Below are 115343 nucleotides of genomic sequence, written 5' to 3'. Positions count from 1 at the left end.
TGACCGGTGTGGTTCACTGCTGCATGATACGCGGCAAACACCTTGTACGGATCATGGCCACCACGGTTCAAACGCCAGATATCTTCATCCGACAGATGCTCAACCAGCTTCAGGGCTTCCGGGTCACGACCGAAGAAGTTCTCACGGGTCCATGCACCGCCCTTGGCCTTGCAGTTCTGGTAGTCGCCATCCACAGCTTCATCCATGACCTGCTGCATGGAGCCATTCTTGTCGTTGGCAAACAGCGGATCCCAGTGACGGCCCCAGACAACCTTGATGACATTCCAGCCAGCACCACGGAAGACACCTTCCAGTTCCTGAATGATCTTGCCATTACCACGAACCGGGCCATCCAGACGCTGCAGGTTACAGTTAACCACAAACACCAGGTTATCCAGTTTTTCACGGCCGGCCAGAGAGATCGCACCCAGGGATTCCGGCTCATCCATCTCACCGTCACCCAGGAATGCCCAGACCTTACGGTTCTGTTCCGGCATCATGTTGCGGTTGATCAGGTACTTCATGAAGTGTGCCTGGTAGATCGCCTGCAGCGGACCCAGCCCCATGGAAACAGTGGGGAACTGCCAGAATTCAGGCATCAACCAAGGGTGCGGATAAGAAGAGAGACCCTTGCCGCTCACTTCGGAGCGGAAGTTGTCCAGCTGATCTTCAGTCAGGCGGCCTTCCATGAACGCACGGGAGTAGATACCCGGCGCCACGTGACCCTGGTAGTACACCAGATCACCTTCACGGTCATTTTCCGGACCATGGAAGAAATAGTTGTAACCGATGTCGTACAGCGTAGCGCTGGACGCAAAAGAAGAGATGTGACCACCCAGGTCACCGCCGCGCTTGCTGGCGCGCATAACCATTGCCAGTGCATTCCAGCGAACCACGGAACGAATACGACGCTCCATGAACAGGTCGCCGGGCATCCGGGCTTCCTTGGCGGAAGGAATGGTGTTGCGGTAAGGGGTAGTGATCGCGTAGGGAAGCTGGGTTCCCTTGCGGCTGGCGTGCTGGGCCAGACGGGTCAGCAGGAAATGCGCCCGGTCTTCGCCTTCTTTTTCAAGCACGGATTCGAGAGCATCCAGCCACTCCTGGGTCTCCATCGGATCAATATCGCGCTGCATTGCTATGCTCCAAGCCCTGAGGGGAGGCGGAAAAATGCAACGGAATCCATCGCACCCGGCCGCCTGATGTTCAAATTATAGTCTTGAGCCCGCTGACGACACGCTGCAGCATGTCATGACAACTTTTTTAATCCGCAAGTAAAGCCTGCGGATCCAGACTCAAATAATTTTGTAGTTTTACTACATTTTTTGTAGGTTTGACAATCCGAATCGACCCTTTCATGTAGCAAAGCTACATTTGGTTACAGACAAACTCACGATCGAACAGCCAACCAAACAAGCCCTCACACACCAGCGAAAAATCCGATACTATCGTGGCGTCGCCTACCGGTTGGACAGAGGGCTCCATGATCGCCGTCATACCTGAAAAAATCCGACAGTCACTTCAATGCCGTCGGCAGCAGTTTGCAGAGATTGATGCCGACACCCGGCAATTTCTTGAGAATCTGGATCAAATCACCCAGCGTCAGCTGGATACCTGCTGGGGAGGCAGCGATTATGCGGCAGACCTCTGCCTGCGAAAACCAGAATTACTCAAAACGCTGGTTAACAATGGTCAATTGCTGCAAACACTGGCAAAAGCCGCTATTCAACAGTCACTGAACGACAAACTGTCGGCCGCAACATCAGAAGAAGAACTGGCAGCCACGCTCAGGCAATTTCGGCATTACCACCAGCTTCGCATTATCTGGCGCGACCTGAACAGGTTGGCGGATTTATCTGAAACCACAAGTGATCTCTCCAATCTGGCAGATTGCTGTATTGATAGTGCCTGTAACTGGCTCTACAAACGACTGTGCGAATCACTCGGCACCCCTTATGGCGCTTCCACGCCGGAGTCTGATCCGGTTCCCCAGCAGATGGTCATACTCGGCATGGGCAAGCTGGGCGCTGGCGAGCTTAACCTCTCATCGGATATCGACCTGATATTTTGTTATCCGAATAAAGGTGAAACAAAAGGTGCCACCCGCAGCCTGGATAATCAGGAATTCTTTGTTCGGCTGGGTCAAAAGCTCATTACCGCTCTGGATGCCAAAACTGTCGATGGTTTTGCTTTCCGCGTCGATATGCGGCTCCGCCCCTACGGCCAAAGTGGCACACTGGTACTCAGCTTTGCCGCCATGGAACAGTATTATCAGGATCAGGGACGGGACTGGGAACGGTACGCCATGATCAAGGCACGGGTCGTGGCAGGTGACATCCGCCGAGGCGAAGAACTGCTCAAAACCCTCAGACCGTTTGTGTATCGTCGCTATATTGATTTTGGCGCTATCGACGCGCTGCGCGACATGAAGCGACTGATTCACCGTGAAGTCTCGCGCCGTAACATGCAGAACAATATCAAGCTGGGTCCCGGCGGTATCCGGGAAATCGAGTTTATTGTTCAGAGTTTCCAGCTGATTCATGGTGGACGGGAGCGCCGGCTGCAAGAACGTTCACTCCTGAACGTTCTATCTTCGCTGGAAGCCTTAGGGTATCTGCCTCAGGCTGCCAGCCAGGAACTCTCCGAAGCCTACCATTTCCTCAGAAATACCGAGCACGCGCTGCAGGCCGTTGCCGACCGCCAGACGCAGACCCTGCCCGCCACCACGCAGGAGTATGACCGGCTCGCCTGGATCATGGGCTACGATAACCAGCAGGCCTTCCAGCAAGCGCTGGATCATCATCGCGAGCGCGTCACCTACCATTTCGAGCAGGTGATTCGTGATCCGGATGCAAAGCAGTCCTCTCACGAGGAATCCGGCAATGACTGGGAAGTCCTCTGGTCAGCCCGCCGCCGGCCGGAAGAAGAAATCGAATTACTGCAACGCCACGGTTTTACCGATCCGGAAACAGCGCACCGGCGCCTTATGGATCTCCGCGACAGTAAAGTGCTGAAGACCGTTCGACGCCAGAGCGCCGATCGCATCCGCCAGTTTATGCCCGCGCTGCTGCAGACTGTCAGCCATGCTGAAGACCCTGACCAGGCATTGAACCGGGTATTGCCGATTATTGAAGCGGTACTGCGCCGCACCGCCTACCTGGTACTGCTCATTGAAAACCCACACGCACTGGAACACCTGGTCAAGCTCTGTGCCGCCAGCCCCTGGATCAGTGAACAGGTTGCCCGCCACCCGGTCTTGCTGGATGAATTCCTTAATCTTGGCAACCTTTACACGCCCCCGAATCAGGAGGCTCTTCAGGACGAGCTTCGTCAGCAGCTGTCTCATATCCCGGAAGAAGACCTGGAATCCCAAATGGAAGCGCTGCGCTATTTCAAGATGGCCCACGTGCTCCGCCTGGCTGCCGCACAGGTCACCGGCACCATGCCATTAATGAAAGAGAGCGACTACCTGACCTGGATTGCACAAGCCATCTTGAAAGAAGTCCTGGGAATCGCCTGGAACCAGCTGACGGCACGCTACGGCCATCCGATGGAAACACCCGACAAACCCTGCAACCCAGGGTTCATCATTCTGGGTTACGGCAAGTTGGGTGGGATTGAACTGGGCCCCGGCTCTGACCTTGACCTGGTTTTCATCCACAGCGGTGGCGCCAACCTGAGCACTAATGGTGAACGGGAAATCGATAACAACCTGTTCTTCACCCGACTCGGACAACGCATTGTCCACATATTGACCACCGCCACCGCCTCCGGCCAGCTCTACGATGTCGACATGCGACTGCGCCCCTCAGGCAACTCGGGCTTGCTGGTTTCATCACTGCCCGCGTTTGAGAAATACCAGGAAAATGAAGCCTGGACCTGGGAGCATCAGGCCCTGGTCAGAGCCCGGGTCATCGCCGGCTGCCCTGAACTGGCTTCGCGCTTTGAACAGATTCGCGCAACCACACTCGGCACCAGCCGTGACCTGAGCGAATTGCAAAAAGACGTCCTTGATATGCGCAGGAAGATGCGGGACAACCTGGGTACCAAAGAAACAGGAGCAGGCACACGCCCGGATACCTGGAATGAAAACCATCGGTTCCACCTGAAACAGGATGTCGGCGGCATTGTTGATATTGAGTTCATCACCCAATACGCCGTTCTGGCCTGGTCTCACACATGTCCGACCCTGCTGAAGTGGAGTGACAACATCCGCATTCTGGAAGAACTGGAACAGGCTGACCTGCTACCTGCACAGGACTGCCAGCAACTCCGGGATATCTACCAGAGCTATCGAAAAACACTCCATCTGCGCGCGTTGCAAAAGCTGCGCAGCAGTGTGCCTGCGGATCAGTTCCAGAAGGAGCGCGGCGTCGTCATCGCCATCTGGGATCAGTTACTGCTGACAAAAACACTCGCCGACAACACCTCCGGCTAAACGATAAAACCACTGTCGTTCTGCCATGGAATATGATGGAATACGGAAAACCGCAAGGCACCGCCCGGACACGATCCGGGCGGTTTTTGCTGAATAAACTATCATCAGACCTGGCTGCCGAATACGCCCGTCCCTGACCGGGGTGGCACCAGCGGCAACCGCTGCGGTAACAACGAACCCGACCCAAACACAATAAAGAATACTTCGACAGGAGCAGCACTGATGTCTTTTGCCGACCGCGATGGCGTCATCTGGTACGATGGCAAACTAGTTCCCTGGCGCGAAGCCAAAACCCACGTCCTTACCCATACTCTGCACTATGGACTGGGTGTTTTTGAAGGGGTCCGCGCTTATGCCACTGATAAGGGGCCCTGCATTTTCCGATTACAGGAACATACCCGGCGCCTTTTTCGCAGTGCGCATATCCTGAGCATGGAAATCCCGTACAGCTACGAAGAGCTACTGGAAGCACACAAAACCGTTGTTCGTGAGAATGGTCTGGATTCGGCGTATCTGCGCCCTATGTGCTTCTACGGCTCGGAAGGCATGGGACTACGTGCCGACAATCTAAAAACCCATTGTATTGTCGCTGCCTGGGAGTGGCCTTCCTATATGCACCCAGAGGCCAAGGAGAAAGGGATAAAAATTCGTACCTCCTCTTACACCCGGCATCATGTGAATATCGCCATGTGCAAGGCCAAGGCGAACGGCAATTACATCAATTCCATGTTGGCGCTCAAGGAAGCCCTGGACTGTGGCTGTGAAGAAGCCCTACTGCTGGACAACGAAGGTTACGTAGCAGAAGGCAGCGGTGAGAACATCTTCATCGTCAAGGATGATGGCATTCTGTATACCCCGGAGCTGACCTCCTGCCTGGAAGGCATTACCCGTGACACGATCTTCCAGTTTGCGCGGGAACTGGGCCTGGAAGTTCGCGAGAAGCGCATCACCCGGGATGAAGTGTATGTCGCCCAGGAAGCCTTTTTCACCGGTACCGCCGCTGAAGTCCTGCCCATCCGGGAGCATGACGGCAGGATGATTGGCAACGGTACACGGGGTCCGATCACGGAAAAACTGCAAAAAATGTATTTCGATCAGGTCACCGGTCAACGGGAACAAAACCCGGAATGGCTGACGCCCGTTCGTCAGCCGGCCTGAATACCGGGCAATTCCGACTATAAACCCTGAAAAAGTGGCGTATAATTGCGCCACTTTTTTTATCTGCCCGAAATATCGCGGCTGACAAGCAGTCAAGCGATCTCCAATGGCAGGCTAGAGTCGGGGTGCAGACACCTGCCCGATCCTGACGGGCGGTAGCGTACCGGCGATTTGATCGCCTGATGTTCTGCGCTGTGATGACGGAATCACACCCTGGCAAACCGGCAACCGATAATCTGGAAACATAGCGGAGTCCCGTGAAGTACCTGATAGTTGGCCCATCATGGGTAGGCGATATGGTGATGGCACAGACCCTGTTCATCACACTGAAACAGCAATGCCCGTCTGCCGTCATTGATGTCCTGGCACCCGCCTGGAGTCGGCCACTGCTGGCGCGTATGCCGGAAGTTCGTCAGGGACTGGATATGCCGCTGGGGCATGGCGCATTGAACCTGTCAGCCCGGCGTCGCCTTGGTAAACAGCTGGCTGTTGAGGGCTATGACCAGGCCGTCATCCTGCCCAATTCGTTCAAATCCGCGCTGATCCCCTTTTGGGCCCGCATTCCCAAACGTACCGGTTGGCGTGGCGAAATGCGCTATGGCCTGTTGAATGACCTTCGGATTCTCGACAAAAACGCACTCCCCCTGATGATCCAGCGCTTCATCGCACTGGGTTATGCCAAAGGCAGCGTACTGCCGGAACCCTATCCCGCGCCCGCATTGGTTGCTGATAGCGAGAATGCCAGGCAGGCGATGAAGACATTTAATCTGTCCCTTGATCGCCCCGTTCTGGCACTGTGCCCTGGCGCCGAATTTGGCCCAGCCAAGCGCTGGCCGGAGCAGCATTTTGCCGCCATTGCCAGTGAACGACTGGGGCAAGGCTGGCAGGTCTGGCTGTTTGGGTCACAGAAAGACGAGGCCGTTTGCGACAGTATTTGTCAGCTTGTACCGAAAACCTGCCAAAGCAATATCCACAACCTGGCCGGTAAAACCCAGCTGGCGGATGCCATTGACCTGCTATCGCTGAGTGATGAGGTCGTCAGCAATGATTCAGGGCTCATGCATATTGCTGCCGCATTAAACCGGAACCTGGTCGTCGTTTATGGCTCCACGTCCCCCGGGTTTACACCACCACTCAACCCTAATAGCGTGATTGTCCAGTCAACGTTGTCATGCAGTCCCTGCTTTCAGAGGACGTGCCCAAAACAGCACACGGATTGCCTGAGCCAACTGTCACCCGCACAGGTACTTACGGCACTTGAGCAACTGCCCGGCCAAACCACATCGAGGGAGATGACAGCATGAGAGCCCTGGTCATCAAAACTTCCTCAATGGGCGATGTGATTCACACCCTGCCGGCACTGACGGACGCCTCGGAAGCCATTGACGGTATCCGTTTCGATTGGGTGGTAGAAGAAGGTTTTTCCGAGATTCCAGCCTGGCATCCGGCCGTTGACCGCGTCATCCCGGTCGCCATTCGCCGCTGGCGAAAACACCCGCTCAGCACGTGGCGCAATGGCGAATGGCGGAAATTCCGGGAAACCGTCGACCAGACTAACTATGACATCGTAATTGATGCGCAAGGACTGCTGAAAAGTGGCTGGCTAACCCGCTATACACACGGATCGGTGCATGGTCTGGATAAAAACTCGGCACGAGAACCCATGGCCGCGCGCTTTTACGACACGCCCCACGCGGTCGCCAAAAACCAGCATGCGGTTGAGCGGGTCAGGCAATTATTTGCCCAGTCTCTTGGCTATGAGATGCCGGGACACAAAGGGCACTTCCATCTGGATTCTGACTACTTCATTGATATTCAGGGCATTCGTCCCATCCAGCAATATATGGTTTTCCTGCACGGCACCACCTGGGAAACCAAACATTGGCCAGAGACGTACTGGTGCGATCTCGCCCGTCATGTGACCCAAAGCGGTTACGCGGTCTGCCTGCCATGGGGCAATGAAAATGAGCGGCTGCGCGCGGAACGGATTGCAACGGCCGTAGACGGTGTTCGTGTACTGCCACAGCTCAACCTTCGCGATATCGCCAGTGTTATCGCCGGCGCCAGCGCCGTTGTTGCTGTCGATACAGGCCTGGGCCATCTAACGGCGGCACTGGAAGTGCCAGCGGTTTCTCTTTATGGCCCGACCAGCCCAGACCTGGTGGGCGCCTACGGTGAGAACCAGGTACACCTGACACTGGATCAATGCCCTCCCTGTCAGGCTCAAAACGTCGAACCGCCCATATTCGCCCCCATGACGGCCGATATCGTCTGGCAGCAACTCAAACCCATTATCAGAACTCCAGGCAAATCAGCCACTGGCAAACGACTCAAGGGTACAACCCACGAGTCCACAGGAACCCGATGAGACTGGCCTTTATTCTTTACAAATTTTTCCCGTTCGGCGGCCTGCAACGGGATTTCCTCCGTATTGCCCAGACCTGCCAGGCACGGGGACACGACATTGTCGTCTACACCATGCAGTGGGACGGCGATCGTCCGGAAGGTTTTGAGATCCACACCTGGAAACCCCGTACCCTAAGCGCCCATGCCAGGAACGAAAAATTTCATGCGCATGTCTTTGCCAGCCTGAAACAAAAGCCAGCGGATGTCATCATTGGCTTTAACAAGATGCCGGGGCTGGACGTCTATTACGCCGCCGACACCTGTTACGAGGACAAGGCCAGACACCTGCGCAGCCGCTGGTATCGATATGGTCCGCGTTACCGCCACTTCTCATCCTATGAGCGGGCGGTCTTTGATCGAAACAGTCACACAGAATCACTGCTGATTTCAGCCGCACAGAAACCTCTGTTTGAAAAATACTACGGTACAGCACCCGAACGACTGCACCTGTTGCCTCCGGGTATCTCCCGCGATCGTCGTCGTCCTGAAAACGGCCAAGCCATCCGGGCTGAGTTCCGTCAGTCACTCAATATAGACGACGATGAATTATTATTGTTGATGATTGGTTCCGGTTTCAAAACCAAGGGACTGGATCGTGCCCTGCTAGCCATCAAGGCATTACCAGAAACGTTACGGCGTAAAACCCGCCTGTTTGTGATCGGGCAGGACAACCCTCGTCAGTTTCAACTGCAGGCCCACAAACTGGGCATTGCACGACAGATTACGTTTTTTTCCGGGCGTGATGACGTGCCCCGCTTTCTGCTCGGTGCCGACATGCTGATTCATCCGGCCTACAACGAGAATACCGGCACCGTTCTGCTGGAGGCACTGGTCGCCGGTCTGCCAGTATTCTGTACCGAGGTCTGCGGCTACGCCCATTACATCACTGACGCCAAGGCCGGTGAATTGATTAAGTCACCGTTTAATCAGCAGGCTATGAATACGCAATTGATCAAGATGCTGGAATCGACAGAACAGCGTAAAACCTGGCAGGCTAACGCGCTGATGTTTGCAGACACCGCTGATATTTACAGCATGCCGGAACATGCGGCGGATCTGATTGACACAATTGGCATCCGCCTGTCGGGAGCGGCTGCCTGATGCTCTGGTTACGTGATGATTTCAAACAGGCCTGGCAAGGCTGCGATCCGTTCGAGAAAGTGGAAACACTGCAGGGCAATGTCTATCGGCAGCTGGAAGCGCGCAAAACCCTTCAGTTCGAACAGGACGGCAAGAGTTTTTTCGTCAAAATCCATCGGGGGGTTGGCTGGAAAGAAATTCTCGACAACCTGATTCGGTTACGCGCACCAGTACTGGGTGCTGGCAACGAGTGGCGTGCTATCCAGAAACTGGAATCGCTCGGTGTAAACACCATGACGGCCGTTGCTTTTGGCGAAAAGAGCAACAACCCTGCACGTCAAAAGTCGTTTATAGTGACCGAAGACCTGACCAATACCATCAGCCTTGAGGATCTCTGTGCACAATGGTCTGCACACCCACCGTCGTTCCGGCTAAAAAAAGCGTTGATTGAAAAGGTCGCAGATATCAGCTGTCGCCTGCACAGCAACGGCGTCAATCACAGGGATTTTTATATCTGCCATTTTCTCCTTTATATCCCTGATGGTATTGCTGGCATTGATCCTGACAACCTGCACCTTTCCCTGATTGATCTGCACCGCAGCCAGATCCGGGAAAAAACACCGAAGCGCTGGCTGATCAAGGATATCGCCGGACTCTGGTTTTCTGCTTTCGATATTGGCTTGACCCAGCGTGATATTTATCGGTTTATCCGAATCTACACAGGGCTGCCACTACGAGAAGCCTTTACACAATACCAGTGGCTATGGCGCCCCCTGGAGCGCAAGGCCCAAAAGCTGTATCACCGTTATCACCGGAAACTGAATAATGGTGACCGGCTGTGACAGAAACACAAAAACAACGTCGTATGCTAACCACCACTCGCTGGAATATTGAACCGGACTTCCGTGACACCAACATAGCGCAGGCTTTCCGTTCACTGGAAACCGTTTTCGCTATTGAGCCAACAGGCGCACTGGCTGCCGCCGATTCAGAAAGCATGGTGTTTCGCCACGACATCAATGGCACGCCGTTCTACGTCAAACGCTACCACTCAACCAAAGGTCTGCGCAGTTGGCTGGGCTGGAGCCGTATACGCATTGAGTGGAAAAACCTGTTGCTGTTTCGACGCCTCGGCGTACCAGCAGCGCCAGTCGTTGCGTATGGCCAGGAACGCTGCCTCACTAAAACCATCCGGGGTGCGCTGATCACTGTAGGTCTCGAAAATACCCGGGATCTTGCCACCATGGCGCAGGAGAACTCACCACTGCTGCGTGACCGGGCCTGGGTACAAAACGTCAGTCGGCAGGTGGCTGAGGCTGCGCGAAAATTACACGACTATGGTTTTGCTCATAACGATTTCAAATGGCGTAATATCCTCGTTACCCAGGACAGGGCAACACCCCAGATCTATCTGATCGACTGTCCGACCGGGCAGCGCTGGTTTGGCTATTCGCTTCGATACCGGGTACTCAAAGATGTTGCCTGCCTGGACAAAGTGGCAAAGCAGCAGTTAAGCCGCACCCAACGCCTGCGCTTCTTTCTTGATTATCGTGGTCAATCAAAGCTACGTAACAGAGACAAAAAAGATATCCGCAAGATACTGTCGTTTTTCGAGGGACGCGAATGATTGAACGGAAGTCCCTGACAGCGATGCCGCTTCTTACCGGGGATCAACTTGTTCCAATGGAACAGCAACCTGAAACACCCTTCGGCCTGAAAACGGATCACGGAATGGTGGTTTGCCAGGATGTGTTGCGCTTTCTGCCTGGCAAACGACTGGTTGTACGTGCTGAACTGGATGACCAACAGGTTATCGTTAAATGTTTCTATGGCAACAATGCCGATCGTTACTATCAGCGTGAATTAACGGGTATCCAAGGCTTTATTCACGCAGGCATCGATACGCCGGCATTACTTGGCCACAATCGTGAACAGCAGTCACTGCATACCATCGTGACGGAAGACCTTGGCAAGGTTGAGTCACTGGAAAAGGTATGGAAAAAAACGACACTCGACGATAATCAACGCCGATGCTGGCTGCACAAAGCAGCGATACTACTCGCACGGCTACACCATGCCGGTGTCTGCCAGGACGATATTCATCTCGATAACCTGCTGGTCTGCAATGACCGCCTGTACATGATTGATGGTGGTGGTGCGACGGTAAGCACCACGCCACTTTCAGAAAAACAGGCCCGTCACAACCTTGCCCTGTTCATGGCGGTCTTTTTCCCGCGTTACGACCGCTTTGTCGATGATGTGTTATCCGCCTATGCCGCCGAAAACACGGCAGCGATCCACTGGGAAAAAACAGACTTTCTGAAAACCGTGCTGCAACTGCGTAAATGGCGCGAGCGGTTTATCCAGAAATCCCTGCGCAACTGTACTCACTTCAGGGTAGAAAGCAGTCAACGTCATTTTGCAGCTTTCAGTCGCCAATACGACGACGCAGCACTGCAAGCCCTGATTGCTAACCCGGAAGCCTTCATTGCCGACGGAAAGATTCTAAAACTGGGTAGAACCAATACCGTTGCCATCGTCACCCTGGATAACGAACGCAAGGTTCTGATCAAGAAATACCAGAGTACAAAAGGCCTTTTGCACAAGTACTTGCGCACCTTGCGCTCTTCACGAGCACGCAAGGCTTGGCTGAATGGCCACCTGTTACAGTTTCTGGGTATCGACACCCCCACCCCCATGGCCATGCTGGAACACCGGGCGGGACCTGCCATCACCTGCAGCTATATCATCACGGATTTTGTTCCCAGCACCCATGCCATGGCGTATTTCGATCCCTCGCAGGATGCTTTACCGGAATGGCCCCAGGTCTCATCCGACATTGGCGACATTCTGATCACCCTGAAACGCAGCTGCGTCTATCATGGTGACCTGAAAGGCAACAATTTCCTGATCAGAAATAATAAGCCTCTGCTTATAGACCTTGACGCCATGACATCGTATAAATGGCGGTTTTGTTTTCAACGCCTCTTTCGCAAGGATCTGGAGCGGTTCAGCCGTAACTGGAAAGACAATCCACGTGCGGATGCGCTGTTTCGCCCAGTGATTGAAGCATGGGAACAAGCTTCGTAACCGGGTCATGCATCACCTGACCCTGGACGAGCCGTGTTCCCTCTCCTCAGGCCTTCACCGGCAGTGGGCAGGAATATTGACGTACGAATCACACTTCTGTGACACATCGTCGTTTATCCTGACCGCCATTGCCCGACGAGGTCTCAGGCGAGGGTCAATGAAACGAAACATGGACACCGGTCTGGCAACGATCTGCCACCGTACTTTTTAACTCAATATCGTGATTAAAGGATTCAGGAACAGGCTATGGTAATTCTCGGTTTATCCGGTGCAATCAGCCACGATCCATCCGCTGCCGTCTATATCGACGGTAAGCTGGTCGCCGCCGTTGAAGAAGAACGTTTGATCCGGGACAAACACGCCAAAGGCAAGATGCCTCTGGAATCTACCAAGTTCGTTCTGCAACAGGCTGGCCTGAAGCCGGAAGATGTTGATGTCGTGGCTGTACCGCTGGCGCCTATCAGCATTCTTAGCCCTGCCCGCTGGCACTACGCCAAGCGCTACTGGTACGCCCCTGACCGTGCACTGGACGCCATTTTTAACGGCAACCGTCGTTATCGCCGCTATGTCTCCAACATCCGCAAAATGCTGGAGTCCCTCGGGTTTGAGTGGGGCAAGTTTGAATTTGAGCCAGTAGAGCATCACCTGGCCCACGCCTCCAGCTGCTATCACCTGAGCGGCTTCAAAGAAAAAACTGCGATCATGGGCGTGGACGGTAAAGGCGAATATGCCACCACCTTCTTCGGTTATGGTGAGAATGGCGTTATCCACAAGATCAAGGAGTTCTACGACCCAGACTCCCTGGGCGGACTCTATGGGGCAATTACCGAATACCTCGGCTTCGACATGCTTGATGGCGAGTACAAGGTCATGGGTATGGCGCCCTATGGCGACCCAAAGAAATACGACCTTTCTCGTCTGATTGACTTTGATGGCAAGGACTTCCAGGTTAACACCAAGCTGGTCAACGTCGTAGGCATGCGTCGTTACAAGGAAAATGGCAAGGGTTTCTACTTCACGCCTGAACTGATCAAGTGGCTGGGTCCCCGTCGTAAAGGTGATGTCGCAGACGACCCTTACATTCACTACGCCGCTGCCATACAGGCACTGTATGAAACCGTCGTATTGAAACTGATGGACTACTATCTGGGCGATATCATCAAGGAAACCGGCAAGATTGCATTCTCCGGCGGTGGTGCCCTGAACGTTAAACTGAATCAGAAGATTATTGCGCGTCCCGAAGTCAAGGAACTGTTCGTCCAGCCAGCTTCCGGTGATGCGGGTACTGCTATCGGTGCAGCGTCGTTTGCCTCAGTCAAGCGGGGTGTTGAAGTCGAGAAGATGACCCACGTTTATCTGGGCCCTTCCTTCACCAACGAACAGGTCATCGAAGCCTGTGAGGAACACCCGGACAAACCCAAGTTCCGCAAGATTGAGAATGTGCCCCAGAACATTGCCAAGGTACTGGCCGATGGCAACCCGGTGGCCTGGTTCCAGGGTCGTATGGAATTTGGCCCGAGAGCATTGGGTCGCCGCAGTATTATTGGCTGCCCCAGCTACAAAGGGATTGCAGACCGGATCAACGAACAGATCAAGTTCCGTGAGCGCTGGCGTCCCTTCTGCCCCAGTATGCTGGACCGTGTATCCAGGGAAATGTTCAAAGTTGACCATCCAGCGCCGTATATGACGTTCACCTTCGAAGTCAACGAAGAGTGGAAGGAACGTGTACCGGAAGTGGTTCACGAAGACGGCACATCCCGTGGACAGGCCGTCAGCAAGGACACCAACCCGCGTTATTACGAGCTGCTGGAAGAGATGGAAAAGCTGACCGGTAATGGCGTGGTGCTGAATACGTCCTTGAACCGTCGGGGTGAACCCATCGTCTGCACACCGACAGACGCACTGAATATGTTCTTTGGATCAGACCTGCAATACCTGATCATGGAAGATATTCTGGTCGTAAAGGGAGACTTTCCTGAGTTTGCCTAACTCTGCGATTATTGTGCGCGCAACCTGTAACGGGTAGCGCACACAACCTTCCACATAGTCAGAATAAAAATTCTCAAGTATCTGGATATTATGGCATTGTAAAAAAAGCAACCACTCCGCCATACGTATCATTTTATGGAGTAAACGGATACATGATCCAGAAATGCCTGTTCCCCGCCGCTGGTTATGGCACTCGCTTTCTTCCAGCCACTAAATCGATGCCCAAGGAAATGATGCCGGTTGTCAACAAACCGCTGATTGAATATGGCGTTGACGAAGCCATGCAGGCCGGTTTGAACGAGATCTGTATTGTGACGGGTCGTGGAAAACGTGCGTTAGAAGATCACTTCGACATCAATTACGAACTGGAACACCAGATCGCGGGTACGGGTAAAGAAGCGTATCTCAACGGCATTCGTGACATCATGAATGAATGCACCTTTTCGTATACCCGACAGACTGAAATGAAGGGTCTAGGCCATGCTATTTTGACGGGGCGGACACTGGTCGGCGAACAACCTTTTGCCGTCGTGCTGGCAGACGACCTGTGCCTGAATCCGGAGGGGGATGGTGTTCTGGCGCAAATGGTTGCTTTGTATAAGCAGTTTCGCTGTTCCATTGTGGCCGTTGAGGAAGTGCCACAGGATCAGGTTCACAAATACGGTGTGATTGCGGGCGAAATGATCCGTGATGATATCTATCGGGTGAATACCATGGTGGAAAAACCCTCCCCTGACGAAGCGCCCAGCAACCTTGCCATTATTGGCCGCTACATTCTGACGCCGGATATCTTCGATATTCTGGAAGATACCGAACCCGGCAAAAATGGTGAGCTTCAAATCACGGATGCTTTAATGAAACAGGCCCAGAATGGCTGTGTCATGGCTTATCGATTCAAGGGGCAGCGTTTCGATTGCGGCAGCGTGGAAGGATTCATTGAAGCAACAAACTACTGCTATAACACGATCTACGCACAATAGTGCATTTAGCACATCAGGGCTCTCATTCTGTTTAGAGCCCTGACACTCTTTTTCGATATCAACCGCTTTACTTCAGGTATTCTCCCGCACCACCGACATGCTGACGGGCGCCAACAGAGCCTTCCAGAGTCAACACCTCAAATACGTCATCAGTGATCGTCGCTGAGAATTGTTGCAACTCTTCCAGTGTCATCTGGGAGAGATCCTTCCCAGAATTCACTCCATAGGCCACCGCCTTACCCACCACTTCATGGGCATCACGGAATGGCATGCCTTTCTTCACCAGGTAATCCGCCAGATCCGTTGCCGTCGCAAACCCTTTCATGGCCGCAGACCGCATGTTTTCCTTGCGTGAGCGGATGTGGGGCACCATATCAGCAAACGCACGCAGGCTATCCCGTACGGTATCCACCGTATCGAACAGCGGCTCCTTGTCTTCCTGATTATCCTTGTTATATGCCAGCGGCTGGCCTTTCATCAGCGTCAGCAGTGCTATCAGATGGCCATTGACCCGACCGGTCTTGCCCCGCACCAGTTCAGGAACGTCCGGGTTTTTCTTCTGTGGCATGATGGAAGAACCGGTACAGAAGCGATCCGGCAGCTCAACGAAATCAAACTGGGCAGACGTCCACAACACCAGCTCTTCCGACATCCGAGACAGATGAGTCATGATCAGTGCGGCGACACTGCAGAATTCAATGGCAAAGTCCCGATCACTGACCGCATCCAGCGAGTTGGCTGCCGGACGGTCAAATCCCAGTAATTCAGCGGTATAGCCACGATCGATCGGATAGGTGGTACCCGCCAGTGCCGCAGCACCTAATGGGCAGATATTGACCCGCTTGCGGCAATCCTGAAGACGCTCAGCATCACGTAAGAGCATTTCACGCCAAGCCCTTAAATGATGACCAAAGGTGACTGGCTGTGCCGTCTGCAGATGGGTAAAGCCCGGCATAATGGTCTGGCTTTCCTGGCCTGCCAGCACACTTAAGCCCTGTTCGAGACGCGTCAGTTCCTCGGAGATAGTATCTATTTCATCACGGAGCCAGAGCCGGATATCGGTGGCCACCTGATCATTCCGGGAGCGTCCCGTGTGCAGTTTCTTGCCAGCAATGCCAATCTTCTCGGTCAACCGGGCTTCGATATTCATATGAATATCCTCAAGCTCAATGGACCATTCAAACTGTCCCTGCTCAATCTCCTGACGAATGCCCTCAAGACCGGCTATGATGTCCGCCAGCTCCTTGTCAGTCAGCAGGTCACACTTGTTCAGCATTTTCGCATGGGCGATAGAACCCTCGATATCATGCCGATAGAGTCGCTGGTCAAACTGGATTGATGCGGTAAAGCGGGCAACAAAGGCGTCGACCGGTTCACTGAAACGTCCGCCCCATTGCTGATTGGTATTGTTGTTGTCATTCATCACTGCCACTCGTTTGCCGGTTACTGCCAACACAGGGAGAATAGAACACCAGACACGCTGATGCCGGGCATCATTATAACCACTGCCCCGCCGAATAATATAAAAGCCTGCGGGATTGCCCCGATTCAGTGTTGCCGGTGTAAGCAGTGCCCAACAGAACAAACACAATACCGTCTGCCCTGGCAGGCTAAAGGAATCACCACCCTTTATGAAGCACTTGAGGTCAGCATTATCGCACTCCGCAGAGTACCCGGATTTTTTCCTGCCCGATCTCTGCACCCCAAAAGCCGTGCTGCTTCTCGTTCTGGTTGCCGAGCTGTTTGTCCTGGTGCTGGTGCTGGCCATGCCGGAACCGGGGTTTGACTGGAATTACCTGGCCCTGACCTCACTTTTTGTGCAATGGATTGTGCTTGTCTGCGCCGCACTGCTCTGTCGATTGCGCCGGCTGCTGGCACAGTGCTCCATTCCCACTATCACAATTGCCAGTCTGGCGCTTTGTGTGACCGTCACGCTTGTCTTCACCCTGGGGGCTGAATACTTCTTCTACCAGCTAGAAGCCGGACTGGAAGCCGCTGTCATCAATGACTGGCTGTTGTTACGAAATGGCCTTATTGCCGCCATCATCACCGGCATTCTTCTACGCTACTTCTATCTCCAGAAGGAACTCAGCCGTCAGCAGCAGGCAGAGCTTCAGGCACGCATTCAGTCACTGCAATCGCGCATCCATCCCCATTTCCTGTTCAACAGCATGAACAGCATCGCCAGCCTTATCCATATTGATCCTGACAAAGCTGAACAGGTTGTTGAAGACCTGTCAGACCTGTTTCGCGCCAGCCTGGCGGAAACCAGCGTGGAGATTCCGCTGACACAGGAAATCGAACTCTCCCGCCGTTACGTCAATATTGAAAAATACCGCTTTGGTGATCGCCTGACCCTGCAGTGGCATATCGCCGATTTGCCAGAAGATGTGATGATTCCTCAGCTGACACTGCAACCTTTACTGGAAAATGCCATATTTCATGGTATACAACCTGATCCGGCGCCGGGCACGATCACGGTAGAGATTGACTACTGTGATAACACCCTTGCGATTGAGATCAGCAATACCATAGCGCAGGATACCAGTCATGGTGGCGCTAACCCGCATACTGGCAACAGTGTCGCGCTGGATAACATTGCCGCAAGGCTTGAAGCACTGTATGGGGACAAAGCCCGTTTGCGGACAGGCACAGAAACCCGGGGTGACCGGCGCTGGTTCAAGGCGCAGATCACCTATCCATGGTCTGTAAGCCACGACGGCATGTGAATTCACTGATTAGGTACCATGCAAGGTCCAATAAAAACCATGAAAGTACTGATCGTCGATGACGAGCCCCTCGCCAGGGAACGCCTGCGTTATATGCTGGATCGTATCCCGGATGTCATGCCTCTGGCGGAGGAAGCCGCCAATGGCGCAGAAGCCGTCAAGCTGTCTGAGCAACTGGGGCCTGACATCATTCTCATGGATATTCACATGCCCGGCATGACAGGGCTGGAAGCCGCTGCCCATATCAGTCAGCTGGAATGTCCGCCCGCCATCATTTTCTGTACCGCTTATGAGCAACACGCCATTGAGGCCTTTCAGGTTCAGGCCGTTGGCTACCTGTTGAAGCCTGTTAAACAGAGCCGGCTCGAAATGGCGTTACAGCAGGCATCCCGGGTTAACCGATCTCAGCTGAATGCCCTGCAAAAACAGGGAGACGATGAAAACGTACTGCGAACGCATATTTCAGCCCGAACCCACAAAGGGTTGGAGCTGATCCCGGTGGGGGAAATACTCTATTTCCTGGCAGACAACAAATACACCACCGTCTGTCATCAGAGCGGTGAAGTTCTGATTGATGAACCCCTCAAAAGCCTTCAGAAACAGCTGGGCGACCAGTTCGTACGTATCCACAGGAACGCCCTGGTTGCCCGACGGGCGATTGAGAGCCTGACCCGCACCAATGATGGCATCCACGAAATCCGTCTGCGCGGCGTAGACAAACCATTAGTTGTCAGCCGTCGCCACGTAGCCCTGCTGAGAAAACTAATGAAAAACCCCTAAAAGGTTCAGGGAATCACGAAACTGGCATATCATTGCTGCCCGGTAACATCTTGGACAAGGCAGTTTGTCGTGAACAGACTTCGAATAGCGACCCGCAAAAGCGCCCTCGCCCTTTGGCAGGCCCACTATGTCAAGGCACGTCTGGAAGCCCTGCACCCTCATCTGGCCATTGAGCTCGTCACCATGACCAGCAAAGGTGATCGTATCCTTGATGCCCCCCTGGCCAAGATTGGCGGCAAGGGCCTGTTCGTCAAGGAACTGGAAAACGCGCTGCTGGAGGACCGTGCCGATATTGCCGTTCACTCCATGAAAGATGTGCCCATGGCATTCCCTGATGGTCTCGGGCTGGCCGTCATCTGCGAACGTGAAGATCCCCGCGATGCCTTTGTCTCCAACCAGTATCAAAGCATTGACCAGCTACCGAAAGGCGCCATTGTTGGTACATCAAGCCTTCGCCGCCAGTGTCAGTTGCTGGAAAAGCGGCCTGACCTGACCATCCGGTTCCTGCGAGGCAACGTCAATACTCGCCTGAAAAAACTGGATGATGGTGAATACGACGCCATCATCCTGGCTGCAGCGGGTCTTATCCGGCTTGAGATGCAGGACCGTATACAGCAATTCCTGCCCGTTACGTTCAGCCTGCCTGCCGGGGGACAAGGCGCCGTGGGAATTGAATGCCGTACAACCGATGAAGACACCCTGACACTCATCCAATCGCTTCACCATGAGGATACCGCGACCTGTGTACTGGCAGAGCGCGCCATGAACCGTCGACTGGAAGGTGGCTGCCAGGTGCCCATCGCCTGTTATGCTGTGCTGGAAAATGGTCATGTCGCCCTGGAAGGCCTGGTCGGCAAGCCGGATGCCAGTGAAATCCTGAGAACCGCGGTCACCCGCCCCCGGGATGAATGCGAACAGGCAGGTATTGAGGCAGCAGAAGCGCTTCTGGCACAAGGCGCCGGTGAAATTCTCAAGGCGGTCTACCAGGACAATGGCCATTGAAATGACAGAACTGTCGCTTCAGCCCATGCGGGTCCTCGTGACTCGCCCACAACCACAGGCGGATAATCTGGCCAATGCTATCAGGGCGCAAGGCGGCTTCGCACTGGCTCTGCCCCTGCTGGATATACGCCCCCTGCCAGAATCACAACCCCTTAGTGACTGTCTGCAGCAGCTGGATCAGTACCACAAGATCATCACCATCAGTGTTCCCGCCGTGGAATACGGAATGAATATGATTGAAAACTGGTGGCCACAACGTCCTGTTGGTATTGACTGGTACGCCATTGGCGAAGCGACAGCCAACTCGCTGCAACAACATGGCATCACAGCGAACGCCCGGTCAGGCGGCTTTGACAGCGAAGCGCTGTTGAAATTGGCGGATTTCCAGCAAGTCGAAGAACAGCGCATTCTGATCATCAAGGGCAGAAATGGCCGCGATAAACTCCAGACAACGCTGACAGAACGTGGCGCGACAGTGGACACCCTGATTGTCTACGAACGTACCTGCCCCGATTACCCGGCAGGATACCTGCCACAGCAACTGTCAGCCCACCGAATCCATGTTATTGTGGCTACCAGTAGCCAGATCGTGAATAACCTGCAATCACTGCTGAATCATCACCCCGATGCCGATAACCTGAAACAGCTGACACTGATCGTACCGAGTCAACGTGTGGCAGAGGATGCACGCGCCTGTGGTTTCAGCCACATTGCCATCAGTGAAGGCGCCGGTACACCAGCGGTTCTGGATACACTGGCCCGATTGAGTGATACAGTGAGTTGATGCGTTTAATTGCAACCGGACGACGCACGTGAGCGAACAGGAACAGAACAAGACAGGCGAACAGGGGCAAACGTCCCTTCCCGATGCCCATGCCGGGAAAGAAAAACCCAGTAAACCGCGCAGCGGTAACCGGATCAGTAAAGTTGGGGTACTGGGCTGCCTGCTTGGCCTGACCGCGATTGCCAGTGTCGGCGGGCTGGGCTGGAAGGGTTATCAGATCTGGCGACAGCTTCCTACGGAAGCCCAGCTCATGACACAGGTTCATGACGCCCTCGCGCCCTCGCGCGCAACCCATGAAACCATCCTGGTGTTGAAAGCTGAGCTCAACGATACCCGTGAGCAATACAGCCGCCTGGTCAGCCGGATGGACAACCTGAACCGGAAACTGGTCAGACTCCAGGGCAGTGACCGCAGCGACTGGCTGCTGGCGGAAGCCGAGTACCTGCTGCGCCTGGCCAATCAGCGCCTGCTCACCATGCGCGATGTCAAAAGCGCCATGACGCTGCTGTCACAGGCTGATCAGCTGCTGATTACTGTCGATGAATATGGCCTTTTTCCTGTCCGTCAGGCACTGGCTGAGGATATCGCTGCGCTGAAAGCGGTCGAGCGTTTCGACCTTGAAGGCACCTGGCTCAAGATCAATGCCCTGATCGGGCGAATCGGCCAATTACCTCTGCTGCCACCCAATGGTTTCACACCGAATCAACCCGAATCCCCGGCGGAAGAAACCCTTGCCAGCGATGACACCTGGCAACAACACCTGGAAACGACAGCCCTGGAAACCTGGCACGCATTCACCGGGCAGTTCCGCATTCGTACCGATAACCATGAAGCGGTAACCGCATTACTGCCGCCCTCTGAAGAACTGTATCTTCGCCAGAACCTCCGGTTGATGCTGGAACAAGCCCAGCTCGCCTTACTACAGGGACAGGAAAAGCTTTACCAGACCAGCCTGGCGAATGCCCAATCCTGGTTGCAGACCTGGTTCCTGAATACTGGCCCGGAAATCACAGCAGTTCACAGCCAGTTAAGCGCTCTGCAGCAGGTCACAGTCCTTCAGGATTTACCCGATATCAGTCGCTCGGTTGTCGCCCTGAAAGGGTATGTGGATGATCTGGCCGAACAACGCTTGCCTGTTACACCGGCATCTACCAAAAAAACATCGGAAAACAGCAAGCCGGCAACTGCAGACAGCAGTGAGGCCGGCCAATGAAAAAAACTCTCTTTCTGCTGCTTTTGGTTGCTGCCTGTTTCGCGATCGCGCAGATGATGGTGCATGACAGTGGCTATGTCCTGATCGCCTACGACCGGTTCTCCCTGGAAGGCAGTGTCTGGTCATTCTTCATGGCAGCTGTACTGCTGATTGCGGGTTATAAAATCATTACCTGGGGTTTCCGACTTCTGGCTGGCAGTATCAGCCTGGCCTACCCCATGACGCAGAAGAGCAAGCGCCGCCGGGCCCAACGCCAATCCGCCAAAGGGTTGATTCAGTTTGCCAACGGGCACTGGAAAGCCGCACAGAAACTGCTCGCCCATGCCGCCGAGTCTGGCCAGGCGCCGCTGCTGAACTACCTTGCCGCTGCTCGCGCCGCCCATGAAAACGGTGATTACGACGCCTGCTCTGACTACCTGCGCAAGGCCGATGCCTCCGCACCTGGCGCCGATATCGCCATTGGGATCACCCAGGCAGAGCTGCTGCTTGCCCGAGGGCGGTTGGAACAGGCGCTGGCAACCCTGAAACGTCTGCGCAAACGTTCTCCCAAGCACACTTATGTGAACAAACTGCTGAAGCAAGTCTATCTGCGCCTACACGACTGGCAGGCACTGGCGGAATTACTGCCCACCTTGCGTAAACTCAAGGTCATCAGCAGTGAAGAGTTCGATAGCCTTAATCAACAAGCCTACAAAGCACTCTTCGAGCAGGCTTACCAGCAGGGTAAAGGGCAGTCTGATATTGAAGAGCGCATACGCCCCGCTGAGGCCATCTGGCAGAAACTCAGCAAAGCCCAGAAGAAAGAAGACTACCTGTTCTACGATTTTGTCAGCTGCCTCACCCGTCTCGGGGCAGAAAAGCGTGCAGAAGCGGTCATGCGCCGCCACCTGTCTGACCTGTACAGTGAACGGATCATCCGGCTCTACGGACAGATCGAAGGTGAAGACAAGGAGCGCCAATTGCTGGGCGCGGAAAAACTGCTGGATGAACGCCCCAACGATGCCGAACTGTTCCTGACACTGGGACGCCTGTGTATTCACAACAAGCTCTGGGGCAAAGCTCGCGAATATCTGGAAGCCAGCCTCCGGTTACGCAAGCAGGCAGATACCTATAATGAACTCGGCCAGCTGCTGGCACAGCTGGGTGAGCATGAGAAGAGTACGGAGTTTTTCCGGCAAGGCCTGAGTATGACTGTTGCCATGCAGGAGTGAAATGTTACATGAGCCGTTTCTACCTGTTTATTGCTGCATTATCCGGATTACTGGTTGTTGCACTGGGCGCCTTCGGCGCCCATGCACTGGAAGCTAAATTAACAGCTTCCATGCTGGTGACCTGGGGCAAAGCCGTTGATTATCAGATGTTCCACACGCTCGCCCTGGCATTCACCGCGTTATTGGGCATGCACTATCCTGCTGATCGCTGGTTGAAGTTATCTGCCAGATTATTTATGGGCGGCACTATTCTCTTCAGCGGTAGTCTTTATCTTCTGGTACTAACAGGTACCCGCAGCCTGGGAATGATCACACCGTTTGGTGGTGTTGCCTTTATGCTTGGCTGGCTTTCTCTCTCGTTATTTGCGGCAAGAAATTACCAGTTAAAAATATGATTGATTCAAACTATCCTATCTAGCAGCCTTCTTTGCCTCCTGGGCTAACTCCTCTTCACTTGCACTGGCAGGATAAGAGCGCTTCAGTGTGGAAACCGATTCCGCTGGCAAAGCACTTAGCTCTAACCATTCTTGATCAGAAACATTTACAGCCCGTTCATCCAAGAAAAGGAAATGTCGCATTCCCAACAAAAATGCTAACGCACTTTCATCATTCGTATTAGCGACATCGGCAACAGACTTCATTGCTATGTTAGTTGCATGGCCAGCCCCAATAAATTTGGCAAGTCCCTTTAACAGTTTTTGATTATCCTCATCGTAAGCTTCATAGAATGTTTTAACCTGTTCCATTGCCAGAGAATTTTTATCCTTGAGAAAATCTTTCCATCGCATCTTAAAATCATTCATTACTGGACTTAAATCGGTACGAGGCTTCCAGTAAGATTCTACTCCTTCAGCTTTTGCATAATCATCATGCATCTGAATTTTTTGCTTAATAATATCTTTCGCTCTCCCACTTTCAGGAGAAACCCAGTTCTTTTGCGAATTAAAACTCTGGCAGTCAGGGGCATAATCCATACACAACCTGCCAAATTTCTTCACTCTTTTTATGGCAACAACGCTCATGACGGCTGTATCCATAAACTTTAAAAAAGCTGCCATTTTTTGTATTCCACCCAGACCCAGAACGTCATGCATTGCTCCATCTTTAGGATCTTCATATTCAGGAGCATAAGAGGTTTGAATTTCTACATTACATTCTTTTTTTGAATGAGAAATACTCACTCCAAGACCATCACTATTATCAATACCAAACTCAATACCATGGCAACATATAGATGACCATGACACACATTTATCAGATGTAAGCTGTTCAAAAAACGGTTCTTCTTTCGTTTTTCTGAAAACAAAAAACTTATCATCTTCAGATTCATCTTTAATTCTAAATACTGGAACACCAGGATATTCTGCAACAACTTGATTCGCTGCAATGATTTTAGTCGCATAGGCATTTGTTCTAATACATATTACAGGTGTATCAGGGGGTAAGGTTACCGCACGTTCACTTATGTGCCGACCTATAACAATATCGGATATTTTCTCTTGGCAACTCTTTAACAATTTAATGTCGCTATCAGTTAATGCCTCATGATCTACAATCTCATGTAACTTCCTATAAACGTCTTGTATTACCACACTCCTACAATAAGCCTCACCTTCAAAGCGCTCGGCTGACTGTAACGATGTTGATAGCTGATCTTGCCTACTACTAGTTGAAGGCTGATCCTGCAGCATTCGACCACTTGATGACGCTAACGTTTCCATTTCATTCTCCTAATATCACTAGCCATATAATCAATTAGTAACTACCAGTCACATCAAGTTCCTGTTAATAAAAATATCAGGTAAACATAATGGTTATACATAACTGAACCGTTTTTAATGGGGGGATCAAACATCCAATATTATTGTCGGATCTCGTTATATACAGGCTTGTCGTTTCCATGAAATTTCCGCTATGGTTAGCTTTTTTATGCGAGATACTCCAGGTACGCTTACTGATTTTGATCCGGGACTCCCAGAGTTGCGTTAAACAACGTGTAAGTCGAGCTGACTAATGCACCGCCACATCATGAAAAACCAATGACAGACACTGATATAGCATCAAATACCGAACAGCTCCCACATCGCCGGGCCGTCAAAAGCTTCGTTATCCGCGCCGGCCGGATGACCGTTGGCCAGCAAAAGGGGCTGGATGACTACTGGCCAAGCCATGGCCTGACGCTGGAACAGGGCAAGCTGGACATCGAAAAAGCCTTTGGCCGTCAGGCTGAAACGGTTCTGGAAATCGGTTTCGGCATGGGTCTTTCGCTGCTCAGCATGGCAGAAGCCGCTCCGGAAAAGAACTTTATTGGTATTGAGGTTCACCGTCCCGGCGTCGGCAGTCTGCTGAATGAGGCGGGCAAAGCAAGCGTTAATAACATCCGTGTCTACTGCCACGATGCGGTGGAAATTCTGCGGGAATGTATTGCGGACTCCAGCCTTGATCGGGTACAGATCTATTTCCCTGATCCCTGGCACAAAAAACGTCATAACAAGCGTCGTCTGGTTCAACCTGCGTTTGTTGAAGCACTACGTCCCAAGCTCAAGCTTGGCGGTATCCTACACTTGGCAACTGACTGGGAAAACTACGCCGAACAGATGATGGAAGTGATGAGTGCGGCAGAAAGCTGGAACAACCTGGCGGGCGATAACCAATACTCGCCACGACCAGATTACCGTCCATTGACCAAGTTTGAGAAACGTGGCCAGAAACTCGGCCATGGAGTCTGGGATCTGCTGTTTGAACGTACGGCATAACGCCAATTCACACTTAAACACGACTGACAGCGATATCGCTGCCTGATCGGTCGTCGTGTGTATCCGTTTGCAGCAGCGGCAGGAAGCCGCGTTAGCGAAGCAGGACAGGGATGTCCTGCCTGAGCGGGCGGAAAACGGATGCATACGACGGCCTTGCCACACCGCGCAAAGCAACTTACCCACACGTTATCAACACCGTCAGCAACAAAATAAAACGGGCATTTTTTGCTCTGGCACGGTAAATTAACGCCGTTTTTACAGTGTCCAATACAATAAAAGTTTCTTACAGGAAAAGCAGTACAACAGGTTGTACCTGGAGGATAACCAATAATGAAAACACTGCCGCTGATGTTGTGTGGGTTGCTCATCATGGGGGGAGCAAACGCTGCAGCTGACAGCAAGACTGCGCAACAACTGGATCAGAACCTTACGCCTGTCGGGGCAGAACGGGCGGGTAATGCGTCTGGCACCATTCCGGAATGGACAGGTGGTATCACCGCACCACCACCCGGTTATATAACCGGGGAACATCATCCGGATCCTTACCAGGATGACCAGCCTCTCTACGAGATCACCCGAGATAACCTCGCCACGTACAAGAATATTCTCAGTGCCGGCAGCATAGCGCTGTTAAACCAGTACCCGGATTACCGTATTCACGTCTATCCAACCCGACGTTCTGCTTCATTGCCATATCGTATCTATCAGGATACCCGTGCTAACGCCACCAGCGCTGAACTGACCTATCGAGGCAACGGCGTCCAGGGAGCAGCCAGCGGTATTCCCTTCCCTGTTCCGAAGGATGGCCTGGAAGCCATCTGGAACCATATTCTCCGTTACCGCGGTGAAACGCTGGATGCCACCACTAACCGTACCGTCGTGAATCCCAATGGCAGCTACAGTCTGGTGAAAATCGACAAGCAGGTGTATTTCGTTTACGGGCGGGAAGGCAATACGACAGACGACATTGATAACAAACTCTTCTATTACAAACATCAGGTAACGGCACCCGCCAGCCTTGCAGGTACCGCGCTACTCGTGAATGAGCCCCTGGACCAGATTGCCTCCGTTCGTAAGGCATGGCAGTACATACCAGGCCAGCGCCGTGTTCGCCGCCTGCCGAAACTGGCCTATAACGACCTGATGCCCGATACCAGTGGCATGCTCACGGCTGATACCGCGGACATGTTCAACGGCGCCCCTGATCGTTACAAATGGACGCTGGCGGGCAAACGCGAAATGCTGGTGCCTTATAACAGTTACAAGGTTCATGGGAACGATCTTCAATACAGTGACATCCTCACGCCGCACACCCTGAACCCCGATCTATTACGTTATGAGCGACACCGGGTATGGGTCGTCGATGCCAAGCTGCGCACAGGCTACAAACATGCCTATGCCAAACGCCGCTTCTATATTGACGAGGATAGCTGGCAGATCCTGATGGTCGATCTGTACGACGCGGATGACAAACTAATCCGCTTCCAGGAAGCCCATCCAATCAATTATTACGAAGTGCCACTGATGCTGAGCACACTGGAAGTCATCTATGACCTGGAAGGCCAACGCTACTTCGTTGATGGGCTGAGCAACCAGGAAACGGAATATGACTTTGCAGCCATCGCCAGCCCTCGAAACTTTACTGCCAGCGCATTGCGACGGGAAAACCGCAAGTAAGCTCTCTTGAGGATTCACAGGAGCCATTGCCATTCAGGCTATGGCTCTTGTAGTCTTTTCTATCATTAGGAAAGAGCTTCGCTGAATTTTCACTGATTATAAGAACGACAAGGAGAGTCTGTCAGTGCTGCATAAATACCGCCATATTCTGGCTAAATTAGCCGTATTACTGCTGGCTCCCATACTCCTTTTCGCCGGTCACTTCCTTAATAACAAAGGGTTGGATGAACTGCAGGCTCTACGCCAGATGGAGCGTATTCCCCCTGCAGACATCGGCGCACTAATGCCTGGCGCCGTCAACCTCTACGGTCCGGCAGAATCCCTTGGTCAAACCGTAAAGAGTCCCTATACCAAAACACCGACGCTTTATTATCGCTACCTGCATGAAATCGAGAAGAGGGATAGTGATGGTGATACTTACTGGGATACTGTTGAAGATTACACGGATACTGTCAATTTTGAGATCAGCGATGCGACGGGTTCTATCGCAGCCAATACCGAAAGCTACAAAAGCCTGATTCACTGGTCTGTCGAACAAAGTTTTCAGACAGTGAAAGGAGATCACCGCTATACCGAGTGGCGGATCGATCCCGGCAAATACCTGTTTATTCTCGGCTATATCAAGGCAGATCAACAGAAACACTCGCTCACCTTCCCTGACAACCAGAATTTTCGCCCCATTATCTCCACCTACGATCAAGATTATGAACAGCAAGAGCTGGGCAGCTACGGCATTCTCTACCTCTGGGGTGGAATCGCCCTGCTTGGTTTCGGCATCTTCTGCGTCGCGTTCCTGATCAATCTGCACCGGGTGTGGATTTATCTTCTGATCGTGATGTTGACGCTGTCTTTCTATCTCGCCCAGATCAGCCTGAGTATGCTCAAGCAGGATATGGTTGATGCCAGCCAACGTTTACAGGAGCAGGAAACCTATGCTGCACAGTATCTCGCTCAAGCAAGCCCGGATGTCGCACGCTCAATACGCATCAACCTGATGGCCACCTGGCTGCAGGCTCAGGAACAATCCCAGCGTATTCCCGAAAAACTGCTGGCCCCGCTCTGGGGCATCAAGATCAATGCACCGGACATCAACGTTTCAGACGAAGAACAGGCTGCAGCAGAGAAACTGGTCGCAGAGTTACCCAGTACCCAACTGCGCAGCGGCCTGCTGGCCATGGCTGCCATTCTTGCCTTTATACTGGGATCGCTGTTTGCCTGGGGCGGTATTCGTTTCATCAAGCACAAGCGCATCATTGAGAATATTGCTACACAGAAAACTGCCGGTGTTGTACCGGGGATTACGGAAGTCAAAGGCACCGTTGTTCTGGATAAAGAGGAGGCACTGCAAGGACCACTCACGAGTTGTGACTGTGTCTGGTATGACTACAAGGTCGAAGAGTTAAGAAGTTCCGGCAAGAACAGCAGCTGGGTCACCATTGAGCACGATACCGAGGGTGTGGTGTTCGCCTGTAAGGATGAAACCGGTGAATTGAGAATCAACCCAAAATCCGCAGAAGTACTGACAGACCACCGCAAGGTTCGGCGAACCAGACGTGTCGTCGCCAATGATCTCCGCTATACCGAACTCAGCCTGCGCGTGGGTGATCCACTATTTGCCATTGGCGAGGCCGTTGTCGACCGGGAACGCTGTGACCACGTACGAATGCAGAAAAAAGGTAAACAGTGGCCTTTCATTATCTCCAACCGCAGCGAAGAAGAAGTGATGATGAACCGTGGCCGCTGGGGACTGTTCTGGATGAACTTCGGTTTTTCAGGGCTTATGTACAGTACCCTGCTGATGTTTGCCCAGGCGGGCAGTTTCTCTCCGCTCGACATCCTGATGTCCGCTCTGGTCGCACCGCTGTACATGTTCCTGTTCATGATTGCGCTGCATTACAACGACCTGGTATTCCTTCAGCAACGGGTGGATCGTAACTACGCCAATATCCAGACCGCCTTGAAAAAGCGCAAGGATCTGATGCCAAATCTTGAGAAACTGGCCAAGGCCCTGATGAAGCACGAAGCCGACCTGATGGAGAAAGTGACCGCCCTGCGTACCCAGCATATGAACGCCATGAAAAACAGCCAGGCGATTGCGGGATTCCTTGGGCAGGAGCACCACTTGTTTGGACAGGTCAAAGTGGTCTGTGAAAAATATCCCCAGCTGAAAAGCAACAAATCCATCAAACAACTGATGACCATCATCCGGAACCTGGAAGATGAGATTGAACTGCTGCGCTCGGGCTACCTGAATGCCATCAATCTCTACAACACCCGTGTGGACAGTTTCCCCGATATGTTTCTGGCCAAAGCCGCCGGTTTTGACAAAAAACAGAGAATTTTCTGAAGACTCAGATGAGGTTAATGTTCAGGAGAAAAGAAGAGAGAAGAAAAAAAAGCCTGGCGCCCAATAAAGAGGGGGGAGGAGGGAGAGACGCCAGGACAGTATTCCAACCAAAAGTCAGGAAGTAATGAAAAAGTGAGGCCAATAATACGCCTTCTCCCAAAGGACTAAATCAGTAGTTATACCCCTCAAATTAACAAGGATTACCTAAGCAACCACGCAGCAAACCCAACCCACCCACCCATCCAGCGAACACAGGCATGTTGTAGACCGTCAGCCGTGCTTCCGGAACCTGTTTTCAGTTACACTTTCTGCACCTTTTCCCTAGCCAGAAGATAATTGTTCGCATGACTGACATTGGCGTATTCGGTTCTGTGTTTGATCCCCCGACGCTCGGGCACCTGGATGTCCTTGAACAGGCGGCCGGACACTTTGACCATATCATTCTGGTCCCCAGCGCCGCCCATGCCTTCAGTAAACAACCACTGCCTTTTGAGCAGCGGCTGGATTTGCTCCGGTGTTTTGCAAAACCTATTTCGCTGCCCGGTTGTACGCTGGACGTCAGCGAGATAGAGAACGCGTTACTGAATCAACACCCAAATAAACCGGTGTATACCTTTGATGTGCTGGTCGTATTGGAAAGCATGCATCCTGATGCCAACCTCAGCTTCATTCGCGGCCCCGACAATGCCGTGCCGGAAACATGGCGGCGTTTCTACCGTCATGCAGAGATTGAGGCTCGTTGGCCATTATTCACGGCCGATGAGCGTGTGACAGCGCGCAGTTCACAGGTTCGACAACTGCTGCAGGAGACCGCATTGGACGACAACAACGGTCTCCACGAACTTGATACGCTGGTCACGCCGGAAGTCCGTGATCGGATTCTGGCGCAAGGGTTGTATCGCACATCCCGTCAATGATGCACCGCTTTGGATAATGTCATGACCAATAATACCCAACCACCACATGATGTGGTTATCAGCAAGGAGGAAACCCTGTTCAAGGGTTTCTTCAGCGCTGTCCGTTATCACCTGAAACATACCCTGTTTCAAGGCGGCTGGAGCAAACCACTGGCACGGGAAGTCTTTATCAGGACACCTGCTGCCGGCGTCCTGCTTTACGACCCGGCAAGAGACGAAGTCATACTGGTTGAACAATTCCGTGTAGGTGCGTTTGCTGCAGGCGAACCGGCGTGGATGCTGGAAGTTGTAGCGGGTATCCTGGACGCCGGTGAAACACCCGAAGCCGTCGCCCGCCGTGAAGCCATAGAAGAAGCCGGCAGCGACATCAGCACTCTACTGCCAATAACAGACTACTTCTCCACACCCGGCGCCTGCAGTGAACGCATCTGGCTCTACTGTGGTCTGACAGACAGCAGTAACGCCGGCGGTATTCACGGGCTGGACACCGAAGGGGAAGATATCCGTGTCCATGTGCTGCCAGCCACCGGAGCCTTTGCCAAAATGGCCAGGGGTGAAACCAATAATGCCGCCACGCTCATTGCATTGCAGTGGCTACAATTGAACCGCCAATCGATCAGGGAACAGTACGCATGAATTGTCTGATCCGTTCATTCACACCGACCAGAATCCAAACCCTGCTGGCAGTTCTTTTGACGGTGCTGCTGTCTGCCTGCAGCAGCAATCCCTACCGGGCAGGTTACCCGGTGGATCGCCAGTGGACAGTCTTGCCTGTCGCGGCTCCCAGTGAAGATGCCAGCATTCAAGTTGAACTCCTGCTCACCCGCGCTCTCACGGAGCACGGCATCACAGGCCTTCAGCATCCGCCACAAAGCTGGATTGATGACCAGACCAAAGTCCTCAGGGATGCGCACAAATTGAAGAATGCCAGCCAATGGGCTCGCCAGCATGGTATTCAGCTGGGTTTGACCGGCATTGTGGATAACTGGTCGCAGGATGCCGCAAACCGCCCACAAGTTACTCTCTCATTGAAATTACTGGATATTCAATCTGGCGCCACCCTGTGGACAACCACAGGTAGCAGTGAAGGACAGCCCGGCGTGCCTATCAGTGAGGTTGCACAGACCCTGATCAACACGTTACTCGACTCACTGCCCGTAACCCGGAAATCGTTGTCAGACATCGGCTGGTTCACACTCCCGACATGGGCCACCATGCCCAGTGAACGTACCCCATTCCAGTGATCGACGGGGATTCTTGATCTAAGCTTTAAGAATGGATTCTTGGCGTAAGGGCTTCTGAGCAGAGCTGTTTTAATTGCAGATTGTTCTTACCGTCACATGGAGGAGGCAGCCATGCTTTACGCTCTCAGGGACGATGCTGGCGCGATTGTCGCGCTATCAGAAAAGCCGCTTAACGATCAGTGGCAGGTGATAAACCCAAAAGATCCAGCGCTGAAGGCTTTTCTGGAGCAGAAAATGGAGTTCGGCAAGCTGGTGATGCAGACCTCTGATCTCGACTTCATCCGGGTGCTGGAGGACTTGGTTGAGTTGATGATTGAGAAAAACATGATCAGCTTTACGGACTTCCCGCCTGCCGCCCAGGAGAAACTCCTGACCCGTCGCGGCTATCGGGAACAGATGCGCGGCAAAGACACCGTCAGTCTTATAGGTCAGGAAGAAGATCTGCTGTAAAGTCGATCCAGTCGCGGACTTCCTCTTCGCTGGATTGAGCTCGGCCTGCCACATAATCCAGGCGTTCGCGCATGGTGTGGGGCAGGCTGATATTCAAGGTTTCGAGCAACTTGCCCGTATTCTTGAGGATGCGGAACCGTGAATAGAGTTCATCGTGAACCACGGCAATGAAATCCTGCTGAGCCTGAAACAGTTCATTTTCCGTATCCAACAGGTCCAGCAGTGACCGCTTGCCCAGCCGGAACTGCTGCTGGTATTCCCTAGCCACCTCACGACTGGCTTCCACATGCTCCTTCAGGTAGTTCATGCGGCCAGCCATATAGACATAACCATCCCATGCAAGGCGCACCTCTTTCATCACTTCGCGGAATTGCAGGTCCCTCACGGCACGCGCTTCTTCAACCTGATAAAATGCTTCCCGCTTCAGGGCACTGTTGGCACCACCGCTGTAGAGGCTGTAAGACAGGTTAACCATGACACCCAGGTCATCCGTCTTGCCATCCGTCGCATCGATGTCTGAATTTGTATCATTCCAGGTTTTATCCAGTGCAAGGTCGACGGTTGGCCAACGATAACTTTCACTGGACTTGGCACGCGCCTCCATAGCCAGCACCTCAGCGCCTGCGGCCCGTATAGCCGGACTGTGCTGACCGGCCACAGACAGGGCGTCATCCAGCGTCATGGGCAACAAGGATGTATCAAGCTGAGGCATTACCAGACTTTTGGGTTTGATATTCGCGATACTGAAAAATTCACTCCGCGCATTGGAAATACCATTAATGGCATTCACCAGGTTGGCACTGGCACGTGCACGACGGCTGCGAATCTGTTCGAGGTCGGAGTTACGGGCCAGGCCACTGCCCGCTTTCTGGAAGGTCTGGTCATAGATTTCATCATGAACCGCCAGGTTTTCCCGTGCCAGCTCCACCAGCTGCTGTGCCCGGAGTACCTTGAGGTAAACTTCGGCGACGCGTAGTGCCACACTCTGAGCCGTTTCGCGCAGGAGTATGGAACGGAAATCATTCATGTGCCGGGCACTTTGCACCCGGTACTTGGTTTTATACCCGTCAAACAGTTTTTGTTGTAGTGAAAAACCGGTTTCAAAGATCTTGTCGTCGCTATCCTCATCCGTGGAACCCAGATCATATTCCCGCTTTTTCAGACCATAGGAGGCATCAAGATCAATCTTAGGTAAAAAGCTGGCACGCTCCACCGCAATCTGTTCTTTACCTGCACGGAAACGGTTAAGGCCGATCAGGACTTCAGGATTGGTTTCAATGGTATGCGCAATGGCTTCCTGCAGCGTCACCGCCTGTGCAGAACCGGCACCCAGAAGCAGGCCGGCAATCATGCCTGAGAGAAATCCCCTTCCCCGGTTTGCAGCGATTCTGTTCATGTCGTCCCTGACCATCGTGAAACACTTAGTAATAAGTTATCGGTTCGCTATCACGATAAGTTTAGTAGAGTGGGGAAAATCTACCTCTACCCGTATCATCTACGATGTGTGCCTCAACCAGGTTTTTCTTTGTATGAATATCCTTATATGACGATTCGTGGCTAGAAGAATAGCAAGTCATTTAACAGGAAAACATTAATCTGAATTCCTGTCATCATATTAAACCAGAATCCACTTTATTCATTTCTTAAACGTTCTCGTACAGTTTCTATGAGTGAAAAATAATCATCCCCATCCTCAAAACTATTTTTATCTAACATAAAATGTGAATCATATCTTCCTAAAAATACCCTTAATTCTTGCCCTGAAAAAATACTTTCTATCATACCTAGCTGAGCAGCGTCTTCTACACTCTCTATAAAACTCCTAATATTCTTATCTGTATCACCCATATATTCACGACCAATAAAGAAATCATACGAAAACAACCCTCGAATTTGAAAATACAGCTCTTCGTTACTATTCGTTCCCTCTGCATTTTCAAGTGATGGTATCTCTAACCCTTTTAATTTTTCAGACACTTGAGCATAGAGTCGTGAAAAACTGTCCTTCCATTCATCAGGAACATTCCAATAAGCAGATTTAGTACAATCCAAATACTCTTTAGCAACACAAAGCTGCTTAGCCGATACAAGCCCTTCCACAAAATCATCGATTGAACTCTCGTCGTAATTATCACTAAAGATATGGCTGTTTATTTGTTTTACAAGGTCTTTCGAAAAACTATCTATACTCTTATCCGCTTCACCGTCATTATCAATATATTCAGAGGCTCCGTGGTAGGCAACAGCGTATTGTTGATAATTCAAGCTTATGTTTTGCGCTCGATGCACATCCCTTTCCTTACTTCCAATAGGAAAATGTTTATCAACACCAACATCACCATCACCATCATCATCATCAACAACCGCCACACGCCTATCAGTAATGCATAAGTTCTCAAGAAGACTCTGGCTTACATTCTCAATTTTTCCCTTTTCATAGCAGGCTTTCAAATAACCTTCCGCATCACTCACTTCTACACAAACTTTTCCTCCAAAGAAAGCCTTTATTTTTTCAACAAAGTTAAGTTTCACATCACCTTTGACAGCCATCTTCGTAGCATCCCGCCCTGAAATCATGACAGAACCAGTACCCATATCACGTATACTCATATTAGCCTCTTAGCTATTATGCTTTCTCAGATCAACCTCATTCTGTTATGCAAGATCAGGTTATATCTCCAATTACAATATTTCCATTAGCGATCAGATTATTGAGGATTTCCACATTGGTGGAACCGAAATTCAACAGGTTGATGTTTTCGAGCACCACTTCATGACCGAAATCATCCCCGCCGTTGTTATTAAATTTAATGACCGACTGATTATCTCCGGCATCAATCGCACCATTACCGTTGGTATCAATAATTTCAATATCGAAATATTCGGTCAGGTTGCTGGCGGCGGCAGCATCCATCGCCTGGAACCAGAGGGTTTCAGAAGCGCCACCGGGGCTGGTCACTGCGGGGCTGGCAACCAGGTTCGAGGGGAGATCAACATTATTCATACCGGCTACATCAAGTTCACCCAGCGCCTGTGCTGTGGCGACAGAGAGTTCCACTTTATCGGTTGCAGCCGTATGGGTGATGGTAATTTCACCGCCGGCTTCAGTGACTGTCATGCCGAGCGTCGCGGCATCTGCAGCGGTCTGTATTGCCGTCGCCAAGGCTGCAGCATCCGCCGGGGCCGTGCTTCCGATATCCAGCTGTGTCGTTGTCGCACCCACTTTGACAGCTATGGTATCGGTCACACCATCAACAAAATTACTCCCAATGTAAGACGTGACATCCCTGATGATCGCATCATTGCCAACATGCTCAACATTCGCCAAAGCGGTTGCTGCTGAACCACTGGCCGTAATCTCAATACTGCCACCAACTCCTTTATTGCCACTAGCGACCCTGACCGTCGTACCACCAACCACCGATGCCGTGGCGCCCAGCCCCGTTAACGCCGTATTAAGGTCAGTCATAAAGGTAGTGGCATCGGTATAACTGTCTGCTGCCAGAGCAATGTTCTGATCCGTGCCATCAATGGAAATGACAAAATCAGTTGCGCCGCTGGTATCCAGCACATTGACGCCATCAAAAATAAAATTGAAGTCCTGGGAGGCGGGTACCAGCGCCACGACAGGGGAAATCGTGATCTTCGCCGATGCCGTGACACTGTTACTGGTGACAGTAACAGTCGATGTATCTGCTGATACCGCCGCTGAGGCTCCCAAGCCGGCATTGGTTAATGCGACATTTACTGCAGCCGCGAAAACTGCCGCGTCATTATAGCTGCCAGCGCCCCCCATATTTGCCTGCGTAATCATGTAATCTGTGCCATCAATATTGATGACAAACCCACCACTGGCATCCAGATCCGTCGCACCATCAAAGGTCCAGCCAAAAGCCTGTGAGGCCGGTAGCGTGGCCGCACCGGGATTGGCCAACCGATTACCGCCAATCACAAAGTCCGTTATGGTGGTACGGGATAGATTCCCGGAATTAAAAATATACGTGTCACTCCCAGCGCCACCGGTCACGCGGTCCAGCCCGCCACCGGTATTAATCAGGTCATCACCGGATGTTGTGTTCACGGGCGCCGGATTGGAACCATCGTTGGTAGTGTCATCATCAATGATTTCATCCCCGTTGGTGCCGGTGACCGTATTCACCGGCGACACCGTGATCAGGATGTTTTCTGCATAAGCGCCCAGCTGTCCATTGGGCGCCGGATTTACGGTATATTCCCCCACCTGCCCTTCAGCGTTACTGTCCTGGGCAATAGCCAGTAAAGGGTTCAACAGGTCTGTCGTACGATCTGTCGCCCCTTCGTTTGCACCGGCAACAACAGTCAACACCATGTTGTCCGTACTCGCAGCCGGTGGCGTCACACGCAGCGTGGAGAGATCCCACGGCTGATCATCCGGTCCGGTGCCGTTCACCAGCTCCAGATAATCGGTTGAACCTGGATACGTGTCTGACCCCGTAAACGTGGCCGAATTACCCTTTCCATCCCAGACCGTGGCGCCATTGGCTAGACCATAGATAATCACTGCCTGCTCTTCGGAACCATCCAGATCATCAAAAAACGTCGTCCTGCCGGTAGTCAGAAGATTGGGAATGACAACCGGAATATCTGCGCCGGTATAGATATCGTTAGCCGTAGCGACCATCCGCACGTTATCCAGCTGATACGCATCCGTCACCGCTCCAGCGCCGGTATTGTTCACCGTAAACAGCAACTGGGACACACCAAAGCTGCCTTCCACATACGGCATCACGACCCGGATGGAATTATTGGCACCGGCGGTAATCGTCCCCCCATTACCATCAGATCCACCGACCGCAAGCGTAATACTGAGATTAGGATCACCAAACCAGCCAATCGTCAGCGTTTCACCACTCGCATTGGGTGTGTAATCAAAGTTCAGGACATATTTCTGTGCGGTCGTTGCAACCGGCACATTCTTGGCAATGAAGCCCCCGGGATTAATCGTCACTACGCCCGCCGAAACCGACGCATCATTCCCGGTCCAGTTATCGAGCGAATCTGCTCCCGTACCATCGATGAAGTCACTGTTTTCAACAATAGCCGTCAGAGAGACGGCATTGTTCTCCGGGTCATCCACCAGGGCGGTGACATTGATCGTATAGGTATGAGTCTGCTCCGAATAGCCGGTGCCATCATGCACCTTGAAGGTAAAACTGGCATACGGATTAGCGCCCACATTGGCTTCATGGGCATCCGGTGCAAAGCGCAACAGTCCCTGCTCGATCTCGGTACGGCTGATCTGTTGCCCGGGAATCACCGACACCTGTGACGTGCCGTAATCCATGTAAAGCAGGCCTTCATCAGGCAGGGTTTCAATCAGAATATGGTCAATCCGGTCACCATCCACATCCGTGAACAGGAAGTCCGGCTCACTCACAGTGATCGTGTTGATACTTTCCGAGTTATCCATCAGCTGGTAGGTAAAGCCGGGATACACCGTACCACTGTCATCTGCGGTGTAACGCAAGCGCAGGTCATTGGTATCGTCCACATCATCCCGGTGAATCAACATACCCAGTGAGACATCAGTTTCCGTGTCATTGACCGTGTCATACAGGAACAACCGCCCATTAGCAGGCAGCGAGGTGATGCGCATGAACTCCTGCGTCACGCCATTGATATCCACAAAATCCAGTTCCGTGGTTGTGTAGGTAATCGTCTCTGAGTTCGAGGGCAACGTCGTGATATCCGGCAGGTATAACTGGTCATCCAGCAACCTGAATTTGAAATCGGTGTTATAGGCCGTATGCCCTGCCGGCTCATAGCGGAACTGGTTGTTATCAATCAGCGTCTTGCTGATGGCCTGTCCGGCAATGATGTTTTCCTGGTGCGTCCCATATTCGATGTACAGGCGCCCCGTTGTCGGCAGTTCTGTTACCAGCAGTGTGTCCTGACCGGTGCCAAAGGTGAAACCACTGAGAATCACGGTATCCGATGGCGTGAAGATCAACGCCTGATCTTCAAACATGGCCTGGGTCTTATCAGCCGATTCTGGCAGATCATTGACCGGAATGACCGTGACCGTAGTTGATACCGGTGTACTGAACGATTTGTCTATCAATGTGATATGGATATTCCGGTCAGTATTATCAAAGCTGCCAGCATCCGCATTGCTGGCATAGAGGATGGACTCCAGTGCAGTCTGGAACTGCTCCGGCGTAGACCCGGTCAGGGATATCAGCGTCATGACGTAGGTGTCAGCATCATAGGTTGCGGTAATGTCATTCGGCAGCGTCGTACCGGCGGGAAATTCCAGCACATCGTCTGTCATGCCATTCAGGATCTCCACCGTTGCACTGAACTGCAGGCCATCGGTCACATCGGTCACCGCCGTGCCGCTGGGTACCACAACGACGGACTGGTTGACGAGTGGCGTCAGGGTCAGATCCGGTGGAGAGAAGGGGGTGAATGTCGCCGCAGAGGCTGTTTCATCGGTTACGACGATAGAAATCGTTCTGGCCGTTGTATCTGGCGCATCACTGGTATTGGTGTAATGCAGGGTTTGTAATGCTGTTTCAAAATCATCCAGAGAGGCACCGGCAGCCGCTGACAAAACAAACGTTCCAACACCGGTAATCGCATCAAAGAAGTAGGTGCCCGCGGCAATACCGGCCGGCAGTGTCCCGATACTTTGCAGCTGGTCTTCTGCTCTGGCGTTGACGATCTGGATCACTGCCGACGTCAGCAAGGTATCATCAACATCCGTAATCTGAATGTCGTTATCCACCAATGCAACAGCGGCACTGTCGATATCCGCCGGTGTCCCAGTGGCATCATCCGCCTCGATAAAGTTGACGCTGAAACCATCGCCGGGTAAAGCCAGCGACAGATCCACGACTGAGAAATCATTATCTTCCGTCAGGGTAACTGTCGTTACCGCTTCCTCGCTGTTCTGGCTGCGGGAATCAGAAACCACCACAGCGATCTCAACATCCCGGCTGGTATCAGCACCTGGTACCGGATTTTCACTGGTATTGCTGAAGCGGATCTGTTTCAACGCCTCTTCATAGTCCGAGGCCGACGCACTGCCACTCAGGGTAACCTGTGTGCCACCGCTGTTCAGTACGGCAGTGATACCAGACGGCAGGCCTCCGGTATTAACTGTCAGCTGGTCTCCCGTCAACGGGGTCCTGATCGTGACAGTGGCACTGGCCATCAACTCGTCGACACCTGCGGTGGGATAATCATCCACCTCAAGAATCCAATTGCTGGCAGCACTGACGCTTTCATCAGCATCCCCCTCCGTGAAGGCCACCGCATAATCACGATTCACTCCATTGGTGACGTCCAGATAAACCAATGGTGAAACACCCAGTACTGGCGGCACAACAACCGGTGGTATGGATTGATCCTTGTAAAGGTCAAAATAGAGCGGGCTGGTCAGCAGGTTTTCCTGCTCATCACCAGCACTGATACCGGACAGACCGCTGTAATCCGACAATCGAGGGTTAGGCACACTGGGTGAAACCTGCTCACGGAACTGATCCATCCCTAAGCGAACGGCTTCCAGATGCAGGTCGTCCTCCTCTTCCCACCATTCACGGAACGGGTTCTCTGCAACCGGTTCTTTTACAGGCTGCTTTGCCACAGGCTTGGCCAGATTCGGGGTAGCAGGTTGCCAGACAGGAGCAGGGTCAGCCACTGTGGCATCAGGCTCTGGCATTCCCTCGCCAGGCAAGGCCGCACTGAACAGGCTGTTGCTCTGGAGTTCAACGATCTCGCCATCCATCAGTTTGATTCTGGCCAGACTTTCCGGCCCCGTCCGAACCATATCCCCAGGGTAAATACGATCACCGGGAACCAGCGGCAGGATATCTCCATCCTTGCCCAGCATGTTCAGCTCACCGACCACCGTCATGATGATGCCGGAAAAACCGGCCTTCGATTCGATCTGTCTGGCCATCGTTCACCCCAATCCCTGAAGCATGGCTTTGCCTGACCCTCCACCATTCAAGCGCGGTGGGGACTCAGGACCCATTGATGCGTATTGCAATAGAGATCGACGGCGGCGATAAAAGCTGAACCGTATCCGGCTCAGCGTTCGGTGAGTGCGTTGGCCTTGGCCCTGAGCACGGGCTTGAGAAGATAGTCGAGCACGGTTTTCTTGCCGGTGATGATATCCACGCTGGCCACCATGCCAGGAATAATGTGCAAGGGTTTTTCTGCCGTTCCCAGCCAGTTCCGATCGGTGCGGATGCGAACGAGATAAAAACTCTCGCCCTGCTCATTGGTAATCGTATCCGCACTGATGTGATCAACCTTCCCCTGGAGACCGCCGTAGATGGCGAAGTCATACGCGGTCAGCTTGACCACCGCATCCAGTTCCTTCCTCAGAAAGGCGATGTCCTTGGGTGCGATCATGGTTTCAACCAGCAGGTGATCCTGCAACGGAACAATCTCCACCAGATCCATGCCTGGCTGCACGACACCACCAATCGTATTCACATGGACTTTCTTGATGACACCCTTGACCAGTGACTTAACCTGTCGCCGGGTCACCTGGTCACGCAGGGATTTCCGGGATTCCGTCATTCGCGCCAACCGGATCTCGTTCTCTCGCAGCGTTTCGCGGGCCTGCTCCTGAAAATCCAGCAACACATCCCGTTCTCGTGCCCGGTTTTCCTCCAACGTTGAGCTCAGCCGGGGCATATCCAGTTCGGCATTGCGCAGCTCAGAAAGTAGATCATTCACTTTCTGCTTCAGCTGAAGCAGTTCTACTTCAGAGATCACGCCCTTTTCAGCCATCGGGCGAGTCAGTTCCAACTCCTTGCGACTGAGCTCGTAGCTCTTCTGCAGGTGCGCGCGCCGGCTTCGCAGGGCTCGCAATGCCTGCTCCTGCTGCTCAGTCTGCTCTTGAACAATGGTCAGGCTGGTTTCCAGGCTCTGCCGACGGCTACGATAAAGCGCCTGCTCCCGATCCCTGGAAGCAGGGAAGCGGTCCAGCGCCCGGGGGAAAATGAGCGGTCGCTGCTCCGCTTCTGCCCGCAAGCGCGCGATCGTTGCCAGAATACTGTAATACTCTACTTCCGCTTCCTGCAGGGAAGATGAAAAGCGAATTTCATCGAGGTGCATCAAGGTCTGGCCAACTTCAACCTGATCGCCTTCCGACACATAGATCGCATCCAGTATGCCCCCTTCCAGGTTCTGCACCACCTGCAATCGTGAAGAGGGAACCACCTTGCCATTGCCACGGGTTATTTCATCGAGTTGCGCCCATCCCATCCACGTGAGCACGGCGAGCACAGCGACCAATCCCAACCACAGCAATGCGCGTGCTCCGACGGGTGCATCCTGCAGCTGAGCCGCGTGGATATCCGCCATATACTGCAGGTCTGCCGAATCCCGACGCACGTTCGGCTTTCGGGTATTCCTTGTATTACGCTTTGGAACCGGCTTGCGGGACTTGGTTGCAGGCCGCGCAGGTGTCTTGATCATGACCGAGTCTCCTGCGCTGCCGGTGGTACAGAGGCCGCCAAAGACTGCAGCACCTGCTGCTTCGGCCCATCAGCGATCACCTTGCCATGATCCAGCACGATCAACCGATCAACGAGCTCCAACATCGTCCCTTTGTGCGTGACCATAATGAGCGTCTTACTCTGGAGATATTGCTTTAGTCTCTGCCTGACCAGGTATTCACTGGTGTTGTCCAGCGTGGTGCAGGGCTCATCCAGCAGCAGGATCGGTGGATCGGTGATCAACGCCCGAGCCAACGCTACACACTGCCGCTGCCCGCCAGACAGGTTGGCGCCCCGCTCCCCGACCGGCATCTCCAACCCTTCCGGGTGATGCCGGACGAAATCCATCACCCCGGCAATTTCTGCAGCCCCCAGCAGGGCTGCATCTTCCACAAATCCGGCGCCCATGGTGATGTTGTCCCGGACACTGCCATAAAACAGACTGCTGTCCTGCAGGAGCGTACCGATGTTGCGGCGGAGATCGGACGGATCAATCTGACGACTGTCCAAGCCGTCAAACTGTACTGCGCCGGATGCCGACTGATATAACCCCAGCAACAGGCGATTCAGCGTCGTCTTGCCAGAACCGCTTCGACCGATAATGCCGACCTTTTCTCCCGGACTGATGGAGAAGCTGACATCATCCAGCGCTTTTCCCTGCTGTTTTGGGTATTGGAAAGAGACATGGGTAAACGCAATCTGCCCCTGTAGCCGCGACCTGTGGACAAACTGTTTTTCCTCAGGCTTTTCAAGCGGTTGCTGCATAACATTATTCAGTTCCGTCAGCGCCGCACGAGCCTGGTTGTAGCGGGTCGACAGTGAAGCGATTTGCGCCATGGGCGTCAGACAGCGGCCAGCCAGCATCACAGAAGCAATCAGTCCCCCCATGCTTAACTCGCCTTTCATAATCAAGTACACGCCAGCCACAATCAGCGCGACCGTCACCAGCTGTTGCACAAACCCCACAACCACACCGGTTGAAGCTGTCAGGAGCTTGCTGCGGGCACTCCAGCGGGCAATATGACCGACACTTTTTTCCCAGCGCCCCTGCAGTTCACCCTCGGCCCGCGCCGCACGGATGGACTCAAGCCCTGAAAGACTCTCGATCAGCATGGCATTCTTCTGGCCTGATGCCCGGACAGTGTTATCAATAGTTTTGGCCAACGGCCGTTGAATCATCAGGCCATAGAGGGCAATCAGTGCCATGCCGGTCAGAGGGACAGTAATCAGCGGCCCCCCAATGAAACCCATCACCATCAACAACAGCAGAGCAAAAGGCAGATCCACTAGTGCTGTCACCGTCGATGAGGTGATAAATTCACGAATACTTTCAAAGTCCTGCAACTTACGTGCAAAGGCGCCAACCGACTGAGGCCGGTTGGCCATCGTCATGCCCATGACACGGGAAAAGATGCGCGATGAGAGCAGGATGTCAGATTTTTTGCCGGCCAGATCAATAAAGTGACTCCGCAGCAGTTTCATCACCGTATCAAAACTGAATACAACCAGTGCACCAATCGCCAGCACCCAGAGCGTATCAATGGCATTATTGGGTACGACTCGGTCATAAACATTCATCACAAACAGCGGGCTGACGACAGCAAACAGGTTGATCAACGCAGAGGCCAGCAGTACATCCCGGTAAATCCGCCAGGAACGAACCAGTGTTCCCCAGAACCAATGGCGGGAGCGAACATTCAGATTCGCCTCTGCCCGTTCGTCATAACGGTATTGTTCGCGGATAAAAAATGCATGCCCTGTGTATTCATGCTCAAGCTGCGCAAAGGTGACATCACGGCTCCCTTCTCCCGATTCCGGCTGGATAATCCGTGCTTTTTTACGACCACGATCAATCGCCGTCATCACACAGGCACGACCGTCTTTCAGCAATAAAACAACGGGGGTAACAAGCGGAGAGATTTCATGCAGCTGCGTCTTTATTAAACGTGCAGAGAACCCTGCCTGCTCGGCTGCACGGATAAACAAAGGCGCATTCAAACAGTTCTGCTGTAAAGGTAGTCCCTGCTGTAATGCTTCAGCGCTGACAGGATGCCCCAGCAGCCGCGTGACAATAACAAGGCAGTCCAGCAACGGATCAAGGTGCTCTGCGCCTCGTCCATTCAGCTTATAGTTATATGGTTTGTCCGAAACACGTTGCATATCAGAGACATCCTGTCGGCCTTACCGGTACTAAGGACATCTCCGGGTTACATTCTATAAAGTGTATTCCAGATTTGTTTGTTATGAGGGACTCACGTCTAAATGCTCATGCAGGTATAGGTATCGGTCGTAGCAGATAAGCAAACAGCCTGGTAAGCAGGCCGTTTTAGAAGAAGTGACGATACTGGATTAAATATCTTCAAACACTTCGGCCTTCATCCGCTTGATGCCAATGTGCCGGACATCCGTACCTTTCACCAGGTAAATCACGTATTCCGCGATATTACGAGCATGGTCACCAATTCGCTCAAGTGAGCGCAATACCCACATGATGTTGAGCACCCGGGTAATAGAACGGGGATCTTCCATCATATAAGTCACCAGCTCGCGCATGGCAGATTTGTATTCCCGGTCTACGGACTTGTCTTCCTGCACTACCGCCAGCGCCATATCTGCGTCAAAGCGGGCAAAGGCATTCAACGCATCCTGTACCATCTTACGGACATGGGAACCGATATGCCGTGCTTCCACATAGCCGCGCGGCGCCTCGCCCTGCTCGCTCAGGCTGATACCAAAGCGGGCGATCTTGGACGCTTCATCACCGATACGCTCCAGGTCAGTCGCCGCCTTGGTACAGGCGATCACTAGACGCAGGTCACTGGCCGCCGGCTGACGACGGGCCAGTACCCGTGAGACATTCTCGTCGATGGACACCTCCATGTAATTAATGTCGGTGTCCTTTTCACGGACAGACAAGCCCAGCTCACTGTCTGCATCAATCAGCGCACGAATCGCATCTGACACCTGCTTCTCTACCGCGCCGCCCATGGCCAGCAACTGGTTACGCAGTTCATCCAGATCATTATTGAACTGCTGGGAGATATGATGAGTAATCTCATCGGATTTAGTTTCAATCGGCATTTTCTGTTTTCCTCAGCCTGCTCAATTCATACACGACACGCATTAGCCATAGCGACCGGTGATGTAATCTTCGGTCTTTTTCTGCGTCGGGTTGGTGAATACGGTATCCGTGTCGCCAAATTCGATCTGCTGCCCCATGTAGAGGAACGAGGTATAGTCGGATACCCGCGCAGCCTGTTGCATATTATGCGTCACGATGACGATGGTGTAGCGACTCTTGAGCTCGTTGATCAGTTCTTCAATCTTCAGTGTGGAAATCGGGTCCAGTGCTGATGCCGGTTCATCCAGTAACAGTACTTCCGGCTCCACTGCAATGGTTCGGGCAATGACCAGCCGCTGCTGCTGACCGCCGGACATGCCGAGGGCGCTTTCATGCAGACGGTCTTTCACTTCATCCCAGAGGGCCGCGCCTTTCAGCGACCACTCCACCACTTCATCCAGTGTCCGCTTTTTGTTGATCCCCTGAATACGGAGACCGTAAGCGACATTCTCGTAGATACTCTTGGGAAACGGGTTTGGCTTCTGGAACACCATGCCAACCCGACGGCGCAGGTCCGACACCTCAACCCGCTTGCCATAGATCTCCTGACCTTCCAGCAGGATCTTGCCGTTAACACGACAGCCATCCACCAGATCATTCATCCTGTTCAGGCTACGCAACAAGGTTGACTTACCACAGCCTGACGGTCCGATGAACGCCGTCACCCGTTTCTTGGGTATCGTCAGGCTGATGTCGTAAAGCGCCTGCTTCTCACCGTAAAACAGATTCAGGTTCTGGATATCGAGGCAGGTTTCCTCTTCTTCAAGTCGCAGCTTACGCATACCACGACCAAGGCTGTCCATGTCGATGCTGTGCGTCCGCGCCTGGGGTTCGTCAACACCCGGCGCCACCGGCTTCGCTTCAGGAGCTGTGCGCGTTTCAGGGGCTACTGCCAGTGTCTCGCTCATCTTGTCACCATTCCATTCGAAACAGATTATCGCCGGTTAGACTTCCAGCGTTTTATATTTTTCGCGCAGGCTGTTACGGATTGCCACAGCCGACAGATTCAGTACCGCAATCACGATCACCAGCAACAGTGCCGTGGCGTACACCAGCGGACGGGCCGCCTCAACATTCGGGCTCTGGAAACCGACATCATAGATGTGGAAGCCCAAATGCATAAATTTCTGATCAAGGTGCAGGAACGGATAGTTACCGTCCAGCGGCAGGCTCGGTGCGAGCTTGACCACCCCCACCAGCATCAAAGGTGCGACTTCACCGGCCGCACGGGCGACAGCTAGAATCAATCCGGTCATCATCGCCGGGCTGGCCATTGGCAGGACGACCCGCCAGAGGGTTTCCGCCTTGGTCGCTCCCAGCGCCAGGCTGCCCTCACGCACGGAACGCGGAATACGTGACAAACCTTCTTCCGTGGCCACGATCACCACTGGCAGCGTCAACAGCGCCAGCGTAATCGCCGCCCACATCAGACCGGGCGTACCGAAGGTTGGCGCCGGCAGTGCCTCCGGGAAGAACAGCTGATCCAGCTGCCCCCCAAGGAAATACACAAAGAAACCCAGGCCAAAGACGCCGTACACAATGGAAGGCACCCCGGCCAGGTTGTTTACCGCAATGCGGATGGAGCGGGTCATGAACCCCTGTCCGGCATATTCTCTAAGGTAAACGGCGGCGATCACACCGAACGGCGTCACGATGATGGACATCAGGATCACCATCATCACCGTACCGAAAATCGCCGGGAAAATCCCACCCTCGGTATTGGCTTCCCGCGGATCGTCACTGACGAACTCCCAGAGTTTGTCGCCATAGAATGCCAGTTTATCCACCAGCCCCATGGCATTGGGGCGATAAGCCCGAACCACCTTGCCCATCGACAGGGTGACTTCCTGCCCATTCGCCGTTTCAGCGACCGCGCTGTCACGATTAAAGGCCACATACAATTCACCAAGCTGCTGCTCAAGTACCTTGTACTCAGCATCAAGCGCAGCTCGCTCGGCCTGAATGCCGGCCAGCACGGCAGGCGTCGTCTTACCCTTCAGCTCCAGGCCGCGCTCTTTCAGACGCAACCGTTCGAGTCGGGCATTGATGCTTCCAATGTCGTGTTTCTCAATCTGGTAAATCAGGTCGTGGATAGCCAGCGCCCGTGCAATCCGCTGCTGGAACATATCCCAGGCCTCATCACCGGTCGCCACGGTTGTATCCGCTTCCCGTACCGCTTTGAGGTAACCGTAAAAATTACCCCATTCCCGACGCTCAACCGCCATCGCATTCTCAGGGTAACGCGTATCCTGCAACCAGGGTTCGACCACCCAGGCGAAATCGCTACCTGTAACATCCCGGTTGCCAACCTTGACCAGGCTACGCTCAACCATGTCCAGTGAAGGATCCAGCGGCAGCCCGGCATCACGCAAACGCTCACCGGAAACGGCTTCCGAATCCGCCAGCTGCCCCAGTACCTGACGGCTTTCCTGGCCGGGCACCCGATAATCCGCCGCCACAATCGCTGACGGCCAGAAATGCCCCAAACCTCTTACCGCAATCAGGGCCAGAAGCCCGACCACCATCACCAGACTGATCGCCACCGCCCCGGCGTTAAGCCAGACCCAGGGCGAGCCCCCCTGAAACCATTTGCCGACTGTTGTTCGCATTCTCTCTGCCTGCCTATTCTTGTACTGCGGTTATCACAGGGAGCTGTATTTGGTTCTGAGGCGGTGTCGCACCAACTCCGCCATCGTGTTCACGAGAAAGGTGAACAGGAACAGGGTCAATGCCGCCAGGAACAGAATCCGGAAATGGCTGCTGCCGACCTCGGACTCCGGCATCTCCACCGCGATATTGGCGGCGAGTGTGCGCATACCCTCAAAGATATTGGCGTCCATGATGGGCGTATTACCTGTCGCCATCAGAACGATCATGGTTTCACCGACCGCCCGGCCCATGCCGATCATCAAGGCCGAGAAAATACCGGGGCTGGCGGTCAACAGTACGACACGGGTCAAGGTCTGCCACGGCGTCGCGCCCAAGGCCAGAGAACCGTAAGTCAAGTGCTTGGGCACACTGAAAATGGCGTCTTCCGCAATGGAGAAAATGGTGGGAATGACAGCAAAGCCCATCGCCAGTCCGACGACCATAGCGTTGCGCTGATCGTAGGCAATCCCCAGGTCTTTAGTGATCCAGGCACGCATGTCCCCACCAAAGAACAGGTGCTCAAGCGTGCCGCTGGCGCCAAGTGCGGCCCAACCCGCCAGCAAAATAACGGGCACCAGAATCAGCGGCTGCCAGCCATCAGGCACCCTGCTGCGTAGTTCAATGGGTAAGCGATCCCAGCAAAAGGCAAAACCCAGCACCGCAAACGGTACGATCAGAAGCAGCGCGAAAATCCCCGCCAGGTTATTCTCGACAAACGGCGCCAGCCAGAGACCGGCCAGGAAACCGAGAATAACGGTGGGCAGCGCTTCCATCAGTTCAATCACCGGCTTCACCTTACGACGCAGACCCGGCGCCATGAAGTAAGCCGTATAGATCGCACCGCAGATCGCCAAAGGTGCCGCCAGCAGCATGGCGTAGAAGGCTGCCTTCAAGGTGCCGAAAGCCAGCGGCATCAAACTCAGTTTGGGTTCAAAGTCATTATTGGAAGCCGACGACTGCCAGATATATTCCGGCTGCTCGTAGGATTCATACCAGACCTTCTCCCACAGGGCGGACCAGGAGACTTCCGGGTGTTCATTCTCTACGCGCCAGAACTCAATACCACTGGGCGAAAGCATCAGCAATGCATTGCCCCGGGGCGACATGCCCAGGGTATTGATCGCGGTATCCGCTACCGGCAACGTCAATAGTGTGCGGCTGGACGTCGTATTGAACAGGCCTGCCGTTCCGGTCGCATCCACGGCCAGAAAGCCCTTACGACGATGTTCAGACGCAATGCTAGTGACAGGATGATCCCCCAGCTGGAAATCACGAATGCGAGTCAGCTGTTGTTTGCCTTCCGCATCACGCACCAGGAACCATTGACTGATATGTCCCTGGCTGTCACCGATCAACAGGGAGATGCCACCCAACAGGAACTCTGCCGCCGTCACCGTGGCGGTGCCCTCGGTCAGATCAATGGTATCCATGAGTTCTGGCTGGTGAATGTTGCGGATGGAAAATAGAGACAGACTGTCATTGCCATTGACGACATAAAGCCACTGCTGGTCGGTATCAATCAGCAGCTTTTTGACCTCACCTGCCACCGCAGGTAAATCCACACGCTGTTCTTCCAGGGTAATCTCTTCAGTGAGGAAATCTTCTTCCTTGGTAAACGCTTTCATGAAGAGCCGTTGACCACTGCTTCCCACCAACAGCAACTGTTCGTCACTGTCATGAATGGCGGCTTCTGTCACGGGCTTGCCGCTCTCAGCAAGGGTGATGGGCGTTTCGCCATAGGGGTAAACAATCGCAGGCGTAATCACCCGCTGGTCATTCGGCCAGGTAATGCGGTAGTCATGCTTGAAAACAATGGCATCACCATTGGAGAGCCCCGCCACCATCAAATGGCTGGCCGGATCCGCGGTGCCGATGGAGGAGATGGTCACGCCTTCAGGCAACGGCAGGTTAAATGCCCGCGTCTGGTTGCCTGAACGGGTATCAAAGAACACCGCCTGACCATCAGCCATCACCCGCAGGCCCTGTTCGGCCTGTTCTTCCATGGTCAGGTAGAGAACTTCAGAAGCCTGTTTTGACGGCGCTACCGGCAACATATAGCTGGCTTCACGCTGCATCTCCGCCGAACGGAATAGGGGTGCCACTTCATACAGCAGATAAATAAAGATCAACAGGATCGCGACAATAATGCCAATGCCGCCGGTGGCGATCCCCCATCGCGCCGCTTTATCCTTGAGTCGCCGACGATTCCCGTAACGCTTCAGGGCCGGGGTATCGAAGTGAAGCTCAGGCGCTGCTGCTATGCCTTGTTCGTTCATGACCAAGTCCGGTTTTTGTTATGAGCGTAAGGTAACCAGACTGTGTGACAGAAATATTACAAACGGCGATCAGCCTTTGATCTTTAGCCAGCACGGAATAAACGGCAGCCTTATTGTCTACCACCTAATGTCAGTGAAACTGTACAAAATGCAATGAACCCAGATCCAAATCCAAAGTCAATTAGAGCTGACAGACTCACATGATGTTTCGATACAAGGACCTACAAATCATGGAACGGACGATTCTCAATATCCCTGTTTACCGGCCACGGCACAGTGCGGAAGCAACACGGTACTCACCTTATCCTACGATTAGTGCGCTTCTTAAAGGAAGCCCTTCATCAGATCCTAACAACAGCCCTTTTGTACGGGATATTGATGTTTCTATCGCCGTCTATCAGCGTCAGGTTGTAACTACGCCCATAGCAGCGTCTTCTTCAAGTATTCCCAGACAACACAAGACTAAACAGAACACAGAAGCCTCTGCGGCAGAACCGACTGATCTAACACCTACATCAGGCGCCATATCAGAAGGCACTATTCAAAATCAGAGGGAATTCAAGGTCATTAAAACCAATGAATTTAATTTGCCTTACCAATGTTCTCATTGCTCACTGAAAGCCCCAACTATCGGCTTACTGAGACCCCACTCCCTTACTCATATTCCTGATGGGACTTTATTGTGTACATTGTGCAATGTAACCATTAGAGATTATATGGAGTTCAAAAAACATAATCGTAATAACCATAACACCTCATCTTTAACCACTATCCCTGATAGAAAACATGCATCGGAAGCCGCAGAGTGCACAACATGTTCTAAGTGGATCGCTGAAGCCCCTAATCTGCAAGTGATGATCTGCTTTCACAAAATGCCAGTTACCTATTTGAACAAGCAATAAAAAAGGCGAGCAATGCCCGCCTTTTTTATTGCTACGGCAGCTTAACGTTAGAGAATCTCCAGCTGCTTCAGCGTCTTCTGAACCACCTTGCTCGGCAGCGGGATATAACCATCCTTCACAACCACTTCCTGGCCCTGCTTGGACAGCACCATCTTCACAAACTCACGCTCCAGCGGAGTCAGCGGCTTGTTAGGCTGCTTGTTCACGTACACATAGAGAAAACGGGACAGTGGATACTCACCCGTCACGGCATTGTCAGCTGTCGCGTCAACGAAAGGCTGACCCGGTTTCTTCGCCAGCGGTACAGTCCGGACGCTGGAGGTCTTGTAACCAATACCGGAGTAACCGATTCCGTTCACAGACGCGCTGATGGACTGCACAACAGAGGCTGAACCCGGCTGCTCATTCACGTTGTTCTTGAAGTCACCCTTACAGAGCGCCTTTTTCTTGAAGTAGCCATAGGTGCCGGATACGGAGTTACGGCCGTACAGCTGGATATCACGGCTTCCCCAGGGACCGTTAAGTCCGGTATCGCCCCAGTCCTTAATGGCGCCATCTTTGCCGCACTTGCGGGTCGAGGAGAAGATAGCGTCCACCTGAGACATGGTCAGTCCCTGGATCGGATTATCCTTGTTGACGAAGACCGCCAGGGCATCGATAGCGACCGGAATAGCAACAGGCTTGTAGCCGTGCCTCTTCTCGAAGGCTTCCAGTTCCTTGTCCTTCATCTTGCGACTCATGGGGCCCAGGTTGGAGGTGCCTTCAGTCAGTGCCGGCGGTGCAGTGGAAGAACCCGCAGCCTGGATCTGGATATTAACGTTGGGATATTCTCGCTTGAAGCCTTCCGCCCACAGGGTCATCAGGTTCGCCAGGGTGTCGGAACCGACGCTGGACAGGTTACCGGATACGCCGCTGGACTTGTTGTACTCTGGCAGATTCCCGTCGACTTTGGGTGCAGCCTGGGCGGTCAGGGCAACGCCGGCGGTCAGCGCCAGGGCTGTCGCAAGACTTTTCAGTTTCATTATTCTTTTCTCCTGTGTCTCGTGTTCTTATCAACCGCTAGGGGTACTCGTAATCTTCGCGTATCAGTATCCGGCGGATATATGACGAATATATGTAAGGGTTATTACAGAATCATGACACGCAAACGGGTGCCTCTAGCGTGAGGGTTTCGGTATAATCCTCCAATAACAATAATAACAGGGGGCTACATGAACACCTGCGTGCGCCTGACCCGCAGTCTGGTAAAGGGGATCGACCACTTTACCGAGAAAACTGGCCGCACTGTTGCCTGGCTCAACCTGCTGCTGATGCTGGTTGTCTGTACGGTTGTCCTGCTGCGTTACCTGTTGAACCAGGGTTCGATTGCCCTGCAGGAATCCGCCACCTGGATTCACACGATTATTTTCCTTTCCGCCTGCGCCTGGACGCTCAAGCATAACGGCCATGTCCGGGTTGATATCTTTTACCGTCGTTTCTCACCACGCCGTCAGGCACTGGTCAATGCCTTGGGTAGCCTGTTTCTGTTGCTTCCGGTCTGCGTATTGATCGGCGTGATGAGCTGGGAATATGTCAGCCAATCCTGGGCGATACGGGAAACTTCACAGGAAGCCGGTGGGCTACCGGCACTCTACCTGTTGAAAAGCCTGATCCTGGTGCTGACGGTCACACTGATCCTGCAGGGGGTTGCCGAAGCATTGCGCAACCTGCTGATTCTCACCGGTCATGACACCCCGCCCGCAGACGCTGAAAATCTACCCCGGGAGACCGCATGAGCGAATGGATTCCCCTGCTGATGTTCCTGGTGGTCTGCCTGGTATTGCTGGCCGGTTATCCGGTTGCCTTTTCCCTGGGAGGCACCGCGCTGGCGTTCGCCGCCCTGGGTACAGCTACCGGTGTCTTTGATGTGGCCTTCCTGCAGGCCCTGCCCAACCGCTTGTTCGGTATCATGACCAACCAGACCCTGATGGCAGTACCGCTGTTTGTCCTGATGGGCGTCATGCTGGAAAAATCCCGTGTCGCCGAAGATCTGCTGGAAGGTATGGCCCGTCTGTTCGGTCGGGTACGTGGCGGACTGGGCATCTCCGTTACCTTGGTCGGCATGCTGCTGGCTGCCAGCACCGGAATCTGTGGCGCCACCGTCGTGACTATGGGACTGCTTTCCCTGCCCACCATGCTGAAACGGGGTTATGACCCGAAACTGGCGACCGGCACCATCTGCGCCACCGGCACACTGGGGCAGATCATTCCGCCCTCCATCGCGCTGGTGCTGCTCGGCGATGTCATGTCCACAGCTTATCAACAGGCCCAGCTGGACATGGGTATCTTTTCACCCAAGACCGTTTCTGTTGGGGACCTCTTTGTCGGCGCCATGATTCCCGGGCTCATTCTGGTGTGCCTCTATATTGCCTGGCTGGTCCTGATGGCCTGGCTGAAACCAGAAAGTTCACCGCCCGTTACCGAATCCGATCATGGCAGTACCGCAAACCGGTCGCTCTTCCTGAGTCTCGCACCACCACTGCTGCTGATTTTTGCCGTACTGGGTTCCATCATGGCCGGTATCGCGACGCCCACAGAGGCCTCCGCCGTCGGCGCCTTCGGTGCCACCCTGCTGGCTCTGACCAAAGGTCAGCTCTCGCTGGCACGCACTGGCGAAGTGGTTCGTTCAACCACGGAAGTCACCTGCATGGTCTTTTTGATCCTGATTGGTGCATCCGTGTTCTCCCTGGTATTTCGTGGCTTCGGTGGTGATGAAGCGATTCAGCACATTTTCGAGAGCATGCCGGGCGGTGTCTTTACGGCAACATTGATCGTGATGCTGGTGATCTTCCTGCTCGGCTTCATCCTCGATTTTATTGAGATCACCTTTGTTGTCGTTCCTATCGTCGGGCCAGTACTGCTGGCCATGGGACTGGATCCTATCTGGCTCGGCATCATGATTGCCGTGAACCTGCAGACCTCATTCCTGACGCCACCGTTCGGGTTTGCGTTGTTCTACCTGCGGGGTGTCGCGCCGGGCAGCGTCGCTACCACTGATATTTATAAAGGGGTTGCGCCGTTTATTATGATCCAGCTGCTGTTGCTGGCATTGATGGCCATCTGGCCGGGTATCATCACCTGGCTGCCATCACAGGTTTACCAATAGGGAGTAAGGTATGGAAACATTGAGAACCGATCACCTGCCACACCCTGAAGGGGAACTGTCCCTGCGGGTTCAGGCCATGCCACGGGACACTAACCCGGATAACGATATATTCGGCGGCTGGGTTGTCTCGCAGATGGATCTCGCGGCTGAAATGAGTGCACGACAGGTCGCTCATGGCCGGGTTGCCACGGTCGCCATCGACAAACTGGTGTTCATGCGCCCCATTGAAGTGGGCGATGTGGTGAGTTTCTACACCATCGTTTCAGACACTGGTCGCAGCTCCATTCAGGTGCAGGTTGAGGCCTGGACACGGAATCCAGTAGCGGATGAAGAGCATAAGGTCACGGAAGGCAATTTTGTCTTTGTGGCTATAGACAACAAACGTCGGACACGAAAGATCAGCTGAAACCGCGTGTTACACGAATAACGTCATTTGAACGGCGATAACCCAACCTGTCAGGGGTTTGGGTTACCACCGTTTTTGTCGATGCCCATTTCCTGTTCCAGCTGTTGTTTCATCGCACGAATACCTTCCAGTTTACGAATACCTTCATCCAGCTGTTCTTTGTCCAGACCTTCCGCTTTGGCTCTCTCAATCGCGGCCTCCATGGTTGTGATTTTATCTTCCGCGGCAATGACGAATGCCAACTTCAACTGTTCTTCCTGACGAGCCTCATAAGACTGATAGCGCTCCGGATCATTCCGTTCTGCCGCAGAAGGCAACACCCTGGGTTGATATTCTGCGACAGAAGGCGCACGTTCATCGCCATACCTCAATGAATCTCTGAACGAACGAATCGCGTCAGCGTCAAAGTCCGGCTTACTGGCTATGCTGGCGACACTTTCTCTATCCGGTTTCCGGGGCGCCGGCTTTTCAGCACCAGTGTTTGACTCTATTGGCACAGCCTGTTGATTCACTTCCTCCGAATCACCGGGCGTCTCGATCTCAGACAGCGATTTTTTTTGCAGCCCCGGGTTTTGCGCGTTATCACTGAAGACCCACACAACAGTGGCAAGTGTCAGGAGGCTGCTGACGACAATGGCGATCCCTTTTTTCTGAACAACCATCAGAACACCCCGATATAGTCAGGATTGATATGCACAGGCACATCTTTGCGTAGCCGCTCTTTTAACTGTGCAAACTGTGTTTTGGCCTTCTCAAGGGCAATCTGCCGGGACGCGAGGTAACGCACCGTTTCACTGTCTTCCCGATAGAAACCTTTCTTCTGCTCCGTCACCAGGATAATTTCCCAGACTGCTGGCTCCCCGGCCTTCACCGGGCGTCTGACTGGACGAGACGGTATGTCTGGCTTCTGCATGAATGCCATGGATTCCAACCAGTCAGGCGCTTTATCTGTTCTGGCCATCCAGCCCAGGCTGCCGGGTTCATCCCCGATACGGTCATCCGCCATGGAATGCTGTTTGACCGCCTCAGAAAACGTTAATCCCTCCAGCAACTGCGCATAGACGTCATCAGCCTTTTTCTGGCTATCCAGTTGTATGTGAAAGGCTTTGACGGCTGTCAGTCTGCTGAACTGTTTTTTGTTATTACGGTAGTACGCTGTCACTTCCTGTTGCGACACCGCATCAGCCAACTGTCGCAGCACAGGGTTACTGCTGTGCATGACATTAAACAAGCCCAAGCGCTTGAGCACAGTCTCACGCTCCCGTCGATCGATCAGCACCCTTTTCATGGATTGCAGGTCAGCGGTTGTCAGACCGGTATGCGCCTCTGCCCAATACGCAACAACCCGATGCCCCAGCAACTGCTCAACCTGTCCGGCAAGATAGGCGGGGTTCGCCCGACTCAACTGAATGCGCCCCTGCACATTCTGACGATCATAAATATCACGCAGGGTGATCGTTTCAGTCTTTCGCCCAGGCACACGATACGTTAGCAGTATGGTTTGATTGAAAATCTCCAATTGGCGTGCTGTCGCATCAAACGACACAGGACTTTTGTTGTTCATTAAATCAGTCAGGTTGTTCTGCGAGGGAATGGACTCTTCCTGAATAAAACCCGCAATACCCCCAGGCTGTTCCCTGATCCAGCGCTCAAGTGGCTCGCGCCAGTATTGACGCACAAGACCATTTAATTGATCAGCAACTGCGACGTCCGAAGAGAACCCAACGGGGTTCTCTTCTGTGACCAACCCGCTACTTTCTCGCCAGTGAGCCAGCAATCGATTATCGATCAGATCCCGAAGCACGCTTTCCCGTGTTGTCCGAAAATCGCCCGGTTTGGCCTGTTGATAAAACACATCCAACGCAACCGTGGTAATCACTTCGCCGCCGACAATCGCGGCGATATTCTTGTCGTTGATATCCCGTTCGATGGCGCTGTACACCACCGTTGATAACAGCATGGCTATAACTGTCATTGCATACCGGATCATGCGCCACCTCCACGGGTATTGAGGCTGCCTTCAGACTGTATAAGCCGGTTCATCTGGCAAGAGGTGCTCAGCTGACCCGTTTGCGGGAATGGTGACAAGGCGTCTTTTATTATTTTCATCATGCCTGATACTGCTATTGAATAATTGTTCTTGCGTTATCTTACCCAATGAAACGACTATTGCAGTATCTGATGACCGTTTTATGCCTTATCAATCATCCGCTGCCGACGCCAGCTGACCGATTCAATGGCATCATGAACCGCGAATTGCCGAAAACCGGACACTTCTGATGATCAAGCCTCCCTTTGCCAGAAAGCAGCCCTACATACTGGAATATCATGACCATCAACGGACTGACGACTACTATTGGCTACGCGACGATAGTCGTGAAGATCCTGAAATCCTGTCCTGGTTGAAGGCAGAAAATGACTATACCGATGCGGTTATGGCGCCCTATACGCCGCTGCGTGAATCCCTGTATCAGGAACTGATTGGCCGTATCAAGAAAGATGATTCAACGGTGCCTGTACTGGATAACGGTTACTGGTACTACACCCGTTATAGTGGCGATGATGAATACCCCGTTCATGCAAGAAAAGCAGAAACACTCGACAACCCCGACGAGATCCTGCTGGACGGCAACACGCTGGCCGAAGGCCACGAGTTTTTCAGTATCGGCGATATGGATGTCAGCCTGGACAACCAGTTGCTGGCCTGGAGTGAAGATACGGTAGGCCGCCGTATCTATACCGTTCATTTCAAACATATTGAATCCGGTGAGCGGTTGCCCGACCGTCTGGAACAAACGACAGGAGACGTTGTTTGGGCCGCTGACAACCGTACCGTGTTTTATATCCGCCAGGATACGCAGACACTGCTCGGCTACCAGGTATTCCGACATACACTGGGCACGGAACAGAAGGATGATGTTCTTGTTTACGAAGAGCAGGACAAAAGCTTCTATACCGGCATTGATCGTACCCGTGATGACAGCACGCTGTTGATCACCCACGACAGCACCACGCAATGCGCTGTCTCGCTGCTGGATGCTGCAACACCAGAGGGGGATTTCACGCCCTTCCTTTCCAGGGAAGCTGATCATGAATACGACATTGCCAAGCTGGATGACTGGTATTACATCCGCACCAACTGGCAAGCCACCAACTTCCGCCTGATGAAGGTTCAAGCAGCCCAGAGTGCCGATAAATCCGCCTGGCAGGAAGTGATTCCCCACCGGGAACACGTGTACCTGGAAGATTACCTGTTATTCAACGATGCGCTGGTACTCAATGAAAAAGAAAACGGGATCACCCGTATTCGGGTGATTCAGCAAAGTACCGGCAAAGAACATCCACTGTCGTTTGACGACCCCGTGTTTGTCGCCCATTTCTCGGCCAACCCGTCAGTGGACGCACCGAGTGTCCGTATCTGGTACAGCTCCATGACAACGCCGGATACCATCTACGAATACGACCTGATCACTGGCGAACGGGAACAATTGAAGCAGAAAGAGATTCCCGGCGGGTTCAACACATCCGATTACGCCAGTGAACGACTGTTCGTTAAAGCGGCGGATGACACGGAGATTCCCGTGTCACTGGTATGGCGCAAAGACCGATTCTGCAAAGACGGCACCAATCCTCTCTATCAGTACGGCTATGGCGCTTACGGTTACACCATTGAACCCTATTTCTCCGCCAACCGTCTCTCCCTGCTGGATCGTGGCTTTGTCTACGCCATCGCCCATGTGCGTGGCGGCCAGATGCTGGGACGCCCCTGGTATGAAGCCGGTCGACAGCAGCAAAAACGTAACAGCTTTACCGACTTCATTGATGTGACCCGTGCACTCGTAACGCAGAAGTATGCCGATAAAAACAAGGTGTTCGCTTCCGGAGGCAGCGCCGGCGGCCTGTTGATGGGGGCTGTCGTGAATATGGCACCGGAACTCTACCTGGGCATCAACGCTGATGTACCTTTTGTCGATGTGGTGACAACCATGCTGGATGAAAGCCTGCCACTGACAACCAACGAGTATGATGAATGGGGTAATCCCAACAACAAGACAGACTACGATTACATGTTGTCTTACTCACCCTATGACAATATCAAACGTCAGAATTATCCTAATATGCTGGTGACGACGGGCCTGCACGACTCACAGGTACAGTACTTTGAGCCGGCCAAATGGGTGGCAAAACTGCGCGAATACAAAACAGACGACAATAAACTGTTGTTCTATACCAACATGGAAGCCGGTCATGGCGGCGCATCAGGGCGTTACCAGCAGCAGAAAGAACTCGCATTGGAATATGCCTTCTTCCTGAGCCTACTGGAACAACAACAGTAAAAACCCGATACGACGGCCTGATCACTCAGGCCGTCAATCTGATTATTCGTTTTTGTACTGGCTCAGAATGGTTTTCAGCTGGCCATTTTTTTTCAGTGAACCCAGTTCCGTATTCAGTGCCTTGATCAGTTCGGGGTTGGCGTTTTTGTTCATCGCCAGCCAGAGCTGGCTGGTATTGAATGTCAGCAGTCGCTTAACGTCCATATTGTAGCGTTCAGCGATAAACGGACCAGAGAGGGAACTGGTTGCCCAAAGGTCAATTTTGCCCAGACGCATATTCATGGCATTGAGGACATCGCCACGGGTGGTAACCAGTGGCACTCCTTTCTCCTTGAGATAATCACTGATGGCATCGGCCTCATAACCGCCAACCCGGTAGTTCTTGAGATCATGGATAGATTCCAAACTGACATCACTGTCTGCCGGCGCCAGGATAATCCACTCTTCATCAAACAGCGGCCCTACCCATCGGAAGCGTTCTTCACGCTCTGGCGTTCTGAAAGTGGAATAAATACCGACGTTTTCATCATCCAATGCCTGGTTAAAAGCCCGATCCCACTGTGGATAGAGTGTGACCCGGTACTCCAGGTTCATGGTATCAAACAGGGTACGAACAATATCCGTGGCAATGCCTGTCACCCGCTGGTTACGGGCATATTCACTGCCATTATTGGTCATGTTTAGCGGTGGAAAATTTTCGGTAACAAGATGGTATTGCGCGGCCTGAACGCCGGAAATAAAAAAACAGAAAGCCAGTGCAAGAATACGCATGGTTCACTCCCCAGTACAACCCGATTCTAAAGAGTTATTGTGTGGACACATTTATTATCTGCTGCCAATCGGGTTTGCCGGATTGATCTCGCCGGATCTTACCGGCAAGCCCACTGGTCAGCGGTTATTTAAAGCACGCTCGATTCTACCGCCATCAGGCCATTAATTTCAGCCTTGAGTGTCATGCCACTGGCCAGCTCACCGACGCCTGCCGGTGTTCCTGTCAGCACTACGTCCCCTGGGCAAAGGGTAAAATGCTCACTGATATAGCTGATCAGCGGCAAAATCGGCATCAACATTTCAATACTGTTCCCATGCTGGCGTATTTCACCATCAATGGACAACTGGAAATCAATGTCGTCCCACTGCCCGACCCGTTCAGTACTGACAAAAGACGACAAAGGACAAGCACCGTCAAATCCCTTGGCGATCTCCCAGGGGTGTCCTTTTTCTTTCAGTCGCCCCTGAAGTTCACGCAAGGTCAGATCCAGGGCCAGCCCGACACCGGCAATCGCAGTGATCACATTTTCAGAGGATATATGGCTGATTTCACGGCCAATGAGGATCGCAATCTCCGTTTCATAATGCACACTGCCGCGCTGTTCGGGTAAACGAACAGGGTCAGAAAAGGGTGCGAGTGCCGTTGCCGGTTTCATGAACAGCAGGGGCTCTGTCGGCACGGGATTGTTCAGCTCACGGGCGTGCTCCGCATAATTGCGACCGACACAGACGACCTTTCCAACCGGAAACGTCGCGGGCTCCCCTTCGATGGTGTGGCAGGTATAACGCATGGCATTCCTGTTGTTGTCAGTGATGGTCATATGCTATCGCGCAGGCATATTTGTTGTTTGCACTTTGCCGTTTCATCCTCTCTCTCGCTGGTCTAAGATGGAACAGTCGGTGGAGAGAAAATTATGAATGACAAACTCAATGCCCACATCCAGGATCTTCATGACCTGCTGGATGGTCAACCAGTCGATGAGTGCACGGCTGCCAGTCTGCGGCAGATAACCGATGAACTCGAAATCGCGCTGGCCAGGGCCGAAGGGAAAGTTCCCGTGGAAACCTTCAATGACCGGCTGGAAAAGGAGGCCATTGAATTCGCTGAGGAGCACCCTGCCGTCGCCCAAACCATAAGACAGATAATGAATACCCTGAACAGTATTGGTATCTGACCCAACCGCCGGACCGTTCACATGAACAGCCCGGCGACTCTTCCTGATCACAGGTCAAAAATTTTACCCGGGTTCATGATCCCGTCAGGATCAAAGACTTTCTTGACTCCTTTCATCAGTTCAATCTCTGCTGCTGACCGGGTGTAGGTCAGGTAATCTTTTTTCAGCAAGCCGACCCCATGTTCGGCAGATACCGAACCGCCATACTGTTGCACAATCTCAAACACCCAACGGCTGACCTTGTTGCAGCGTGACAGGAACTCCTCGCGTGGGAGCGTTTCCGGCTTAAGAATATTCAGGTGCAGGTTGCCGTCGCCAATATGGCCGAACCAGATGATTTCGAAATCCGGGTACTCCCGTGAAACCACCGTATCAATCTCTGCGAGGAACGCAGGCACTTTCGACACCACCACCGAAATATCATTCTTGTAAGGCGTCCAGCGGGAAATGGTTTCGCTGATATCCTCCCGACAGCGCCAGAGGTTGGCCAGCTGAGTCTGGTTCTGACTCATCACCCCATCAATCACCCAGCCGTTGTCCACACACTGTTCGAACAGCTGCATCGCCTGATCGGCAATCGACTCATTCAGGCATTCGAATTCCAGCAGGGCATAAAAGGCGGTTTCTGTTTCAAAGGGGCGCTGAACACCAGCATGCTCCACGACCTTCGCCAAGGCTTTTTCTGAAAAGAATTCAAAGGCTGTCAAATCGATGCTGTTTTGGAAGGTATCCAATACCTTCATAACGTCGTCCATTTCAGGGACACCCAACAGCAACACGGTCAGATCCTTGGGGGGACGGGTCAGGCGCATGGTCGCCTCAACAACAAACCCAAGCGTGCCTTCACCACCAATAAACAGCTGCTGAAGATCATAGCCCGTATTGTTTTTCAGCAAGCCTTTGTTGAATTCCAGCAATTCTCCGGTACCTGTCACCACCTTCAGACCGGCAACCCAGTCACGGGTCATGCCATAGCGGATGACCTTAATACCACCAGCATTGGTCGCGATATTGCCGCCGACATGACTGGAACCACTGGAAGCAAAATCCACCGGGTAATACAGCCCCTGATCATCGGCATACTGCTGCAGCTGTTCCGTCACAACGCCGGGACCGCAGACGACGGTTCGATCTACAGAATTGAAATCACTGATTGTATTCATGTGGTCAAACGAGACTACGATTTCACCCTGCACGGCGACCGCACCAGCACTCAGGCCGGTTCGGCCACCAGACGGCACCAGCCCAATATTATGTTCGCGGGCAAAGCGGACGACGGCCTGAACTTGTTCAACGGCCTTCGGGAAGACAACGGCCAAGGGCGCCGGATCATGAAAACGGGTCCAGTCCCGTCCCCAGGTCAGCAGGGCGTCATCATCGGTGAGAACTCTTGCGGGCGCCACACACGCGGTCAGCTGCGCCACCCGTTCGGCGCGGACTTCCGGTGAAAGAGCGTTCTGCGGAAACTGCTCGCGGGTCATGCACTATCCCCCGTATTCACGGAATCTTCCCCATTTTCACGTATTTTTCATTATTGACCTGAACAAATTTCATTGAACAGGGTTGTCCGTTCTTCTGGCAGGCTATGTTATCATCAGGCGCCCGCCGGAACACTGCCGGGCATGATAAAACACCAAGAATGAAGTCGGGATAAGCGAGCATGGCCACAACATCACTGGACAAGAGCAAGATTCGTTTTCTGCTACTTGAGGGCGTTCACCAGTCAGCTGTCGACACGCTGAAAGCCCAAGGCTATACCAACATAGACTATCTCTCGACCTCATTGCCGGATAATGAGCTGAAAGAGCGGATTCGTGAAGCACACTTCATCGGTATTCGTTCCCGCACCCAGCTTACCGAAGACATTTTTGCCCATGCTGAAAAGCTGATTGCTGTCGGCTGCTTCTGCATCGGCACCAACCAGGTCGAGCTGCAGGCGGCCACCCGTCGTGGCATTGCCGTCTTCAACGCCCCCTATTCCAATACCCGCTCCGTTGCCGAATTGGTACTGGCAGAAGCCATCCTGTTACTGCGCGGCGTGCCAGAGAAAAGTGCATTAGCCCATCGGGGGGTATGGCGGAAAAGCGCCAAGAATTCCTATGAGATTCGTGGCAAAAAGCTGGGCATTGTCGGCTATGGTAATATCGGCAGCCAGCTGAGCGTACTGGCAGAATCTCTGGGCATGGAAGTCTATTTCTATGATGTCGTCACCCGCCTGCCACTGGGTAATGCCACCCAGATTAATGATCTGGATGAACTGCTCGGCATGGCCGATATTGTGACCCTGCATGTCCCTGAAACCCAGGCCACGCAGGAAATGATCGGTGAAGCAGAGCTGGCAATCATGAAAGACAGCGCTATTCTCATTAATGCTTCACGTGGCACTGTGGTAGCGATTGATGCCCTGGTTTCTGCCCTGCAAAGCCAGAAACTGCTGGGCGCGGCCATTGACGTATTCCCGGTTGAACCCCGTTCAAACGATGAGGAATTTTTGTCTCCGCTGCGCGAATTCGACAATGTCATCCTGACACCTCACGTTGGCGGCAGTACCCTGGAAGCACAGGACAATATTGGTAAGGAAGTCGCGGAGAAACTGGCGAAATACAGCGACAACGGTACCTCCCTGTCGTCTGTAAATTTCCCGGAAGTCGCCCTCCCGGCGCATCCCGGCAAACACCGGATTCTGCACATTCATGAGAACGTGCCCGGCGTACTGTCAAATATCAACCGCATTTTCTCTGACAACAATATCAATATCAGCGGCCAGTACCTCCAGACCTGTGAGGATGTGGGTTATGTTGTGATTGATGTCGAAGCTGACCAGAGCCAGCTGGCGCTGGAGAAGGTCCAAGAGGTTAACGGCACCATCCGTTGCCGTATTCTGTATTGATATTACTCACCCTATGCTGGCAAGTGCCTAGGCTCTTGTCAGCATATCTGACATGTTATCGCCTGCTCAGGTGAGTTATAAGTAAGCCTAAACCACTTTAAGCTATCAATTCTTACAATCACGTCAGCTAGCACAACAATTATCAACAAGCCAACACACTATTTCCTATTACGTGGTCTAATCAGCATTTACCAACAAATGATCAACTATCCAGAAATATGGCTATCACTCCCTTCAATTACGCAGATTACAAACCCACTAGAAGCCAACTGAAAAAAATAAAACAATCCAAGGGCGAGAACTGTGTTCTGGAAACCGAACAAAACCTACCAGCAAGCACCTTTCACAGAAAGAATCCACGGGAGGTTAAAGTAAAAAAATCAACAATCCGTGGTGCGAATTTTGGTGTGCACACCATAAATACAGTACAAGCCTTTAAATTTCTATCCACTTATGATGGGCCAATAGTCACGCTTGATACAAAAGAAAGGAAAATCTGGCTAAAAAATAGAAAATTACGTTCTCATCTAAAAACGCTAGATGGGAGTTTATCAAACGGCACCAAAGTCATTAAAGGTCTGCGTAAAGACATAAAAGGGCGAGGCGTCGCAAGTCTGGTTAATGACCCAGCCAATAATTTTGCGTTTGCCAACACAAGGCTTGTCACCAACAAAGCAAAAGGAGTCATTCATTTAGAATCAACACAGAAAATTAAAAAGAAAAGAGAACTATTCTACCATTATGATATAAATTTCATATTTCCATTTAAAAGGGTCGTTCGTTTAACGCGCAAAGAAGTCAAACAAAACATCCCCCACTTATCGACCTACCTTAACGAAAAAAAAATCAAAACACCTTACTGGAAAGAAATGACAAAAAAAGCACTAACAAATACAAGAATAAAGTGGACACCGGCACTAGCAAATTATGCTCTTATCAGAGAAGGCTTTATTAAGCAAAAGAAGATCACAGCTGAAGCACTAAAATTATTAAGACCGGATACAAAAGTCTATAAAAAGCTCCTATTACGCTATATCAGAAACATTCCCTATAAAAATAACACCCTCTTAACTGTTCAATTAAATGATGAAGTAATACCCTTACCAGGAAAAAGTCACTCAACCATCTGGACACCATCAGACTTAACCAACCTGACTCTAAAAATTAAACGTCGAAAAGAAACACTTCTTCCTCCAATCCCAAAATTAGCAATAAAACTAGATTGGGTTTGCAGTCAGATTATTGAATAAACACTGCATCCAAAACATAAATTTACTTTAATATTATTAACCCGTAAACGTTATGACCTGACAGCTACAAGTCAGTTTTCGCGTGATCAAAAGGTGAGATTCAGGCTATCAGATTCTCCTTAAAAATACACCTCCTAGCTTAGCGACGCACATCCATATCACTCGCATTCAGCGATCATAAATGGCAAAGAATACTGACAAGTACCTATACAATGTAATCTCATATTTTGTCGCTTACAGTCCACATGGCGTGGGCTGGGGCTCTGAGAAAATTCAGGCCTGGATACTTAATAGCTCCAGCTTTTTGTCAGCAGCTCCGTTAATATCCTATGTATTACTCATCATACTGATTTCTTTGTAGAAAATGGCGACAAATGCATAACTTACCAGGGAACTTTTAACATTAATTCGAATCAAAAAGGGGAATTACTATTTTAGACTAGCACCAAAGAAAAGAGGTGAAATGCTATAACTCCTCCAAGATCAAAACTTTTAATTGTATACTTCCAACGGAACGACAATAGATATTCAACCAAAAACACCCAAGAAAAAAACCAGATTTCAACTATTAAAGTCCAACCCTATTTATCAATTAACACACAACCTCATTACAGCAGGCATAAAAATAACAGTATCAACCGCAGAATGACGACTGGACAACCAAAAGCTTCTCCTACTGATACGCCAGAAAGCTTTCAAGAGCAAATAAAAAAGTTGGCCTACATAGATGAAGCACAAGATAATGACTCTAGTGATGAGTCGCCTTCTAAAGAGCTCTCACAGCAAAGTTCTTGCAAGGCAAGCGTAAACGAAACTGATAACAATGATACTAATGCTCCACCACCTCTTGATACAAGACAGTCTACAACAAACTCACTCCATTCATGCTTCAGCATGATTTTATCACCCGATAATCGAAATCCATTATTACTTTGTTGCGCCGAATGCATTCGATGCCAAGTCAGCTGCTGGTGGTCATGCTGGTGGCCTTGTTGTGAATGGTCTGATTGTTGTTCATCAACGTGTCGTGAAGCAGGTTTACCTGATGAGGAAGAAAACAGGTTTCCTCATCAGGCTGAACAATGACATCACTTCATGGTAGGCATCACAAACTCTGCACCGCTGCGAATGCCGGTCGGCCAGCGTGACGTGATCGCCTTGCGACGGCTATAGAACCGCACACCGTCCGGACCATGCATATGCAGTGGGCCAAACAGCGAACGCTTCCATCCGCCAAAGCTGTGGAATGCCATGGGAACCGGAATCGGCACATTGATGCCGACCATACCGACCTGGATCTCATGGGCGTACTGGCGGGCGCAATCCCCATCACGGGTGAAGATGGCCGTACCATTGCCGTATTCATGGGCATTGATCAGTTCGACCGCTGTTTTGTAATCCGGCACCCGGACAACACACAGTACCGGCCCAAAAATTTCTTCCTGATAGATGGTCATCTCGGCCGTGACATTGTCGAACAGGCAACCACCGATAAAGTACCCGTTTTCACAACCAGGTACTTTCAAGTCACGGCCATCGACAACCAATTCAGCTCCCTCTTCAACTCCCTTATCCACATAGCCCTTGACCTTAGCCAGGTGTTCACGGCTGATCAGCGGCCCCATTTCCAGACCTTTTTCCTTGCCGTTACCTATCTTGAGTTCAGCCACTTTGGGCGCCAGCTTTTCAATCAGCTTGTCGGCGACATCACCCACTGCGACAGCAACAGAAATCGCCATGCAGCGTTCACCGGCAGAACCGTAGGCTGCGCCCATCAACGCATTAACAGCCTGATCCAGGTCTGCGTCTGGCATAACCACCATATGGTTCTTGGCACCGCCAAGCGCCTGGACGCGCTTGCCATGAGCGGAAGCTGTCGTATAGATATATTCGGCAATCGGCGTGGAGCCTACGAAGCTAACAGCCTGCACATCTGGATGGGTCAGCAGGACATCAACTGATTCTTTATCACCATTAACGACGTTGAAAACACCATCCGGCAAGCCGGCTTCTTTCAACAACTCCGCCAGACGCATTGGCAAAGAAGGATCCTTTTCAGAGGGCTTCAATATAAAGGTGTTACCGCAGGCGATCGCGATCGGGAACATCCACATCGGCACCATGGCCGGGAAGTTAAACGGTGTAATACCGGCAACCACACCCAGTGGTTGATTGACGGACCAGGCGTCCACCGCCGTACCGACACTCTCAGTGTGCTCACCTTTCAGCAGGTGCGGAATACCACAGGCAAATTCAACCACTTCCAGGCCGCGCACCAGTTCCCCACAAGCATCTTCGTAAACCTTGCCATGCTCGGACGTAATCAGGCCCGCCAGCTCATCACGATGTTTTTCCACCAGTTCCTTGAACCGGAACATGACCCGTGCACGGCTCAGCGGTGTAGTATCTTTCCATGCCGGAAACGCCGCCTTGGCAACAGCAATGGCTTTCTCAGTTTCTGCGGCGCTGGCCAGTGCGACAACACCGGTCTGTTCACCGGTCGCCGGGTTGAATACCGACTGGGAGCGCTCGCTGCCTTCCGTTCGCAGCCCGTTAATGAAATGGGTGTGGTTCTGCATAACTTCTCTATCCTGCTTTCTGTAATCGTTATTCTGTTGCTCGGATGGCGTTTTCAAGCGTACCCACCAGCTGGTCAATATGCGACTTCTCTATAATCAGAGGCGGCGACATAGCCAGAATATCCATGGTGCACCGTACCATGACACCATGCTCGTAAGCATTTTTGAAGACCTCAAAGCCACGAGCACCCGGCTTGCCGTCACGGGGCGCCAGTTCAACCGCGGCCACCAACCCGGTGTTACGGATATCAATAACATTAGGCAGCCCTTTCAAACTGTGAACGGCTTCCTCAAAATAGCTTTCCATCTCAATGGTGCGCTGGAACAGACCATCCCGCTCATAGATATCCAGTGTCGCCAGCCCTGCCGCGGCGCCTACCGGATGGCCGGAGTAAGTATAGCCATGGAACAGCTCTATCATGTTTTCCGGACCTTGCATGAAGGCGTCGTGTATTTCGTCACTGACGAAGACCGCTCCCATGGGAATGGCGCCGTTGGTGAGCCCCTTCGCGGTGGTGATGATATCCGGCACCACATCCCAGCGGGTTGACGCAAAGGCTTCGCCCACGCGGCCAAAACCGGTGATCACTTCATCAAAAATCAGCAGGATGCCATGCTTGCGGGTAATTTCACGAAGACGACGCAAATAGCCTTTCGGCGGCATGATGACACCACCCGAGCCTGACATCGGCTCGACAATCACAGCGGCAATATTGGAGGCATCGTGCAGGGCGACAATCTTCTCCAGTTCATCCGCCAGTTCAACGCCGTGTTCCGGCAGACCTTTGCTGAAGGCATTCAGGTTAATGTTCAGGGTATGGGGCAGGTGATCCACACCATTCAACAGGGAACCATAAACTTTCCGGTTATTGGGAATACCGCCAACCGAAATACCGCCAAAGTTCACGCCGTGGTAACCCTTTTCACGACCGACCAGTCGCTGGCGGGTACCTTCTCCACGCGCACGGTGGTAGGCAATGGCAATTTTCAGTGCCGTCTCTACAGACTCAGAGCCCGAATTGGTGAAGAAGACGCGGTTCAGGTTACCCGGTGTGTGCTCGGTCAGGCGCTCGGCAAACTCAAAGGCCAGTGGGTGTCCCATCTGGAAAGGGGGCGCATAATCCAGTTGTGCCACCTGACGGGCGACGGCCTCGGATATTTCCCGGCGACCATGCCCTGCATTGACACACCAGAGCCCCGCCGTACCGTCCAGGACCTTTTCGCCCTTGTCACTGGTGTAATACATGCCTTCCGCGCTGGTGAACATCCGCGGCTCCGCCTTGAACTGGCGATTGGCGGTGAATGGCATCCAGAAAGCGTCCAGTCCGGGCTTGCCGGCATCAGAACTGAAACTCATGGAAAAGACTCCCTGTTGTTATTCTGTCCAGACAACCTGCGGGGGAACAGGGCTGTATGGTTCTTGTTATTCGTATCAGTGTCGTTGTCAGCAGGTTGTGTCGGTGACACGTTGGGTTACATCCCATCCAGCCGCACTAACTGTCAGGTATTTTTATCAGCTACTGCCGTCTTCACGATGAAATTTAGCAGAGATATGTAAAATATATCAAACACTAAATTACACACTTTCCCCTCTATTTGTTTATTTTTGTCAAAAATATTGCATGGATCGTGATAGCGATAGTAGAGTCATGTCGATACCACGACCGTAAGACGCATGTTCAAAATACTGCGCAGCCTGCCAAACGCTGAACCCCTGACAGGCGACTGTGTCGAACCCATAATGACAACAAATACACAAACCAGGTGGTAATTCATGACAGACATCCGCAACAGCCGCGAACAGTGGGAAGCCATGGCGGCTGAACTGACCATCAATGGCCGTGCTTTTATTAACGGCGAATATACTGATGCGGCCTCCGGCGACACCTTCGAATGTCGCTCGCCCATCGACAATCGCGTTCTGACCCAGGTCGCCAGCTGCGATCAGACTGATGTTGACCAGGCCGTTGCCAATGCCCGCACCACCTTTGAGGCCGGCAGCTGGTCACGCATGGCACCGGCGGCGCGCAAGCAGGTCATAATCAAACTGGCCGGCCTGTTGCTGGAACATAAAGATGAACTGGCACTGCTGGAAACCCTCGACATGGGCAAGCCCATCAGTGACAGCCTGGCTGTGGATATCCCTGCCGCTGCCCGCAGCTTGAGCTGGAGTGGTGAAGCAATCGACAAGGTTTACGACGAAATCGCACCAACCCCTGAGAACGAAATCGGCATGATCACCCGTGAGCCGATCGGCGTCGTGGGCGCCATCGTACCCTGGAACTTCCCGCTGCTGATGGCCTGCTGGAAACTGGGTCCGGCGCTGGCGACCGGTAACAGTGTGGTATTGAAGCCTTCCGAGAAATCACCGCTGACCGCTATCCGTATTGCGGAACTGGCCATCGAAGCGGGTCTACCCAAAGGCGTTCTCAATGTTCTGCCAGGCTTTGGCCATACTGCGGGCAAGGCGCTGGCTCTGCATAACGATGTGGACACGCTGGTATTCACCGGCTCCACCCGTACCGCCAAGCAACTGATGGTTTATGCTGGCGAATCCAACATGAAGCGCATCTGGCTGGAAGCTGGTGGCAAGAGCCCGAATATTGTATTCGCCGATGCCCCGGATCTCCGGGCCGCTGCGAGTGCCGCCGCCGGCGCTATCTGCTTCAACCAGGGGGAAGTCTGTACCGCAGGTTCCCGTCTGCTGGTTGAAGAATGTATCCACGATGAATTTGTCGCCATGGTGATTGAGGAACTGCAGCAGTGGAAGCCCGGTCATCCGCTGGATCCGGAAACCAATGTCGGCGCCATTGTTGACCAACAGCAACTGCAGACAGTCTTGAACTATATCGAAGCCGGACAGCAGGATGGCGCCCTTCTCCAGACCGGTGGCGCCCAGGCGCTGTCAGAAACTGGCGGCTATTATGTGCAGCCCACGGTCTTCACCGGCGTCAGCAATAAGATGCGAATTGCCCAGGAAGAGATTTTTGGTTCTGTTCTATCGGTCATTACCTTCAACGGGGAAGAAGAAGCCGTCAGCATCGCCAACGATACGGATTACGGACTGGCAGCAGCGGTCTGGAGTCAGGATATCGGTAAGGCTCACCGTGTTGCCAAGCGCCTGCGTGCCGGCTCCGTCTGGGTCAACCATTACGACGGTGGAGATATGACGGCCCCGTTTGGCGGCTACAAGCAATCCGGCAACGGCCGTGACAAATCCCTGCACGCCTTTGATAAGTACACCGAACTCAAGGCGACGTGGATTTCACTGGGCTGATCCTGAATAAAATAATAACAAGAGAGGGAGAGAGACATGACGGAGACCAGTGTCCGGGAAGCGCCGATCACTGTGGATATCGTCACCCATAAACGTACCCGCAGGCCGGTCCACAGTGACCGGCATGCCGACTCGTACTATGCGGCGACCGTCAATACACAGACTGACTATCCGGTGCTTGATGAACATATCACCACCGATATCTGCATCATCGGCGGCGGTTTCAGCGGTGTTGCCTCGGCGCTGGAGCTGACTGAACGGGGCTTCAATGTCGTCCTGCTGGAAGCCCACAAAATCGGCTGGGGTGCATCCGGCCGTAATGGCGGCCAGCTGATTCGCGGCATTGGTGAGAATCCTGATCAGTTCCGCAATCAGATTGGTCAGGATGGTGTCGAAGCGATCCACACGATGGGACTGGAAGCCGTTGACCTGGTGCGAAAGCGCATCGCCAAATACGACATCCCGTGCGATCTCAAAATGGGGTATTTCGATGCCGCCATGAAACCCCGTCATCTGCGCGAACTGAAAGAAGACTACGAGTGGATGCAGTCACGTGATTATCCCCATGACCTAAAAATGATCAGCCAGGAACAGGTCAGCGATATCGTCGGTACCGACCGCTATATTGGCGGGATGGTGGATATGGGCAGTGGACACCTGCACCCACTCAATCTGTGTATCGGAGAAGCGGAAGCTGCGGCCAGACAAGGCGCCCGCCTGTTCGAATACTCCAAGGTCAACAAGATTCAGAAAGGCGACAAGCCCAAAGTCTTCACAGACAAAGGTTCGGTTACCGCCGACTTTCTGATTCTTGGCGGCAATGCCTACATGGGTGATCTGGAGCCTGCCATCGGCGGCAAGGTACTGCCAGCTGGTAGCTACATTATTGCCACCGAGCCGCTGGCACCTTCTGTGTATAACTCACTTATCCCCAGTGACTACGCCATCTGTGACATGAGCGTTGCCCTGGATTACTTCCGGCTATCGGCTGACAAGCGGCTGCTGTTTGGCGGCATGTGCAATTATTCGGGGCGTGATCCCAAAGACATTGTCGAATCCATGCGTCCCAAGATGCTGAAGGTTTTCCCACAACTCAAGGATGCCAGGATTGAATACCAGTGGGGCGGCATGATCGGCATCGGCGCCAACCGGATGCCACAGATCGGGCGACTGGGACCCAACATCTATTATGCCCAGGCGTATTCAGGTCACGGCGTAAATGCGACCCATACTGCGGCTCGGGTGCTGGCAGAAGCCATCACCGGCCAGGCGCAACGTTTTGATGCGTACGCAAAAATACGCCACATGACCTTCCCCGGCGGCAAGACCTTCCGGTCTCCGATGTTGGCGCTGGGGATGTTGTGGTACCGATTAAAGGATATGTATTAAGTCATTTGCTGTATTCCCGACTTGATCTGACAGTGATCATCCAAGAAAAGGTAACTGTCTGATCAAGTCGAATACAACTTAGTTCATCCACTTCTACTTAAAAAGATTTTTAATCTCTTCAGGGAATTTTCTCTTATCGGGGAGGTGAAGCTCATCAACATCAGATTCGTTATGTAAATGTTTAGCAACCGAATTTACACTCAACTTTTTAAGCGATGGGAACTTTGCCAATGATCTAAGCTCATTTAATTCTTCAGATTCTTCACCGTATCTCTCGACTAATAAAGAGTACGGTGTATCACCCCTGTCATCCCTTACGTATAAATTTGCACCATTTTTTACCAATAACTTTACCACCGACAAAGGCTTATTAAATCTAATCAGATCAAATAAAGGAGTAGGCCCTATACCTAAGTGCCATTTATCGGGATTCGATTTGTACTCAATTAGCATTTCAACATTTCTTTTTGTTTTTGATTCTCCGTGTTCGCTTACATTTGCCGTGGCTGTTAATACTGGATTACCAATCTTGGTAGAAGCACCGGCCTCTAATAAGGCTTTCAACTTGTCTTCACGTCCTACCGAGCATGCAAGAACTAAGGCGGTGTCCCCATGTGAATTCGTCATATTGATTAATGGATAAGATAATACATCGGTATCTTCCTCATCGTCGAATAAAGTTTTTCCACCGATTGTAAACAAGCCGACTTCTGCAGCTAGCAATGCTTTTACTATATCTAAACTGCCCCAATCTACCGCCGAATGCAATGCAGTTTCACCATTTTCATTAGTATTAGTAATATCAACACCTGCTTCTATCAAGCTTTCAACAACAGCTAGCTTTGCATACCTTGCTGCAATATATATAGGCCTCCATTTCTGGAAATAATCGGGATTTTCTGTTTCTAAATCCGCTTCTCTACGAAGAATAAGGTCTATGACTTCACTATCAGTAGTAACATTATCCATTAGCATTCTGGCGATATTCCTGCCTCTAAATCTACTTTGACTTACTTCATCCTGATCTGAATGGCGGTTTGATCTCAATGAATGACTAATACCCGCTTGCTGAATATTTTCCATTTCAAACTCCTTGAATGATAACTACCTAGCATCTTCCATATCTGCAAACAATATATGCATCTAAGTATGTTTCCCTGTGATGTATACTATGACCTGTTCACCTGCTGGAAGTTCCGATTGGATGACATAAGTACCCAGTCTTCAGTTTTTTTAGCGAACAAGACCTCACTCTGTGGGCTGTAGCCGATAAAATATGAGATTATTTATGGCCGGGTACTTACATACAACCTCAGACGCTGAGTACGCCTAATCTGATGCACGTATTGTAACTAGTAAAAACAGCAGGTCTAAAGAGAATTCAAGCTATTACGCTGGGGAATAATGCACATCAAACAAACGACTACCATCAAGAGCCGCCTCCCTTTTTGACAGAGTCCAGACAAAGAAACGGGGCCTTTCGGCCCCGTCGAGGAGTATGTGACAAACGGATTACTTTACATCCACTGTGTAGTCAATAGCTTTCTGTCTTCCCTGCACCGGTTTGCGCCGGGCTGATCAATCAGCCTCTTCTCCGCGACCCCGATTCCATTTGCTTGCAGAACCACAAGACATCATCCTGCAAAGTAATCAGCTTGCCTGCCCTGTTATTGTTATTAGGACGGGCGGTGGCCCCTTTTTCTTTTTGTTTGCGGCCGGTCGTGCTTATTATTTTTATTGTGCCCGTCCTATTACAGTTACTGTGCCAGTTTTAAAAATTGTTTCATTTTCATGAACTTACAAAATCCTTACAATCAAGCAGCCTGTTAAACCGGTCACAGTTCGTTACCGTTGGCAAAGGACAGGCGTAACATCCTCCCCACCGGTAACACTTGCCGGGCTCAGTAACGGGCTAACCGCTCCATTAACAGCTTGATGAATCGTTCACGGTCAACATCCATAATGATCTCAGCATTACAGCGACCCTCCGAGTGCTTGCCATCAAAGTCCACCACCGTCATGCCATGACTCTGCACGCCACTGGTTTCCACCGTCACATGGGCTTTTCTACCGCTGAATAGTGTTGGATCCAGCAACCAGGCAATGGTGCAGGGGTCATAGAGATGCGCCCCTTCCGTCGTGTAACCACAACGCACACTCTGGCGGGTATAAAATTCCATCATCTCAGCCACTGCAATGCCGACGGAACTGCCCAGACCCCGGATTTGTTCCACTTCCCTATCAAAGATCAATGCTTTGTAGGTAACATCCAGCCCCAGCATGACGATGGGAATACCTGACCGGAACACCACATCACCTGCTACAGGATCAGTCAGAATATTGAATTCCGCTGCCGGCGTAATATTGCCAAAGGTACCGCCGCCCATCAGGACAATCTGCTTGATCTTGCTACGTAATGCCGGCCAACCGGTCAGGAAGACGGCAATATTGGTCAGCGGGCCAATCGGTACCAGTGTCACCGGTTCCTCAGCCTCACTCACCAGCTTTGCCAGTAATTCGACAGCCGTCATGGATTCAGGCTCAAAGGCAGGTTCGGGTAAAACGGCGCCATCCAACCCGGTCTCGCCCATCAGATCAGAGGGCGTAATGGGGCCACTTAAGGATGTATCAGCACCGGCAGCCACCGGTGGGCACAGGCCTGCCAGGGTTAACACTCGTAGTGCGTTATAGAGCGTTTTATCTATCGTCTGGTTGCCTGCCACTACAGTGACACCCAGCAGATCCAACTCATCGCTGGCGCCTGCCAGCAACAGTGCCAGGGCATCATCATGGCCGGGATCGCAATCAATAATGATCGGACAACGCATTGTTTCACCACTTTGTTTGTCGTTTGAGCTGATCATAGGCGGCTTTCGGTCGACGGCAAGACTGGAATAGCCGCTAGCCAGCCTTTTCCGACAGACTTGCGTCAGAGCGTGGCGAGTAAAGAAGGAAGGTAAAACAGAAACGGAGCCGTAAGGCTCCGTCAGAAGGTATCTTGTACAAGCGGATTACTTTATAGAATGTGCGAACAATACCTTGTTCTTCTTCCCTGACTCCGGTTCCTGCCGGACTGTTTACACAGACTTCTGAGCACTCACCGGCTTCCTGCTTCTGGCAGCATCACAAAAAAGCATCCTGCAAAGTAATCAACTTGTCCGCGGTTGTTTTTCTTATTAGCGCGGTCAATTTTCTTATTTTTGTTCTTCTTATTATTATTTTTGCTTCTTCTTGTTGTGCCAGACATATAGCAGGGGCTGTGCCAAAAACAGATTTAACATATAAATCAATAAGATAGAAAATATAGGCTCGGGTAAACCCGACCCTCAATGCTCCAACATGTTACACATACCACCATTTCGGGTAACACGTACCCCTCACGGTAACAGCGCACTCACTCTGCGGCGGAACCAGCCTCGATTCGAGGATCAGGAGGGCATTGAAACCAGTGCTCACTGGCAAAATCATACCGGTAACAGGCTTCGCCGCCGGTAGGGTTCACATTGGTATCCCCCGTCCGATACCGGGGAAAGTAGCGATAAAGCTGCCCATCAAATACTTCAAACCGATCATGTCCCATATAGCCTTCCAGCTGCTCACGGCTCAACGACGCCATGTCGGATTCCGCGTAGCCGCCATAGACCGGTTCCAATCGCTGTAGCACCGGATAACTGCCACTGCCGGCAGAACGGGTCATCACAACCATTACCGGCTGATGACCAGCACCGGGTAACAACCAGATGCTTTCCGGAGTACCATCACGCTCAAGCTGCAACAGCTGTTGCGCCTTGCCCTCCCGAACAGTCACCAGCATTGAGCCAATCGAAGCCGGTTCGCCTGCAGGTACCGTCACACAGACCGAGACATCACCATTCCGGGCAGAGATGCCCTGACAATGGCTACTGCTTTCATCCCGACCATTGAGCAAGCCGCAGCCAGACAGCCCTGCAATCAGCAGGGTAATCGTTAACGCGTTTAACCAGGTTGTCACAGGTATTCCCCAGAGGTAGGTATCCGATTCGTTACGCTATAAGATAGCGACTATTGCACTATCGCCCACACTGCCTGAGCCGGAAACCCCGGCGCCCACCAGCCAGTCACAGGACCCATCATGGATATCAGCGCATTACGTGAAGAATACACCCGCGGCGGACTGAGCCGGGATGATCTGAAACCCAATCCGACTGAACAGTTTGAATACTGGTTCCACCAGGCCCAGGAAGCAGAGATTCCCGAGCCTAACGCCATGAGCATTGCCACGGCGACAGCGGCCGGCGCGCCTTCGCTGCGAACGGTCCTGCTGAAATACTTTGACCACAGTGGTTTCGTGTTCTTTACCAATTATGAAAGTAACAAGGCCAAAGAGATCGAAGAGAATCCCCACGTTGCCCTGATGTTTCTCTGGTTGGGTTTCCAACGGCAGGTCATCATCAAGGGCCAGGCAGAGAAAATCAGTAAAGGGGAAACCCTGAAATATTTCATCAGCCGCCCTCATGGCAGCCAGCTGGGCGCCTGGTGCTCCAACCAGAGTTCCGTGATCACCAACCGGCAGATTCTGGAACTGAAACTGGACGAGATGAAGCGCAAGTTCAGCAAGGGAGAAGTGCCGGTGCCTTCCTTCTGGGGTGGGTATCGTGTGGTTCCGTCCAGTATTGAGTTCTGGCAGGGTCGTCCTAATCGTCTGCATGATCGCTTTCAGTACATGCTGCAGGACAGCGGCGACTGGCAGATTGACCGTCTGGCCCCCTGAGGATTATCCCAAAGCTATAGCGACTGATTTTTATGAACAGGCGGTTTTTGTCCACCAGCCTGTTCATTGCTCCCGCCACAATCCCTGAATAACCCATCAATCCAGAGCCTTTCCAAAACTTACCTACAACTTATTCACAAGGCTTCAAGCCCCCCTTCAACGTTGCTCGACTGTACACAGTTTCTGTTTATAAGCATGTGGCTATCGTCGGGAACACCTTTGCAACACATGCTTAACACCATGATAAATAACGCTATTTTATTACTGTATATTTTTTAACCAGACAACTGCCAAGCAATGCTTCTGCTAAAGAAAGTCATTGAAAATCCGTAGCATCTGATCCAATACCCACATCACTCTGTGCATAAATCCTGTAACTCGCTTCTCCATGCCTGCACACCTTTCATCCACAACCCAACACAATGCATCTCAGAACCCATAGAAAAAACAACTTTCCTTGCTTAGGCCATCTGTCAACAAATCACCGACAGCCTATCCACAACCTATCTTCAGCCTTTTCAAGCGACATTTTCCATGCACATGAACTGTGGGAAAGTGTGTGATTATTTTCGGGATGACCGCCGAAACTCCGTGTTTTATCTACTCCGCATAAAACTGTCTATTTTTTAACCAGCCATTAATACGCCTTAAGCTGTCAATATCGCTGACAACCTTATACGCTGTTCTGTGGACGTAGAGAAAAACAGCAGGGATTGTGATGCGCTTTGCAAAGTACTGGCAAAAAGATACCGTCACCCTTCATGGTAGAAATGGCGAATCAGCCTCCGTCACCGGCTGGGGGGCTTCCAATGAGAGCCATACCGAGGCGCGTCGCCACGCGACAGAACGCGCAGAACTGCTGGCCAACATCCTTCAACATAAACATACGCTGACCGAATACGAATACGCTGACGACTATATTCGCGAAGAACAGCTGGTTGAGATCAAGAACCGTGATGACGAGGTCGTGGCGATACTCTCCCGCAACAGTTATGGTGCGGTTATCCTGAATACGGATCGGGTGGTCTTTGGTGACATCGATATCCACAAGCCGGGCGCCATGGCTCGGCTGCTGCGGTACATCGGCATTCCTCTGAAGGACAAGCAGTACTATCTAAAAAAGATTGAGTCCTACCACAACACCCACCCCTCCCTGGTTTTCCTGGTATACGAAACCTGCGCCGGCCTTCGTTTTATTATCAGTAACCGGGAAATGGCGCCGGATGCACCGGAAGTCAAAACAATATTCAAGGCGCTCAAGGTGGATCCCCTTTACCGCAGGCTCTGTCACACTCAATCCAGCTTTCGGGCACGCCTTAGCCCCAAGCCATGGCGAATCGGTATGGATCGTCCACAAAGTCGCTTTCCGCGGCTTGAGCCCGAACAACAGCATGACTTTGATCTCTGGCTGCACACCTACCAGATCACCGCCAGCAACTATGCCAGTGCGCATTTTATGGCCGCTTTTGGCGAAGCCGGCATACCTAACAATATCCAGCTTGTACTAGATATCCACAACAAATACGCCTGTCAGCAGGGAGCGCCATTGGCTTGAGGCCATACTTAATGACAGCTACTCATGACGCTTGAATGTGACGGTGTTGCAGGATTATTCGTTCTGCGGAATCATTTGGTTACTACGGTCTATTAGGTAGTCTTCTTTGGGCTTTTCTATGTTCCCGAATTTGACGCAGTCGAAGCAACCGCTCTTCCTTAGCTGCTCCGTATTCCTGATTTAATATTCTGCACGTGTGTGTAGTAAACCATTCATCCAATTTCTCTGTATTCATGTCTTCATGAATAATCCATGACTTTAGAGACACCACGAGTCTGTACAACCATGGTTTACCTGGCTGGTCATTCCATTTGTAACGGAATGCACTTATCCATGTCAGTGTAACGTTGGCCGTTTTAGAGCTATTGCTAATTGAAACAGACATTCTTCCCTGTCATCTCTATAACCAAAATAAATCTTTAAAAACAGTTAGTTAAAAATCTACAGAAAGGATCAATCCAGAACCTATTCATATATAAGAATAGACATTCAGACTTTGTCTTCGTTCATTTTCCCACAATACCTGCTAAACAAACCTGCTAAGCGAAAACAATCGCCTGAATGTTTGATTGACGCTATCAAAAAACAGGCCTTTAGCTCCCTCCCGGACCTGTTCTATCCTCATAGGCCCACTATGACTTGAGGTCATCTGCATAACGCAGATAGTCATTCACCTTCACAACACCGGAGTACTTCTCCATAGCCTCTGCATCACTTATCCCCGGAGGCACTATGCCGGGTTTCCCTGGTTTCCAGTCAACAGGCGTTGCCAACCCGGTTCGATCCGAAAACTGGATAGCATCCAGTGTGCGTAATATTTCATCCACATTGCGGCCCGTTGTCATCGGATACGACATGGTTAACCGGACCCGCTTATCAGGGCCAATGATAAAAACGGTACGTACTGTCGCATTATCCCTGGCACTGCCCAAGCCTTCCTTCTGGACATCAGGATCTCGTGATTCACCAAGATCGCCAGGAAGCATGTCGTACTGTCTGGCTATATCTATAACATTATCAAAACCCGGGCTGTTTCCGATAACAGCGAAAGGCAGGCGCTCATCACTCTCCCGCCCAAGAAAACGATTGATATCGTTGACCCAGCGGTTATGTTCATCAACCGTATTGATGCTCAATACATACAGGCTGGTTTTTCGACGCTGAAAATCCCCGATACGCTTGGCCAGTGCGCCAATTTCCGTGGTACAGACCGGTGTGAAATCCTGGGGATGGGAAAACAAAATACTGTAACGGCCTTCCAGCTGATCATGAAAATGAATTTCACCACTCGTGCTGTTCGCGTAGAAATCCGGAGCCTCGCTACCAATATTCAACGCGTATGCAGTGTTGTACATAGTGATAGTGCATAACATCAAGCCACTCAGAATACCTCCCTCGCGAAAGCCTTTGACGACACGTCCCAACCGTTTGCAGCTCTCCCGATCCCACTTCATCCGTTGATACAACGTATTCAGCCAGGTATTCATTCAGACACCTCCACCTGCGATCCAAACTGAAGCCATTGCTGCAGGCCTGTGACAACGCTTCATTAAGGATAAACCCTGCACAGGCTCACCCTTGCCCAACGCACGCCCAAAAGCGTTGACCGAATATAGTTCACCGCAGAAAACGTGTTTCCTTACTGGTTAGATCGTTTAAAAATATCAGGCAAGAAACGCGTATTCAGAAATATCAATGCAATCTGTGGGTTATGCCTTCCCTGCAACTCAAAAAGCCAGCATAAAAAAACGCAGCTATGCTGCGTTTTTTACCCGTTATCGAACCACTGTCAGGCGACGCTTTCCTTGCGTTCAGCCTTCAGTGCATCCGTCATCCGGTAGAGCTCCATAAACACATTGTGATATTGGTCATCACGAATCGTGTTGGGGAAGTTGTCGTAAGCAACCGCGTTAAACTGGGCATGCACCAGCACCCTCACCGTCTGGCGGGGCAGGCTGATGCGCCATGGCAACCGTTTGACCGGTTTTCGCTTTGCTGTCCGACTGTAGGCGTAGGGAACAAACTCCCTTAACGCCTTTTCACTGCTGGCCCGAACGACCATAAGGTTCGGGTTCTCACGATGCTGCACGATACTTATAATACCGCTGCTGGTCAGTAGCCACATGATGCGTCCCTGCGTCACGTTTAAGGTTCAATTTCAGCTTAGGCGATAAACCGGAGAAATTCCGTACCACCTATCCACAGGTCCACTGTTGATGATTTCTTACAGACCGTATTTCAGTCGCATTCTCTCCATAGCCCTGGCAGGCACATTGATAGTTCTGCTGTCCGGCTGCACGCGTGATGAATATGAACCCTATTATGACGAGTGGAACAACAACTCGTTCAACTGCCTTCGTCTGCCTTATTCACAGCAAGAGACGTGTCTGAAAGCACAACGTATGCCTTATGACGACTATATGGACGAGCGGGAAAAACTACTCAAACCCTCACCTGCAGAGGACGAAAACAGCCGTTGAGCCTGACTTTCAGGCAATCCTCCAAATAACCCGTTCCGTTTGATACGCATCAACGTCCTGTTGTGGCGTCCCTCCTAGAATCAGTCCGCCCGTTGTCGCATGACAACGGGCTATCTTGTCCTTTTATAACGACGCTTCACCTAAGGACCCACGCAACATGTTCAAGAAGTCCCTACTCCCCCTCGCGGTTGCAGCGGCTATCAGCGCTCCCCTTCTGCTGACCGCCTGCAGCTCATCTACCGAAGAACCGGCTCAGCTCACAACCGCCCAGGCCTCACAGGAACAACAGGTTGCTCAGCAATTCCGGACAACAGTGGATGCCTATTTCAACAAGAATGTCGCCCTGAATCCGTTCACCGCGCCTATGCTTGGCATTTACACCTACAACGACCAGTTCGGTGATTACCTGAGCGACGATTACCTCACAGCGCAAAAGCAACTGGAGCAGACTTACCTGGACAAGGTTGAGCAACTGGATCGCGCCGCGCTGCCCCATGACTTGCAGATCGCCTACGACCAGTTCATCTATGACCGTAAAATGGCTCTGCGCGGATTCGAGTTCCCTTCCCAGTACCTGCCTTTCAACCAGTTCTACAGCCGCGCCAATACCTTTGCGGAACTGGGCACAGGGACTTATGCACAGCCGTTTAAGACGGTGAAAGATTATGAGGATTTCCTGAAAAAATCCGATGGCTTCGCCCACTGGGTGGACCAGTCCATTCAGCGTATGCGCGAAGGCATGAAGCACGACGTTGTCCTGCCCCAGGTTCTGGTGAATATGGTCATTCCACAACTGGAAGGCTACGTTACTGCTGATCCCGAGAAGAGTGGTTTCTGGAAGCCCGTCAGCCATATGCCGGAAACCTTCAGCGCAGAAGACCGTGAACGTCTGTCAGTCGCATACCGCGAAAAGATCACCCAGGTGATCGACCCTGCCTATACCCGTCTGGCTGACTTCCTGAAGCAGGAATACAAACCAAGAACAACCGTCGCCTACGGTGAACTGCCAAACGGTGATGCCTGGTACCAGTACCTGGCCGATGTGAATACCACCACAACACTCTCTGCTGAAGAAATCCACGACATTGGCAAAAAAGAAGTGGCGCGTATTCTGAGCGAAATGGAACAGGCCAAGACAGATTACGGCTTCAAAGGATCACTGAAAGAATTCTTCACCTATCTCAAGGGTGACCAGTTCTACTGGAAAGACCCCAAGCAACAGGTCGCCGATTACGAAGCGTACAAAGCGCAGGTGGATGCTGTACTGCCCGAGTACTTCCACCGCATGCCGAAGGCTGACTATGTGATCAAGCCCGTGCCCAAGGCCACTGAAAACAGTGCCGGCGTCGGCTATTACAACGAAGGCACACCGGACGGCAGCCGTCCAGGCATGTTCTTCGTAAATACCGGTCGCGATTACCAGCTGCCGATGTGGAACAAGGAAACCCTGTTCCTCCATGAAGCGGCACCGGGTCACCACTTCCAGGTGTCCATCAAGCAGGAGCTGGAGAATGCGCCCAAGTTCCAGATCTACAGTGACTACACCGCTTACAGCGAAGGCTGGGGCGTTTACGCGGAATCACTGGGACGGATGATGGGACTTGAACAGGATCCCCTCCAGTACTTCGGTAAGCTGAACGAAGAGATGCTGCGCGCCATGCGCCTGGTCGTGGATACCGGCCTGCACCATTACGACTGGAGCCTCGAACAGGCTGAGCAGTACATGCGGGACAACTCTGCCCTCGGTGATGGCGATATCCACACTGAAGTACGTCGATATGCAGCCATTGCCGGACAGGCACTGTCCTACAAGATCGGCCAGCTGACTATCACCCGCCTCCGCGAATCTTCACAGCAGGCGTTGGGTGACCAGTTCGACATCCGTTATTTCCACGACGAAGTACTGGACAGTGGCGCACTGCCCATGACCATCCTGGAAGCCAAGCTAAACAACTGGACGCAGGAACAGCTAAACAACCAGGGCTAAGCGACACGGATAGAACAATTGCCCATAAAAAAACGCAGCCGTGAGGCTGCGTTTTGATACAGGCAGTAGCAGTAATGATACAAGTGGATCACTTTACAGGCTGTGCGGCCAATGCCTTGTTTGCTTCCGTGCCGCGTTTCCCTGTTGGTTTCCTACCGCAAAAAAGCAACCTACAAAGTGATCAACTTGCCGCCCCTTGTTGTTATTGTTATGGGCCAGGTAGAGCGTTGTTCTTATTATTTTTATTGTGACCTTACTATTACAGGTCTCGTGCCAAAAATTAAAAACCTAATAAAAACATAAAGATAAACAATGAAACCATGAAAACAGACCGTGCTTTGCACGCTGTTTGTTACCAGTAATCACAACAACGGTAACGCCTTTCAGAGAGTGGGTAACAGGCATTTGCAACGAGCAGCGTACTATTCCACCACGTCGACTTTGACTAACACCTCATAGACAGAATCCACCGTGCTGTATCGCCGCACATTGAAGCCGGACGTCCGTCCAGACCCTTCCCGGGTGGTACTGCTGATAGTTATCCATTCACCGACCTTACCTGCGACCTCCGTATCCACCGCCCGGCGGTCAAACGATTCACCATCGTGCCGGACACTGTCATCCGCATGGTGGATATCCAGCACAACGCGGTCACCCTGAACCCGGGCGCTGACATAAAAACCCCGTTCCGCCGTCTTGTAATCGGTTTTCGTGCGATAGCGGCCATCTTCATCGAACATGCCCGTCTTGACCGGTACTTCACGCCCTACACTGATATAGGCGGGTAGCCCTTCCGTTGCCCTCACCGTCTGCTCGCCACGACGCGCCGACTGGCTGGAGCCTGTGGATATCACCACGCTGCCCTGTCCATGCCCCTCGCTGCTGATAACACCATCCACACCGACAGTGCGCCCGGCCATCGTCTTACGTCCCGGAGTACGCACCGTAATCATTAACTGATGCGGTGGACTATCCAGCTTGCTGACCAGCGCCTTGACGGTCTCGAACTCTTCATCGGTCACATTGAGCACAAGCTCGTTACGGTAAGGCATCACGATACTGTCCTTCGACAGCAGCGGCTTGACCAGCCTGGCCACTTCGTTGGAATCAGCACGGAACAGGCTGATACTCTGAATCTGACGCTCAGCCGCCACCACAGACTGAGCCAGACAGACTGTCGCGATCAAAACGAATAACAACCGACGCATCATTGTTGGCCATCTCCCTGTGCATGTATCCACACAATGCCTGATTGACTCACTATACAATAGCCCTTGCCGCGACCAATGACGGACAGGTCTCAAACAGGCTGTGAGATTTCCTTCTGATCATCGACGACAAAATGGTACAGCTCGGCGTATTCATTCCGCAGTTGCTGCGTGCCCATTTCCCGATACTGATCATCCAGCTCCTTATCAATAATGGCGATATCCTCAGGCAGCAGGCAGGCATCAATCATTGGCAGAATAAACTGGTTTTCACACGCCAGGTGTTCCAGCTGCAGGTCAATATAGCGCCGGTAATCCTGCATGACGGTTTCTATCGGCACGACCTGATCATTGACGATGGCGTTGAAATCCGCGCCCAGCTTTTGGGTCAACGCTTCCAGGTTTTTATGCTGCGCCCTCACCCGATCAATGACGTCCCGTAGCTCAGGATCCGTGCTGCGCGCATGCATCATCGAAAACACCCGGTCTTCCAGCGGATGATGAAAATGCTCAGGCCAGGTGCGGATATAGTCGAGGGCATCCAGGATCACTAAGAGTTTTGGCGAGCGGCTCTCATCTTGGCGGTAATACGCCATTTCCTGATCCAGTCTGTCGAGCAGGCATTTCAGATGTTTATGGTCATTCTTGAGACGATCCAGCAGACGTGACATGGCTATCTCCCATTGGCTAAGTGTTGTTATGTAGACCCGATCTTCAGGGTTAACCACATGCGCAATGGGTGTATTGACCAGTATCATGGTACCAGCCAGATTCACACTGACAGATCCCCATCCACCGCGTTAGCGCGCAATCGCTGCCTTTACAGCCAGACAGATACCCATAAGGTCATTCGGCGCCAGTTCAATTTCCAGTCCGCGTCGACCAGCGCTGACATAGATAGTGTCGAACGCTTGAGCGGAGCTGTCCAGCACTGTCGGCAATCGCTTCCTCTGTCCCAGAGGACTGATCCCCCCCACAACGTAACCGGTGGCACGTTCAGCATCCTTCGGATTAGCCATGTCGGCTTTCTTGGCCTGCAATGCCTTGGCGCAGGCTTTCAGGTCCAGCTGCCGGGTAACCGGAACAATCGCCACGCCCAGCTGGCGGGCATCGCCATTGAGCGACACCAGTAGTGTCTTGAACACCCGGTTACCTTCCAGTCCGAGGGCTTCTGCCGCCTCGGTGCCGTAAGAGGCCGCGGACGGGTCATGGTCATACTGATGGACATGATGGGTAATGCCCTGCTTACGGGCAACATTAATGGCTGGTGTCATGGAGATAGTGTCGTAGGATCATACAGTAAAGCTCGCATCATAATCCTTTGGGGCAGTGGATCAATGTCGCGTCACTTTCTCCTTGCTGACAGACTATCCATTCGGAACGATTGATTACATCCTGCCCTGCTATAGTTTCTGTCCTGGCTATACCCTCATTCACTGATTCACTATCAGACGGTTAAATGGGAAGTACCATGGTTTCTGTCAGCAAGCGGCGAGTCGCCATTATTGGCGCCACGGGGCAGGTCGGACTGCCGTTAACCATCAACCTGCTGTTGCAGGGACATGATGTCACGCTACTGGCACGCGCCCGGGGCCGACCCAAAAACGACAAATTGCAGATGCTGGTGCAATACGGCGCGCACCTGACAGAACTTGCGGATATGTCAGACGTCACCGCCATGGCAAACGCCTTATCCGGAATTGAGACCCTGATCTGTGCGGTACCCGGTTCAAAAGAGATCATCACACAATCTGAACCACTGTGGCTGGAAGCCGCTATTCAGGCTGGTGTTAAACGGTTTGTCCCCTCGGAGTTTGGCGCTCACACCCGTGCGATCAAGATGGGTGAAGGGGAAGTGTTTGATAACAAGAAGCGCCTGCACGACAAACTGTTCAATGCAGACATCGGCTGGACGCTGTTTTATAACGGCGGTATTTTTGACTATTTCCTACCCAATCTTCGCTTTTTCCCGAAGATCACGACATTCGGCGATCTCGATCTCCCCATTTACACCCACCATATTCAAGACATCGGACGTATAGCCGCACTGGCCTTCACCGATAAACGCACCCTGAACCACTGTGTACAGGTAGATTTCAACGTGCTGTCTCAAAGCCGGATGCTGGAGATTCTCAAGAACTCGTTTCCTGCGTACCCCTTTGAATACCAGCACTACTCAACGGATTACATCATCGAAGCGCGCGCGAGTGCTGGCAGTGAAGTCAGCGCCAAGAAAGGCGCAGAAACCGACCTCGAACGCTGGGGCATCAACTATGTCGTCTATATACTGGGCCTGCTGACGGCCTTCACCGATGAAACCCTGCGCACCAGCGAACTCTATCCCGATTTCAGGGTGATACAGACGCCTGAGCAGGCATTGCACGATCCAAGGTTTGTCTTTGAATGGTGAATGCCGGCTCGTAGTTATCGGTAGGAAACGCACAGCTCAAGCTGAAAGGCAGGATACGCGGAATTCCTGCCCGCTTACTCCAGAGAAACCGCCGTACCGCTAATACTGACCATCAGCATACTGCCCTTCTCACCGACCACTTCATAATCAAGATCAATCCCCACCACCCCGTTGCCGCCGAGTGCCCGAGCATTGTCTTCCAGTTCGGAAAACGCCACCTGCCGTGCTTTGGCCAGCTCTTTTTCGTAGGCTCCGGCACGACCACCAATAACATCGCGAATACCCGCAAACAGATCCTTGAACAGATTTGCTCCCATGATCGCTTCACCCACGACGATTCCCCGGTAGTGGGTAATGGTACGTCCCTGTACCGTCGGCGTTGTCGTCATCAGCATCAGAAATCTCCCAGCACGTAGCCCCATTCACCATTGATAACTATTACCCGTCATGCCGGGTCTCGCCAGTTATGAACAATAATGAATCCAAATCATGCTCTGCTGAATAAACGACGTTTCACGACAAACCGTACACCCGCTCAACCCGGCAGACCCGGACGCGGTAGTCGCGATACCATTGTTGTTTACCCCGGCGCTGCGCCTCCTGATGGTCCGCCTGGGCTTTCCAGGCGCGAATGGCGGCAATGTCCTGCCAGTAAGAAACCGTGATGCCCACCCCTTCACGGGCGGACTCCACACCGAGAAAACCCGGCTGTTCCTGCGCCAACTTCAACATCCGCACGGCCACGTCATCATAACCGTTGTCATCTTCGGTCCGTAGCGAGGTAAAGATCACCGCGTAATAGGGTGGTTCCGGTGTATCAGCGATAGTTGTCATTATTCTTAGATTCCAGAAACAGAAAAGGCCGCCAAACGGCAGCCTTTCAGGACGCGCATTACCTGAACCGGATCAGGGCTTCAGGCCACTCATGTATTCAATGGCACCACTGATTTCATCACTGGAACAGTCGCCACAGGTACCGTTAGCCGGCATGGAGCGGATACCGTTGATCGCGTTATCCAGGATGGTCTGATAGGAACCGGAATCAGCCAGTCGCTTATCCCAGGCCGCTTTGTCACCTTTCTTGGGCGCACCCAGTATGCCGGCGGTATGACAGGCGGTACAGTAGGTGTTGTAAACCTGCTCACCACTGCGCGGGCCGGAGGCCGCCGCTACCGCGCCGCCACCGGCGGCACACTCTTCACCAGCCACACAGAGACTACCCACGGGTTTGATCCGGTCTGCGATTTCACTGCGGGTGACTTCATCCAGATCCCCGGCAGGCTTGGCCATGACCAGTCCGGCAAACAGTCCCCCCAGCAGTACTGCAGCCTGTACAGCGCGCATCTTTTTGAAGTATGCCACTAGTCGTTCCTCATCATCTGACGCTTGAGCTCCACCCGACGATTATCGTTATGAAATTGTGTCACACCGGGCTGGCCTGAATTGTTATAGCAGCCGCGATTATACGCCAAACCTTCGGCCAGCAACAATTCCGATTGCCTGTCAATTCCGGCATACACTGGCGAACCGCGGCGATTACACCTACGCTGGCAGCGACTTTCATCCTGACAGGCAACGGAGTATCACCATGCGCCACTGGCTTACCCTGCTGCAGGGTTTGTTGTTCTGCTGGTCGCTTACCGCCTTCGCCACGCCCCCGGCAACCACACAGGAACCCCTGCGCGTGGGCAGTACCGGCGATTACCCCCCGCTGACGCTGCAGAAACCGGACGGCTCCTGGGAAGGCTTCGCCATTGATATGGCTCGAAACCTGGCCAAGCACCTGGGCCGTGAACTGGAGCTGGTCAAAACCAGCTGGCCGACGCTGCATGCCGACCTGTCAGCTGGCAAGTTCGACCTGGCCATGGGCGGCATTTCCTTTACGGAGGGGCGCAGCCAACAGTTCCTGATGAGTGAGACGGTGTTTGAAGATGGCAAGGTCGCCCTGACCAACTGCCAGCTCCACCCCTACCTGTACTACTATTCCACAGCCGATCTGCTGACCCTGCTGAACCAGCCCCTAGCCTGTGGTTCCCCGTTATTGATGGATACCGTGCTGACGCCCAAGCAGCAATACTGGATGGGTGTGAAATGCGGCGGCACCAAACCACCGGATAATGTGCCGTTCGAGTTCCTGCACCCACCTGTACAGGTGGTGGAAAACCCCGGCGGCACCAATGAGTTGCTGGCTCGGCAGTGGCTGCCGAAGGCAGCCATCACCATCGCCCATGACAACGTGGAACCCTTCCGCACCCTGGTTGAGCTGAAAGCACATGTGATGATCACAGACCGGGTGGAAGCCCTGTATAAAAGCCGGGTAATGCCGGAACTGTGTGTGATAAATCCTGATGCCCCCTTCAACCGGAGTCCCAAGGTGTATATGACGCGCAAAGAGAGCAAGGTGCTGATGCAAGAGGTCAACAACTGGCTGGAACAGGTGGATAAAACCTTGATCCAGAGCCACTGGTTCTGATTCAGTCCATCGAACCTGTCACGCTGACACCGGCGCCGGTACCAGAGTACAGATTAGGGAGAAATCGGCAAAAAAGCATGGACTTGGCTATACGTCCTGAGTATTATTGGCGCCGCTGGCAGCGGGTCAAACCGTGTCTGCAGTGGCGTTATGCACCCTTAGCTCAGCTGGATAGAGCGCTGCCCTCCGGAGGCAGAGGTCAGAGGTTCGAATCCTCTAGGGTGCGCCAGTAAAATCAATGACTTAGCCTCGTTTTTCCTCATCTCAAAAGCTCCATAAATCAATTTTCCACTACATTTCCACTAGAATGTATCGCGACCGCAAGTATAGACGTGCGTACAGGAATATCTGTATCACTCAGCAATAACAGCACTTTTCATTACTGCACCAATCTGTCTTGGTAAAATGACCGTACCGTTTTTCATCAGGGATGGATGTGCAATGAACAGTAAGCATCAACGGTTCATCGATGAGTATCTGATCGACCAGAATGCAACACGTGCAGCGATTGCCGCTGGATACAGCGAACATTCAGCAAGAAGCCAGGGAAGCCGTCTGTTAACAAATGCAGACATTCAAAAAGCTATTCACCTGAAACAAGCGCAGCTCAGTAGTGAGCTAAATATCACCGCACTGGCAAAACGACAAAAACTCTGGGAAATCGCATCATTCTGCAGTGAACAAATCTCAGGTACTGATGGCCTGATAGTCATGCGAAATCCACGAGCCGCAACTGCCGCCATTGCCGAACTGAACAAGATGGATGGCGAGTACAGACAGACAGGCTCTGACGCAGCTCCAGTTGTCTTTATACAGGAATTCAGTTCAAGCCCTGAAGGCCTAGACAGCACCATCCTACCTGTATCAGCACAATTTGATGACAGTGATTTTTACCCCCCCACCCCCAGGGGGTAGCTGGACAGAGCATCGCTGGGACCCACCCGGGTATCTATACTTCCTGATACACGCACAGTGAACCACTAAAAAAACGGGCATTCGCAGATTAAGACTGTTGATCAGAGCAATACTCGCCTGACATTACAACATGTAGATTTGCCACGCTTAGCAGTTGGTGAAAGACGATTTTGGAATAAAAAACACCTTACTGTGCCATCCAAAAACACTACCCCATACAGCTCTTTAGCTACGCCTAAACGCTAACATAAATGTTACTTTTCACACCTTGACTATCAGCAGGCCATGTATAACACTTACCAGTAACACGGCCCCCGCCTCTTAGTTGCTTCGCAATTTACGTGGGGGTTCTTATTTCCTACCGTTCTAATAACCTTTCCCACTCTTCCGGTAATCCAATATCCTGCATTGAAACCTGCCTATCTGACTGGATACGGGGAAATGATTTAATGTGGCTCTTTAGCCGATCATGCCAACCGGTAGCCGGGCATATACGGTAGAGCAAATGCCCCACAATATTGAATAACAAAAACGGTTTGGCAATCAGCTCATGTTGTCCGATGAAAGCGTCACACCAATCCACAACACCGGCAGCAGGCAACCGGGGCTGGTCTATGACATTTCGGTTCCACAAACGACTATGGTGTGCGCATAGATTCCTCAAGTAGTTGAGGGCACGTAACCAGCTAGAAAAAACTTTAAAATCAGCAACGTCATATCGACGAGCTATCTGTTCCTGATCGGGAACCCTCATCATTGAGTACAACTGGGACATTGCACCAAAATCCAGCAGTTCAATTGCTACCCACATCGGCAAATCATCGCCATGCTTCTGGCGATAATGCTTTACAAAGTCCTCCTTAGAGCGCCTCAGCAGACCCTCATATTTATCCAGCCATTCCTGATGACGGGTTTTACCGGTTCTTTTGTTTGTTTTTCCTGCAAACGATGGATGAAATAGCCCAATATGCTTGTAAGCAAAAACATCTTTTTCACCCAAGACATACGCAATATTGACGCGTAAGGCAATCTCAACCCTCTCAAGTGCGTCCAGCATCAATAGCCGTAATTTTTTATCGAAAATATACAGTTCGACCGCATCGACGAAATGAGTATTTTCGACAAAATTATCAGTCCTTTTGGTAGATAACCTTCCCGTCAGCGGATCTTGTTCATGATAAAAAATCCGAAACGGGTACCAGTAAGCACTGAGCCGGTAATAGCCAATCCGTTGAAGATATGCGATGGCCGCCTCATCATTTGAGACTTGCAGCCCCCTAGCCTTCAATATATCGAGCTGTTCTTCATACGACTTCCATGGACGGTTATAAGCCATCGCAACCTTTCTTTGTCATCTTGGGTGATTACTATTCAACCGCGTACCTGCGGGGTCGTTAATATTGGCTTATAAAAATCATTTATGCATCATCTGTATCACGGCTAACGGAACAGCCGATCAATAACTATTCCATTAGCTATGGCAGTGATTGTACTAATCCGCAGGCCAATAGATTTTTACCAACGGCAGCAGCGTCTTACCCTCAACATCAAACTGTTCGTAGTGAGTCACAATCAGACTGGCCAAGTCATCAATATCAATCAACGTCACAGGCACTGTGGCCCTCTCAGCCTCATACCGTGCTTCTCTGCTGAATCCGCCGGTGCTGACAAACAGACCACTGTCGCCATCCCGTAACGCTCCCAGGAAGCTGCGTATAGCCTGTGAGCCCATGTTACCCTGCCGATGCTTTACTTCAACCTTGATCCTTGGCTGTGTCAGCCCCAGACCATCCGGTGAAGCAAATACATCAACACCACGATCAGGTCCTTTTGGCGAAACACGGGTTCTGTAACCCATACCACGCAGCAATGCCGCCGCAAGATGCTCCATTTCATCAGGCAGTAACGACTGAATTTTATCCTTGATCAGCTCATGGCTCTGATCGATGGTCTGGTCTTTTAACTGAACCAGTGTTTCTTCAGAGTCTGCGTCTTCTTGCTGCATTGACTGCTCACCATTCAGCACTGCCAACAATTCACTGATCACAGAATCAGACAGCGAAAACATGGTCAGTGTTGAGCCCAGACTATTACGGGTCGCCTGACTTAACGCATCCCGAGACACATCCCCCAACCACTTCACCATGCGAACATGAGCATATTCGCCTACAAGATTATCATCGTTGCGATACTGATATTCGCCCTGGTCTTCACCAATATGATAAACACGCAATTCAGGGCTATAGGTGATCACCATGTGCCCTGATTGAATATCGTCTCGAAATTTACGCGCAATCGCCACGACATTGGCTGTGCGGCTAGGTTTAGCATTGCCCCACTGATCAATGTATGAGTTGCGTATGGCGTCGCTTGATGGGTAACGGTTAAGGTCACCCAACCCATTCCAGCCTATGGCAACACAGTTTTGATCCTTGAACGATTCAGCAAAACGTCCACCTTCGCCGGCGCGAATCATCCATCCCTTTTTCATGTTTGTTACTCCTGACAACGACCTTGGTGCTGCATGGCTGTGACAACAATAATTCGCATGCCGTTATGCCAGAGCCTGCTCAACAATGGCATCAGCCAAATGCATGTTTGTCTGCTGCGACTGCCGTATTGAAAGCACTAGCTGATCACATAGCAACATCAGGTCTTTTACTTTTGATACTATCCGGTGCTGTTCTTCCATGGGGGGTTGGGGTACAGGTATCTCCTTTAATCTGGCCGCCTTAATTCCCTTTGCTGTAATCCCTGTGGCGTTATGCTGGAGCTGTTGCTGAAAAACAGGAGACATGATCATTAGTTTCAAAAATTCTGCACACTGCTTTTCGTGCAGCTGGAAGCAAATAGCTCTTTGAGCCAACGCAAATTTCTCGTCAATATCTATTATCGCAACGTTTCCAAGAGGTGCTTCAGGGGTGAACAACAGATCACCGACTCTTGGAAAACCTCGAGTCATCCATGAATCATATTCAGTCTCTGAAATAAACTCAGCAGGTTGAAGTGATATGTAACCAAAACGTACATTCTTAGCAGTGATTAAACGAATCCCATCAGCCTGTTTTGTTGGCGTCTTTCCACGATAATCAATAAATTTTGCAATATTTCCAAGACGAATAAACGCCCAAGAATCGGGAACACTCAGGTATTTTTCTTCATCCGAAATGCTTAGAGCAGCTTTGGTTTTTAGCTTTTCATCATGAAAAAGTCTGCTCTGCTCAGCAAATATACTCTTCAGCAACACATCTGCAGACTCATCCGTCGAACTTTGCGGCACTAGCTTACCAGTCACAGCCAACTGGATAATTGTTTGCTTCAGCTTGTTGATACTGTGTTCAGTAGTAAACAGAGTATCGAAATGGTCAGCAATCCTGCTCCAATTGTCAGTCGTCTCAGTTACCGTTTTGCTATTAGCTAATGACGCAAGAAGAGTATCCACCAGTGTCTCATGTGCTGTGATACTGTCGGCCTGCTGCTGCTCAAGCTGATCACAAAGCATCATTAGCTCTTGAACTTTGGCTACTATCCGATTTTTTTCTTCTACAGGCGGTATGGCAATTACACAACTACGCAACTGTGTTTTATTGATTGATGCAAGATTGGTGGTTTGCTTGCTTGAACCTGCAAAATATTCACGCGCAATAGGTCCATTTAGATACATTTCTAGCCATTGTTCACTCTGTTCATCAAGAAACAGCCGAGCTTTAAAAACATGATTCTGGTGTGCGATATATGGCAACTCACCAGACCATATCGCAGTCCGACCAACCTTATCCCAGTCACCTCCTTCAGTGATCAAAAGATCACGAGGCTTAACTTTGTATTTTTCTTTTTCCTCTACAGGTATTTCGACCTCTTTTATCTCAGTAAGATCAAGAGAACCACGCTGTACATTTGCAACACGAAGATAAGGTATAGACTCCAACTCACGACCAACCAGCTTACGGCCCTTGGTAATACCGCTCTGAATATCCACAATATCCTCAAAACGGACAAGCACCCATCCTGCAGGTAAGATAAAGGGTTGTTCATCATCTGTAATTGCTGGCAATGCCTTCTGCTTTTTGATCTTGCCTTCATCAATCAAGCGCACTTTTTCAATTGCTACTTTTTCCAGTAGCACTGAAGCCGGTTCATCATTTGAGTCCTGTGGCACTAACTTTCCGCGCACAGCCAAGTCCAAAATCAGCGCACGCAGTTGTTTTATGCCATGAAGATTCAGCTTGTTGTTACTCCCTCGGCCAACACTTGATTTTTGGGTATATGCGCTAGCCCACAAATCCAGGTTGTCAGTAATTAAAGAGTTCACAATCAGGAAACCTTGCAACCATTATTGCTCAAAGCAGCATTGAGAATATCCTTGAGCTGATCACGAATAGCAGCCATGTCCTGCTGTTGACGTGCATAAGCTTGCAACAGCTCATCAGGGTCATGACTAACTTGTTCACCTACATGCGGATTCTTAATGTCCAGGTTGTAGTTCCGGGCCTTAATTTCTTCAATGGAAACAGTCCATGCCTGCGCGTTTTGCTCACGACTGACGAAACCATCTGCTTCACACCCCCACCACGCAATCTCCGGTGTGAATTCCTCATATTTCATTGGTCGAGTTTTACTGTAATTTTTTACACCCTTCGGATAAGGATGCTCGTAGTACCAAACCTGCTCGGTCGACTGCCCCTTGGTGAAAAACAACAGGTTAGTCTTAATGGTGGTGTATGGGCTAAACACACCATTAGGCAAACGCACGATGGTGTGCAAATTACATTCGGTCAGTAACTTTTCTTTAAGGCGGGTTTTCATACCTTCGCCAAATAAGAAACCATCAGGCAAAACGACTGCTGCGCGACCACCCGGTTTGAGCAGATGGATGAACAGGGTCATAAACAGATCAGCGGTTTCACGAGTACGAAACGCTGTCGGGAAGTTTGTTTCAATGCCGTCTTCTTCCATGCCTCCAAATGGTGGATTGGCAACAATCACATCCACACGCTCTTTAGGTCCCCAGTCACGCAAAGGTCGAGACAGCGTATTGTCATGCCGGATGTTTGATGGCACATCAATGCCATGCAGGATCATATTCGTCGTCGCCAGCAGATGAGGCAGAGGTTTTTTCTCTACACCGAAAATACTGCCCTGCAGTGCCTGCTCTTCCTCAGGATTACGAACGTAGTTTTTACGCTTATGCTCAATAGCACACGTTAAAAAGCCGCCCGTACCGCAGGCCGGATCCATCACTCTGTCCGTCAGTTTCGGATCAACGCGATTAACCATAAATTCGGTGACCGGCCGTGGTGTGTAAAACTCACCAGCGTTACCCGCATTTTGCAGATCACGCAAAATCTGCTCGTACATATCCCCGAAAGCATGACGTTCCCGCGCCTTGTTGAAATCCACTGCGTCCTGAATCTTGTTCAGCACCTGACGCAGCAACTGGCCGGACTTCATGTAGTTGTAGGCATCCTTGAACACATTACGGATTACAACGGCACGCTGGTCACCTTCGCGTCCCAGCAGCTCCTGCAACTCGGGGAAAAGCTCATTGTCGATGAACTTTTTCAACTCATCACCAGTGATACCCTCCGGATCAGCAGCCCAGTTTCGCCAGCGCAATGCTTCAGGAATTGGTGACTCATAATCGTCTTCCAGCAGTTCCCATTCCTGTTCACGATCATCAAAAATTTTGAGAAACAGCATCCAGACAAGCTGTCCAATACGCTGGGCGTCGCCGTCTACACCGACATCCTTACGCATAATGTCTTGAATGGATTTGATACTGGATGAGATGGACATGAAAACACTTACTTCCTAAAAATATGCTCGCGGTGGTGCTGCAGGTAAGGCAAGTGGCTCGGCTCAATCATGCTCAGTTGCATGGCTGAATGGATGCCGGCTGCATTTGCATCACTGGATAGTTCCGGACTGATCAGAATATCGCCATTATCCAGAAAGCTGATAAGACCACTGTCAAATGCGGCGTCAAGATTAGCTGACAGTAGCAACCCATTATACAGGTCGAGACGTTCTGTGTTTCTGGAGTCTCGCCAGGGTTTGATATGCGATGCTTTAAGCAGCTCCGGCGCTGTTATACCGGTTACTGCACATTTTTTCCAATAGCCAAGCAGGTGCTGACGAAACAAGCCCTGCCCAACTCTAGCATCGACCAATGCCTGACGAACCGTTTCAGCATCATAACCTGGGCCAGTGTCATTTTCGTTTGCATCAACAGTATCACCAACCAATACTGAAACGAATTTATTTAAAGCTAATGTACTCTCCACACCAACTTCGTAGCCATAATACATATGATCGCTTACAGCTGTTTGATCTATTGGGAATGCCCCCATATTTGAGTTTTTGTAACGACCAAACCAATTAATAGTCACACCCGAAAGGCCGTCAAAATGGGTTCTGACAGTCCTATTATCCGGATGTATCAATAAAGGGTTATACCTTCCCTCAACAAAATCTTTCTGGCTTTTATTACTTGGCGTTTTTACGTACACGACCAAACTCTTACGACTATATTCGTGTATTCGCTTATTGGGTCGGGTCAAACGAAAACCGATTTTTACTAATTCCCTTTCAATTTCTGCAGAGTTCAACATCAGCCGTACAATGCCTCCTCAAGTTCCTGTATGGCTTCCTGATACTGTTTTTTACCACCAAAGCAGTGAACCAACTGGAGCGGTGTTCCCAGCTTTGTAAAAGGTTCCAGCTTGAGTATTTGCATATCCTCAATATGCTCAATACCAGTATCAGCATACTTCTCCAGCAAAGCCTCTAAAACCTTACGTGCCTCACCTTCATACTTGGTGAAGTAATTTTTCTTTTTGACATTTTCAGCCCGTTCACGTCGAGTCAACGGCGGCTTGTCAAAAACGATATGACAGATCAGGTCAAACGGGTCGAGTTCGGCACCATATTTTTTACTGACGTCTGCCTGCAGCTCGTCCCATAAAACACCCTGCTCAGCCAGCTCCTGTATGATGACATTTTTCTTTTCCGCACTGGTCCAGCTGCGCAAAAAGTCATCCATGCTGGCATACTGTTTACTGACACAGCTGCGGGTATAATCGTGCATGGACTCAGTAATCAATTTGCCATCCGAATCCAAATACTGAACACGCTCACCGACAATATTAACTGGCTCCCCCTTGATGTAATACTTCTGCTTCGGTTCGCCATCACCGCCAGCTGTATCATCACCAGGTTCGAATGGACCACCTGATATTCCTCCATCTGTGTCGTCATCATTAACATCAGGAAGGCCATCATCAGGGGGGTCTACAGGATCATTTGGACTCGGGTCATAAACCTGGACGGGATCACCATCAAAGTTGCTGTCGGCAAATAGTTCTGTCGCCTTTTTGAAGTCCATGATGGTGAACCAGTACTTATCGTAATCCTCATCAATCCGGGTTCCACGACCGATTATTTGTTTAAATTCCGTCATCGACTGGATGCGCTGATCTAACACAACCAGTTTGCAGGTTTTGGCATCAACACCTGTCGTCATCAGCTTGCTGGTCGTAGCAATAACGGGGTAGCGAGACTCAGGATCAATGAAATTATCCAATTCAGCCTTGCCTTCATTATTGTCTCCCGTGATACGCATAACGTATTTCGAGTTTTCCTGAACACGCTGTGGATTCAGATTAACCAACGATTGTCGCATACGCTCGGCATGATCAATGTCATCACAGAAGACAATCGCCTTCTGAAATTCATCGGTTTTCTGCAAAAACTCCGTGACCTTCATTGCTACCAGATCAGTGCGCTCATCAAACACAATGCTTTTGTCGACATCCTTCTGGTTGTAAATACGGTCTTCGATCAGATTGCCATATTTATCCTTCTGCCCTTTTCGTGGACGCCAGCCCTTCAGGTCAATATCAAAATCGACACGAACAACCTTGTATGGCGCCAGGAAGCCATCCTCAATACCCTGCTTGAGTGAGTAGGTGTAAATCGGTTTGCCGAAGTAATCGATATTGGAAACTTCCTTGGTTTCCTTCGGCGTTGCAGTTAAACCGATATGGGTCGCGCCAGAAAAATAATTCAATATTTCTCGCCATGCGGAGTCCGCTTTTGCACTACCTCTGTGGCACTCATCAATGATGATCAGGTCAAAAAAATCCGGCGAAAACTGCTTGTAAATGTTCTTTTCTTCTTCACTGCCAGTGACTGCATGATATAGCGAAAGGTAAATTTCGTACGACTTATTGATCTGCCTCTTGCTGATTTTGGTCATGGCCTGACCAAAAGGTTTGAAGTCATTGTTCTTGGTCTGATCGACCAATATGTTGCGGTCTGCAAGAAACAAAATACGTTTCTTCTGACGTGACTTCCAGAGCCGCCAGATAATCTGAAATGCTGTATATGTCTTGCCAGTCCCGGTAGCCATAACCAGTAAAATACGATCTTGGCCCTTGGCAACGGCTTCAACGGTACGGTTTATCGCAACAGCCTGATAGTACCTTGGTGTGCGACCAGAACCGTCGTCATAATAGGGCGCTTCTACGACAGGTACTGAGGCATTATCAAGCTGCTTCCAGACACAGTAACGTTTCCAAAGCTCTGCAGGCGCGGGAAATTCTTCAAGACCAAGTTCGGTTTCTGTTTGAGAGGCATTGCCTGTACGGTCATGAAACAGAAAGCCGTCTCCATTGCTAGAGAAGACAAAAGGCACATCCAATGCTTCTGAATATGCGAGAGCCTGTTGCATACCTGCACCAATTGAATGCTTGTTGTCTTTCGCCTCAACAACTGCAATCGGCTGATTTTTCTGGTGGTACAGTATGTAGTCAGCCCTACGCTTTTTTCCACGCGTATGGAGCTTTCCGCGCACCATGATGCGCCCAGCCGTGAATGTCACTTCTTCTCGAATCTGGGTGTTAATATCCCAGCCAGCCTGAGTGATAGCAGGCGTGATGAACTTCGTACAAATATCGCGTTCACTCAGCCGCTGCTTCTGGCGCTTATCCAAAGCAATCTCCTGCCCCTGAACCACACACTGTCGTTTAGTGTGCCTATGTTAATTCAGGTTCACAGGTAGATATATAGAGGTCTCACCACAAACAACTTCATCAAACAACGTGCGTTGACATGACAAAGTAACACTTGCCAGTCATTTTGATGATATATATCAATCAAAAGCCAAACCCAGATAGACGACACCTATAAATAATCGTGCTGTTTCAGATTTTTTTAGATTTGTCATTATTAAATTTAATAATTCTTTCTTGTTTTCGTTATTAAAATCCATAAAAATTCAGCTTCATTGCAAAATTTCACAATGAAATTTGCTTGAACCTTTACAATTCCCTCAGGTTTTTTATTTATCAAATATATGGCAGTCTTAAATCGTCATAACAAAACATCGGATGTTTATATGAAGATCGATTACGATACTATCAAAGACATTATTGCTAATACGGAATATGAAAGTGAGCAGGTTGCTCTACTTGCTGCAGGGCAACATGCTATTGCTGACTTCAACACTATGAAGGTCTCTATTGGGCAATTCGAAAAGGAGGACAGTCTCAAGGCTATAAAGCTTAAAAAACAATATGATTTGGCATACAAGAACTATGAACGCATCTATCGGTACATTGCGAATGGCACGTTGCTAGCGAGACCTGAGCAAATATCGCACCCAGATGGCACAACACGCACACTGTATTGGATCAGCGCTGAAGAGGCACACAACTTCATCTTCGAAGTTATAGGAAACGCAGAGGCTCTCAGCAACTGCAACCCAGAAAGCATGCATGATTACATACGAAGACTGCGCACAAGACATAGTCAGTCTCTTGAGCAACCAGGGATGAACCGTTGCCTTTTCGATGATGAAGACTAGCGCCGCGAAAGGCAGAAAACAACAACTTCTATAACTTCAACAAAAAAACAGGGGGCTTAATATTGAGTAAGCTATAAGCTTTTCATATGCAAAAAACCTTAAGGTTTTACATATAGCGGCATTTAATCCAATTTCGCAAAGGAGGTGTTGTGCAATCACACAGCGTTCCCTGGCAGTGAAGGCTTTTTATCAAAAATAAAAATTTAACTGCTGGGCATGCTGGAAAATAAAACACAATTCTAATCATACAAAATCAGACTGATAAGTTACGTTATTATCCTTAAAAGGTAAATATTTATATTGATGAGACACATTTTGATTTCGTAATCGGGCTAGTATTCAGCTCTATAAAAGCGCATGCCTCGCAGATACAGGCATTGCTGTTCTTAACAGTAAGATCAAAATATAAGGATGTGTAAATGATAGATAAGGACCTAAACGGGCATCGCGATCACAGACTTGGTTATTCCGTACGAGAGGCTGCCAAACGATGTGGTGTGTCCACTGAATTCCTGAATAAACTGAGGTCACAAGGAGCAGTCAACGGCGTCACAGGACCACAATTCATCAAGATCGGCCGTAAGGTCATCTATCCATGTAGTGACCTTGACAACTGGTTTAATGAGTTTGTCAAAGTCCGAACACTGGCAGAGCTAGAACAAAAGTAATTACATCAGGCTCGTTCAGTAATCAGCCGTTATGTACGAGCCCACTATACCAACCTGTCAGCAATCGCGTTTCACACAGTGCTGAACATACTGACAACAACAAACAGACCAATGATGACCTTATGGATACCGCAGACCAAAACAAATTACGTGTGGTGCCCTACATGCCTGAACTAAAAAAACTGACTGGATCAGTAATCAGTGCAATTTTACTAGCCCAACTCTGGTACTGGTGGGAACGTCGATCAGGCCCATTGCTGTACAAAACAGATAATGAACTGGCAACAGAGTTAGGGATAGGTGTGAAAGCAATGCGCAATGCCAAAAAATTACTTATCGACAAACACTTCGTCACTACCCGTAACCAGGGCATACCGCAGCGCACGTACTACAAGGTAATGTTTTTTCAACATAACTTAGAAATGAAGTTAGCCGAAAGGGATAAATTTAAATGTTCAGAAGAGCAAGATGATTCGTCCCAAAAGACCAATATGTATACCCCAAACGGGGAAACTAATTCATACAATACACATAAGAATACTCAAAAGATGACAACAGAAAAAAATTCAAAAAGTGCATTTTCAACGCACGCTCGAACAAACGGCAACTCACTTTTATCTGCATTCTTATCCAGGTGGCAAACAATCATTGATCAACAAGACTGGCCGCTTCACCTTGCATGGCATCAACTCTCACCTGAGCTTGATGAGCAGATTATCAGCACAATAGACGAATATGGGGGCATAGATGCTCTGATGTGTGAGCTTGAGGCACGCTGTAATCGAATCGCTTCAGACGACCCTTGGCGTGAATTTATCGAGCATCCAGTAAACTTACCCTTCTTGCTGAATGCCGAACCAATATAGGACTAGGTAAATACAAACGAACATATAGCCAACTAGATATAAACATACAGCCAACTAAACGCGAACTAACCCCATTCACGTATATAGCGGGGCATCACGATCAGCAAAGCCCCGTACAACTTTCTACTCGGACAATAGCTGACCTTTGTCCGTCTCAGACTGCTGTCTTTTCTGCAGTCTCTTATTAAGCGCATTAATTGCTGTTTCTTTGTTCTTAGGTGCCAAGTGCGCATACTTCAACGTCATATCAATGGATTCATGGCCCAACAATTCGCGCACACAGTTCAGATCGACCCCTTCCATAACGAGATGGCTTGCAAATGAATGTCGTAAATCGTGAAAACGGAAATGTAAATCCGGATCATAGGGTGCATACAGTTCAGCGGTTTCACGCACAGACGTCCACGCAGAGTTAATATTGTCTAACTTGTCGCCTGTTTTTGGACTGCAAAATACCAGCAGGTGTGCGGTGTTCTGTTTACGCCACTTACGCAACACATCGTAGGCCTCGTCAGTCATTGCAATGTGTCTTGTCTGACCGTTTTTACTGCCCTGACCGTCGACCGTGATACTCCGGTTACTCCAATCGATATGCTTCCATTGGAGGTTAAAAATTTCTCCGATTCGCATACCTGTATTCAGAGCTAATAGCACCATTGGTCGAACATGGTCAGCAAACTCGCCATCCAGTCTTTCCAGCGGTGGCTTGTGACGATCCAACAACCACTGATTAAACCGATCACGTCGTTGGCGTAAATCCTTTTCACGGGCCATCAGAGAGGCTCTCAGACGATGTTCCTCATCGTCTGACAAATACCGAATACGCTTCTTTTGATCAACCTTAAGCTTTTTGAAGCCTCTCAGGGGCGATTCATCAATCACACCCATTTCAACGGCTTGAGTCAAAATGCCTGACAGCCTATTAACATCACGATTGATGCAGCTTGGTTTCAATCCTTTGGCTAATTGTCTTGTCCGCCACTCAGTCACACGCTTCACCGTAATATCAGTTAGTGGCAGATTGAACCAGCCCGTAAACAGGGCACGAACCCTTTTGATATTGCCCTCCCAGGACTTACGGTGCTGTTTTGCCCAAGGCAGGTAAATCTGCTCAACAAAAACGCCAAGTGTACGGCTGCGACTCTGTCTTTCGGCCTGTCTGTCGAGGATACGTTGCTGCTGAATATCAACACCCTTGGCAACCTCACCCAACTTAACCCTGGCTTCCTTTCTTGCTTCAGCTGGCGTCATCACCGTCTCACGGCCCAGTTTATAATCAACCCTGCGCTTGGTGGCCGGCAAAATGTAACTGACGTAATAAGTCTTGGTTCCGGTTTTACTAACGAGCAAATACAAGCCCTTCTGCCCTTCATCCCAGACCTTATAATTTTTATCTTTGATAATTAAATTGCTGATTACAGTGTTGGTTAAATTTTGTCGATTGTGGCTCCTGCCCATCATTCAATCCCTGTATTTTCTGCAGTGAACGACCACTGCCTTGTTATTTTGCTTTTTCCACTACATTTCCACTTAATCCTAAACAACCCAAGACAACACCATACAACAGGAAACAACAAACACACCTTTAAATAATCCTTATTTTTCAATGTGTTAAGATAAATATAACAATTACTGAATTGTCTGGAAATAACTGGGAATGTTAGGCCTGACGACACTCCGGAGGCAGAGGTCAGAGGTTCGAATCCTCTAGGGTGCGCCATAAAAATCCTCGCCTTAGTCTTCATCTCTTTTTCCTACATTTCCCCAGGTCTTCAATAGTTAGTCATAAGACACGATCAGAGTTCCTATATTCATCACATCGTTCACGCGTCAGTCGCCCATTACATTCGGCAACCTGTAAGCAATTGAAACCATAGTCTACATGCAGGTTTTGTGGTTAGATGCTTGATCGAATCGTCGATAACACGAGCCCTTAATCAACAAACAAAATATAGAGTTAATCTTGAATGGATTTCTCACCAATAATAAAAAATGTGTTCGCTACATTTGCCTACTTCATACCACTACTAATCATAATTGCAGTAGCCAAGTCTGCATGGTTCAAAGGAGTTCTTGGTGAATTCATTGTAAACACAGTTATTAAACTCCTGTTAGACAAGCACAAATACCGGCTCATAAAGAACGTAACGCTGCCAACAGAGAAGGGCAGCACTCAAATAGATCACATCATTGTGTCAGAATTTGGCATATTCGTGATTGAAACTAAAAACATGAAGGGCTGGATATTTGGCTCAGAAAACCAACAGCAATGGACTCAAAAAATATTCAAACATACAAGCAGGTTTCAAAATCCACTACACCAGAATTACAAACATACCAAGGTGTTGGCCTCACTCCTGAACATTGATCCAGATAATCTGTTCTCTGTAATCGTTTTCGTGGGAGACAGCATCCTCAAAACACCGATGCCTGAAAATATAACCTACGCAGGCGGCTTAATCCGCTTCATCAAGTCAAAAACAACACCTGTGCTTTCTCGCTCTGAAGTGAGCGGGGTTATAAAGCAGATCAATACAGGCAAGCTTGAGCCAGGCTATAAAACTAACAAAGCGCATGTTGAGCATGTAAGGGAAATCAAACGCAAAAAATCATCTGAAAAACTTTGCCCAAAATGCGGAAGCAACATGGTTCTGCGTACGGCCAAAAAGGGTACGAATGCAGGCAGTCAGTTCTGGGGTTGCAGCCAGTTTCCCAAGTGCAAGGCGGCAGTCCGCCACATAGCCACTGAATCAAGTGAAGTGCACTAAACTGCAAAGTCACTTAAAAGCTTTTCAGCAATACTTCCATAAACCAGCTGACAGGTAGTGATTTATCTTAACCAAGTGGCAGCATGTAATCGGTCGTATTGATACGTATGCGCCTATCATAAACCTCCAAATATCTCCCTTTATAAACAAAGACCTCCTGCCTGCGCTGTGGTGGACGCAGGCAGACAGGTACTCTCTGGCCTCTACAGCGCATTACGCCATGCATTGCACGTCTCATGAGCCCATCAACAGACGTCACTCACAGAACCCGACGCCCACCTTTCTTCTGACTCCCATCTTCCAGGCTATACCTGTAAGCCACCTACCCTCTTCTGAACAATTTTCAGTATTTATATTAATAAATACCGATTTCTTTCCTATTGTATGTGTCTGTGCGATTTACCGGTTTTCAATAACCCATGAAATTGATTTCATTATTAGCTCAGACGCCTCATGCACGTTAAACCGCTGAACTCCTGCTTTAAGGATTACCTGTCTCCTGTCATCGGACTGGTCACGCTGTGCTTGGCTGTCCTGTTGATTTTTCAGCCGGATCGGTTGCCCATGAATTCCGTGGTACTCGCCATCTTCATGATGGTGGTACTGTGCCTGGTCAGAATGCCGGTCGCAGTTGCCCTGATCACCGCGGCGCTGGCCGGCGGCCTCCACAGTGGCATGAGTATTCCGGAAACCATCAACGCCATGAACGACAATCTGCTGATCGGTGCTCAGGTCGGTATTACCTATGTCATGATTGGCGCGCTGGCGGTCGCCATTGCCCGGAGTGGCCTGATTGATCTGCTGGCCTGCAAGTTGCTGGCTTCAGCCAATCAGCCATCAGCCTCCGCTTCGGGTGGCTTCAAACTGAAAGTGTTGTTGTATGGCATGTTTATTGGGGCATCGGTGCTGTCGCAGAACCTGGTGCCCGTCCATATTGCCTTTATTCCGGTGATGGTTCCGCCGCTGCTGGGCGTCTTTAATCGGTTGAACATTGATCGTCGTGCGGTTGCCTGTGTCCTGGTCTGCACCATCAGTATCAGTTACCTGTTAATTCCCCTTGGGTTCGGCGCCATTTTTCTCAACGACATTCTGTTGGCAAACCTGAACGCCACGGGGGTGGATTACGGGCTGTCAGTCACAGCCACCATGGTACTGAAAGCCATGGTGCTGCCGGTCAGCGGCATACTGTGCGGGATGGTAGTTGCCGTTTGCATCAGTTACCGGAAACTCCGCGTTTATCAATCCACGCCCCAGCAGACATTGGCAGCGGCTCCGGTCACACCGAACATCAAACCGTTTCAGCTGCTGATGACCCTGCTGGCCCTTGCCATCGCCCTGGCCGGTCAGCTGTTCTTCGACTCGCTGATTGCAGGCGCACTGCTCGGTTTTATCACGCTGTCCTTTTCCGGCATTTTCCACTGGCATGAGCAGGATGACATTTTCACGCAGGGGCTGCGGATGATGATGCAGATCTGCGTCATCATCACCATTGCCTCCGGCTTTGCCGGCGTGCTGAAAGCCACCGGACACATTGATCCCCTGGTGCAGGCATCAGCCCAGGCGATGGGCGACAACCAGATGCTGGCCGCCATAGTCATGCTACTGGTCGGCCTGTTGATCACCATCGGTTTCGGGGACTCGTTTGCCAGCGTGCCGATTCTTGCGCCGATCTATATCCCGCTGTGTATCAACATGGGTTTTTCCCCCATGGCAACCATTGCCCTGCTCGGCGCCTCTGCGGCACTGGGCGACGCCGGTTCACCCGCATCAACCCTGACACTGGGGGCTTCTGCCGGCCTGAATGCCGACGGCCAGCACGACCTGATTAAAGATTCCATTATTCCCACCTTCCTACACGCCAACACCGGCATGGTGATATTCGCCTGGCTGGCGGCGATGATCCTTTAAGTGCAGCCAATACCTGTTCTGACTACACCCAATGTGTGTTTAAAACTGTCAAGCGTTATCGCTGTTTATTGCTCATCAAACCGTGCACAGCCAAATGCCCTTCCACGAGCCGTTCACAGTCCGCGTCCTCCAGATGAATCGTCCCCATCTGCAGCACGTAGCCGGTACTGCTGTCATCAGACAGCGGTAACCGACAACGCCAGCCATTCCCCGGTTCCACAAAGAGTGCTTTCGTGTCGTCACGGCTTTCCAGCTGAAACAGGCCCAGGTCATCCGTCAGTGAAGGCGCCAAGCCGCCGTTAATGCGGACATCTGCCAATGGGCGCCCCTGCAGCATCAGGCGGCCAAACAGCAGTCGCAGGGGAATCGCCGCATAATCGAGCGTCACGACATTGCCCGGGTAGAGTGTGACATTGCGCTCACGCTCATCAAGCTCATACAGCGTGGCTGAGCCAGAACTGAGGCTGATTCTGTACTGCCGGAAAGGCGGTAACGGGATGACCGAAGGCCGCCCTGCCACCGCATAACCTCTGCGCTGACCGTCCACCCGAACATCAAAGGCATCCCCGGGCCGCCCCCCGACCTGTACCACCAACGCGCTGTCTGCCGGATGCTCACCGCCAACAGCCAGGGTCGCGCCATCTGTCAGGAAGCTGGTATTGAAGCTGGCAGCATAAAAGTTCGTCCAGCCCGAATCACTCTGTATCCGATTGACGCTGAGGTCACCACGCCCCCAGCGGTTACCCGCCTGCAGCCGTGCATTGTACCGGTCATCCCCGTCGCCGAGTTCCGCACCGACATCCGCTCGCACGGAACTGTTCCACAGGTCACGGTCATCCCAGCTCGCCGAGACCACCAGGTTATCCTGCCGGTCGCGGTCGCCCTCCACGTCCCACACTTCCGCCTGAGGGGTTGCCCGCCAGATCCAGTGGTCGCTGCGTCGAACCAACTCCACTCCCAGCAGTGCAATTTTCGTATTCCCTGAACGGCTGATGGCCAGGCTCAGGTCAATGTCGTAATCCGGCGCGCGGTAAAGGTTCACCCGGTAGTCCAGCCCTTGGCTACGGTAAACGTTCCCACCGCTCTGGTGATTATCGTTATACCGGTAACTGAGTGTGCCCGTAAGAAACGGTACGCTGACTGACAGGTTATCCTGCCGGAAGCCATTGCCCAGCAGTGCAGTCTGCTCCGCCTCATCAATGGACACCGGTGCTCCCCGCCGCCACAACCGGCGATAACTGCCATTCGCCGAGAGTATGCCCAACCGGAGACGGCCGAACAGGTTAACCCCATGGTCGCCGTTATCCGCCAGCATCACCGAGGGGGACACCTCATAGTGATAACCGATATGAAACAACCCCATCTCCAGCAAACGGTCATTCTGGTCTGCCGCGACTGCCAGGGTGCCTGCAAGGGTACCCGCCAGGCGTCGGCTGACACCGGCGCGGGTCAACCATTGGTCGGTGGCTGGAGGCAGGGTATCCGTAGTATTACGATCCAGCACCCGCCCGGTTTCGGCAAAATACTCCCATTCACCTTCCGGCGGCAGCTGGAACTGTTTGGCGAAGAAACGGGTTTCCCGGCTGATCACCTGCCCGCTTTCACTGAGTATGACTATCTCAATGTCATAGGCGCCGGCGGGGAACGATGAAGTATCCAGCTGCTGGTTGCCCGCATCCAGAAACCAGGAAGTGATCAGGCGTCCGTCCCGAAAGATTTCGACCCGTCCCCGAGTAGGCAGGAAGACGTCCAGTGGAGTGCCACCGGTGTAGTCCGTATCCGTCCGGGTATTGTCCGATGTTGCCAGCCGGGCGCCCAACAGGGTTCTGTCCGGCGTAAAGCTGAGCCCGAAGGCACTGCTGCCGATCATGCCTGCGCTGTATTCCATACCGGCAAAATTGCGGCGGACAAAAAGATCGTTAACCTGAAAATGCAGGTTGCGGGAGTAGTCCCAGTTCACGTGCAGGCTGTTCTCCCGCCAGGCAAATTGGCTTAAACCGGACAGGGTGTAATCATCCCCACGGTCTTCAGCGCTGGAGCCGGCCCAGACCCCGTTCAGGTTCTGCATCAGGGAAAGCCCCGCATCGGACGGTGGCAGATAACGGTGTACGTCCGCCGCCCGTGTATACAGAAACTGTCGATTGACGAATACATCCAGCCGGAACCGGCCTTCATTAAAGATGACGCCGGCCACCACCGGTTGCAGCAGGCCGCAGTCCTCGGTTTCCTGCGGGGGACAGACTTCGCTACTATGGGTTTGGAGCTCTCCGGTGAGTGTGGCCTCAATCAGCGCCGGGTCTGTCAAATCACTGATCAGCCGAATCACTTCCGCCGGATTGGAGAGGCGAATCCATGCCGGTGTGTAGGTCGCGATCTGCGCCGTCAGGTAACGATTGCCGTAGTAGATATCCACCAGAGAACGCTGGGGGATGGCAAGGTCTGCAAAGCCTGCCGGCGGATCCAGGCTGGCCAGAAAAACCGGTTCTTCAGCAAAACCATGATGAGAGGAAAAGCACGCCAGAACGCCTAGAACTATCCATTTTATTCCTGTTGGAACGCGCTGCACGGGAGGTCTTCATTCACACCGTCACGATCAAACTTACTTGGCTGTCACGGTCAGGGTGAGTACGTCGTTATACGTTCCGCGGGGCACGGCCCAGAGATTGGCCTCCGGTATCACCAGCTTCAACGTAGCAACATCTCCACTTGCACCACCACAGTCCATTTGCGTGGTATTGGCGCCAGTGCCTGCCACATCAGTACCTGATGTCAGTGTCGTAAGATTATCTGTCGCATTCTTTACTGCTGCATAGAGAACGTCATAGATGATGGTTTTTCCATTGCCCTCTAGCTGAAACTTGTTGGCTGCCGAGGGGTTACCACTTGCCACATTGATATCGTATTGGGCATTTTCGTTGTTGGTATAGATACAGAAATTCTGCGATTTACTGAGATCTCCCCTGGTATTCGGATCATAGGTAAAACTGACACTCGCAAGCCCGGAAATTTGCACAACAGTCGGCATGGACAGCTCGACCGGCACAGTGCCTCTGGACGTAGGACCCAGTTGGCCATCGGTTGCAGTTCCCTCTGCTGCCAGTACATTGGCAGCTAACCCGCAGAGCAAAACACCAGAGACGGTTTGATGCAAAACGTTCATAGGGTACAGACTCACTGGACATGGCCTTAGTGGCAAAGACCATAATATTCAGGGTATTAATAGGCTAAGAGCAGAAGAAACGGGACTAACTATAGACGCTCTCCACCAAGCCGACGCAATAATCCATAACTCAAAAACACAAAGGCAACGTCGTCCTTAACTAGAATGGATATTCGCGAACCGCTCAGAATCGAAATACCTATGAACAAAGGTCTTCGTAAATAATCGTGATGGCGTTAAGGCTGTTATTTGTTGCTGGTTTCCACATCCTGTTCACCCTGACAGCAGAAGCGGGCTTTGACTTTATCGGTTATGAAGCCAACCCCATTGACCTTTCTACAGCATCACGGAATGTCATCAGTTACCAGTTTTCAGCTGAATTTCGCTCAGCCTGCACCACGGGATGTACGGGCCCTCAAAACTACCGACTGGCATTTTCAGATCACTCCATCGGGAAAGGCTCCGGAAGTGCACCACCTATTTCTGAAGGAAAACTTGGCCAATTGATTAAGGGTAAGGTCAGATTTTCGACAACTGGCGACGGCACATCCAGCCAGTCAAAACGCTTTTCGCCGGGCAATTGGTCAGGTGAAATAAGGCTAAGATACAGCAACTCTGCAACAGCAACCTTCTCCCTGAGGCTACAGAAGAAAGCCTTACAGGCTTTGCTCGACAGCGGCCAAAACGCCCTGCAATTTTACTTGGCGGGGGAAGATGTCGAATCTGCTCACTATTACGACACACTCGCTATCAATATACCGCTTCGTGGTCAGGAATCCGTGCAGATCACCCGGTTGAAGGATATTACGCTCAATGGTGCAAATCTGTCCGGTACCTACCTTGATGCCAGCATCACAGCCTGCGTATACAGCTCAACCGGAAACATCCGGCTGGATATGGATGGCGCCAACGTACCGGGACAACCCTTTCAACTCAGTCGAACCAGCCGCTGCGATTCACCTGGCCATTGCGTCCCTTATATCGTACGAATCAAAACCCCTCACCATCCATCCTGGGTCGAATACCGGCAAAAAGGGGATCAGCAGACGCGCTGGGAGGCGAGCCAGGACGAACATTGCCATCAGGTGGATAACATCACCTTTCAGGTACGCATCACAGGACAGAGTCTTCAGGGTATTGCCGCCGGGCGCTATCAGGACACACTGACGATAACCGTCACCCCGTCCTGAGGTTAGATGCCGCCATAAGCCTACAGACGAATCACAACAATCCTCATCTACAAGCCTGAATGTCGATGTTCAGCAGGATCGAATTCAGGTTTTCATTCTTTCCACATTTCACGGATACCCAAACTTGCACAGTGTAACCTTCCGATCAGCCACCGCTTTGGTTATTACGAACATAATCGGTGCCGGCATCTTCACTACCACCGGATTCCAAGCCGCATCACTGGGTCATCCTGGGCTGATATTTACGCTATGGGTAGTTGGCGGTTTGCTGGCCTGGTCTGGCGCCATGTGTTATGCGGAGCTGGGCGCCATGTTGCCTCGTGCAGGCGCTGAATATGCCTACCTGAGAGAAACCTATGGCCCATCCTTAGGTTTCATGTCCGCCTTTGTTTCCCTGGTTGCCGGATTCTCCGCCCCTATTGCCGCAGCCCTTAAAGCTTTGGTCCGGTATTTGTCGGCATTTTTCCCGGCCCTTGATCAATCTTTAGTAGTCCTTGGATTCATCAGCCTGGAAGATCTGCTTGCAATAAGCATGGTATGGTTACTAATTGCTATCCACACCCGCAGTCTCCGCTTAGGCTTTGCCTTTAATGATCTCATCACCTTCTTTAAGGTGTCAGGTATCATTTTAATTATCCTGTTCGGTTTTGCCCTGGGAGACGGTAACCCGAATAACTTTGTGACCATCTCGCCGGAATTCCAGGAACTAGAGTTCACCAGCCTGATGTCAGCTTTTTCCGTATCCCTTATTTTCGTTATGTTTTGTTTCAGTGGCTGGAATGCAGCGGCTTATATCACCCATGAAATCAAATCACCGCAACAGACCTTACCCCGGGCGCTATTCACGGGGACACTGCTAGTAACCCTGCTCTACCTGGCACTGAATGCTTTGTTTTTTTACGGTGCAGATGTCAACCAGCTAGCAGGCGTCGTCGAGGTGGGCCTGGTGGTCTCCGAACAGTTGTTTGGTAAATGGGGCATCAAATTAACGGTTGTAGTACTCATTATTTCCATCTTTGCTTCAGCGTCTGCCATGACCATTGCCGGACCACGGGTTTATTATGCCCTTGGTCAGGATATGAAAAGCCTTTCATTTCTGGCGAAAACCAGACCTGACAGCTCTGTACCAGTTGGCGCACTGCTTTTGCAAGGTGTGATCACCACAACTATTATTCTATCCGCACGAATAGATCAGATTATCCAGTTTTCCGGCTTTACCCTGGCGTTGTTTTCCAGTTTGGCGGTTTCCTGCGTAATAGTGCTGCGCATACGTCATCCGGAAATGCCCCGCCCCTTCAAATTACCATTGTATCCACTGCCAGCTATTCTATTTTTGCTGATAAATGTCTGGATGATGGTCTGGAATCTGTTCAGTGAGTACTGGCTTGAATCACTGTTGTCACTGACCACTGTTGTAGTTGCCGCGTTGCTCTTTACCAGGCTTGATAGCAAAACTGCCAAGCCGCAATAAGGATTAGTCCGGCAGGACAACTTGATGTAAGCGTTGATTAACACTATGTGGTTGATTTATTTAATAGTAACCCTTACGTTAAGGACTCTAAGCTGGCCAAAATTCGCGAAACACAGGTTTCTCTTAAATGGCATCGAAGCCAACATGGGCACTAACATCGGCAGCGATATCATTTGTCTGGCTGCTACATCCTTGCTATGCCCCCTACCAAGACTTGCGTAATCCAGATTGCCGTCAGACTGCAACCGCAGATGATACATTAAAGCTCAACGTCCACCATTACAGGATTATCACGGCCTTCAACATTTTCTTCAGCACTTAAAGAGCTAAATGGGATTGACTCTTGAGGATTAGGCGTTCTTGTGGATGCGGAGAATGGAAGAGGTAAAGCTTGCCTGCCTTTACCGTATCGCCACAACGCAATACAGCCACATAAACCACCAAATACAACCACACTTACTCCTAAACCTACAAGAACGCCTGGCACCGTAACTATTGCAATCATACTGCCTGACCCGGTAGAGACCTGATTCGCATGTTCGCTAGCATTCGATTGTGAAGAATTGATGGAAGGCGTGGATGGAATACTCGATCCCCCCCTCAGCAAAGCGTCTTGCCCTATACGACAGCACATGTTTGTCAGCTTATCCCAACACTCTTTGTCGGGGATTTGCTCTTGATGTTTACACTTCCGATGCCTGTCGATCCTTGTTCTTTCAGACGTGCAGGTGAAAGGATCCTCGTCACGCTTATTTTTGCAACCACTATAACCGCTATACCCATTACATAGCGCACTTTCCGAGATACATTTTCCATCACCACAAGGAACTTCATTCCAGTCACATTTCAGATAACACATATCAGGAACTTCATCCTGATTGTTTAAACAGTCTTGATCATCATCACATAAATCACTTTGTCTCAGACAATGTCCTCCTGGATAATCACTAGTACTTTCACTTTCGCACCAGGGAACAATATCAACGGGGCTTTTACTCCGACAGAGATACTGACAATTATTACTATGTTTCTTTATTGTCGACACGTTTGCACAAGTGACTGCATGAATGTCATGATGTTTGGCTATTTTTAAAATCGACAACTCCTCCTGATGTCCACAACACGTTTTGATTAAATGTTTCGCTTCATAACGTCCTTCATCAACACCACTTTTGATGGTTTCATTGAATGTACTGGCACAGGCATCAAACCACTCATCTGAGCCATTATCACAATCTTTCTTGTCGTCGCATATCTGCTCTTTTTTAAGACACTTGGAATCATCATTGCACCGTATGTCACCGGCCAGACAGGCGCATGGTGGCCGTGATTCATCAGAACCGTCACGACAATCAAAGTCACCATCACACATCAAGTGTTTAGGGATACATTCTGTAGCATCACCACACAGGTAGCGATCACTCCCCTCACAATGATCCAGACACGCACCAGACAATTCATCCTCACCTTCAGAACAGTCGATTCGTTTATCACACACTTGGGCGCGACTGATGTGAGTTCCATTTTTGCACGGAAAATGAGTGGGCACTTCAGGGAAAGTTGATGAGGTTGCATTGTCAGAAGCAGGAGATGAATCTGTGGTATTACCCGTTTCCGTAGCTCCAGCCCCCACAAATGCAGTGGCTAAAAAACCACCCGCCAGCATGGTCGATGCGCCGCTGGACTGACGATTATTACCAAGATCTGCTTGGGGTTTAGAATCAGACTGACGACAAGACTTACCATTCACCAAACTCCAGACAAAATCATGAGCGTCTCTATCGTTCTCTTTCGCCCAGTCCCAAATAACATTCAATGCATCTTTTACCTGTAAATGTCCGAAACCTTTTTTTTCCAGCATGGATATCATTTTTTTCATTTGTTCCAGTCGCCGAAAAACATCTTTCTTGCTATCCGCTTTGGATCCTAATGACATAAACCATTCAAAATACCCCATCTCTACCCGCTTATGCTCGCTAAACAAGTAGTCGCTGATTGTTTCAGCTTCTTGATAACCGCTCTCGTATTCTCTTTTCACTGCATCCAATAATTCTGTTACCGGGACGTCATAAGACATCAACGCTTTAACCAAAGGGTCAGTACTGAATTGACCATATGTCAGATGACTTCCTGGTTTTGATGCCCTTTCCGCTTGTGTTGTTTCTACCTTTGAAAATCTTGCTGTGTTTAATCCATTCACATCAGGATGACCTGATTTGCGAGCAGCGCCTTTTATTAAAGCCGAGTGATTAACGCTTAAACCAGTCGTCTGACTTTGCCCTGCATTGCCAGATAGGCGCTTCACTTCCCACCTTGAAGCAAGTTCCTCCTTAGCACAAAGACTACTCACATCATGAGAAGACGTGTGCATATTAGCAGGTGGCAATGAAGACAATTTTACGCCTGACATAATGAAATTCCCCATTAATATTGTAACTAAACATCAACGAACAATCGTGCTAGATTTCATTTAGAAAAACATTAACGAGCCAGTTAATCTACGTGACCGTTTTATTCATTCTTTACTATTACTTTGGTAAAAAACAAATAGCTTAAATAGCCACACTCCAGCCAAGGACAAACGCATTTATAAAAACGTATTTTAATAACAACAATAACGGCTAATCCTTGACTATTATTGCTTCCTTATTTCAGAAGGATTGTCATCCTATGCCTGCTCTACACATAATGAGCCATACCGGGCAAGCCATTTCGCTACCCCATGATCTATTACAAAAACTGGCATCTCATTTGAGAGGAACTCTATTACATCAGGAAAGCGAAGAGTATGAGCATGCACGGCAAGTATGGAATGGCCTGATCAATAAACACCCGGCATTGATTGTCTGTTGCCATGACCCTGAAGATGTCATGACAGCGGTCAACTTTGCCAGAACTCATAACCTATTGCTGGCTGTACGTGGCGGTGGCCACAGTGTTGCCGGGCACTCCACCTGTGATGGCGGGATGGTCATTGACCTCTCCCGAATGAACCATGTCTCTGTTGATCAAGCTTCGCATGTCGTTCATGTAGAGGGTGGCGCCACACTGGCCGACATGGACAAGGCAACTCAGGCTGTCAGTCTGGTTGTTCCCGCTGGCGCTGTCTCGGATACTGGCATCGCCGGACTGACGCTGGGCGGCGGCATTGGCTGGTTGAGAAACCTGTGGGGGCTGACCTGTGACAATTTGCTCTCTGCAGACGTGGTTACCGCAGACGGCCAATGTATAACGGCAAGTCATACCGAGCATCCCGACCTGTTCTGGGCACTGCGTGGAGCAGGCGGCAATTTTGGTGTTGTGACGCGCTTTACCTTTCGCGCTTATCCACTTAAGCCGGATGTCTGGTTCACCGCCGTCTACCACGATGGGCGACATATGAAAGAGGTGCTGCAATTCTACCGGGAGTATTCCGCCACCGCACCCGATGAAATCAGTACGGCGGCAGTCTGTGGACAGTTTCCTCCAGGATCAAAAGACTTTCCCCCCGAATTGCACGGCCACCCTTATGTGATGATTGTCGGTATGTATGCCGGTTCAGTCGAACAGGGACAAAAGGTCATGCAGCCACTGCGTGATTTCCGTAAGCCACTGATTGATTTCAGCAAGGCCACGACGTACCTGGAGGCTCAACAGTTCTTCGACGATGCCTATCCGGCAGGTGAACTGTGCTACTACTGGAAATCACTGTTCCTGGCGGAACTGAGCGATGACGCTATCGATACCATTGTCGAGTACGCCGCCCGACAACCGTCATCAC

General features: G+C 51.3%; 91 protein-coding genes and 1 tRNA gene (2 of these 92 running past the window's edge). 50 read left to right on the top strand and 42 right to left on the bottom strand.

The annotated features are described in order from the left end of the window. Positions 1 to 1133, bottom strand: partial view of a pyruvate dehydrogenase (acetyl-transferring), homodimeric type gene (aceE, locus tag KHS78_RS03805; protein WP_211825252.1) — the 5' portion only. It extends 1528 nt beyond the left edge of the window; only the first 1133 of its 2661 coding nucleotides appear in the window; it begins with the start codon at positions 1131 to 1133; its stop codon lies off the left edge, out of view. Positions 1134 to 1480: 347 nt separating this feature from the next. Here aceE and glnE point away from each other — a divergent pair, with 347 nt between their 5' ends. From glnE to galU, 10 genes are all read left to right on the top strand, one after another. Then, entirely contained in the window at positions 1481 to 4435 is a 2955-nt protein-coding gene (gene glnE / locus KHS78_RS03800; protein ID WP_211825249.1) for a bifunctional [glutamate--ammonia ligase]-adenylyl-L-tyrosine phosphorylase/[glutamate--ammonia-ligase] adenylyltransferase, read from the top strand. Between the two features lie 222 nt (positions 4436 to 4657). Further along, positions 4658 to 5593 (top strand): branched-chain amino acid transaminase, encoded by a 936-nt coding sequence (locus KHS78_RS03795; protein WP_211825247.1) that lies wholly within the window; start codon positions 4658 to 4660, stop codon positions 5591 to 5593. A gap of 257 nt (positions 5594 to 5850) precedes the next feature. Beyond that, positions 5851 to 6897 (top strand): lipopolysaccharide heptosyltransferase II, encoded by a 1047-nt coding sequence (gene waaF / locus KHS78_RS03790; RefSeq protein WP_211825245.1) that lies wholly within the window; start codon positions 5851 to 5853, stop codon positions 6895 to 6897. Next, positions 6894 to 7961: a lipopolysaccharide heptosyltransferase I gene (gene waaC / locus KHS78_RS03785; RefSeq protein ID WP_211825243.1), complete on the top strand. Its 1068-nt coding sequence runs from the start codon at positions 6894 to 6896 to the stop codon at positions 7959 to 7961. The genes waaF and waaC overlap by 4 nt, the downstream gene beginning before the upstream one ends. Next, positions 7958 to 9100 carry a glycosyltransferase family 4 protein gene (locus KHS78_RS03780; RefSeq protein ID WP_211825242.1) on the top strand — a complete coding sequence of 381 codons (1143 nt, stop codon included), beginning with the start codon at positions 7958 to 7960 and terminating at the stop codon, positions 9098 to 9100. The genes waaC and KHS78_RS03780 overlap by 4 nt, the downstream gene beginning before the upstream one ends. Further along, complete coding sequence (rfaP, locus tag KHS78_RS03775; RefSeq protein ID WP_211825240.1) at positions 9100 to 9921, top strand: lipopolysaccharide core heptose(I) kinase RfaP; 822 nt, start codon at positions 9100 to 9102, stop codon at positions 9919 to 9921. Before KHS78_RS03780 ends, rfaP begins: the two co-directional genes overlap by 1 nt. Continuing rightward, the gene (locus KHS78_RS03770; protein WP_211825238.1) at positions 9918 to 10706 is read left to right on the top strand and encodes a lipopolysaccharide kinase InaA family protein; all 789 of its coding nucleotides are present in this window, start codon (positions 9918 to 9920) and stop codon (positions 10704 to 10706) included. Before rfaP ends, KHS78_RS03770 begins: the two co-directional genes overlap by 4 nt. 56 nt (positions 10707 to 10762) lie before the next feature. Further along, positions 10763 to 12169 carry a lipopolysaccharide kinase InaA family protein gene (locus KHS78_RS03765; protein WP_211825236.1) on the top strand — a complete coding sequence of 469 codons (1407 nt, stop codon included), beginning with the start codon at positions 10763 to 10765 and terminating at the stop codon, positions 12167 to 12169. Between the two features lie 246 nt (positions 12170 to 12415). After that, complete coding sequence (locus tag KHS78_RS03760) at positions 12416 to 14158, top strand: carbamoyltransferase family protein (protein ID WP_211825234.1); 1743 nt, start codon at positions 12416 to 12418, stop codon at positions 14156 to 14158. 152 nt (positions 14159 to 14310) lie between these two features. Then, positions 14311 to 15138 (top strand): UTP--glucose-1-phosphate uridylyltransferase GalU, encoded by an 828-nt coding sequence (gene galU / locus KHS78_RS03755; RefSeq protein WP_211825232.1) that lies wholly within the window; start codon positions 14311 to 14313, stop codon positions 15136 to 15138. Positions 15139 to 15205: 67 nt separating this feature from the next. Here the strand turns inward: galU and argH are convergent, their stop codons facing one another. Then, entirely contained in the window at positions 15206 to 16561 is a 1356-nt protein-coding gene (gene argH / locus KHS78_RS03750) for an argininosuccinate lyase (RefSeq protein WP_211825528.1), read from the bottom strand. Positions 16562 to 16769: 208 nt separating this feature from the next. Between argH and KHS78_RS03745 the strand changes: the two genes are divergently transcribed. From KHS78_RS03745 to KHS78_RS03715, 7 genes are all read left to right on the top strand, one after another. Continuing rightward, positions 16770 to 17867, top strand: coding sequence for a sensor histidine kinase (locus tag KHS78_RS03745; RefSeq protein WP_211825230.1), 1098 nt, complete (start codon positions 16770 to 16772; stop codon positions 17865 to 17867). Between the two features lie 39 nt (positions 17868 to 17906). After that, complete coding sequence (locus tag KHS78_RS03740; RefSeq protein WP_211825229.1) at positions 17907 to 18647, top strand: LytR/AlgR family response regulator transcription factor; 741 nt, start codon at positions 17907 to 17909, stop codon at positions 18645 to 18647. Positions 18648 to 18716: 69 nt separating this feature from the next. Beyond that, entirely contained in the window at positions 18717 to 19649 is a 933-nt protein-coding gene (gene hemC, locus KHS78_RS03735) for a hydroxymethylbilane synthase (protein ID WP_211825228.1), read from the top strand. A gap of 1 nt (position 19650) precedes the next feature. Beyond that, a complete protein-coding gene (locus tag KHS78_RS03730; RefSeq protein WP_211825227.1) occupies positions 19651 to 20433 on the top strand; it encodes a uroporphyrinogen-III synthase in 783 nt (260 codons plus the stop codon). Positions 20434 to 20461: 28 nt separating this feature from the next. Further along, positions 20462 to 21646, top strand: a complete 1185-nt coding sequence (locus KHS78_RS03725) for a uroporphyrinogen-III C-methyltransferase (protein WP_211825226.1) — start codon at positions 20462 to 20464, stop codon at positions 21644 to 21646. After that, the gene (locus KHS78_RS03720) at positions 21643 to 22857 is read left to right on the top strand and encodes a heme biosynthesis HemY N-terminal domain-containing protein (RefSeq protein WP_211825224.1); all 1215 of its coding nucleotides are present in this window, start codon (positions 21643 to 21645) and stop codon (positions 22855 to 22857) included. The genes KHS78_RS03725 and KHS78_RS03720 overlap by 4 nt, the downstream gene beginning before the upstream one ends. An 8-nt stretch (positions 22858 to 22865) precedes the next feature. Further along, positions 22866 to 23252 carry a DUF423 domain-containing protein gene (locus tag KHS78_RS03715; RefSeq protein ID WP_211825222.1) on the top strand — a complete coding sequence of 129 codons (387 nt, stop codon included), beginning with the start codon at positions 22866 to 22868 and terminating at the stop codon, positions 23250 to 23252. A 15-nt stretch (positions 23253 to 23267) separates the two neighbouring features. On the opposite strand, the gene KHS78_RS03710 is transcribed toward KHS78_RS03715, so the two are convergent. Then, positions 23268 to 24578, bottom strand: coding sequence for a hypothetical protein (locus tag KHS78_RS03710; RefSeq protein WP_211825220.1), 1311 nt, complete (start codon positions 24576 to 24578; stop codon positions 23268 to 23270). Between the two features lie 318 nt (positions 24579 to 24896). On the opposite strand from KHS78_RS03710, the gene trmB reads away from it, so the two are divergent. The 7 genes from trmB to KHS78_RS03675 all read left to right on the top strand — a co-directional run bounded on the left by trmB (position 24897) and on the right by KHS78_RS03675 (position 32248). Further along, complete coding sequence (gene trmB / locus KHS78_RS03705; RefSeq protein WP_211825218.1) at positions 24897 to 25613, top strand: tRNA (guanosine(46)-N7)-methyltransferase TrmB; 717 nt, start codon at positions 24897 to 24899, stop codon at positions 25611 to 25613. 330 nt (positions 25614 to 25943) lie between these two features. After that, positions 25944 to 27290 carry a DUF1329 domain-containing protein gene (locus tag KHS78_RS03700; protein ID WP_246506052.1) on the top strand — a complete coding sequence of 449 codons (1347 nt, stop codon included), beginning with the start codon at positions 25944 to 25946 and terminating at the stop codon, positions 27288 to 27290. A gap of 124 nt (positions 27291 to 27414) precedes the next feature. Next, positions 27415 to 29637, top strand: coding sequence for a LemA family protein (locus tag KHS78_RS03695; RefSeq protein WP_211825216.1), 2223 nt, complete (start codon positions 27415 to 27417; stop codon positions 29635 to 29637). A gap of 344 nt (positions 29638 to 29981) precedes the next feature. After that, the gene (locus KHS78_RS03690) at positions 29982 to 30554 is read left to right on the top strand and encodes an adenylyltransferase/cytidyltransferase family protein (protein ID WP_211825214.1); all 573 of its coding nucleotides are present in this window, start codon (positions 29982 to 29984) and stop codon (positions 30552 to 30554) included. A 21-nt stretch (positions 30555 to 30575) separates the two neighbouring features. Then, complete coding sequence (locus KHS78_RS03685; protein ID WP_211825213.1) at positions 30576 to 31190, top strand: NUDIX domain-containing protein; 615 nt, start codon at positions 30576 to 30578, stop codon at positions 31188 to 31190. Next, positions 31187 to 31798 (top strand): hypothetical protein, encoded by a 612-nt coding sequence (locus KHS78_RS03680; protein WP_211825211.1) that lies wholly within the window; start codon positions 31187 to 31189, stop codon positions 31796 to 31798. Before KHS78_RS03685 ends, KHS78_RS03680 begins: the two co-directional genes overlap by 4 nt. 111 nt (positions 31799 to 31909) lie before the next feature. Continuing rightward, the gene (locus KHS78_RS03675) at positions 31910 to 32248 is read left to right on the top strand and encodes a hypothetical protein (protein WP_211825210.1); all 339 of its coding nucleotides are present in this window, start codon (positions 31910 to 31912) and stop codon (positions 32246 to 32248) included. On the opposite strand, the gene KHS78_RS03670 is transcribed toward KHS78_RS03675, so the two are convergent. The 9 genes from KHS78_RS03670 to KHS78_RS03630 form a co-directional block, all read right to left on the bottom strand. Then, positions 32220 to 33644: a TolC family outer membrane protein gene (locus tag KHS78_RS03670; RefSeq protein ID WP_211825208.1), complete on the bottom strand. Its 1425-nt coding sequence runs from the start codon at positions 33642 to 33644 to the stop codon at positions 32220 to 32222. The two genes, KHS78_RS03675 and KHS78_RS03670, sit on opposite strands and share 29 nt — an antisense overlap. Before the next feature lie 236 nt (positions 33645 to 33880). After that, the gene (locus tag KHS78_RS03665; RefSeq protein WP_211825206.1) at positions 33881 to 34858 is read right to left on the bottom strand and encodes a hypothetical protein; all 978 of its coding nucleotides are present in this window, start codon (positions 34856 to 34858) and stop codon (positions 33881 to 33883) included. Between the two features lie 55 nt (positions 34859 to 34913). Continuing rightward, positions 34914 to 40190 (bottom strand): hypothetical protein, encoded by a 5277-nt coding sequence (locus tag KHS78_RS03660; RefSeq protein WP_211825202.1) that lies wholly within the window; start codon positions 40188 to 40190, stop codon positions 34914 to 34916. Positions 40191 to 40321: 131 nt separating this feature from the next. Continuing rightward, positions 40322 to 41722, bottom strand: a complete 1401-nt coding sequence (locus KHS78_RS03655; RefSeq protein ID WP_211825201.1) for an HlyD family type I secretion periplasmic adaptor subunit — start codon at positions 41720 to 41722, stop codon at positions 40322 to 40324. Beyond that, the gene (locus KHS78_RS03650; protein WP_211825199.1) at positions 41719 to 43902 is read right to left on the bottom strand and encodes a type I secretion system permease/ATPase; all 2184 of its coding nucleotides are present in this window, start codon (positions 43900 to 43902) and stop codon (positions 41719 to 41721) included. The genes KHS78_RS03655 and KHS78_RS03650 overlap by 4 nt, the downstream gene beginning before the upstream one ends. A gap of 189 nt (positions 43903 to 44091) precedes the next feature. Further along, positions 44092 to 44823, bottom strand: a complete 732-nt coding sequence (gene phoU, locus KHS78_RS03645) for a phosphate signaling complex protein PhoU (protein WP_211825197.1) — start codon at positions 44821 to 44823, stop codon at positions 44092 to 44094. A gap of 42 nt (positions 44824 to 44865) precedes the next feature. After that, on the bottom strand, positions 44866 to 45645 hold the full coding sequence (pstB, locus tag KHS78_RS03640; RefSeq protein ID WP_425513956.1) for a phosphate ABC transporter ATP-binding protein PstB: 780 nt from the start codon (positions 45643 to 45645) through the stop codon (positions 44866 to 44868). A gap of 162 nt (positions 45646 to 45807) precedes the next feature. After that, the gene (pstA, locus tag KHS78_RS03635) at positions 45808 to 47472 is read right to left on the bottom strand and encodes a phosphate ABC transporter permease PstA (protein WP_211825195.1); all 1665 of its coding nucleotides are present in this window, start codon (positions 47470 to 47472) and stop codon (positions 45808 to 45810) included. Between the two features lie 33 nt (positions 47473 to 47505). Further along, complete coding sequence (locus tag KHS78_RS03630; protein WP_211825194.1) at positions 47506 to 49788, bottom strand: ABC transporter permease subunit; 2283 nt, start codon at positions 49786 to 49788, stop codon at positions 47506 to 47508. Between the two features lie 230 nt (positions 49789 to 50018). Here KHS78_RS03630 and KHS78_RS03625 point away from each other — a divergent pair, with 230 nt between their 5' ends. Next, a complete protein-coding gene (locus tag KHS78_RS03625; protein WP_211825193.1) occupies positions 50019 to 50690 on the top strand; it encodes a hypothetical protein in 672 nt (223 codons plus the stop codon). Between the two features lie 47 nt (positions 50691 to 50737). Here the strand turns inward: KHS78_RS03625 and KHS78_RS03620 are convergent, their stop codons facing one another. Then, complete coding sequence (locus KHS78_RS03620) at positions 50738 to 51712, bottom strand: PstS family phosphate ABC transporter substrate-binding protein (protein ID WP_211825192.1); 975 nt, start codon at positions 51710 to 51712, stop codon at positions 50738 to 50740. 189 nt (positions 51713 to 51901) lie between these two features. Here KHS78_RS03620 and KHS78_RS03615 point away from each other — a divergent pair, with 189 nt between their 5' ends. Genes KHS78_RS03615 through KHS78_RS03605 form a run of 3 tightly spaced genes read left to right on the top strand, consistent with a single transcriptional unit; the run spans position 51902 to position 54241 of the window. Then, the gene (locus KHS78_RS03615) at positions 51902 to 52465 is read left to right on the top strand and encodes a TRAP transporter small permease subunit (protein WP_211825191.1); all 564 of its coding nucleotides are present in this window, start codon (positions 51902 to 51904) and stop codon (positions 52463 to 52465) included. After that, the gene (locus KHS78_RS03610; protein ID WP_211825190.1) at positions 52462 to 53835 is read left to right on the top strand and encodes a TRAP transporter large permease; all 1374 of its coding nucleotides are present in this window, start codon (positions 52462 to 52464) and stop codon (positions 53833 to 53835) included. The genes KHS78_RS03615 and KHS78_RS03610 overlap by 4 nt, the downstream gene beginning before the upstream one ends. A gap of 10 nt (positions 53836 to 53845) precedes the next feature. Next, positions 53846 to 54241, top strand: coding sequence for an acyl-CoA thioesterase (locus tag KHS78_RS03605; protein WP_211825189.1), 396 nt, complete (start codon positions 53846 to 53848; stop codon positions 54239 to 54241). Between the two features lie 50 nt (positions 54242 to 54291). Here KHS78_RS03605 and KHS78_RS03600 read toward each other — a convergent pair whose 3' ends face one another. Next, positions 54292 to 54903 (bottom strand): hypothetical protein, encoded by a 612-nt coding sequence (locus KHS78_RS03600; RefSeq protein WP_211825186.1) that lies wholly within the window; start codon positions 54901 to 54903, stop codon positions 54292 to 54294. Then, on the bottom strand, positions 54903 to 56231 hold the full coding sequence (locus KHS78_RS03595; protein ID WP_211825185.1) for a peptidylprolyl isomerase: 1329 nt from the start codon (positions 56229 to 56231) through the stop codon (positions 54903 to 54905). Before KHS78_RS03595 ends, KHS78_RS03600 begins: the two co-directional genes overlap by 1 nt. 289 nt (positions 56232 to 56520) lie before the next feature. On the opposite strand from KHS78_RS03595, the gene KHS78_RS03590 reads away from it, so the two are divergent. Beyond that, positions 56521 to 58578 carry a S9 family peptidase gene (locus tag KHS78_RS03590; protein WP_211825183.1) on the top strand — a complete coding sequence of 686 codons (2058 nt, stop codon included), beginning with the start codon at positions 56521 to 56523 and terminating at the stop codon, positions 58576 to 58578. 42 nt (positions 58579 to 58620) lie between these two features. Here KHS78_RS03590 and KHS78_RS03585 read toward each other — a convergent pair whose 3' ends face one another. Both KHS78_RS03585 and KHS78_RS03580 read right to left on the bottom strand, forming a co-directional pair. Further along, positions 58621 to 59349 carry a substrate-binding periplasmic protein gene (locus KHS78_RS03585; protein ID WP_211825181.1) on the bottom strand — a complete coding sequence of 243 codons (729 nt, stop codon included), beginning with the start codon at positions 59347 to 59349 and terminating at the stop codon, positions 58621 to 58623. A 128-nt stretch (positions 59350 to 59477) separates the two neighbouring features. Beyond that, a complete protein-coding gene (locus KHS78_RS03580) occupies positions 59478 to 60140 on the bottom strand; it encodes a fumarylacetoacetate hydrolase family protein (RefSeq protein WP_211825179.1) in 663 nt (220 codons plus the stop codon). Between the two features lie 123 nt (positions 60141 to 60263). On the opposite strand from KHS78_RS03580, the gene KHS78_RS03575 reads away from it, so the two are divergent. Next, complete coding sequence (locus KHS78_RS03575; RefSeq protein WP_211825176.1) at positions 60264 to 60524, top strand: DUF4404 family protein; 261 nt, start codon at positions 60264 to 60266, stop codon at positions 60522 to 60524. Positions 60525 to 60571: 47 nt separating this feature from the next. Here KHS78_RS03575 and KHS78_RS03570 read toward each other — a convergent pair whose 3' ends face one another. Next, complete coding sequence (locus KHS78_RS03570; RefSeq protein ID WP_211825175.1) at positions 60572 to 62005, bottom strand: FAD-binding oxidoreductase; 1434 nt, start codon at positions 62003 to 62005, stop codon at positions 60572 to 60574. A gap of 179 nt (positions 62006 to 62184) precedes the next feature. Between KHS78_RS03570 and serA the strand changes: the two genes are divergently transcribed. Both serA and KHS78_RS03560 read left to right on the top strand, forming a co-directional pair. Next, entirely contained in the window at positions 62185 to 63414 is a 1230-nt protein-coding gene (gene serA, locus KHS78_RS03565) for a phosphoglycerate dehydrogenase (RefSeq protein ID WP_211825173.1), read from the top strand. Positions 63415 to 63632: 218 nt separating this feature from the next. Next, entirely contained in the window at positions 63633 to 64664 is a 1032-nt protein-coding gene (locus KHS78_RS03560; RefSeq protein WP_211825171.1) for a hypothetical protein, read from the top strand. Positions 64665 to 65752: 1088 nt separating this feature from the next. Here KHS78_RS03560 and KHS78_RS03555 read toward each other — a convergent pair. Continuing rightward, a complete protein-coding gene (locus KHS78_RS03555; RefSeq protein WP_211825170.1) occupies positions 65753 to 67243 on the bottom strand; it encodes a CoA-acylating methylmalonate-semialdehyde dehydrogenase in 1491 nt (496 codons plus the stop codon). Positions 67244 to 67271: 28 nt separating this feature from the next. Next, complete coding sequence (gene aptA, locus KHS78_RS03550; protein ID WP_211825168.1) at positions 67272 to 68600, bottom strand: omega-aminotransferase AptA; 1329 nt, start codon at positions 68598 to 68600, stop codon at positions 67272 to 67274. A gap of 417 nt (positions 68601 to 69017) precedes the next feature. Here aptA and KHS78_RS03545 point away from each other — a divergent pair, with 417 nt between their 5' ends. Next, positions 69018 to 70520, top strand: a complete 1503-nt coding sequence (locus KHS78_RS03545; RefSeq protein WP_211825166.1) for an aldehyde dehydrogenase — start codon at positions 69018 to 69020, stop codon at positions 70518 to 70520. Between the two features lie 36 nt (positions 70521 to 70556). Continuing rightward, entirely contained in the window at positions 70557 to 71909 is a 1353-nt protein-coding gene (locus KHS78_RS03540) for an NAD(P)/FAD-dependent oxidoreductase (RefSeq protein ID WP_211825164.1), read from the top strand. Between the two features lie 93 nt (positions 71910 to 72002). On the opposite strand, the gene KHS78_RS03535 is transcribed toward KHS78_RS03540, so the two are convergent. The 4 genes from KHS78_RS03535 to KHS78_RS03520 all read right to left on the bottom strand — a co-directional run bounded on the left by KHS78_RS03535 (position 72003) and on the right by KHS78_RS03520 (position 75900). Continuing rightward, positions 72003 to 72992, bottom strand: coding sequence for an ankyrin repeat domain-containing protein (locus tag KHS78_RS03535; protein WP_211825162.1), 990 nt, complete (start codon positions 72990 to 72992; stop codon positions 72003 to 72005). An 818-nt stretch (positions 72993 to 73810) separates the two neighbouring features. After that, positions 73811 to 74737, bottom strand: a complete 927-nt coding sequence (locus KHS78_RS03530) for a nucleoside hydrolase (protein ID WP_211825161.1) — start codon at positions 74735 to 74737, stop codon at positions 73811 to 73813. A gap of 269 nt (positions 74738 to 75006) precedes the next feature. Further along, positions 75007 to 75156, bottom strand: a complete 150-nt coding sequence (locus tag KHS78_RS03525) for a hypothetical protein (RefSeq protein WP_211825158.1) — start codon at positions 75154 to 75156, stop codon at positions 75007 to 75009. 147 nt (positions 75157 to 75303) lie between these two features. Then, positions 75304 to 75900: a hypothetical protein gene (locus KHS78_RS03520; protein WP_211825156.1), complete on the bottom strand. Its 597-nt coding sequence runs from the start codon at positions 75898 to 75900 to the stop codon at positions 75304 to 75306. A gap of 120 nt (positions 75901 to 76020) precedes the next feature. On the opposite strand from KHS78_RS03520, the gene pdxH reads away from it, so the two are divergent. Both pdxH and KHS78_RS03510 read left to right on the top strand, forming a co-directional pair. Continuing rightward, positions 76021 to 76659: a pyridoxamine 5'-phosphate oxidase gene (gene pdxH, locus KHS78_RS03515; protein ID WP_211825154.1), complete on the top strand. Its 639-nt coding sequence runs from the start codon at positions 76021 to 76023 to the stop codon at positions 76657 to 76659. Between the two features lie 715 nt (positions 76660 to 77374). After that, positions 77375 to 78214, top strand: coding sequence for a hypothetical protein (locus KHS78_RS03510; RefSeq protein ID WP_211825152.1), 840 nt, complete (start codon positions 77375 to 77377; stop codon positions 78212 to 78214). A 632-nt stretch (positions 78215 to 78846) separates the two neighbouring features. Here KHS78_RS03510 and KHS78_RS03505 read toward each other — a convergent pair. Together KHS78_RS03505 and KHS78_RS03500 are read right to left on the bottom strand one after the other, a co-directional pair. Beyond that, positions 78847 to 79701, bottom strand: coding sequence for a redoxin domain-containing protein (locus KHS78_RS03505; RefSeq protein ID WP_246506051.1), 855 nt, complete (start codon positions 79699 to 79701; stop codon positions 78847 to 78849). Positions 79702 to 80003: 302 nt separating this feature from the next. Then, a complete protein-coding gene (locus tag KHS78_RS03500; RefSeq protein WP_211825150.1) occupies positions 80004 to 80339 on the bottom strand; it encodes a hypothetical protein in 336 nt (111 codons plus the stop codon). Between the two features lie 91 nt (positions 80340 to 80430). On the opposite strand from KHS78_RS03500, the gene KHS78_RS03495 reads away from it, so the two are divergent. Continuing rightward, positions 80431 to 80694: a hypothetical protein gene (locus KHS78_RS03495; RefSeq protein WP_211825148.1), complete on the top strand. Its 264-nt coding sequence runs from the start codon at positions 80431 to 80433 to the stop codon at positions 80692 to 80694. Positions 80695 to 80851: 157 nt separating this feature from the next. Beyond that, a complete protein-coding gene (locus KHS78_RS03490; RefSeq protein ID WP_211825145.1) occupies positions 80852 to 82681 on the top strand; it encodes a DUF885 domain-containing protein in 1830 nt (609 codons plus the stop codon). A gap of 422 nt (positions 82682 to 83103) precedes the next feature. Here the strand turns inward: KHS78_RS03490 and KHS78_RS03485 are convergent, their stop codons facing one another. The 3 genes from KHS78_RS03485 to ybaK all read right to left on the bottom strand — a co-directional run bounded on the left by KHS78_RS03485 (position 83104) and on the right by ybaK (position 85163). Beyond that, complete coding sequence (locus KHS78_RS03485) at positions 83104 to 83892, bottom strand: hypothetical protein (RefSeq protein WP_211825143.1); 789 nt, start codon at positions 83890 to 83892, stop codon at positions 83104 to 83106. A gap of 89 nt (positions 83893 to 83981) precedes the next feature. Further along, positions 83982 to 84665, bottom strand: a complete 684-nt coding sequence (locus tag KHS78_RS03480; protein WP_211825142.1) for a hemerythrin domain-containing protein — start codon at positions 84663 to 84665, stop codon at positions 83982 to 83984. Positions 84666 to 84689: 24 nt separating this feature from the next. Continuing rightward, a complete protein-coding gene (ybaK, locus tag KHS78_RS03475) occupies positions 84690 to 85163 on the bottom strand; it encodes a Cys-tRNA(Pro) deacylase (protein WP_211825141.1) in 474 nt (157 codons plus the stop codon). A gap of 197 nt (positions 85164 to 85360) precedes the next feature. Here ybaK and KHS78_RS03470 point away from each other — a divergent pair, with 197 nt between their 5' ends. Continuing rightward, positions 85361 to 86299: an NmrA family NAD(P)-binding protein gene (locus tag KHS78_RS03470; protein WP_211825140.1), complete on the top strand. Its 939-nt coding sequence runs from the start codon at positions 85361 to 85363 to the stop codon at positions 86297 to 86299. A 74-nt stretch (positions 86300 to 86373) separates the two neighbouring features. Here the strand turns inward: KHS78_RS03470 and KHS78_RS03465 are convergent, their stop codons facing one another. The 3 genes from KHS78_RS03465 to KHS78_RS03455 all read right to left on the bottom strand — a co-directional run bounded on the left by KHS78_RS03465 (position 86374) and on the right by KHS78_RS03455 (position 87661). Then, positions 86374 to 86694: a heavy metal-binding domain-containing protein gene (locus KHS78_RS03465; RefSeq protein ID WP_246506050.1), complete on the bottom strand. Its 321-nt coding sequence runs from the start codon at positions 86692 to 86694 to the stop codon at positions 86374 to 86376. 118 nt (positions 86695 to 86812) lie between these two features. After that, the gene (locus tag KHS78_RS03460) at positions 86813 to 87133 is read right to left on the bottom strand and encodes an antibiotic biosynthesis monooxygenase family protein (RefSeq protein WP_211825139.1); all 321 of its coding nucleotides are present in this window, start codon (positions 87131 to 87133) and stop codon (positions 86813 to 86815) included. 72 nt (positions 87134 to 87205) lie between these two features. Next, positions 87206 to 87661: a c-type cytochrome gene (locus KHS78_RS03455; RefSeq protein WP_343216861.1), complete on the bottom strand. Its 456-nt coding sequence runs from the start codon at positions 87659 to 87661 to the stop codon at positions 87206 to 87208. A gap of 226 nt (positions 87662 to 87887) precedes the next feature. On the opposite strand from KHS78_RS03455, the gene KHS78_RS03450 reads away from it, so the two are divergent. The 3 genes from KHS78_RS03450 to KHS78_RS03440 all read left to right on the top strand — a co-directional run bounded on the left by KHS78_RS03450 (position 87888) and on the right by KHS78_RS03440 (position 89687). Beyond that, on the top strand, positions 87888 to 88772 hold the full coding sequence (locus KHS78_RS03450) for a transporter substrate-binding domain-containing protein (protein ID WP_211825138.1): 885 nt from the start codon (positions 87888 to 87890) through the stop codon (positions 88770 to 88772). 152 nt (positions 88773 to 88924) lie between these two features. Then, positions 88925 to 89001: transfer RNA gene (locus tag KHS78_RS03445), tRNA-Arg, on the top strand. A gap of 212 nt (positions 89002 to 89213) precedes the next feature. Beyond that, on the top strand, positions 89214 to 89687 hold the full coding sequence (locus KHS78_RS03440) for a terminase small subunit (RefSeq protein WP_211825137.1): 474 nt from the start codon (positions 89214 to 89216) through the stop codon (positions 89685 to 89687). A gap of 358 nt (positions 89688 to 90045) precedes the next feature. Here the strand turns inward: KHS78_RS03440 and KHS78_RS03435 are convergent, their stop codons facing one another. The 6 genes from KHS78_RS03435 to hsdR all read right to left on the bottom strand — a co-directional run bounded on the left by KHS78_RS03435 (position 90046) and on the right by hsdR (position 98679). Further along, positions 90046 to 91023: an Abi family protein gene (locus KHS78_RS03435; RefSeq protein WP_211825135.1), complete on the bottom strand. Its 978-nt coding sequence runs from the start codon at positions 91021 to 91023 to the stop codon at positions 90046 to 90048. A 156-nt stretch (positions 91024 to 91179) separates the two neighbouring features. Beyond that, positions 91180 to 92178, bottom strand: coding sequence for a restriction endonuclease (locus KHS78_RS03430; protein WP_211825133.1), 999 nt, complete (start codon positions 92176 to 92178; stop codon positions 91180 to 91182). A 63-nt stretch (positions 92179 to 92241) separates the two neighbouring features. Continuing rightward, positions 92242 to 93999 (bottom strand): restriction endonuclease subunit S, encoded by a 1758-nt coding sequence (locus tag KHS78_RS03425; RefSeq protein ID WP_211825131.1) that lies wholly within the window; start codon positions 93997 to 93999, stop codon positions 92242 to 92244. Positions 94000 to 94001: 2 nt separating this feature from the next. Further along, positions 94002 to 95483 carry a type I restriction-modification system subunit M gene (locus KHS78_RS03420; RefSeq protein ID WP_211825129.1) on the bottom strand — a complete coding sequence of 494 codons (1482 nt, stop codon included), beginning with the start codon at positions 95481 to 95483 and terminating at the stop codon, positions 94002 to 94004. Positions 95484 to 95491: 8 nt separating this feature from the next. Continuing rightward, positions 95492 to 96298 carry an HNH endonuclease gene (locus tag KHS78_RS03415; protein ID WP_211825127.1) on the bottom strand — a complete coding sequence of 269 codons (807 nt, stop codon included), beginning with the start codon at positions 96296 to 96298 and terminating at the stop codon, positions 95492 to 95494. Then, positions 96298 to 98679, bottom strand: a complete 2382-nt coding sequence (gene hsdR / locus KHS78_RS03410) for an EcoAI/FtnUII family type I restriction enzme subunit R (RefSeq protein WP_211825125.1) — start codon at positions 98677 to 98679, stop codon at positions 96298 to 96300. Before hsdR ends, KHS78_RS03415 begins: the two co-directional genes overlap by 1 nt. 405 nt (positions 98680 to 99084) lie before the next feature. On the opposite strand from hsdR, the gene KHS78_RS03405 reads away from it, so the two are divergent. The 3 genes from KHS78_RS03405 to KHS78_RS03395 all read left to right on the top strand — a co-directional run bounded on the left by KHS78_RS03405 (position 99085) and on the right by KHS78_RS03395 (position 101086). Further along, the gene (locus KHS78_RS03405) at positions 99085 to 99552 is read left to right on the top strand and encodes a hypothetical protein (RefSeq protein WP_211825124.1); all 468 of its coding nucleotides are present in this window, start codon (positions 99085 to 99087) and stop codon (positions 99550 to 99552) included. 419 nt (positions 99553 to 99971) lie between these two features. Continuing rightward, positions 99972 to 100220, top strand: a complete 249-nt coding sequence (locus KHS78_RS22630; protein ID WP_211825123.1) for a helix-turn-helix domain-containing protein — start codon at positions 99972 to 99974, stop codon at positions 100218 to 100220. 122 nt (positions 100221 to 100342) lie between these two features. Next, positions 100343 to 101086 (top strand): hypothetical protein, encoded by a 744-nt coding sequence (locus KHS78_RS03395; RefSeq protein ID WP_211825122.1) that lies wholly within the window; start codon positions 100343 to 100345, stop codon positions 101084 to 101086. Positions 101087 to 101209: 123 nt separating this feature from the next. Here KHS78_RS03395 and KHS78_RS03390 read toward each other — a convergent pair whose 3' ends face one another. Beyond that, positions 101210 to 102547, bottom strand: a complete 1338-nt coding sequence (locus tag KHS78_RS03390; protein ID WP_211825121.1) for a phage integrase — start codon at positions 102545 to 102547, stop codon at positions 101210 to 101212. A 506-nt stretch (positions 102548 to 103053) separates the two neighbouring features. Here KHS78_RS03390 and KHS78_RS03385 point away from each other — a divergent pair. Next, positions 103054 to 103854 (top strand): NERD domain-containing protein, encoded by an 801-nt coding sequence (locus KHS78_RS03385; RefSeq protein WP_211825120.1) that lies wholly within the window; start codon positions 103054 to 103056, stop codon positions 103852 to 103854. A gap of 453 nt (positions 103855 to 104307) precedes the next feature. Further along, entirely contained in the window at positions 104308 to 105762 is a 1455-nt protein-coding gene (locus KHS78_RS03380; protein ID WP_343216860.1) for a Na+/H+ antiporter NhaC family protein, read from the top strand. A 55-nt stretch (positions 105763 to 105817) separates the two neighbouring features. Here the strand turns inward: KHS78_RS03380 and KHS78_RS03375 are convergent, their stop codons facing one another. Continuing rightward, positions 105818 to 108328 (bottom strand): TcfC E-set like domain-containing protein, encoded by a 2511-nt coding sequence (locus KHS78_RS03375; RefSeq protein ID WP_211825119.1) that lies wholly within the window; start codon positions 108326 to 108328, stop codon positions 105818 to 105820. Between the two features lie 33 nt (positions 108329 to 108361). Next, complete coding sequence (locus KHS78_RS03370) at positions 108362 to 108922, bottom strand: hypothetical protein (protein WP_211825118.1); 561 nt, start codon at positions 108920 to 108922, stop codon at positions 108362 to 108364. Positions 108923 to 109149: 227 nt separating this feature from the next. Between KHS78_RS03370 and KHS78_RS03365 the strand changes: the two genes are divergently transcribed. Both KHS78_RS03365 and KHS78_RS03360 read left to right on the top strand, forming a co-directional pair. Further along, positions 109150 to 110112: a hypothetical protein gene (locus KHS78_RS03365; protein WP_211825117.1), complete on the top strand. Its 963-nt coding sequence runs from the start codon at positions 109150 to 109152 to the stop codon at positions 110110 to 110112. 124 nt (positions 110113 to 110236) lie between these two features. Next, positions 110237 to 111583 carry an APC family permease gene (locus KHS78_RS03360; RefSeq protein WP_211825111.1) on the top strand — a complete coding sequence of 449 codons (1347 nt, stop codon included), beginning with the start codon at positions 110237 to 110239 and terminating at the stop codon, positions 111581 to 111583. A gap of 259 nt (positions 111584 to 111842) precedes the next feature. Here the strand turns inward: KHS78_RS03360 and KHS78_RS03355 are convergent, their stop codons facing one another. Continuing rightward, a complete protein-coding gene (locus tag KHS78_RS03355; RefSeq protein WP_211825110.1) occupies positions 111843 to 113993 on the bottom strand; it encodes an LDL receptor domain-containing protein in 2151 nt (716 codons plus the stop codon). Between the two features lie 260 nt (positions 113994 to 114253). Here KHS78_RS03355 and KHS78_RS03350 point away from each other — a divergent pair, with 260 nt between their 5' ends. After that, positions 114254 to 115343: the 5' portion of an FAD-binding oxidoreductase gene (locus KHS78_RS03350; protein WP_211825108.1), read on the top strand. Its footprint extends 344 nt past the window's final position; only the first 1090 of its 1434 coding nucleotides appear in the window; the start codon lies at positions 114254 to 114256; the stop codon falls past the right edge of the window.

It is taken from the genome of Kistimonas asteriae, from assembly GCF_018263925.1.
Classification (GTDB): Bacteria; Pseudomonadota; Gammaproteobacteria; order Pseudomonadales; family Endozoicomonadaceae; genus Kistimonas; species Kistimonas asteriae.
The sequence above is the reverse complement of the archived record's forward strand: the minus strand, read 5'-3'. Positions and strand labels throughout refer to the sequence as shown.

Coding starts and splice junctions, on each gene's coding strand:
- KHS78_RS03610 (WP_211825190.1), top strand. CDS start 52,462: ATGAGCGAATGGATTCCCCTGCTGATGTTCCTGGTGGTCTGCCTGGTA.
- KHS78_RS03575 (WP_211825176.1), top strand. CDS start 60,264: ATGAATGACAAACTCAATGCCCACATCCAGGATCTTCATGACCTGCTG.
- KHS78_RS03440 (WP_211825137.1), top strand. CDS start 89,214: ATGAACAGTAAGCATCAACGGTTCATCGATGAGTATCTGATCGACCAG.
- KHS78_RS03430 (WP_211825133.1), bottom strand. CDS start 92,178: ATGAAAAAGGGATGGATGATTCGCGCCGGCGAAGGTGGACGTTTTGCT.
- KHS78_RS03710 (WP_211825220.1), bottom strand. CDS start 24,578: ATGGAAACGTTAGCGTCATCAAGTGGTCGAATGCTGCAGGATCAGCCT.
- KHS78_RS03355 (WP_211825110.1), bottom strand. CDS start 113,993: ATGTCAGGCGTAAAATTGTCTTCATTGCCACCTGCTAATATGCACACG.
- KHS78_RS03585 (WP_211825181.1), bottom strand. CDS start 59,349: ATGCGTATTCTTGCACTGGCTTTCTGTTTTTTTATTTCCGGCGTTCAG.
- KHS78_RS03530 (WP_211825161.1), bottom strand. CDS start 74,737: ATGCGTTGTCCGATCATTATTGATTGCGATCCCGGCCATGATGATGCC.
- KHS78_RS03580 (WP_211825179.1), bottom strand. CDS start 60,140: ATGCGTTATACCTGCCACACCATCGAAGGGGAGCCCGCGACGTTTCCG.
- KHS78_RS03650 (WP_211825199.1), bottom strand. CDS start 43,902: ATGCAACGTGTTTCGGACAAACCATATAACTATAAGCTGAATGGACGA.
- KHS78_RS03450 (WP_211825138.1), top strand. CDS start 87,888: ATGCGCCACTGGCTTACCCTGCTGCAGGGTTTGTTGTTCTGCTGGTCG.
- KHS78_RS03740 (WP_211825229.1), top strand. CDS start 17,907: ATGAAAGTACTGATCGTCGATGACGAGCCCCTCGCCAGGGAACGCCTG.
- KHS78_RS03760 (WP_211825234.1), top strand. CDS start 12,416: ATGGTAATTCTCGGTTTATCCGGTGCAATCAGCCACGATCCATCCGCT.
- pdxH (WP_211825154.1), top strand. CDS start 76,021: ATGGATATCAGCGCATTACGTGAAGAATACACCCGCGGCGGACTGAGC.
- KHS78_RS03715 (WP_211825222.1), top strand. CDS start 22,866: ATGAGCCGTTTCTACCTGTTTATTGCTGCATTATCCGGATTACTGGTT.
- KHS78_RS03395 (WP_211825122.1), top strand. CDS start 100,343: ATGGATACCGCAGACCAAAACAAATTACGTGTGGTGCCCTACATGCCT.
- KHS78_RS03600 (WP_211825186.1), bottom strand. CDS start 54,903: ATGGTTGTTCAGAAAAAAGGGATCGCCATTGTCGTCAGCAGCCTCCTG.
- KHS78_RS03745 (WP_211825230.1), top strand. CDS start 16,770: ATGAAGCACTTGAGGTCAGCATTATCGCACTCCGCAGAGTACCCGGAT.
- serA (WP_211825173.1), top strand. CDS start 62,185: ATGGCCACAACATCACTGGACAAGAGCAAGATTCGTTTTCTGCTACTT.
- KHS78_RS03620 (WP_211825192.1), bottom strand. CDS start 51,712: ATGAAACTGAAAAGTCTTGCGACAGCCCTGGCGCTGACCGCCGGCGTT.
- KHS78_RS03370 (WP_211825118.1), bottom strand. CDS start 108,922: ATGAACGTTTTGCATCAAACCGTCTCTGGTGTTTTGCTCTGCGGGTTA.
- KHS78_RS03730 (WP_211825227.1), top strand. CDS start 19,651: ATGACAGAACTGTCGCTTCAGCCCATGCGGGTCCTCGTGACTCGCCCA.
- KHS78_RS03700 (WP_246506052.1), top strand. CDS start 25,944: ATGAAAACACTGCCGCTGATGTTGTGTGGGTTGCTCATCATGGGGGGA.
- KHS78_RS03390 (WP_211825121.1), bottom strand. CDS start 102,547: ATGATGGGCAGGAGCCACAATCGACAAAATTTAACCAACACTGTAATC.
- KHS78_RS03490 (WP_211825145.1), top strand. CDS start 80,852: ATGTTCAAGAAGTCCCTACTCCCCCTCGCGGTTGCAGCGGCTATCAGC.
- KHS78_RS03560 (WP_211825171.1), top strand. CDS start 63,633: ATGGCTATCACTCCCTTCAATTACGCAGATTACAAACCCACTAGAAGC.
- KHS78_RS03590 (WP_211825183.1), top strand. CDS start 56,521: ATGATCAAGCCTCCCTTTGCCAGAAAGCAGCCCTACATACTGGAATAT.
- KHS78_RS03670 (WP_211825208.1), bottom strand. CDS start 33,644: ATGAACAGAATCGCTGCAAACCGGGGAAGGGGATTTCTCTCAGGCATG.
- KHS78_RS03720 (WP_211825224.1), top strand. CDS start 21,643: ATGAAAAAAACTCTCTTTCTGCTGCTTTTGGTTGCTGCCTGTTTCGCG.
- pstB (WP_425513956.1), bottom strand. CDS start 45,645: ATGCGTAAGCTGCGACTTGAAGAAGAGGAAACCTGCCTCGATATCCAG.
- KHS78_RS03380 (WP_343216860.1), top strand. CDS start 104,308: ATGCACGTTAAACCGCTGAACTCCTGCTTTAAGGATTACCTGTCTCCT.
- KHS78_RS03665 (WP_211825206.1), bottom strand. CDS start 34,858: ATGAGTATACGTGATATGGGTACTGGTTCTGTCATGATTTCAGGGCGG.
- KHS78_RS03595 (WP_211825185.1), bottom strand. CDS start 56,231: ATGATCCGGTATGCAATGACAGTTATAGCCATGCTGTTATCAACGGTG.
- KHS78_RS03535 (WP_211825162.1), bottom strand. CDS start 72,992: ATGGAAAATATTCAGCAAGCGGGTATTAGTCATTCATTGAGATCAAAC.
- KHS78_RS03505 (WP_246506051.1), bottom strand. CDS start 79,701: ATGAATACCTGGCTGAATACGTTGTATCAACGGATGAAGTGGGATCGG.
- KHS78_RS03385 (WP_211825120.1), top strand. CDS start 103,054: ATGGATTTCTCACCAATAATAAAAAATGTGTTCGCTACATTTGCCTAC.
- KHS78_RS03485 (WP_211825143.1), bottom strand. CDS start 83,892: ATGATGCGTCGGTTGTTATTCGTTTTGATCGCGACAGTCTGTCTGGCT.
- KHS78_RS03465 (WP_246506050.1), bottom strand. CDS start 86,694: ATGCTGATGACGACAACGCCGACGGTACAGGGACGTACCATTACCCAC.
- KHS78_RS03420 (WP_211825129.1), bottom strand. CDS start 95,483: ATGTCCATCTCATCCAGTATCAAATCCATTCAAGACATTATGCGTAAG.
- KHS78_RS03675 (WP_211825210.1), top strand. CDS start 31,910: ATGCTTTACGCTCTCAGGGACGATGCTGGCGCGATTGTCGCGCTATCA.
- KHS78_RS03525 (WP_211825158.1), bottom strand. CDS start 75,156: ATGTCTGGCACAACAAGAAGAAGCAAAAATAATAATAAGAAGAACAAA.
- KHS78_RS03655 (WP_211825201.1), bottom strand. CDS start 41,722: ATGATCAAGACACCTGCGCGGCCTGCAACCAAGTCCCGCAAGCCGGTT.
- KHS78_RS03605 (WP_211825189.1), top strand. CDS start 53,846: ATGGAAACATTGAGAACCGATCACCTGCCACACCCTGAAGGGGAACTG.
- ybaK (WP_211825141.1), bottom strand. CDS start 85,163: ATGACACCAGCCATTAATGTTGCCCGTAAGCAGGGCATTACCCATCAT.
- KHS78_RS03685 (WP_211825213.1), top strand. CDS start 30,576: ATGACCAATAATACCCAACCACCACATGATGTGGTTATCAGCAAGGAG.
- phoU (WP_211825197.1), bottom strand. CDS start 44,823: ATGCCGATTGAAACTAAATCCGATGAGATTACTCATCATATCTCCCAG.
- argH (WP_211825528.1), bottom strand. CDS start 16,561: ATGAATGACAACAACAATACCAATCAGCAATGGGGCGGACGTTTCAGT.
- KHS78_RS03545 (WP_211825166.1), top strand. CDS start 69,018: ATGACAGACATCCGCAACAGCCGCGAACAGTGGGAAGCCATGGCGGCT.
- KHS78_RS03690 (WP_211825214.1), top strand. CDS start 29,982: ATGACTGACATTGGCGTATTCGGTTCTGTGTTTGATCCCCCGACGCTC.
- KHS78_RS03570 (WP_211825175.1), bottom strand. CDS start 62,005: ATGACCCGCGAGCAGTTTCCGCAGAACGCTCTTTCACCGGAAGTCCGC.
- KHS78_RS03765 (WP_211825236.1), top strand. CDS start 10,763: ATGGAACAGCAACCTGAAACACCCTTCGGCCTGAAAACGGATCACGGA.
- KHS78_RS03540 (WP_211825164.1), top strand. CDS start 70,557: ATGACGGAGACCAGTGTCCGGGAAGCGCCGATCACTGTGGATATCGTC.
- glnE (WP_211825249.1), top strand. CDS start 1,481: ATGATCGCCGTCATACCTGAAAAAATCCGACAGTCACTTCAATGCCGT.
- KHS78_RS03555 (WP_211825170.1), bottom strand. CDS start 67,243: ATGCAGAACCACACCCATTTCATTAACGGGCTGCGAACGGAAGGCAGC.
- rfaP (WP_211825240.1), top strand. CDS start 9,100: ATGCTCTGGTTACGTGATGATTTCAAACAGGCCTGGCAAGGCTGCGAT.
- galU (WP_211825232.1), top strand. CDS start 14,311: ATGATCCAGAAATGCCTGTTCCCCGCCGCTGGTTATGGCACTCGCTTT.
- KHS78_RS03630 (WP_211825194.1), bottom strand. CDS start 49,788: ATGAACGAACAAGGCATAGCAGCAGCGCCTGAGCTTCACTTCGATACC.
- trmB (WP_211825218.1), top strand. CDS start 24,897: ATGACAGACACTGATATAGCATCAAATACCGAACAGCTCCCACATCGC.
- KHS78_RS03405 (WP_211825124.1), top strand. CDS start 99,085: ATGAAGATCGATTACGATACTATCAAAGACATTATTGCTAATACGGAA.
- KHS78_RS03470 (WP_211825140.1), top strand. CDS start 85,361: ATGGTTTCTGTCAGCAAGCGGCGAGTCGCCATTATTGGCGCCACGGGG.
- KHS78_RS03680 (WP_211825211.1), top strand. CDS start 31,187: ATGAATTGTCTGATCCGTTCATTCACACCGACCAGAATCCAAACCCTG.
- aptA (WP_211825168.1), bottom strand. CDS start 68,600: ATGAGTTTCAGTTCTGATGCCGGCAAGCCCGGACTGGACGCTTTCTGG.
- KHS78_RS03460 (WP_211825139.1), bottom strand. CDS start 87,133: ATGACAACTATCGCTGATACACCGGAACCACCCTATTACGCGGTGATC.
- KHS78_RS03495 (WP_211825148.1), top strand. CDS start 80,431: ATGATTTCTTACAGACCGTATTTCAGTCGCATTCTCTCCATAGCCCTG.
- KHS78_RS03435 (WP_211825135.1), bottom strand. CDS start 91,023: ATGGCTTATAACCGTCCATGGAAGTCGTATGAAGAACAGCTCGATATA.
- KHS78_RS03660 (WP_211825202.1), bottom strand. CDS start 40,190: ATGGCCAGACAGATCGAATCGAAGGCCGGTTTTTCCGGCATCATCATG.
- KHS78_RS22630 (WP_211825123.1), top strand. CDS start 99,972: ATGATAGATAAGGACCTAAACGGGCATCGCGATCACAGACTTGGTTAT.
- KHS78_RS03615 (WP_211825191.1), top strand. CDS start 51,902: ATGAACACCTGCGTGCGCCTGACCCGCAGTCTGGTAAAGGGGATCGAC.
- KHS78_RS03795 (WP_211825247.1), top strand. CDS start 4,658: ATGTCTTTTGCCGACCGCGATGGCGTCATCTGGTACGATGGCAAACTA.
- KHS78_RS03415 (WP_211825127.1), bottom strand. CDS start 96,298: ATGTTGAACTCTGCAGAAATTGAAAGGGAATTAGTAAAAATCGGTTTT.
- pstA (WP_211825195.1), bottom strand. CDS start 47,472: ATGCGAACAACAGTCGGCAAATGGTTTCAGGGGGGCTCGCCCTGGGTC.
- KHS78_RS03780 (WP_211825242.1), top strand. CDS start 7,958: ATGAGACTGGCCTTTATTCTTTACAAATTTTTCCCGTTCGGCGGCCTG.
- KHS78_RS03500 (WP_211825150.1), bottom strand. CDS start 80,339: ATGTGGCTACTGACCAGCAGCGGTATTATAAGTATCGTGCAGCATCGT.
- waaC (WP_211825243.1), top strand. CDS start 6,894: ATGAGAGCCCTGGTCATCAAAACTTCCTCAATGGGCGATGTGATTCAC.
- KHS78_RS03625 (WP_211825193.1), top strand. CDS start 50,019: ATGGAACGGACGATTCTCAATATCCCTGTTTACCGGCCACGGCACAGT.